Genomic DNA, 97,934 nt, shown 5'->3' on the forward strand with positions numbered 1-97,934 from the left:
CCCTACCACAGTGTTAGACATAATGTCCTTAGTAATCGATAAGAGGGTCGTAGGCTTTGACGTTGTAGAAGTATCGCCTCCTTTTGACCCCTCCGGGATTACCTCAGTATTAGCAGCGAAGTTGATTTTGGAAACGGCAGCAATGGTGTGGAAAGCCAGACAGCAATCTTAATCTCAAGAAACTTTTTACGTAAACATTGTTTATGATCAGCTGAACTGGTATATTCATGCCTAGAATGTTGAGTAAGAGTCTTTCCGAGATATTACTTCGCGTTCATTCTCTAGTTATTACGCTAGCTTGTCACAATAACGTCGTTACGAAATCTTAGACTTATGCGAAATTCTAGGTTAGTACCACCATGAGTACATATTTTCCGTCTTTTGACACGACTTCACTTCATTGAGCAATCGTCGATACTTAATTATTATTACATCCACACGATACAAGCCACGAGCTTCAAATCTCTACGACTATATGTTTTGTCTCCTAATTCTCCTTATTTCTTCCACTAAACGCCTTGTCAACAGTTTCAGATAAACCGTGAATTTTATGTCATTTGATATCATTCAATATTCCTAGTCCCTTTAATGCTATTAAGTAAGCTGAGGCTGTATGCCTATCGAAACCCTTCTCCCTCATCATCCTATCATGACCCTCAGAATTTGTAGTACCCTTTGGATTAACTAGATATCAATTGCTTCCTTAGAGCCAATTAATTTACTAATCATCTGGTAGGATAACAATTACAATAACCTCCTTTTCCATCAAGCCCTTAATCTTCTCATGAACGTTCTTAGGAACGTATATTGCGTATTTCGGGTCACCGTACTTATCATGACCCATTGAGGAGATCTTTGAGTGAAATGTAACTTGAACCATATGTTATTATTTACGGAAATATTTATAAATATTTCCGTTAACATTAAATTGAAGGGTGCCATTATGAACTCGATGAGCAATGTGAGGGGGAGGAAGGTGCCCAATGAAACTCCCCATGTCCTTGAAGGGAGTGGTTTAACTACCGCTCCCGTAGACGGCATGGGGAGCCGGACAAGGGGAATGAGGACGAGAGGTTGAATACAAATTCATGAAACCTCAATGAAAGTCCGACCCCTAGCTCAACATCTGGAAAGCATTAGCAAATAACTGAATTGCTCCTCCTTACGTAAATCTTTTAAGGTCGTTAATATAAGATATTAATGCCGCGGTAGTATAGCCCGGTCAAGCTCTACGCGCCGACAGTATGCAGGCCTCTCAAGCCTGTGGCCCGGGTTCAAATCCCGGCCGCGGCACTGATTTTCCCTTAAATTGAAAGAGGACTACGTTCTCTTTATAAAGGCGTAAATGGAACAGCAATCCTTATTTTTGGAACAGCGTCACTTTCTTATAAGTAGGGTAGAAATGTATGCTAATTGACGTTTCTAAACTGGACGAGCAACAAAGGAAGAGAATTATTAAGAAGTTAGTAGAGAAGTTGGGGTTATCTCAAGCTGCAAAAATGCTGGATGTCGGTAGGAGTACTTTATATAGATACGTTAACAATGACCAGAACATTCCTTTGGAGGTAGTTAAAAAAGCTGCAGAAATGTTAGCCCAAGATGAACTTTCAGACGCTATTTACGGGTTGAAAGTTGTAGAAGTTGACGCTACTACTGCATTATCCGTAGTTGTTAAAGCTATGAAAGATGAGAAGTTCCGGAACTTTTTCGTTTCGATACTTTATCAATATTTAGGAGATTATTTGAAGAACGTATCATCAACATACGTTGTTACTGAAGAAGACGTGAAGAGGTTCGAAAAATTGCTCCAGGGTAAGAGTAAGAGCACTATTGACATGAGGATGAGGTATCTTAGGATAGCGCTTACAAAGTTGGGATATGAGTTAAGCCCGGACAGTATCAGAGACTTAATAGCGGAGTTATCTGAAGATAGCAGTAATATAGCCAGACATACCGCGAATTCCTTGAAACTATTTATCAAAACGGTAGTAAAGGAGAAGAACTTGCAGTTAGCTCAGCTGTTATATAATTCGTTCAAAGTTCCTAAGTCTAAGTATAAATACAAACCCCAACCGCTTACTTTAGAGACGTTAAGAAGAATCTTTGATAATATAGACCACTTAGGTGCTAAAGCTTTCTTCTTATTGCTATCAGAATCAGGGCTCAGGGTAGGAGAAGTATACTCGCTTAAGATGGACCAACTAGATCTGGAAAACGGAATAATAAAAGTAATGAAAGAATCAGAAACCAAGAGGGCCTATATTTCCTTTATCCATACAGAAACTAGGAAGTGGTTACAAGAAGTTTATTTCCCATATAGGGAAGAATTCGTAAGAACCTACGAATTTGCAGTTAAGCAAATAGGAGCTGATGTAGAAGCGTGGAAGCAGAAACTGTTCCCTTTTCAGTTAGCGGACTTAAGATCTTCAATAAAAGAAGGGATGAGGAAGGTTTTGGGAAAGGAGTTCAGACTTTACGACTTGAGGAGCTTCTTTGCCAGCTATTTAATCAAAAACGGAGTATCGCCGATGATAGTTAACATCTTACAAGGACGTGCTCCCCCAGCCCAATTCCAGATACTACAAAACCATTATTTTGTGATGAGTGAGATAGAGCTCCAAAAGATATTTGATGAAAAAGGGCCTAAGCTGCTTTCTCCAAAATAAGGTCTATTTCTTTACCTAAATACTGCTCCCAAATCTGCTTAAGAGAAACAGGTAAGGTGAGCATAAAGTAGTTACCATGTTTATATAAGCTCCTCAAGCCGATTAGGATTTCTTTTTCGCCTACTATTGCCGTAATGCTCCACTTACCGTGGCTTAAATACCTTTCAAAACGGTGAGGTAAATAGACATAATAGATTTCTTTCTTGCCACTCTTCATCTTCGATACTGTGACTCCAGGTATCAATAACTTACCCACTTCGGCCATTAGATTCACCCAAACTCCCAGTTTCACGCCTTATTCTCTCTATTATCATCTTCAAATGCAGATCTTGCTTCTCTTTACTGCTTATCTGCAGCGCTATCTGCATGCCTCTTAATAATATATCCCTCTGTCTCCTTAATTTTTCATTCTCCCTCTTCAGCTCCTCGTTCTCTCTCTGCAGCCTTGCTACTTTTCTCTCTAAAGCTGCTATTGTATTAAGCGCTTTATGGTATTGCAGCTCTAATTCTCTGTTTTCTTTAATGATGTCATTTATTGTCATGTCTTATCGCCCAATCTTCCAAGGTAGTTTGTCTCATCTTCTTCTCTTTCTTCTTAGACCAATGTGATGAGTAAGGACAACTTAACCTATGAGGAGTCCAGGAATCCTTATCAAATACTCCTACTCCTTTTCTAGTCTTTGCAAATACTATTTCAGCTCCACAATATTCACAGGTAGTCTCTCTGATTATACTCTCTATCCAATCTGGAACTTCTGACATTACAGCTCCCTCCCTACCGTTTTATTTCGTAAATTCTCTTCAAAGGAATTGGAATTCTTTCTGTAAACTCTGCCTTTCCTACATAAAAGATAGAACTTTATTGCGGTCCTAATTACCTCGCTTCTCTCCTTAGCATTATTAATGCAGTATAAGTCTAGTTGCTCTAACAAGTCCTCCTCCATTTTAAATGTGACAACTCTCATTATTCTTCCTCCTCATCCCTCCATAATTCTTCTCTTAAATCGTCGTTCTCAGCGAATTCCCTGCACATTTCTTCATCGAAGTCTATTTCACAATTTTCTTCGTGTATCTTCTTCGCCTTTCTAGTCATTTCTCTTCACCTTCTTCTCAGCCCATCTTAGCAACCTTTGTTTTTTGATTTCCTCGGGGTCTTCTTCCTCTTCGAACCACACATCTATGTAAAGGAAGTGCTTACGTAACTCCTTAATCTCTTCCTCTTGGTCTTCACCTACAAGTACGTGAATTATTGCACCCTCATCATCAGCATGCTTAACTTCGTAGATATAGGGTAGTATTTCCACCATAAGCATGCCGATCTCCTTATATGTCTTTGACTCTAACGGGGAACCCCAATTTACATTTAATACCTTTATCATTGGAATGTTCATTCTTCTCTCACCTCTCTTTTTAGAGAATATAAATTAGCTTGAATCCTTTGTGCCAGGGATATTGATTTCTCTATTCTGTTTACTGCTTCATCATCTATTACGTCAGAAAATCTAAAGTCTATTTTCAACAATCTGACTAGCGACAACAGTTCGCGTATATCCTCATCTAATTCTATAAATATGCTTGGTAATTGTTCTGTCATTCCTCCTCACCTCCTTAATTTCTTTGCGTTCTTTCTGTAGACATTGTATAATTCATTCACATGATGGCATAGGAATCCGTGAGCTCCTGCCTCACAAGAGCAGAAGAAGCGGATCCAGTTATTGTTAATAAGAATCTCCGTGTGGTGGTACGTGCTCGGCCTGGAGCTGCTAGCTACGTCTCCGCTTATCTTAATAATTCCGTGCTCGTCCTCTTCGATAAGTATTACTTTGACTTTCTTATCAGTCGATACGTATACATATTTAGTATTAGCAGCAGTAGTAGTGCTCATTTCTCCTGACCCTCCAATGCTGCTATTATCCTTAATGCTTTCTCTGCCTTCTCCCTGATTCTTTCTATTACCCACTTCTTAGCTTCTTCGTCCATCTCTGCTATCTGCAATATTCTTTCGTCACTGGGCGCATAGCCGTTTAGAAACTTATAGTACGCAGTTTTGCTCAGCTTCTTTTCTTCTATCTGCTGTTCGAAATCTTCTCTGAATTCCTTTACGAATTCTATCTTATCTTCTCTGTCCAGTAAACTAATTAAAAAAAGAAGATCTTGTTCCTTCTCCCCAACTGGGGAGTTTACCTTTCTTGGGACTTGAAGTGTGGACATTTTTCCACTCTCTACATTATCTGTAGAATGTAGAGTTATATAAATTTTACTCTCTACGTTGAGTGTAGATAATATTTAAATAAAAATAGTTAAGGAAAATTATTGTTTATCGAGACTATTCAATAAATCATTAAGTTCTAGAAGTTTATTGAAAACAGCCTCTCCCTTCTTGCTAAGTTTTACTATTTTCTTTATACTGCCTACGGATGTTTTTTCCTCGATTATTTCTATTAGTCCCGTCTGTTGGAGTTCAGGGATTACTTTATTTATTGTACTCCAACTCGATTGTGTGGCTTCCCTTAGTTCAGTTAATGTACACTGCTTCATCATGCCTATGTAAAATAGAATTTTCATTTGAGTTGATAAAACGTCGAAAAGTTTGTCATTTATTTTAATTTCCATAGCCATCTTTCTTCACTCTACATAATGTGTTATGTGTTAATAACTTTAATAGTTTCAGTTGTCTCTGAGTGTTCTATTTAAATCTAGTTTCTACACACAACGTAGAGAGTAAAGTTTTTTAAGCAGTTTAACTACACTTTCTGTAGGGAGTAGTATGACTACTGAAGTAGTTACTGCAAAGTACAGATTTCTAGTGTTACTATATCAGCTAGGAGGAGAAGCCAGCTGGAGCGAAATATTCTCTCACTGGAGAAATAGCGAAATAAGCAGATATGCGGATGAGCTGAAATTACAGGACCTTGTAGTTGATAGATGGGAAAAGAATAAAAGAATATTTAAAATAACTGAAAAAGGTATAACATTAGTTAAAAAAATTCTAGAAATAGAAATGATGGTGGCACAATGAAATCCTTCTTTTTCATTATTTTTATTATAGTTATTCTCTTCTTCATTCTTCTTCAATTAGAATTCTCTATGTCAGAAGAGAGTAAACTGGGGAGTTTAAGATGATCCTGGCAATAGGATATAATCCTCTAATCAGTAAGTTGCAAGATATTCCTAATTATATAGTGTATCCTAGATTCTTTGATGATAAGAGAGCATTACTTATAGAGAGAAATTATAAGAAATATTTGAAAGAACTCTGGTTGAACAAAAACAAAATAGAAGTAGCGTTATATCCAGATAATGTCAATTACATACTTCCAGTTCCAAGAAGCATAACTTATGTAGTTCCCATCCATAATTTAAGCCAACTAGAAATTGCTGACAAGTTGAGGGAAAATGATTACAAAGTAATTGTAGGATACGCGTCGGATCCGAAGTACAGGGACTATACAATCCACGATTTCGTTAAAGCGTCTAAATACGAAAAGTGGTACTTAGGTATTTCCACTAAGCGTGAGCTAAAAGAAGCCCTATTCTATTCTTTTAACTACGGAGACATTACGTTAATGCTTCTTGGTAGATTTCCACAGTTAAAGGATATCAATTACATAAAGAGAATGCTGAAAGAGCTGCTGCAATTGATAAGTAAGCCCCAGGGTAGGCAAAGTAGTATTTTAGAATTTTTTCCGTTAAACTGGGGAGTTTAACATGACTAACGTCTACTTCTTCAAATCTAATAATATAATAAGGATATTTCAAGAGCTAGTTAAAGGACCTAAGCTAGCCCGGGACCTAGCTAAAGTAATTAACACTGCTTCTAAGGAGATCTATCCCAGGATAAGACGTTATATTCAAAAAGGCTGGGTTCAGGTTCAGAAGGTAAACAACATTAACGTTTATTCCTTGTCAGAAACTGCTAAGAAGATATTACAGCTCCAGGGTAGTTTTGAGAAAATAAAAGAAAAAGCAGAGAAGGCCCTGGGGAGAAAATTGGACGAAGATGAAGTAGAGGTTCTAAGATTCTTCTATGAACTTAACGGTTATGTAGAAAGGAGTGAAAATGAAACAATTGCAGAACAGATTTATTATGCATTAAAAATGAGGATAAACCTCTCCAGGATAACTGAAATATTAGATGAGTTCACTAAGGCCAGGGTATTGTTTGCATATAGGTTAAAGAACGGTCTAATTCTGAAGGTAAGGCTGAATAAGAACCTTCTCCTCTAGATCGAGAATAATAAGCAGCTAATTCTATCTTCCTAATTTATCAATTTTGTAATAAATATTCAAATATCGGTAAACTCCCCAGTTTAATTTGTAAAAGTTCTTCTATTTTTTATGAAATTGTTTCAATAAACTTCCCGATTAACTGTAACAAATTCTAACTTCTCTAAAAAGAGATATACTATTAATAACTACTACTCAAACTTTCACAAAAAATAAAACAAACTTTTACACTTTCACCCACACTTTCAATTTTACGTATTTTTTATGAAGACTAACTTACACTTTTTTGAGACTAATTGAATTTTCATTTTCATTTTTAGAAAATTTTATGAAAAGAAAGAAGGCCTTACGCACTTCTTTTTACCCTGGGCCTTAAGCTTTCACTCTTCTGTTTTTCATTTCACATGCTTAGTAGTAGTTATACATACTAGTTGAATTTTTCTTATTAAACTGGGGAGTTTATTCAATCTCTTTATCTCAACAGTAAAGCTCTTAAACATCTAAACAGATATTTACTTAGTGAGTGAAATGGTGTCTCACCCAACGAGTAAGGAACAACTGTGGGTAAGCCCTCAATACGCCAGGATAATAAAGAAGATAGCTGTAGACATAGGAAAAAGATACTCAGACGTTGCCGACGAGGTATTAGACTTAGGCCTAAAAGAATACGCTAAGAAGTACAACATCGACTTGGAAAAATATAAATGAGGAAGAAGGATAAAATATAATGGGGGCTAAGGGGAATCAGCTTCCAAGCCATTCGTCACCTATCGGCATGCCCCCGTCATCACCTCTGGGGGTTTGCCCCCCTATTTAGATGTGTAGTTAAACAGATATTTAAATCTTTTGGTTTCTTTTTCTGCACATTTATTATTACAACTGAGGAGTTTATTGAATTTTTCTAACGGGAGCAGAAAGCCGGGATCCCATGAGTAGCGCTTATACTGCTTACTTAACAATTTTTCAAAATTCAATGAGAAGATAAGCTTAATAGTTGAAAAGATAAGTAATGAATTAGGGATGAGGGGGTCAGGTCAGCTGTCGGGTATCCTTTCATAGGTCAATTCTGACCCTACTCATCATCCCCTCATCCCCATTTCTACTTCTGCAAAAACATATTTAAAAATCTTTTTGTTTTTATCTTTGCCCTTTTATTATCACAATATGAATATTATAACAGTTCTTTTATTTCATTCTAAATTTTTTATGTACTCTGTGTACTTTAATATTAGGGTTACTGGTTATGTTAATCGAGGACAGAATTTATCGCTCAATTAAATTACTGCTTTACACTGCTAAAGAGGAGAATACAGAGGTCACTGCGACTAAACTGCAGAAGATTTTCTTTTTACTTGAGAAGGAGAAAGGGGTTCAGTTAGGACTGGATTTTAAGCCTTGGTTCTTCGGTCCTTATTCGTCGAAATTACAAGATTATATTGATAAACTAATCGAATCAGGAGAGGTTGATGTTGAGGAGGAGGAAGTAAGAGATCCATTGAGCGGAGAAATAATAGGGTACAAGAGGAATTACGTTTTAAAGAGTGAGTTAAAGCCTGAGGAAGAGGAAAAGGAGATTGAGATGTTTTTCAGAGAATGGGTTAGGAAGAGTAGGACTGAGATCCTAAACTACGTCTACAAGAAATACCCGGAATACGCTAAATATTCCATAATTAGAGACAAGGTTTTAAGTAGGTAAACTGGGGAGTTTATTCAGTTTCATTGTTTTATTCCATTATTTTCTTTTTTCTTTACATTAACTAACTATCTTTTCTTTCACACTAAAAGAGAAAAACTATTTTGTATTTTTCTACTTTTTTGCACACTAAAAGAGACAAATAATTTTCATTTTTTGCACACTAAACGCAAAAAAGCAATATATTATTTCTTTATGGAGAGACTATTATATTAAATACTCTTTTTAGAGAACAATTATTCATTATTATATTATGTATATTATGTTAGTACTTCATCATGACTTCTCCTTCACCACTCCTTCACCCTCACCACCACCTCTCTCTCCACTTCTTCATTTTCATCGCCAGCCCCTGGGTCCGAGAGTTCGAAATTCGAGAGTTCGAGTCCGAGGTCCGAGACGAGACTAGGAAATCTTAGCTAGGGAAAGCCGGGAAATCCAAGCAGGGATCCGGGAAATCTAGGCATAGGACCCAGGCTAGGAAGTCTGGGAAATCCTGGGAATTCCGGCTAGGCTAGGCAATGCTTCTAGGCAAGGCAAAGCCGGAAAAGCCGGGAGACCAGGCAAATGCCGGGCAAAGCCAGGCACGCTAGGCGAGGCAAAGCTGCTATGCTAGGCAAAAGCTATGCTAGCAGGCAATGCCAGGCAAGGCAAGCAATTAAAATCGGGGTTAAGGGGCGTTAGCCCCTTATAGATTAGAAACGAATTAGGGAGGAGTGAGGTAGGTTGGGTTAGGGAGGTAAGGAGGGCAAACAATGTAGGTAAAATAGGTTAGGTGTTTAGTTAGCAAGGGGTTAAGGGGCGAAGCCCCTTATACTAAAAGTAAGAATAGAACTTTAGTGTAAAACGTTCTATAGAGTAAGTTAGGGAGGAGGTAAGTTAGGGAAGTAAGGAGGGTAGGCTAGCTGGATAAACTAGATGGGGTTAAGGGGCGATAGCCCCTTATAGATTTTAGGGATTAGGAAGGAGATTAGTGAGGTAAGGAAGTAGGTCCCGGGTTAGCAAGGCAGGTTAGGTGTTTAGTTAGCAAGGCAAACGGGGTTAAGGGGCGAAGCCCCTTATAGAAAATAGAATTCTAGATGAGGAGAATTATGTTAGGATAAAGAGAGTTAAGGATTAGTAAAATAGGACCCTGGAACTGAGATAATAGTTATAGGACCGTGGCTAAAAGGGTTAGAAAGGACCCTGGAAAAGTAAGTTAAAGTAATAGTTTGTTAAAAAGCTGCTTAGAAGCAGAACAAGAGTAAGCAAAAGCAGAAAATTAGTTAGTATAAGCAGAAAAGGAGAGTAAGATTTGCAGAGCAAAAAGCAGTTAGCAGAGTTAGTAGAAGCAGAGAGAATAGTTAGTAAAGTAAGCAAAGTTGCAGATTAAGAGTAAAGCAGTAAAATAGAGTAAGCAATTAGCAGAGTTGGAAGAATAAGCAAAAGCAGAAAGCAAAGCAGCAAAAGCAAAAAAGAAAGCAAAAAGGACCGGGCGAAGCCCGAAAAACCGGGTATAGAAATTTTGATATAAAGTTTGAAAAAAATAAAAGAGAGAAGGGTATAGAAATGAAAGCCCTACGGAAGTTTACGTTTGCTCTACGTCTATCTACTATTAATCTACGTCTAGCCTACTAAAGAATATTAGTAAGTATTAATATACATTAGTATTAAGTGACAATAATGAGTATAAATGAGAATAGACAGATAGACATTACTCAGAACGTGAATGCAGAAGTAAAAAAGAATAAAGATAAGAAAAAATTAAGTAGTAGTAATATTAAGAGGTTAATTTTAGTACCTAAAGATGATGAGCCAGACCCGAACGAACCATTGTATAAATATGTAGAAAAATTAATACCGAGGATAATAGATCAGTATGTAAGGGAAACTAAACGTCCTATAAGGAGGAAAGACTTAGTAGAGTATGTTTTTGTATATGATAATAGAATGCAGGAGTACGATAAAGTTAGCAAACATGATGACTCGATGATATCTTACGCTATCACTAGACTGCTCAGAAAAGGTAGATTAATTAAATTAGAGTATTGTAAGGAGTGGGAAAACAATAAGTGTAAAGAGTTTTATAGGAAAAAGGAATATTTGCTGCCTGAACATTTACAGTTACCAGAAATTCAGGAATATTTAAAAAAGAACGGGCTTATTGAAGGGTAATTTCTTTTTGTTGAATTTTACCGCGTGAGTCCTCATAAGCTATAACTATTTTTTCGTCCTGAGGCTTGACAGACACTATCTTATCCTTAATATTCTTTAGGTAGTTATAGTCCAGGGTGGTTATGTTATACTCCTTACCGTCAATTACTACAGTAGCCCTATCGTTGTATCTCACTACTTTAATGCCACGAACCTCAAAAGCTTCCGTTAAACTCCCCAGTTTACCGTCAGTTGCAGCAATAGTTTGTGCTTCGTTTTGCTGCTGTTTATTGTTGGTATTAGCAGCAGCTCCCTGGGCCAGCGCCGGAACCGTTTCCTGCTTGCTTTCCTTACTTTCGGGCTTCCGCTCGGTAAACTCCTTAGTTTTCTTCTCTTTCGGAGCTTCTTGTTTTACTTTTTGTTTAATTTTCACTGAGAATATTTTGACTTTCTTCTTATATGCGTCGTCTATTGTATTATCTTCTAAAAACTTCTTGTAAGCCTCCTCCAACTTATGATAAGCCTCCTCAGAAGTCCATATATGAATTTCGGTAATTCTATCTTTTACAACATTAGGCAATTCGTTATACTTCTTCATATTCCTGACTACTTGTTCCACATGGACCGATAATTCGTTGGGGCTCTCTATTTCTACCGCTATAACGCCGTCATACTTCACTCTATAGCTAGTATCATACTTTAAGGCAAGAAAATCTGGCCTCACATCTCCTTGCTGTTTCCCTGGGACTACGATATACCCCTTATCATAGTACTTCTTAATTACCCTGAGCGCTATTTTTCTTCCCTCCTCATTTTCTACTATATGCTTTAAGGGAAACAGTCCCTTAACGTAAATTATAGTCTTCTTATTGCCTTCTTTAGTAACATCTATCATCCCAGCTGCCGCAAGTTTGTTTATTGTCTCCTCTACTCTGTCTCTATCAATACCTAATTCCCTTAATAGATCCGGCATGTAGATCTTCTTCCCGTTCTTAAACACTTTGTAGAGAATTACATGTTCTAACGCATCTGACTTCTTCTCAATTAATTGTAATACTGGATTAAGCATTTTAGACAAGTCTTGCGAAGGTCTCGTTTTAGGCTCAAATCCGGTAGTAAGTTTAACCTCCTTATCTTCTAATCCGCTGTAATGCACTTGAATGAACTTTACTGCACTCAACTCCCCTGGCTTTCCTCCGATAGTTAAAAATCCCATACCCCTACTAAGCTTAGGGAATACGTCCACGAACTCTCTTAACCCTGCTGACTTAGCAATCTCATTTGCGTCGTTACCTTCTACTATCCTCATTACCAACTTAACGTTAGTGTTTGCCATCAAGCCCCTAGCATTCCCTTCTCCAGCCATCTCCATTAGTCTGACATAACTTTGAGTTGCCAAGATCAAATGCAAAGCGTACTTAGCAGCCTCAGCCAATATATCTCCTAAAAAGCTGAAGTGTGCGATATTCTGTGCCTCATCTACAACGAAGTAAATCGGGATCTTCTCTTCTCCTCTCTGGTCCCTTCTGAACGCATAGTAAAACAGAGATAACGCAATCATCATTTGGACCGTTTGGCTGACTATTTCTCCCGAAGACTTTCCTACGTCAAATACTATTAATCCCTTCCTTATTTTAGGTATCAGTTTATCCCAATCCAGCGTTGTTTCTGAAGTTATATACTTGAAAGTATCGTTCTCTACTAACATCTTTATCCTTGTTAATATGGAGAAGAAGGACTGTGGCTGCATCTTTTGCAACATTTCTACTTCCTTTTGGAACTGCTCATCATCTACGTCTAAGTCTAACGTTCCGTTATAGAGGTCAATGACCGCGTTATAGACGTCCTGGAATGTTACGTTATCAGTAAGCTTGTACATCTGATAAAGCAGAACTTGTAGAATGTATCTAACGTTTACCGCAGTTTCGGTTAAGTTGAGTAGCTTGTCAAAGAGTTCTAACACATTAGCTATTTGATAGTCTATGTTCTTCTTTCTGTCCTCGAAGATATGGGGTAATTGTAATATGTTAAGCCCGAAGTTCGGTTTCTCTTTAGTAATTGAGAAATACATGTCGGCTATTTGTGATAATTTTCTTGCAGATTGCGAATTGGGGTCAATAAATATCACTACTCCATAATTCTTTAACTGTTTAGCTACTACTTCTAAGGTATTACTCTTTCCGGACCTTGAGGCACCGAAGAAGAATGCGTGACCTATAAAGTCTATAGGCTCTAAGCAGACCTCCTCATTATAAATTAAATCTTTACCTATACATATCTCAGGCTTTCTGTCTAATTTAAAATAAGGTAATACAACTCCGATACTCATCTGAATTTGTACCTGAGTTGGAGAGGGCAAAGGTAAGTTCTCGTTAAGTTTATCTTCGTCTATCCATAGCCTCACTTTATACTTGGCTATAGCCTCCCATGCTCCTATTTTCGGCTGCTTGTCCTTGAACTTCTTAGCCTTCTTTATCTCCATTCTTAGTTTCTTACTTTGCGTGTGGATCAATTGCCTCGTATATTCGAAGAGTAACTTTAGCCTGCTCTTTTGACTGCTGAAGACCTTTATGTCAAGAAGGTATAAGTTATCTTTTGCGTAAGATTCTAAAATACTAGCTAGAAGTTCTTTCTTCCTCTTTCCTAACATTGCTTTTTGAGCTTGAAGTTTTAATTTATCCGCTTTCTTTATGAAGAGGTCGTTTAACCTAGGCTCCAAAACTACCCATATCCTAATTTGCTCTCCCTCCTCTAACGAGGTCACCAAGTTCAATAAATTAGAGTACTCTAAGTTTGCGTAGAAATCTTTCTCGTTCTTCAGCTTCAACACCCCAACAAGGCGGGTCGAAGGAGGCTCATCTGCTTTCGAAAGGACGAAGTACTGTCTTAGTATTTCCTCCTTCGATGCAGTCCTCACGTAAAATTCCATCTCGTTCTTACTCTTCTTAATGAAAATCAACTCGAAGACGTTACCAAACAATTCTGTAGTTTTGAGCTTTTGATAGTCTACCCCGCTTTTTAACCTAACTCTGTAGAGCTCCATCCTAGCATATATTATTTTAAAAACACGGGCTCAGCTTTGGCAGTCGTTCCTCATCTCCTCAGCATATCACCTCTCATCATTGCCCTAAATTTCTATATGTAGAGAAAGTTTTATAAACTTTCACTTTGTCTCTTAGAATTTTGAAAAATTGTTAAGTAAGCAGTATAAGCGCTTATACTGGGATCCCTTGCTTTCTACTCTCGTTAGAAAAATTCAATAAACTCCCCAGTTTACTAAGGAAAAAATTGAAAACAACTTTAGTGAGCTAGAAGGAGTACTACTATTAAGAATATCCAGCCCGCAGCGATGATGTAGCCTAAATATTTTCTAGCGACCTCGACAAGTGTCAAAATAATGTAAATTGCAGTCAACGGGACTAGCCAGGCTATGATGTTAGCGTATGTGGTCGCTAATGAAGGGTCTTGCTTTAGCAATGTCGCTTGTAAAATGTTTTGGATGAGCCCTACTAGCCAGTTGTAAGCTTGTGCTATAAAATTCAATATCTCTTGGAAGAAATTAGAAGGTGGAGCTGGGATTTTTTGAGCATAGCTTTGTAGTTGCGTTGAATTGATTATACTATTGTTTGTAGTTGTTGACGCAGCTGCAGTTATACCTAATACTATAATGAATAATAGTGGAAGTAGAGTTTTTGCCCTCATTTTTGCCTCAACTAAAGCGTTTTTAAAAAGCATTTGAGATGATGGATTGGGAGCTCTCTTTATTCAATATAGCGATAGTAATAGTATTCTACGAATCATTCCACGCTTATCTTTATTACAAAAGTAAGGGAGTTAGGAGGGAAGGGAAAGTAAACGTGAGGGTTTTGGATATTAATGAAGAGAACGCGATAACGCTTAACAGTATATTCTTTAGAAACACTATAGTTTTTCTCTCTAACAAGATAAGTGAGGAGGTCTTAAGGCATGAAGAAGGACATACTAAGCAATTCAACTATATTTACGTTTTCCTGGTAGCAATAGCTGCTTTGTTACCAGTTAGTACTTTGTTGGCAATCCCAGCCGTTTTGTTAGGAAAGTTCTTACTCTGGAAGATGGAAAGAGACGCAGACCTTTATGCATATATTAAATATAATGTAAAATACGAAAGCGGCGCAGAAAGACCAAAGAGAAAGCTAGATAGAATAAAAGCGTGGATATTTGATTCACACCCGCCTGACTGGGTAAGAGAAAAAGAAGAATATTACCAAAAAAAGAATAGCTTAATTAAATTGTTTCTTGAAGACTTGCTTTCTTAGTCTCCTATACTCGACTATGCCTCCTACCAGCGAGACAAAACCAATTAGCGCCAGAAAGTCCGTTATGTAGCTAGCATCGTTCCCCAGTAAGCTGCTAAAGCTGCTGTCAAATGTGGAAGCTATAGCTCCTCCCAAAAGCGCTAACCCAGCTATGAAACCACCCACTGCAGCCTCATGATTGCCCTTTCTGTATTTCAAAATCGGCATCTTCACTACATTTATTACCTTCTCTCCTACTACCTTAACTCCTTGCTTTATCTTTTGCAGGACTTTCATGCTGCTCACTTCATACTCTTTTTAAAAACCCCTATCTTATGGCAAGGTTAAGAGAAGAAACGGTAGGTTGGTTATATACGACAAGCGGAATAGATGAGAAATCGTTTCCCCTGGGTTTCAAGAACGTGAATATGAAAGAACTAATAGTGATATTTCCGTTACTAATGCTAGCAATTTCTTTCACTTTCAAGAACATTATGCTGGCAATGGCCTTTATAGCCCCAATACTATTCTTTATTTTCTACGAAGAGAAAAGCATGGACGAATTTCAGTATGTGTACCACTTCATGAAGTTCTATCTCAATGACTTCTTAGCACCTAAAGAGAAGAAAGAGAAGAGTAAAGAAGAGAAAAAGAAGAAAGAGAGTAAGAAGAAAGTAAAAACTCTCGCAACATTTGACATAAAGAAGTTCAAGGAGGAAATAGTAATTACTGCATCGGCGTTATTAGCTCTAATTAACGCTCCAGCATTCGTAGAGACGCTTGATCTAAAGTTCAGTTATCCGGCGACGCTGATTCAAGATTTGATATTTGCAGTCGCAGTTGGTGTTTCGGTCGGCTTAATGATAGCTAAAATAAGGAAGTAAACTGGGGAGTTTACCAGTAAAATTTTTTTCCTTTTTTAGTCTATTTTGATAATATCTACCCTCCTTCGACTTTTCAGCCCTCCAACGGCTTGCGGGTCGTTAAGGTATATCGTTAACTCCATCTGGAATTTCCTATACTTCTTGGCTAATTGGCTAATCTGCTCTGGGTCTTTGACTCTAATTATATATGGCATTATGAATAAATTAATTTCACAGGCTATAAATTTTAACTCTACGGGAGTTTAACGTAAAATTACCGTGAACTCTAGAGGAGTTTAAAGGAAGAGTTAAAGGAGAAACCGAGGGAAACTAAAGGAGAGATAAAAGTTTTAATTAACTCTTTTGTTAAGTGATTAAGTCATTGATACCTTTGATTACTAATTTTCTTAAGATATCGTTAGCTTCAATAGCATATTCTTTAAAGTCTCCTCGAGGATTTGCATTTCCATTTATAATATCCTCCAAATGATTTAACACTGTGTTATACATTCTTTCAAAATCATTATCATCTGTAATGAAAACGATCTTATCATAAATCCTGCCACGTAATAACAAAAAGAGGTATACAAATACTAGTTGGTCATTTCTACCTGGCGTCTTGTTATATCCTTTAGACTTTAAGTTGCGTATATATGCACTAATACCTTCATAAATTAGCTGAATTTCTCTTATGATATTATCACTAAGAAGTATTTTAGTATCGTCAGTTACAGTGCATTTTTGCTTGATTAAATATTCCACACTATCTAAATAGTCAATTAGATCCTGTGTTCTCTCATTTAAAGTTATATGGTTCCTAAGAGCTTCAAGATTAGAGTTGAGCAACTTATCTTTTAACATTATGAAGAACTTCTTTGCAAGTATTTGCCTTATTCCTCCCGGTGAGATCTGTCCGTTATAGTACTTAGTTCGTATCTGTTCATAGATTTGTTCAAAATTCTTTCTAATATCTTCAAGAACTCGTAGTTTATCTTCTACCCCTAGTTTATCCCAATCCTGTTTAGATAGTATTTTCTCATAAATCACATGGGAGGTTATATTATAAGCGTCGTAAATTATTGTCTCAAATTCAATTAAATTGATATGAAGTATAACGCATTGTCCTTTACTTAACGAGTTAATAAAATATTCAACAGCTGGATTTTCATTAAGAATTTCTCTATATAACCATTTTATAATAATATTGGTATCTAAGAAAAAAGTTTCCTTTTCACTCATGAGTTATCAGCGTGGATCTTGAAAAATAGGTAATATCCTAAGGAGTCCTTTGAGGGTATAGGTGTCCTATCGGCAACTAGTGCGTGTAATAATGCTCCGCTTAGCTCAGATATATAAGGGAATACTTCTTTTTTCTTTATATATATCAGTATAGGCATCCCGAAAAATCCTATTAGGAAATTAGCGATGTTGAATATATCTTTAATCTTAGAATCTTTTGTTTTTATGTTAGGATTGGTTATGTTAATCTTATGTAGTTTTAAGTATACTTTTGTTACGAAGCGTAAATACAACGAATAATAAGTGGTTATTAGGAAATTAGGGTTATCAGAATTTAATACCTCTTTGTAGAACTCCTCTTCATTTTTCTTCAACCCGTCAATAAGTTTTTGAAACTCTCTCATTACCATATTAACGTATTCTCCTATGGTTGTATTATTTTCAAGTATAGAGTTATATAATTCAAAATCCTCCTTTATTTTTTCAACTTCTTTTAACAGTATTTTTAACTTGTCTTTATCTTCAGGATTTAGGATTAACATTAGCGTACCCTCATATATCTCGAACAAATTCTCCTCATATTGCTTGACTAAATAATTCCGCATCTTCTCTAAGAGATGTACAGGAAAATTCCTATTCTTCATTTCGTTTGGACCCTTGTAATATTCCTCTAAAGGGAGAGAAAGATCAGCTGACATAGTTATCACTCTGTTATGCTATAGTACAACAGAGTAGTACAAAAAACTTTCTTCCTAACTAGTATAGCAGATTTCTTCCTAACTAGTACAACAGAGTAGTACAAAAAACTTTCTTCTAGCTATCCTAGAGCTAGATCTCATTTTGCCTTAAACTCTTCCTTTGAACTCACCTAGAGTTCACGGTAATTTTAGGACTAACTCCCGTGGAGTTTAAAGTTAAAACAGAAAAGTATTTAGCTATAGAAGGAGAAAAGAAATACATGGGAATATTTGACAAAATGAAAAAGAACGTTAGTGATGTTATAAACACTACTGAACATAGATTAACTGGAAGACCTCCAGTAAAAGGCAAATTTATGGTAAACATCCCAAAGGCACTCGTTGTAGAGGATTGGTACTGGGACGATGAAGGAATATTCACTTTAGAAAAAAGACCTGGGCTTCTGTCTCCAGGTATGAGAAAAGGAAAAATAATAAGATGGGAAGAAATAGATGACATCATTCCGCTAAACGTTAGTCAAACATCTAATTATAGTGCTTTTGGATTGTCAGGAGAAACAAATTTCATAGGCGATTGGATAATCAAGAAGAAAGACGGAGCTACAGTTACTATAAAATATGTGATAGACCCAATAAATAGGGCAGAAGCTTTTAAGAAAATTTACCTAAATAAAAAATAGTTTTTCCTTATTCTCTTAATTTTTGTTTTAATGCGGAATGGACTTTGCTTACTAAAACGTCTCCAGGCTGTAGTGTAAATACGAATAACGCTAGCGTTGAAATGAATTCTATATCTAATGCTAATGGCAGTAGAAATAACAAAAGAAATCCGAATACTGTATGAACTAATAGTGCTATGGTAAAAGCTGCAACTAAACCAGCTACCATCATTCCTATCAATAAGTTAGCCATAATTAGAGCTATTTTTCTTGTCCACTCAAATAACCAGAGCGTGGCCTGAAATGGTATCAGAGCTACTATTGCCAGCATGACACTGTTTCTAACAGTTGCTATAGCTGTAGTAAACAGCATAAGATACAAAATTGCGGATATTAAATAATCAAAATCGTTAGCAAAGAAGGGTATAGCAGCTAACCCCCCACCAATTGCTAAATAGAGCCCTGTTCCTGCAGCTAAACCAGCAGAAGCTATACCTAGTTCTGGACCTACAGTAGCATAAATTAGACTATTGATAAATGAAGCAGCATAAGTGTATATTGTGATCCCACCTACCGCAAATAAAGCCCAGACTGATAACTTATACATTACGTCGCCAGCAAGGTCAATAATATCTGAATAGAACCCCTGGAACGCATTATAAGCAATAGAGAAAGCAATAAACAACATCGCAAGACCTACAGAGTAATCATATACTTCATTGAATAATTGTTTGTCAAAAGATCCAGGTATAGGCGATTCTACCATCTGTTCTAATGGATAACCTATAAATTGTAAGAAAGTTGTGACCAGACCTTCTATCCCGTTTGCTATAGCCCCAAAGAAGCTATTCAGAGTTCCTTCTATAGCACCTTGTATCCAACCTAAAGGACTTGGTGGATTGGTTACAGAGACTAGGAGACCATTACTTCCATATGCGTAGTTCTGTGGATCCTCTACTATTGCTACAACGAGATATTTACCTGGGCTCTTAAATACGTAACTCATTTCCGTTGATCCAGTGAAGTTGGATACTAGAGTTCCATTTGCATAAATTTGCCAGACTACTGTGGGGTTAGGGACGGAAGGACTATAAGATACTGAATAATATTCTGGCTGACCAGTATATGCGGAGGTAGGTCCGCTAACAGTCACTTGCAGTTGCACTAATGTAATTTGTACGTTTCCTCCTATCTTCCCTCCAGTTGCGGCTGCTAGAAATATCGCTGATGCCATAGAAGCAGCAAATAATACTAGAGCATAACGTTGATCATAACGATTTGCTAATATCGCAAGCAAAATTAACGCTGCCGGTATCAGTGTCTGCAGCGTTGTTATGAATTGTCCTAAGCTATTTGAACCTCCTCCACCGCTCTGAGCCATTGCTATAATATTTCCTGCTCCTCCTATCAGACTAGGTAGCAATAATATAATAATGAATATAGTTAATGCTTTCCTCATTCTCCCTCCTAATCAAGCTCTTTTTAAAAAGCACAGTTGAATAAACTCCCCAGTTTACTGAAGAAAAATTCAAGATATCCTTTTTAAAATCGCGTCTTCTGAGAGCATGAGTTTCCTCAACATCTTCAAAAAACCGAATCAACAGACAGTAAAAAAGGACAAAACTAAGTACTATCGCTTAGAAGGGATCCCCTTCTTCTTATTATCTCCAGAGGACCGCGACATGAAAATGAAGGAATTAAGTGCTCTTTTAAGTCAAGCTGAAAAGGGCTATATTTACATCAGTCGTAAGCCAGATACCTACGAGTTTGAGGGGACTAAGTTCCCTATTATTACGTCTTCTTTCATTTTTGTAACGGAAAAGGAACTAGACTTAGAGACAGCTGAACCTCCGCAGAGGCCTAAAGTTACTAAGGAGTTTGCTAAGTACTTACAGACAGATCAAGGTTATGCCAGGGTATTAGTTTCATATGCATATAGTACCAAAATTCTAGAGGGATCATTAGGACGAATAGACTTCAAATCCATTAGGCCAGAGTTGTTTGAGCTTATAGTACAGTTCCAGAAAATTTCACCACTTTCTGTAAGAAATTATCTCAATAGTCTTGAGGTCAAAAAGCAAAAGATGGCCAGGTATGCCTCTTCCTCAGTTCAAGTAGAAGAGATGTTGGTAAGAGGGGCTCAGTTAAAGAAAGATTTAGACGAGGAAGCTGCAGATCCCCTCAAGTTCAGATTCATCTTCATAATTCATGCAAAGACTACAGCTGAGCTAGAGAGTCTCTCTAGAGAATTAATTCAAGTTTCTCAAGAAAATGGGATATTATTGGATGTGCCATGTTGTGCTCAAAAAGAACTCTATGAGTTCCAAGGATCTATAGGATATAGAGTAAGTAGCAATGTCTCATTATCAAAGTTCTATCCATTAGTAGGTTTTAGTCTAGTAGAAGATAATGGGATTTTCTTAGGGATTGACGATAAGGGAGCGCCAATAGTAATTAACCCGTATTTAGCAGTCAATGGTCGTCAGAACCCTCATTGGACAGTGGTAGGGACTACGGGGTCAGGAAAGACTACTAGCGTTGCTGCAATGATAGACAGACTAAGGAAAGTCTATGAGGATATTTACGTCCTAATAGTTGATCCAGTGAGCAATTACAACAGATTTTTCAAAGGGGAGGCCGACCTGAACGTGGCCTTCCATGATCAAGACTACCTGGGCCTGGATCCAGTGAAGCTTGTCAGAGATGGGACTATTAGCTCCGGGCATATAGCCGACTTCCTAGTAGAACAATATGGTATACCGTCAGAATTAAGGGGTATATTAGTAAGTCAACTTGAGATGTCAAGCTCCCTAAAGGAACTAATGGATAATTTGGAGGACATGGCGTCTAAGAAGTTCGCTACGGAGTATCGCAAACTCGAAAACTTCCTGCTTAATTTAACCACTGGTGCTGACAAACACGTTTTCACTGGAAAGTCGATAGAACTTAATGAGAAGAGGTTTATGATCTTGGGTTTGGATACCGAAGATCCTAGGAAGAAGAGACTAGCAGCAACGATGTTGATGATGTATGGTTGGGCCCTAATAAATAAACTACCCAGAGATGTTCCAAAGGTTCTAGTAGTCGACGAAGCTCACTTTCTGTTTGAATACTCTTCGGTAGCTCAAATTATAGCTATGATTTACAGGACTGCCAGGGCATTGAGAACCAGTATGATCACGATGACCCAGCTTATTCAACATTATAATATGAATAATTATTCTAAGGAGGCTTGGCAATTGGCTGATAACAAGCTTATATTAAAACAAGAGAAGGAGGCAAAAGACGACCTAGTTAATTTAGCGCATTTGTCAGAAGAAGAGATTGATTATATCCTAAAATCTTCACGTGGAAGGGGGATTCTAAGGACTGGCGCAATTACTACACACATTCAGATTCAGCTCACTGATGAGGAAAAAGCGAAGTGGAGGACTGAGTGAATGAGCTTAGTTCAACTCGTTGAAAAAGTTGCGAAGAAGTATAATATCAAAGTAAATTCTTTACCTAATGGCGTGATAATTCTAGTAAAAAATGGGGTAGGTTTTGTGCAAATAGCTGCAGTTAGAGATGTATATTATATCAGGTACTTAACGAAAAACGAGGCATATATTGTACATAAACTTAACGAAAAGATCATAGAGTCGATACTAGAAGAAAAGTTAGATGAAACTAAAGCTCTCAAAATCCCTGATGTTTAATAAAAGTAAAGTTCTTTCGATCTCTTTCATTCTCTCTTCTTCAAATAATCTTTCTCTCAATTTTTGATCCGATAAGTATTTTAGTAATATCTTCTTTCTCGTCTCAACTTTTCCGTATAAAATGCTGTGTTTCTTCAGTAACTCATAAACCCTCAAAGCCTCATCCTTATCTCCATTATATTCATTGTATATGTAATCTATAACTGGGTCTTCTTTCAGAATCTTTCTGAGCAGCTTCTTTTTCTGTCTAATTGCGTATCTACCTAGTCCTTTCATTTTTAAGAATTTCAAATAATTTCGGTCTACAGTCTTATTCTCTTTTGAGAGAATATATTCATAAATAGCAAGGTAGTAAGCAGCATCTAACTTCTTCTCATCAATCTTTTGTAAAATTTTATAGAACATCTCTTTCTCCTCATCAGACATGACTGAAAGCAGATAATTTAGCACAATCTTCTTCATGTCTCTTATCTCTTTCTTAGTCTCTTTCTTCTTTGAAGAGCTTACTCTTTCGTAATATTCCAAATTTGAATAATCTTGATATGCATAATTCTCAAACTCTACTACTTCTCCTGTACACGAGTCCACTAGATATCCTTCTGAATTTTTAATAATAGTACACTCTTCGGGCATCAGTGTTTCTTCTTTTTAAAATCTTGTAAGGATTTCTAGCGAAAAAGAAGTATTACCGGTAAACTGGGGAGTTTAACGAAAAATAAAAAGGTTTAACTTGACGGGGGCTGATACACGGAAATTATCTTAGTGTTATACGTCTGATAGGGTGCTAATGTTGCCCAAACAATTTCTGGTATAAAATAGCCCTGGTAAAGCGATATTTCTTCTTGGAGTTTTGGAAATGCTTGCCCATTGTAGATGTATATGTTAACATTGTTGAATGTGAAACAATTACCAAAAGATACTGAATATGCTGGGTCTATCACATATACTACGTAGTCCCCAGAGACGTTGAAATATGACGTCGAATTCAGGAAGGGCAACGGTGCTGAAGATATGTTGACGATACCTAGTTCATAATATGGAATATACTTTTGCAATGTGAAATTATAACGTTGTACGTCAAGAATATTCCACGTTAAGTTATAACTCGACAATTCTACAAATTCAATCAGGTTTTGTCCTGAAAACTCGCTTACTAATGCGAAGTACTCAAACTTATAATAGTCAAGGACTGTCTGCGGGAACTTGTAAAATGTGCTATTGTCCGTGAATTTCAGTGATATGTAACCGTTACTCCAAACAGTATACTTACCAGACGTGTAATCATTGAATTGACTGTTAAAAACATGGGTCAAATTAGATAAGTTGTACATCTGAACTTCTACTGTTTCACCATCTACACTTATGTTATAGCTAGTGAAGTTAAGTAAGAATATTTTGAATGTTGTATAGTTGAAGGCAAGTGTTAAATTGTTGAAGAAATACACATTGAAGAACATATAATACCCCTCTTTAGACACGTTAAATACCTGCATTAACTTGATGTTATTCACATGTGTTATATTCAACTTGAACAAATAAAGCGGTTTAACAGACATTGTTTGTCCAGTCGTTACTACTTTCATCAGGAAGTGGGCTATCGTTAAGTTTTCTAGAAGATAATACCAACTCTGGATTGCTTGGACGGGTTCTGGTGTTAAAGGCTGGAATATCCACGAAGGCGGAGGGAACGTCTTGTAATGTAGTTTGAATGAAACGTTCAAGCAGAACGCTGTACTATTAAGCTGTGTCAAGTTCCTCGCTGCAGTCAAATTTACGATCGCACCCGTGTAGTGTCTATAGAAAATACCTAAGTAATCGTATGTATACGCAGTGAAATTAAACGTTATGTTTTCTTTAGGGATAAGCCATGAACCGTTTATAAAGTAATACTCTCCATCATACATTTTACTTTTATTAAAAGCACCATAGTTAAACGGCATTGAAAACTGAGGACAAACCTGGGGACTTGTCCCGTTAAAAACATATGCATAGTAAATAACGAAATCGTAGTAGTTATGATAAAACACTGTCACGTTTTTGTAAACATAATAGAAAGTCACATTACTGTATGGCGTGGTTAGTTCCGTATAGTTTTTTTCAAAAAGTAGTTTGTACGGTTCGACATAGTTATTATATTTTGAGAAGTAATAATAAGTATAGTTCTTCTTAGTATTTACATCTTTGATAACATCAACGTAATATTTAGCAGTATAATTAGAGCTGCTGGAAGAATAACTGTTCGTGCCGTATAAATCACGTGCGTTTAATGTTACATTATACTGTTTTAATATTTTGTGGAATGTAATATTGTTGAAGTATGTTACCTTATATTCTAGAGTTATCACTTGATATATTATAGTCTGTTTTCCTTGTTTTATTGTCTGATTAGTTATGTGCATATCAATTGTTACATTTACTGGAATATAAACCATAAGAACTCTAGTATAATTAGTAGAATTTACAACGTCAAACTGGAAAATATTATACACAAGCATCGATGGTGGATAAGAAAACCATGATGGATACGTCGTTACTGGGAATATCGTACCATATACCGCTATAGATGTGGTGTTACGTAGTGTCCATGCCTTATAGACAAGTTCATGGTCCGATATATTTGTCTTGTAAATAGTTGTGTAGAACTTTATCAGCTCTGTTTTGTTAGTAACATTCAATAACGGACTATATTGAATAGTTATAGTTGCAAATGTCCTTATCTGATTTTTGTAATAGAATGTAAGGCTGGTGCTTTCCAGAGTTGTGTTAAAAGGCACGGAGTAATTTAGTACAATATTCTGACGAGTGAAATTATCGTATAGAAATACATGGTATACATAGCTATTATTAGTGCTGTTATAAAATATAGAAACTCCTTTCGGGAAAATAGCTTCTTTTTCTGCCTTGTAACTAACTGGCCAATTGAAAATGTATGGGTAATTTACTTTAATTTGGTAGTTTGTCATATTGTACGTGTCATTCAAACTTGGCGGTATTAAATCTAGATCAGAGTATGTATATGAATAGTAATACTGCGGGCACAACGTAGCTAATATTGCAAGCAATTTAGAGTACGCTGAAGGTGTTATGTTTGTAACATTGAGCTGAATTAAGTGTTTGAAAGCATTAAACAAGGTAGTTGAGTGGTTATTTAACTCGAATAAGGTATTTCCATCAGGCTCCTTAAAGACATCCGAAGCATTGATATAATTCATTGATTGAAGGGATGGGGTAAGTGTTACCGTGTACGTGTTCGTTTCGCTGTTAAAATTATAATTATAATTCTGTCCTCCCCCACTCCCTAATTGTACTGTACTATTTTGCGGGACTTTCAGGTTTACGAAACTCGTTAGCAAGCTTAGTATTATTACTATTGCTACAACTAGGACTGAGAATCTTCTAATATCCATACCGAAAACGTTACTCATTTTTTCTCCCCTCCATTTTGTATTAATGTTTCGTGTTTTCTGGGACGGTACATTTTCCTCTCCTACCTAAAGGGTTTTTAAAAAACCCCATAGGTGGGGTGAACGAAGTGGAGCCTTTCTACTTCAGGTCATATGATAGAGTAGTCGGAGTAGCCCACAACGAAAAAGAACTCGAGAAAGAAATAATGAGGATAGGTGCTACAGACCCGGCATGTGTAAACTGGCACTTAGAACAAGGGCACATAGTAGCTTGGTTAAGATATATAGGGAATAATACGCTTGCGGAGATGTTAAAGGGCGTAAAAGATTATAGGGAAGCGTTAGCGAGAATAAGAGACTACTATACTATACAACAAAGAAGAGGAGGGAGAAGGAGGAAATGATTTCGCCAGTATTAGCAATAAAAATTCTTCTATTAGTCCCTTCAATTATATTCTTCTTCTACAGTGCTGTGTATCTTATATTATTGGAGCTAAATGCACAACCTAATCTGAGCAAATTCTTCAGAAATATTAGTCTGATTTTAGCAGCAGGTGGCGCAATATTACTGACTTTATATATGATCATCTAAGAGGAATCGACAATATAATTCTAGTAATTTTAGCAAATACAAGCGGTAACACCATAGAAGAAATAGCAGAAAAAACGGGGATAAAAGAAGAAGCTGTATATCACGTTCTAGAGCTTTTAAGAATAGCTAATATCGTAAAGAAGCAAAATAATAGATATTTTACTGAAGAAATTGTGAGAGTTATAGCACAGCTCCTTTTAGATTTAGAAGAACTAGATATAACGAATTAATTAAGGTGTTTAAATGAAACTCCAGACACATTACGTTTTCTCTACGGGTTTACTTACTTTTTTTGGCACTCTCTTGACTCATCACTTTTATACTTCACTCTTTTTTTCAGGAGTAGTCGCTATATTAGGTAATACGTTAATAGATAGGTTTGGTCATGAAATAAGGAGTGTTTACGGGAGGGAAATAGTCAGGAGGACTCCCCTCACTCACACTCTGCCGAGGAGTGCGGTTTGGGGTTTTATTCCGGCATTAGTACTAACACTACTTTACTATTATGCGTATCCGAGCAAAGAACTGGTGTTTTTAACTCTAGTTAGTTTGTTGAACGGACCATCACACATGTTATTGGACGTGTTTACTGAAAGAGGAATATACGTAAAGAGGAACGGGAAGTGGAAAAGATTCGCACTAGCCCACTTCTCTTACGACAACCCTGCAGTAAACGGTGTAGCTGTTCTCATGGGGATTCTAATGCTGTTTGCAGCAATACAACTACATAACTACCATTATTACTACTATTATTTCCATTGAATTTTGAAAAATTGTTAAGTAAGCAGTATAAGCGCTACTCATGGGATCCCAGGTTTCTATTCCCGTTAGAAAAATTCAATTAACTCCCTAGTTTACTGAGAAAAAATTCAAAGTAGTTAATCCTGCACGGATCTCAAATTTTTTGCTTGCAGCAGCAAGCTCTTACATTAATGGCCCTAAATACTACACTTTGTTAACCCTACTATTCCCAGTCAAACAACTCATTTTCAGCCCCCTTCTAAGGAGGTAACACTTTGTTAACCCTAGTTAAGGTTTATTAAGGGAAATTTCTCGATACAATTTTATGGAAAGTAAGATAGAGAAACATAAGTCAAGGTTTACCATTACACAGCTCATACTTATGGTAATGGCTAAGGCCCCAGGGAGCTGCTGCAGTTTGGAATATTTACATGAGAAAACTGGTGTTGATAAGAAGGAGCTGCTAGTATATCTAACAAGGTTAGCCAAAAGAGGAATAATAGAAAGGAAATGGCATAAAAGTAGGGCAGGGAAAGAGAGAATGTATTGTCTTAAGTATAAGGAGGAGATAGTATGAGCCAGCCAAATAATAAATTTTTAGAATACGCTAAAGCGCTTTTAGAAACTGCAGAATCTGATTTAGATGCAAGTAAACTTCTTTGGGATTGTAATTATCAAGCTCAGTCAGTGTTTTATCTTCAGCAATCAACTGAGAAGATATTTAAAGCGTTTAGGAGCATGTATCAGTACCTCTTTATAGAATTTCCTGAATTTATTACAGAGGGCCTGATAGCTTCAAGTAATAGTAGAGTTACTAACTTGATACCCTATCTTACACTGTTAAATTTAAGGTTAAAAGAGAGAAAACTGGATATTAAAGGCCTGGAAGATTTACTGAAAAAGGAATACTCTCATGGCTTAAAGAAAGGATTAAAGGGCGAAATAGATGAGTTAAAAAAGGAACTTGAATATGATAAAGTTATTTTAAAGGGTATATTTTCTCAACTACAGTATACTAATATAACAAATAATATTGATTCTGTAATATACTTGCTTATAAATAATTTATTATCACCTCAAGGTAACCAACAGAATATCGAGAAAGAATTAAAAGATATAAAGGGAATCATTGAGAGTATTAATAATGTTATTTCGTTCTTTCAAAAATTCGTGGGAGAAATTAAAAAACAACTATCAAGTATACCCTTACAGAGTTCATCCAGAAATAGTATTAATTTAGTAGATATTATTTTAGACGAAGTTTTACCTTCTATACTTACCGTTTTAATATTACCATTTAAACTATATAATGTAGCGTCTTATCTTGCTCAGTTTGAAGAGAATTCAAGATATCCGCATATAAATAACGGAAACATTGAAATTCCACAAGATATAATTCGCAATTGGTCTAATAATTATTCTAGTATTTACGGTAATTTATATGAGGTAATAAAAGAGATTCTAAATAACTTTAAGAAAGCTGACCAATTTCTGCTTGATATTCATTATAGAGTTATTCAGAGAAACTATTCTATGGATAGTATACTTAATGATATTCTTGGTTTCATAGACTTTATAAACAATATTTTTCCAATATTACTACAACTAAATATATTACAGAAAATAATAAATATTAAAAATAAAGATAAAATAGATGAAAATGATATTGAACAATTAGCAAATGAATTAATCAAAACACTGGAAAAAGTGATCTAAGAGGAAATTAAGCTTAACATATACTGTGGGATTCGATAGTTTGGAACGTTTTACATATTCTACTACTGTTTTATTCTACTTTTCTTTCATAACATAATTCTACTTCTACTTCAACGTGCAACAGAAAACGTTTCTTTTCAACGTTCCTCTGAAACGTTATCTAGCCTCTCAAGCCTGTGGCCCGGGTTCAAATCCCGGCCGCGGCACTTCATATCGTAATATTCCTTTACGATTTGTTCTAAAGAACCTATGTAATGGTCTCTTCTCTGACCGCCATCACCGTTCTCTATTAAGTAAACATAATACTTCCCCTTAACCTCACGAATCCTAATATCACCAAATGTGAAAACTTTATTACCCGTACCTTCAGCCTATTTATATTTATCACGTAGGGCTATTTAAGGAATGATAATTATCATATCATGCGTGAGATTGAAAGAATCACGATAACAATCCCTTAGTTATGCAAAAAACTGAATTTTGTGAAAATACAACAGTTAGAAAATTCAATGAGTCTCATCTAAGGTTTTCTTACTAGCTCAAAGTCTCAGGAAGTATAGGTAAAAATCGTTATTTGTAATATGCTGAACCATAACTAGGAATATTAACAGTACTTAATATAAGATGTGTAGAGTTCATTGGAGTTTTAAAACAATTCCTTAAATTTGCTTAGCATACTTTAGACTAATCTTATCAGCATACTCACGTGCTAATTTCTTAATCTCATTAACCTGTTTAGTAACGCGTTTTGTGGAAGCTGTTAGAGAACTAATGAAGTCATATATGGAGGATAGGGTAAGGTATTTAATTTTCATAGCAGTAACGGCATCACTTCTGATAAGATTAGGATTAAAAATGGAGTACTAACGGAAATGCAACAGAGGGTGTTATTAGCCCTATATGGAAATGATAAAGTAACACCAAGGAAGTTGATAGAACTTACAAAAAGTTCAACAGCTCCGGTAAATAATCCTATTAAAATCTTAAAGGAGTGGAGATTAGTAGAAGAGATCGAGGAAACTAGAGGCTTTCCTAAAAGGTGGTATATTAAATTAACAGAAAAGGGTAAAAGGGTAGTTGAAAAGCTTAAAGAATTAAATAGTTTAATAGAAGACAGTAGTTAAGGTCTATTTTTCATGGAAAGAAAGTTAATGCAGATCTTAGCAGGACTACTGAACGAGTTTGAAGAGTGGAGAAGTAGAAAAGGTGATATAGAGCCTACTATAATAAAAATCCACTACAGTATAATCAGAAGTGATCCTAATACCGAGCAGGGAATAATTAACTTAGACGTTATAGGTATCGCGATTTATTCCGCAATAGAAGACTTAAATAATTATAACGATATTAGTAGGAGTTTAGCAGTATTAACATATCATTTAATAACTTCTCACCCTTTCGTTGACGGCAATAAGAGAACTGCTTTCGTATTGTTATTAAATATCTTATACGAATTGTTTAACAAGGAAATCCCACAAGATTTAGAAGAAGAGTTAATTAAGACCTTAGTCGAAGTTGCCGATAACCCACCAGAAGAAGATGAGTATGCGATAAATAAAATAAGGAAAATTATACGGAAAATTACTGAAGATTAAACCGTTTATCCTCATTTTCTTGATTATTATATTTTCTCACATAAAGGACTTTTCCATGAATTTTCAATACTCCAGTTCTATCAAATTCTGCTAATGCATCTAAATATTCCTTGTGAGCTTTGATGATATAGTCAGTTCTACTTTGCATTCTCTCTAGGATCTTTTTCTGCTCGTCAGTTAACTTATGTGCTATCACCATTTTGAATCCCCTATTAACTATACTGTTGAACTACTTATAATATATTCGTGCCATATATACCACGTACATATGCTATATTATAGGTCTTGTGATATGAAATATCATATAGAGCAAACATAATTTCCACATAAATCCCAAAAATCCGATTAAAGGTTAGATGTTTTTACGTATTATCTGAGGGCATAATCGTTTCAGCGTATATACGATGAAAGTCCAAGGCTAACCTAGTACATTATACAATGCTAGCGCTAGACCCAGTCAGCCTAAAAATCACTAAGGCTTCCTGTGATTGTGAAAGGGTTTACTTTCAGAGGAAAGCTGTCATATCGAAACACTAAAGCAGTTAGCTAGTACTGAACTAAGGAATGAGATAGAGAAAGTAAGTCGGGAAATGATGCAAATAGAAGAAGATATTGCTTCGTGGGGATGAGCCACGCAAGTCCAGGGTGATAAGTTATTGGAGCTTTTGGAGGCTTTATACCACATCAACGAGGATATGAAGATTATGGAGGGCTATAATTCGGAAATTTTAAATAAGCTGGAGGAGCTAGGAATTCTCTAGTCCAGTACTTACATTATTTAGAGGTGAAGGACTATGAGTGAGGTACTACAAACTCAAAGGAATTTAGAAGAGTTAGTATAACTGCTGAGGGTATACTTTCAGCTAGATGAAGTGCTTAGCTTCGCTACTTTTGAACTCCAAGATGACGGGATAGTTGCTGAAATTTCTCAAGTTAAGGACAGAGTTAGAAAAATGATTGAGAAGTTGATAAGCTGAATTTTTCTCAGTAAACTGGGGAGTTTTCCTATTTAACCTTCTTTTCCAACTCCTCGACCCTCCTCTTCAATTCTTGCAGTTCCTTAACTATTTCTTCCAAGCTCGTTCTATTTCCTTCCTTTTCCTTCATATAACACTCAAAAGCGTCCTTCAGCACTTCATAAACGCTTACTTTCCTTTTCTCAGCCTCATCAACTATCTTCTTCCACAACTCTTCATCTGGGAAATATACTGATTTATAGCCGGGTCTGGGCATTTTACCTCAATATACTTTATTGTACTTCAATATAAAAACCTTATTGTACCGCAATGTGTTGAGCGTATTGTATTATGCTATAATGAAGTCTTTGTCAGATTAAATTGGGCTTCGGTTGCTAATAGTGAGAGTCCTAGACTTTGTATATGACGAACATTAATTTACATCTTGTTTTGGTCACTCATTAAACATACTGTTTGCAAGGTAAACACTCTACCGCTTATAACTGCTCTATCACAATATCCAATCTAGATAAAAACACAGCTATTTCTCTGAAACTAGTCATTGAACTACTGTTTTCCTATAAAACAGTTGTCTCGCTTATCAAGAATATTACGCATTCAGTTGTTTAAAATTTTTTAATAACCTAGTCGTACTACAAATATATTTTTAGTTATTCTTACAATTCTATGGCGAAATTTTAGTGCTACTATGTGATCATATTCCAGTTGTTATGGATATACACACCTTCGATACTGCATATCAAATTAATTAGAAGATTTGGCAGTAAATTACGTATGGACGTAGATTATGTTGGTCACTTTTCGAATGACTTTTAAGATGAATGCTTATAAGGAGTTACGTAAATCTTATAAATATCTAGGGAGTAGTATATAAATGCCGCGGTAGTATAGCCCGGTCAAGCTCTACGCGCCGACAGTATGCAGGCCTTTCGAGCCTGTGACCCGGGTTCAAATCCCGGCCGCGGCACTGTGGGGGTTCCTCCCCACTCCCGATGTTAACGTATGTCTCAATTATCCTTTCTAAAGGTGCGACGTAATAATGCCTTTGCTTACCGCCTTCATCCTTCTCCATGGAGTAAACATAATACTTTCCTTTGATCTCTTTTATATAGAATTTAGAAGTGACGTAGAAACTAGGCATTCTAAGAATGTTAAGTAACGCGGGTTTAAATACTCATTCTAATAGAACGATCAGCGTGGGGTAGAAAGAAGACGGCAAAGATTCTGATTTGTGCGAAAAATTCATGGAGTTCGTGGAGTGGAAAGAAGGTGATAAAAATTCCCGACTTCTGCGAAAATTTATAAAAACGTGCTCGTCTCCGTTAAGTATCCTAATCGTCCTTGTTCAGTTACTACTTAGAAATTTGAAAATAATTAATAGCCTGTAAAAGGGTTTACATTCCCCTCTTTGAATTCACTGAAAATGAGGTGATCAAGGCATGAAAAGGTAAGAGTTACCGCTCTCCACCAACTCAATTATCCATCTGAGGTTGACGGGATAGAACTTAGTCAAGTCCACTCCAACGTTTATTTTCTTAGTTTGTCTATTCAAGAAAGGATACTCCTTAAGCTTGTTGTTATGGACGTGACCGTGAACGTTCCATTCAGCAACGTTCAACGGATAATGGGAAAGAACGAACTTACCTCTCTCGTAACTTATTTCTAAAGATTCCGGTCCTATACCCGGAGGGTCGTGATTACCTTGGATCAGTATCTTCTTCCCCTTAAGTCTCCTCAGGTAATTCTCAGGATTCGAGAAAGAGAAGTCGCCTAATACGAAAACCTTATCGTTGGGCGAAACCAATTCGTTCCATCTCTCTATTAGGAACTCGTTCATCTCCATAACGTTTGTGAATGGGCGGGCCGAGTACTTGATGATGTTCGCGTGTCCGAAGTGGTGATCGGCTGTGAGCCAAACATTGTCCAGTTCTACCCTGCTCAAGCCGAGTTTGAGCATCCTCTTCTTATATTCGAAATACGTTGTCCTGAGTTCCTCTTTGGAAAGGGCTTCAGATCTACTCAAGATCTTTTTGGTTAAGGTGTCATATTCGTACCTTATTTTACCTTTGTGCAGTAAAGTTATCCTCATTGCGGTGCCCTTGAAGAAAAAATTGTTGAGCTTAGTTAACAGTTCCCTAGGCAGGACGTCTTCTGGGTTCTTATGGGAGCGGAAGGACAAGGCTGCGTGAAACCAGAGGTTATCATTATACTTCTCTACATCTGGCCTCTGAACTATCACTGCCTTCAAGACCTTGTATACCTCATCCCTGAAAGATTTGAGTTCCTCAGATGGGATTATCCTCAGGGCGATAATGTATCCCCTTCCTCCTTTCTTGACCTCTACCCCGTCGTAAAAGAAGTGAAATTGATCACCATCGTAATTCTTGCTAACGTCAGCCACAGCCCGAATTATCTTATAATCTTCAACCCTCGGCTTGAAGTTATACACTAATGTGATGTGCGGTACTCTGTGTAGCTGGAACTCAGGGTAAGACCTTAATTCTCTCATTAAGGATTTTAGTTTGTACTTCTCCAAGATCGGTCTTATTTCCAAGATATAGTTATACTCTCTCCTTGATGGTTTTCTAAGGACTTCACGGGATTTTGTCTCCCTTCCTAACCCCAAGAACGTTTTAAGAAAATCCAGCAATTCCCTCAACCTCAATGAGCCGTTAAAGATTAAATCCATTTCGTTCCATTTAGATTGGTCAGAAGCCTTAGTTATTTTATGACGTTCAAAGAACTAGTTACAGATGATAGACTCATGAAGTCAGGAATGTCCCAACACAATTCAGTAACTGGAAGACTTCACCATCTTGACCATGTTTAAGAAGCTTACCCGGTAACTGCCTTATCCATTCCTCCCTAAAGGCTCGCCTACCGTATAATGCCCCAAACACAGATGCAACAATTGATGCTATCGTATCGTTATCTTTAGTAAAATTAACCGCCTCTATAATTCCTCTCTGTGGATCGTTAAGATACCTCACAAATAAGAATAGGACATTAGGAACAGTTTCCAGCAGGTAACCCCCAGAGCCTATAGTTTTTGAGAGTTCCTGAACACTTAGACCTCTATCCAACGCAAAGTACACTTGATCTCTTATGAACTCGGAGGCTGGTCCCTCGTATCTAACCCTGGCTCTCTCCCTCGTCTTGTATTTCTTATCGCCTGTTAATTTGCTTATCACAAGGACGAACCTTTCGATTATCCATTTCGCATCTATACGTCCATTACTATTTATCACGTTCCAGAGCATATCAGCAAAGGCCACAGAGGAGGCTATAGCCAACGGTTCGTTATGTGTTATTAATGTGTCCAGTACAGCGTCAACCAGATAATTTTCTTCGGACTTCAAGTTCGGGATGATCACGGGCGATATTCTCATGAAGGCTCCGTTACTAGGCCTTTTCACACCAGTCTTATACCAAGGTAGTCCTCTCTCCCTGTAATTTTTTTAGGAACTCCCTAACAGTTCTGCCCATTCCAGAGATACGATGCGACGCAAAAATCCTCGCTAACTCCCATGGAACTATCCTACCATGCTCTAATATTACCTTGACAGTATCGAAAGTTAGTTGTGTGTCATCTGATGGTAGGGGTCTTCTGTTTATATAGGAGGTAATCAGACCATACTTTTTTAATCTTTCCTCTGGACTAAGGTGTTCTACCGGATATCCTAGGCTGTCGCCGATTGCGATTCCCAAGAGCATATGTATTACCTTACCAACTTCGACCACCTTAGGCTCTGGTCTTGAGTAAAGCTCTTTCCATTCTACTGCATTTACGAGACCTTCGTCAAAAAGTGCTCTGAGGATTTCAGTGTTTGAGCAAGAAAGGTACTTTAACTCGGGGCATATGGCTCTCGTTTTACTGCAGTTTGATACATAAGGGTCATTAGGTTCACGTTCTCCTAACCCTTTGTTATTGAATGACACCAAATCACCCTCCTAGAACAATATACTCTTTTCTTCCATGGACTGCCACAGTTTGTTAACCACTTCACAGTATTTAATGATAAAGAAAGGTAATAATCCCTTTACTGCTTAGTCTTCTTATTAAGTATTAGTGGAACTAAATAGAATAGCAAAGCTATTACCGTAAACCCTAAGGCGAAGGCTAATAGTGTAGGCATCATTGACGGGTTTCCTCCTCCGATCACTATCGGAAAAGGTCCGAGGAATATTACACCCGCAAAACTTGTACTAGATGAAGAAACGTTAGCCGGTATTATCGCACTAGCCGTTATTAATAGAACTCCAATAATTATTAAAGTCGTTCCGATAATAAAAGCTTTCATATGACATATTATATCAGTTGATTTTTTAACGGATTCTGTGATCTTTTTAAGATCGAAAAGTTTATAAATGTTTCTATCCTTTAACATTAAAGGGTTTTTAAATTTTTGTGTAATTGGTGGTGGTTTAATGGTAGAAGAAAAGCAAGCTAATCCTCAACCTTCTTCCTCGATTTGTCCTCCTGACAAGATTATATTTGACGAGGAAAGGGGAGAGTACATCTGTACCGAAACTGGAGAGGTAATTGAAGAGAGGATAATTGATCAGGGTCCTGAATGGAGGGCTTTTACCCCAGAAGAAAAGGAGAAAAGAAGTAGGGTAGGAGGTCCTCTTAACCAAACGATACATGATATGGGTATATCTACTGTAATAGACTGGAAGGATAAAGACGCAATGGGTAGAAGCCTAGATCCTAAGAGAAGGTTAGAAGTCCTTAGATGGAGGAAGTGGCAGATAAGGGCTAGAATACAGTCATCTATAGACAGAAACCTAGCACAAGCTATGAATGAGCTTGAAAGGATCGGGAATTTACTTAATTTGTCTAAAGCCGTAAAGGATGAGGCTGCGTTAATCTATAGGAAAGCCGTAGAGAAGGGGCTTGTCAGAGGGAGGTCTATAGAGAGCGTTGTAGCCGCTTCGATTTACGCTGCGTGTAGAAGGATGAAAATGGCGAGGACCTTAGACGAGATAGCACAGTTCACTAAGGCGAATAGGAAAGAAGTTGCGAGGTGTTACAGACTGATTCTTAGGGAGTTAGATATAGACGTCCCGGTAAGTGACCCCAAGGATTATGTAACTAGGATAGGTAACTTATTAGGACTTAGCGGTGCTACAATGAGGACTGCTGCAGAGATCATAGAAAAGGCGAAAAATATGGGGTTGACTGCAGGTAAAGACCCAGCTGGTCTTGCTGCCGCTGCTATATATATTGCTGCTTTATTAAACGACGAGAGGAGGACGCAAAAGGAGATAGCACAAGTAGCCGGGGTTACGGAGGTAACGGTTAGGAATAGGTATAAGGAGCTCACCCAAGAATTAAAGATACAGATCCCGAGTCAGTAAAGGTTAATCTAATCTCTTTTCTTCTTCCCTTTTTCCTCCATCTGAGTTTTAATACTATTTTTCTTTTACTTATCTCTTGTGGAATGTATAAAAGTTAAGGATCTTCTTAAGCGTTATGGAGATATCGTAGTATTGAACGGAATTTCTTTTGAAGTAAAGTGCAGTGAGAAATGGGCTCTCCTCGGGCCTAACGGAGCTGGGAAGAGCACTACTCTCAAGATTCTTGCGGGGCTTATAAAACCTGATAAGGGAGAGGTCAATATTAAGGGTCACGATCCTACTTCTTTGGACGCAAAAAGGTTAATCGGTTATTTGCCTGAGGACGCCGACCCTTTCCCAGCGTTGACTGTGGAAGATAATCTCAAGTTTATGATGGTTCTCAGGGGGATAAAAAACGAGGATAGGGCTGAGAAGTTACTTGAACTTCTGGAGCTCGATAAGTATAGAAAATATAAAGCGGTTGAACTTTCTAGGGGGAATAGACAAAAGTTGGCTATAGCTATGGCTGTCCTCCACTCTCCTGAGATACTTTTACTGGACGAGCCTTTGAATTATCTTGATATTCCAACTCAGGACTTAGTTATCGAGCTTTTCCGGTCTTTCAGGGATTCGACCTTCGTAGTGTCGACTCACATAATGTCCGTAGCTGATAAATTAACGGATAAGGTCATGGTAATATCAAACGGTAGTATAAAGTGGATGGGGACTTTTGAGGAACTAAAGAGTATGGGAGAGTCTGTTGAAAAAGTTATAGCTAAATTGATAAAGGGGATTAGATAGCTTTCACTACTTTAACTGTAGGCTTTCTTACCATGAATATTACTTTATACCCACAATAGGGGCACCTGACCCCAGGTAGTGCTTTAAGCTGTGCATCGTCAAATTCCTTCCAACACTTGCCACATCTATATCTTGCCATCTCCACTCTCATCTACTCCAGTAAATATAAACCTAACTGTTAACAGAAAAGTTGAAAAAGCCGTATTAGTAATAAAGTGTTTGAGAATGTCTGATCTCTGTGGCGGATTACCCCCCGAAATATGCGAACAACTAAATAGAGAAGAACAATTTATTAAAATAAAGGTCGAGAAAAGGAGATACGGAAAAGAGGTTACGATAATAGAGGGGTTGAATGGTACAGACGCGGATTTAAAGAAGATTGCTTCAGAGCTTAAGTCTAAGCTAGCAGCAGGAGGTACTGTAAAAAACGGGAAAATAGAGTTACAAGGAGACCATAGGGATAAGGTTAAGGAAATATTAACAAAAATGGGGTATTCAGAATCGAACATATTAATAATAGAGTAAATTCCTTATTTCTTATATCACTGTTGAAAGAGGTGGTATTCATTTTAGTGTAGCTTACTTACTGTAAAAGTTGTAAAAATTATTTGTGATAAGTGAAAGTATAATTTATTACTGTTTATTAATATCGAACTTGTCTTCTGATATGAAAATAAAAGAAAAGTTTGTTATGGTGGTTTTACGTCAATTGCAGCTACTGGGCATACATTTACGCAAGCCATACAGAAGATACATGCTTGTTCGTTAACTGGGTCTGCCTTTTTTTCTGAAGCCGGATGCCCGGGTGTGTCAAACCATTGGAATACATTAACTGGGCATGCATTTATGCACGCACCATCAGCTATGCATAAATCGAAGTCTACTCCGACTATTGTACCGTGGATCCCCAGTGTTTTCGGCGGTTCGACAGGTCCGTAAACCTTGTGCCCGTTGTGTTCTTCTACTACTTGCCTTGATGTTCTGTAATTAGGATCTATGCCCATTCTAATCCCCAATTACTAAATGCCATTAGTTTAAAATATTTTAAACCCCAAAATATTTCGGGATGCTACTTCACGTTCAGTTACAAACTCCTATAGAAGAATGGTTAAGTACTTTTAACGTTCAAAAGAACTCTATTAGTATTCTTGATATTAAACAGGATAAAATGGACGTTAGGCTACTGATTGAGTTTAAAGGGGAACTCCCTAAAGAATTTCAAAATTCATTTACAAAAGTAGATAAAAATGTTTATTTAGGTACAGTGAGAGTAAATTCCAGAATAAGTACTATTCTTGCAAAATATACAATTATTCAGGGGTATGTTATTAATAACTCATTGGTTTGGGTTTTGGTTTTAGAAGGTTATCCTGAATTTCGGAGAGTACTGAGGGAGTTTGTTGAAAACAAAATCGACGTGAAGGTTATAAAAGTTGTGAAAGTAAGATCCAAGAGTATAGTTACCGCAAGGCAAGAACAGATATTAAGGATAGCCCTTGAGGCAGGTTATTATGATTATCCGAGGAAGGTAACGTTGAAGAAATTGGCTGAAAAACTCAATATAAGTTTGTCCACACTTGACGAGATACTAAGAAGGGCGGAGAAGAATATAATAGAATCTTACCTGAGGGATAAGGGATTATGAAGCATGGAGGCGTAAAATGGATAAAGGGGGAGCCGGAGAGTATTAATGATTTCAGTGTGAATCTTAATCCCTTGGGTACTCCTGATTTTGTGAAGGAGTTAATAAGCGAGGCAGTTAAAAGGGAGATTTACACTTATTATCCACCTTCTGAAGATTATAGGGAAATTAAGGAACTCATTGCAGAAGTCTATGATCTAAGTCCTGAATTAGTAGGCGTATTTAACGGTGCGTCAGAAGCTATTTCGCTTTTACCTCCATGTTCCGTCCTAGAGCCGAACTTCTCTGAATACAAGAGGAGTAAGAGTTACTTTGCGAGGGAACTTAATGACGCATTTGAGTACACTTTACCTTCGTCAGAGTCATGTGTAATAACCAGTAACCCAGTTAATCCTACTGGGTCGTTCATAAAAGATAGTGATATAATGGAGTTCTTAGAGCGAGGGGGTAAATTATACCTCGACGAATCATTTATAGACTTGAGTATTCTCCCTAATAATTTTAAACTGGCTGAGGAGTTTGAAAACTTAACAATTATTTCGTCTTTCACGAAATCTTTCGCAATTCCAGGTTTAAGGCTGGGGTTTACAATAGGTCACAGCTCTAAAAACTTAGAAAGATTGGCACCCCCGTGGAGGATAAATAGTATAGTTTACTATGTTTTCTCCCACGTTACGGCTAAGGAGATAAGGTCTTTCCTTTCTAAGACGCGTTGTCATATAGCTGAACTGCTAAACTCGTTCTCTTCTCCTTTCAAGTGGTATAAGAGTGTTACCAATTTCGTATTACTGGAATTTCCGGTTGAAACTTCTATCCTGAATTCCGTATTGAGGTCTTATGGATATCAAATAAGAGAGCCAGAAGGGTTTATGGGTTTAAGAAAGACTCACGGAAGAGTTACTTTAAGTAAGAACACTTCAGAATTACTAAGGGTAATCTCTCATGTTCTAAATAGTGAAAAGTTTTATAAATAGTAATGTTAGATTTAAACACGTGCTTGAAAAAATTATAAAATATGCCATAGTAGGTGGGCTAGGGACGGTCGTAAATGAGGGTGTATTGTTATTACTTAAACCAGTCTTACCGATAGCTGTTTCTCTTGCTCTTGCAATTGAATTTTCGATCTTGTTTAACTTTCTGCTTAATGATGTCTGGACGTTTAAGAAAGAAAGGGTAGGTTCCTTTCTGAATAGGATGGTGAAGTTTCACGTATCGTCTTTAGTAGGAGGAGTCGTACAATACGTAGTAGTTATTATGTTAATACTGTTGATTTTACCTTACGGTAATTTAACGTCAATATTGTTTTTGCTGTTCTTCTCCTCTGTTCATTTATCCTCAATTTATTTAGCTATAATGAACTTTATAGGGGTAGTTGCAGGATTTGGAGTAAGGTTTGTGTTAAGTATTAAATATGTTTGGGCTTAAGGTTTGACTGTGTAATAAATTCTCTTTCTGTTCTTTCCCTTATTCTCTACTTTTAGAAGTACTATTTCACCTATTTCTGAAGTGTTTTTAACATGGGGACCCCCATCAGCTTGTGTATCAACCCCCTCTATTTCTACAATTCTCCACACCTCTAATTCTGGGGGCATCCTTTCTGCCAATTTAACTATTCCAGGGATTTTTAGTGCTTCTTCTCTCCTTAGGAAGTAAACTTTTACCTGGAGGGATTTTTTGACAATTCCGTTTGCCTCCTCAATGAGTTTCTGTAGTGCTTCTTTGTTCTCTATAGAAAAGTCGTCTTTAGCATACTCTGGAGTTATGTTACCTCCGGTTATTCTAGCGCCGTATTTTGAATAGGCTATTGCAGCTATTATGTGAGATGCTGTATGCAGCCTCATCATCCTATACCTTCTATTCCAGTCTATCTCTCCCTTTATTTTCATTCCTTTTTGAAGTAATTCATAATTACTCGTCTTGTGGTAGATTTCTCCATTTATCTCTTTCACATTCACAATTTCCAATTTATTCTGACCTATCTGAATAAATCCTCTGTCAGCTTCCAAACCTCCGCCTCCGGGATAGAACGCAGTCTTGTCTAGGATAATCCCCTCGGGAGTTATGTCTGTAACTGTAGCTTCAAACTCTCTTACATATGAGTCAAAAAGGTAAATTCTCTTTTTCAGGGAATCGTTTAGGGGTAACTCACGATCGCTCATTTCACTCACTCTTTCTCAAAGAAACTATACAAGTACCGTAGTGGTATTCGTATTTTATGCTATCTGGTTCTACGTAGGTGGGGAGGGATATTATCTTTATCACGCTGCTGGTCTCGTTATCATAGATGTACAGCTGTTTTTTATTTGCCTTTACCAAGAGTTTACTGGAATCCTTCCCTCTCAGGTCTATTATTACGGTAAGCTGGTCTTTTCCGGGTAATATTTCCACTTCCGGGTCATCATCAATTGTTGTTGGCAATATCTATCCCAAAAGATCTCTTTTGTTTAAATCCTATTAAAGGTATATTATCTAGTCAACCCCTTTATAAATCTTTCGTATACAATATATTAATTGCCCATGTTGGGTAAAGAGTTCCAAAAGATGTGGAGTGGTAATGAAAAGCAAAAGATTCCAAAGAGCAAGGACCCCCTCAAGATGAGGTTAATACAAGCACAGTACAGAGTTAGGTCAATGATCAGCAGGCTGGACGCTTATATAGCAAGGATGCAGGAGAGGGATAGGTCACTATTCGAGAGGGTAGTAGAGGCTCAGATGTCCAAAGACTACACTAGAGCAGCCATGTATGCTAACGAAGTCGCTGAGATCAGAAAAATAACTAAGCAGTTACTCACTACTCAGATAGCCCTAGAACAAGTATCGTTAAGGCTAGAGACAATAACTGAACTAGGCGACGTTTATGTTAACTTGATACCAGTGATGGGTGTAATCAGCGAACTGAAGACAACACTGAAGGGTGTAATGCCCGAACTTTCCATAGAGCTTGCGGAGCTAGGTGACGGTCTACAAGAGGTAGTTATCGAGGCTGGAGAGTTTGGCGGAGTAAGCGCTGCAGGAGTAGCCTCTTCACCAGAGGCAAGAAAGATACTGGACGAAGCATCAATGGTGGCAGAGCAGAGAATGAAGGAGCAGTTCCCAGAGCTACCCGCTTCCGGAATAGTTCAGAATCAGAAGACCTAAAGGTCTAGTTTCTCTTATGTCTTTTAATTTAATCCTTTTTATATTAAACCCTTTTCCTATTTATTTGTGGCACAAGATTTTAACGTTACTCCATGGGAAGTTAAGGGAAAGGTAGACTATGATAAGTTGATCATTCAGTTTGGAACTCAGAAGCTGACTGAGGAACTAAAAGAAAAAACTAAGAGACTCATAAACGATGAACTTCACGTTATGCTTAGGCGTAATGTGTTCTTTTCTCACAGGGACTATGACCTGATATTGAAGGATTATGAAGACGGTAGAGGCTTTTTCCTTTACACCGGTAGAGCTCCTTCTTTAGGAATGCACATTGGACATTTAATTCCTTTCATATTCACGAAATGGCTGCAAGACAAATTTAAGGTAAACGTATATATCGAAGTCACAGATGATGAGAAGTTCATGAGAAATGTCGATTACACGCTTGATCAAACTAGGCAATGGGCATATGACAATATTTTAGATATAATTGCTGTTGGATTTGACCCCGATAGGACTTTCATTTTCCAAGATACGGAGTATATTAGAAATATGTACCCTATAGCAATCAAGATAGCCAAGAAGCTAACGTTTAATGAAGTAAGGGCTACTTTCGGCTTAGACACTTCTTCTAACATAGGCATTATCTTTTATCCTGCTCTGCAGATCGCCCCTACTATGTTTGAACGTAAAAGATGTCTTATTCCGGCTGGTATTGACCAAGATCCTTACTGGAGACTGCAAAGGGATATAGCAGAGAGTTTAGGATATTATAAGGCTGCTCAGATCCACAGCAAATTTCTGCCACCTTTAACAGGTCCTGAGGGTAAAATGAGTTCGTCTCAACCAGAATCTGCAATATATCTTACCGATGATCCTAAAACTGTAGAGAGAAAGATCATGAAATATGCATTCTCTGGAGGACAACCTACAATAGAACTTCATAGAAAATACGGAGGTAATCCGGATATAGATGTTTCCTTTCAGTGGTTATATATGTTTTTTGAACCAGACGACAATAAGATAAAGAAAATCGAGGAGGAATACAGAAGTGGTAAGATGCTGACGGGCGAGCTAAAGAGTATTCTGGTTGAGAAATTAAATGCGTTTTTAGAGGAGCATAGAAACAAAAGGGAAGAAGCTAAAAAGTTAGTTAATACGTTCAAATATGATGGAACGTTAGCTAGAGAGATGTGGAAGAAGATTCATGAATAGATTTATAAAGTCCCATTTTCTTTAAATGATATACTATTAAGTTGGTGGATTTTCCTAGTTTCTTTGCGATCTTATATATTGACTCTCCGCGCTTATACATATCTTCGATCATCTTTATTTCACTGTCCTTTAGTTTTCTCACTCTCCTACCTAAATTGTGTTTTTGTAATATCCTCAGAACCGTTGACTCGCTAATTTTCAGTTCCTTACTAATAGCTCTCGCACTCTTTCCTTGTTTTGCAAGTTCAATAACCTTATTTTCGTCCACTTTGTTACTTCTAAGTTTTACCCCAGATTTAATAAGTAAATTCCTTACCTTACCGTAACTGAGACCAGTAAGTGATGCAATATTCCTTATTGAATAGCCTTGCTCGTAAAGGGACCTAACTTTTTCCTCCATTTCATTTTGCATGATGATTACAAAATCATCACTTAAAATAAACTTTTTCCAGATTTACCGTATATTATCTAAGAGGAGAAAAGATTATGTTAAGGTGAAAAACTGAATTAATTATCTCTTTTGGCATAGTTCAACTTTAAAGCGTGTTTCAATTTAATTAAATTGATGGGCATTTTTTACATTATATTGATAGGTGCTGTTATGGGCCTTTCAATCGCCGCACCGCCCGGTCCTATAAATGCTATGATGGCACATGAATCTTTAAGATCCTCGTTACACGGAACCAGTGTAGGGGCCGGGGCGATGACTGCTGACTTCATATTTTTCTTATTAACGTTCTTTTTTAAATCTCTAATACCTCAGAACGTCTTATTTATCTTTTACATAATCGGAGGAATTTATATGTTATATCTCGCCTACGGTGTTTGGAAAACAAAGACTTTTAACACGAGCATTAAGGGCAGTTACGTTAAAGGTCTTACCACAGCCCTCGTTAATCCTTACCAGATAGGGTGGTGGCTAACCTTTGGGATATCTATGCTCGACCAGTTTTCCATTTATATAGCACCAGGCTTTTTCTTAGGTATACTTATCTGGATCCTTTCATTCCCTGTGGTTATCAGTAAATACGGAAAGGATTACATCTTATATGTCAAGATATTTTCTTTAATCGTCCTAACGGTATTTGGAGTGTATTTCCTTTATCAGGGGGTAAGTTATGTTATCAAAATGTGAAATTAGAAAAAAAGTTTGGAGTCTATTGGAGGAAACTAATATAGCCGCATTTCCTAGGCCAGTATTGGGTAGAATCCCTAATTTCAAGGGGGCAGAGAAAGCGGCGGAAAAGCTTTCGGGTACTCCTGAATTCCAAAGAGCTAAATTCATCAAGGTAAATCCAGACTCACCGCAAAGATATGTAAGAGAGCTAGCTTTACGCCAAGGTAAAATTGTTCTAGTACCGACTCCTAGGCTTAAAGGGGACTTCTATCTATTAGACCCATCCAAAATTAGAGACTTCAGGGAAGCATCTAAAATCTCAGGGTTTGCCAAGTACGGTGAGGTCGCAGATATATATTCTATTCCAAATATAGATTTGGTTGTAGTTGGCAGTGTAGCGGTTACGCTATCAGGAGACAGAGTAGGCAAAGGAGAAGGGTATAGTGAGTTAGAGTTTGCAATACTGAGAGAATTAAATAAGATTAATGAAAAAACTCCAGTTGTTACGACAGTCCATGATATTCAGATAGTGGAAAGTATACCCGTAGAGCCTTACGATGTACCTTTAGATATAATTGCAACTCCGACTAGGGTTATAAGAGTGAATAGGACTAGAGAAAAGCCACCTGGTCTTTTACTGGAATATTTAACCAAAGAAAAGATCGAAGACACTCCCTTTCTGAAAAAATATTTAGGCCAGAGAAAGCGAAATAACACCCTTTAATTCTCTGCAAAGTTCTTCAGCTTTTCTGGCTAATTTCTCCTTAAGCTCCTCTCTATTTACATTGTAAATATACTTAGGTCTTCCTCCTTTGCTATTTCCTCCCTTCTCTTTTTCTATCAATCCCGCGTCAGCTAATTTCTTTAACACGAGGCTGGTTCTACTTTTGCTTATTCCCAGTTCGGTAGATATTGTGTCAACGTCCTTTCCTCCTTTACTTTCAAGGATTTTCAGGAATGCATCTATTTCGGCTTCAGATAGACCATAAGCTACTGCGAGAAATCTTTTGAAAATTGTAATTTTTTCATTAATTTCAATACTCATTTTTTCACACCTTACATCTTTTATATTTAATATTCATTTTTTTAAACTTAACTACTATTTCACCTTTACACTTATTATTTTTAAATTATTGTATAATCCGATAGTATGAACAAGGATGAGTTAAGGGAAGTAATACTTCAAATACTTGAAGAAAAGAAAGGTGAAGGTTTAACTTCAACTGAAATTAGAAATATTCTAATTGAGAAAGGCGTGGAGTTTAACATGATAGAATTTAGAGAAGTACTAGCTGATCTAGTAAGGGAAGGTAAAGTTAAAAAAACTCCTGATTACAACGTTAGAAAGTTTAAGTTTTCTTTACCCTGATTGGGGCGTTTCTTGTTGACTGTTCTCTATAATATGGATAACTTTTTCTGCTATTTTCATGAACTCCTTCGATGCAGGATCATCTGGATACTTTAAGAAGAATGGTTCTCCTAAATCATTGGCCTGAGCAACTACTGGGTCTAGAGGTACTTGTCCTAATAGAGGTACTCCCATTTCCTCTGCCATTTTCTTTCCTTTACCCTCTCCGAATATATAGTAAGGTTTGTTGTCAGTCGGGCATAGGAAGTAGCTCATGTTTTCAATTACACCTAGGATCCTAGCGTTTATAGTTTTAGCAAAGGTTATAGATCTTTTGACTGCTAGTGTAGAGACTTCTGAAGGTATTGTAACTATGATCATACCAGTTAAGTTAGGGACTAGCTGTGCTACTGACAGAGCCTCATCACCGGTCCCAGGCGGCATATCTATTATTAAGTAGTCTAACTCTCCCCATTTGACGTCTCCTAAGAATTGTTTAATTGCAGTGTGTTTTATTGCTCCTCTCCAGACTACTGGTGTATCGTCCCTTGGTAATAAGAAGTCTATTGAGACCACCTTTATACCAAAAGGACCTACTACCGGGTTTATATCGCCCTTATCGTCAGCCGTCAAGTATTGTCCCCTTACTCCTAACATCTTAGGGACCGAAGGACCGTGGAAATCTACATCAACTATTCCTACACTTCTTCCTGCTGCCGCTAATGCCATGGCTAAGTTAGATGATACAAAAGATTTTCCTACCCCTCCCTTTCCGCTAAGCACGGCAATTTTATATTTGACGGTCTTCATTTTCATTTGGATTTTTAAGTCTGCAGCTTGAGGGGCTTGAGGGGCTACCTTTCTCAAGTCTCTTGGTTGTTTGCTCGGCTGAGGAGATGAAATTCTGAATGGATTATTCCCAGTACTCAAAATTTATTCCCTATTCTCATAATCCTCGTATTCACTAATAATCTTATCTAATTCAAATAATAATGATTGAACTCTCTCATCCCCTAACCAGTCCACTCTCTCGCATTCATAATTCTCTACCATCTCCAGTATGCGATCTATAGTCTTATCAGTGACGTCAATTTCACACACATTACTGAAATTCTCATATGCTTCTGAACTTACCACACCTAATATTTCAGCTTCAACGTTCTCAGCTACCTTTAACTCGTTCCATCCCCTCTTTTTCAATTCTTCATAAAGGGATAAGGGGTGACGTCGTAAGACTATAACCTTATCGGCTTTGCTTACGAGTGCTGGATATACTGTCTCTATTACTAAGTTATTCTCGGTGCTCAGGAGCTCCCTTATTACACTCTCTGCTTTCTCTTCATCTAAAATGTAAGTTTTTCTATTCTTGTCATATTCAGAATAAGCCTTCTTTTCTATGAGGAAAGAAGATAGATGAAGTAGCTTAAAGTTAAGCTTTTCCGATAATGCCTTCGCAACCGTAGACTTGCCTACTCCCGGAGTACCAGAGATTACTATAATCAACGTGATAAGAGTGATCACCGGAAGGCTAAAACTGTTTCTATCACGTATAAGGCTATTGATAAGCCTATAAGCAAGAGTTTGATATCTCTATCACCGCTACCTTTCCATATTTCATATACTCCATAAGGAAACATGGCAAGCCCTATAAAGAATAGAACAAGTTCTATTATGTTCATATAATAGATCTTTGTTCGTGTCTTACCTTAAAAAGCAAAAGGGAGAATAGTAACCCACCTATGGTACCACCTATGTGGGCTAGAACGTTCACTTGGAGGAATGGAATAAAATCGCTTAGAATCAGCGCTACTATAAGGAGTATTAAACCACCTTTTTCGTTCTTCTTTAGATATTCATAAACTGCATAGAACGATAGAAGCCCAAAGATACCGCCAGAAGCTCCAGCAGAAGGTAAACCGTTAGGGTAAACGAGTAGATACAACAAGTTACCGAAAACGCCAGTGATGAAGAAAATAGCGATCTCTACAACTCCTTCTTTCGACCTGAATAAATAGTACATTATATACAAGGCAATTTCATTGAATCCAAAGTCAATGAAACTCGGTGTAATCAGTATAGACGTTATTAATTCCCAATAGAAATGATAGTAAATTATTAACGGGTTATATTGTACGAGAAAGAGGAGGTAATAAGGGTTCAATAACTCTAGAACTTGTCCTACAATATAACCCGACCCAACGAGTATCATAATCAAAACGGTAATTGGTATTCTCTTCATTATTGATTTTTCCTCCTAAAGAGAATTAAGTTCACCTCACTAGGAATGTTAGGATGAAGGAGATAAGTATTGCAACACCCCATGCCAGTTTGTTCCACCTTAACACTTTGATTCCATCTAACGGTGGTATCGGGATCAAGTTAAAGAAAGCTACATAACTATTAAATGCAAATATTTGTAGAAGAATTGTGTTTACAAGAGAGTTCCCGAATAAGAAGGCACTTGCAAACAACGAGATTATTGCAATTATTATATTTGTAACCGGACCAGCAAAAGCTGTTTTACCCGATAATTCTTCTCCCATTAGCCCGAATCTACAAAGTATAGCTGTATATCCTGCGACAAAGATTAGAATGCCATGTTTGTAATATCCACTAAGGAAGTTTATTAGGAATGTTACAAGAAAGCCTTTAAAACTCAACACAAACCTGGAATTACATCCGTAATTTCTTGCCGTCTGTCTGTGAGCCAGCTCATGGGGGACAATTGCTGTAGTTGCTGTTAAAACTGCTATTCCTAAATAGAGCGGATTAAAAGACATGAAAGCTACTGCAAGAGAAAGTATTGCTAGAACGAAAGAAAGAGCTTCATTTAAATCTCTGAATTTCACTTCAAGTTCATTAATAAAGCTCAAGGTTATCTTCCAAGTTATCTCGGCTATTGGCTAAAAACTTTATTGAATGCTTATATCAGTGGAGTAATCAAAATTAGGAGACTCAATACGCCAAACTAATCCTCTCTTTTTGTCATCTATCGATATCATCTTCTCTCTAATTATTCCTTCAAAGCTTACGTTTGATAATTTCTTGAAAGCATTAAACGCTTCGAATACCGCAAACTTGTATGGATAAGGCATTTTTATTTTCACACAATCTAGAGAAAGTATATTTCTCATTGTGGTAAGCATAGCGTCGTTGAAAAATTCAGGTTTACTAAAAGTAACTTGTGCAGTACCATTGTAGTTCACGATGGTTACAAACGTGTGGAGCTCTTCACCCCCCTTCATAATCCAAAGCTCAAATATAGTCCCTAGATTACAAGGTTCCTCAACCTTACTCTCTCCTCCGGTATAGGAGGTAAACAAAGGGGTCTTATCAGCTATGAACTCTGATAAAGAGTTTGCAAAAGTCTTAGGTTTTATACCTACCTTTCCAAGCTCTTCTACAACTGATTTTGTCAAACCGATTACGTTATTATCTTCGGTTAAAAATTTGAAATCTCCTTGTATTCTATTTATGTATGCTTCATACTTCACAATATTTATTTATTTAGAGTTTCCGTTTAAATACTTTGCATATAATTCCGCTTCTATGTTCATATTCTTTATAAGTATAAGCTGAATTAGTTCTCTATCCTTCTCGCTTATCTCTGAATCCTTTATCATGTGTTCTACTTCTTCTAATTTTTTCACTATTTCACTTAGGCTGTGCATGATAATTATTCAATTATGACTACTACTTAAATGATAACTAATAATAGAACTAGTATTACTAAGGCTTAATTAATTTTCAGATATCTCTTTATAAGCCCTCCCAATCTCTATAATTTTTTTCACAACCTCGATGGGGTCTCTACCGAAAACGTAAGTGTTAGCCTCAATCCCTTTACCGCCAAGGTGCACAACACAATCGAGATCAGGACTGTATACCTTGAGAATGTCATTTATTATCTCGTCGTCACTTATGTAGCAATCTCTGGGTCCTATATATGCTACTTTAAATCCGAGTTTTCTTAACGCTTTTCCTACACCTTCGTCATATTTTATATTCATCACAGACCTTATTTCACTGTTCTTACTCATAACGTTTAGAAGGATCTTAGACAAATGTTTACTTGCTCCCCAAATGGGCTTTGAGGCGGGAGTTGGTAAACCCATGACTTTGGTTATCCTCCCAGCTACAGCGATTACATCGTTTTCGTTTTTTGCATTCTGCCTTGCGTAGGCTAAATTACTTAGTACCTCTGGAATGAGGGGGGTGATCAAGGGATTTTGGATCATTGAAAGGGCTACCTCCATCTCGTTTTCTTCTTTAGTTCTATATAAGTTCCTACAGATTTCACAATCGGGCGGAACATATTTGTCCTTTTCTTTATGATATTTACAGAACTTAAGTTCGCTCAACTCCTTCAAACCGAAGTCTGTGAGGTAGTAGATAGCCCCCTTTACGTCATTATTACTTAATAAGTCGACTAATGTTGAGAGTAATGAGTCTATGTCATCTTTAGAGAGACCCATTTCGGTTAATTTTTCATACCCCTTTTGTTCGTCCTCATCCAAGTATTGTTTCACGGCAGGTTGAGTAACACCTAAAAGGGCAGATATTTTACTTTGACTCATTCCGTATTCTCTAAGTTTTTTAGCTAGTAACATTCTAATAGTAGGAGTGAGCTCATCCGTAATCAAGGATAAAGGTGTTTTAACCACGATTATCACATTATCAGAAGTAATAAAAAATAAACAGTTCACATTTAAAGCTATAGATGGAAGTTTTCACGAGGTAAAAACGAGAGAGGGAAGTTTTGCCTACATAACTCTAGGCATAGTAAAAGGGAAGATACTCAACTCTTCTTTCACGATAGACGAATTAAGTTACAAGGAGAAATTGTGTGAGAACTGTAACACGGAAGAGATAATGAGGGAAATGGAATACGAAGAAGCGTTAAACAGCGAAAAGGATGTAGACTTAGTCTTTATGGACAGAAAGCTGAGTTACGATAAATTTAATCTTCCCGTAAATATAATTGCAATAGTTAAAGACCCTCAAGTAGTTGACCTCGATATCGAGAAAAGCGAACCGTGGTTAGTCGAGGTATATAACGAAGGAAAGATTAGAGGGGCTTATTTTAAGCTCTTTAATTTCTCATGGATATTCCTCGTAGAGACTTCGAGTAACTTACCGTGGGAAGAAATTCTCGCCATCCTCTATATTCTAGGAAGAGAACCGATACCAGAGGCTTTAGGATATAATTATCCCCTCTTCCTTGCTGACAAGGTTGCTAAGTATTACCGCGACAAAGAGAGTAGGATATTAAACTTTGTTACCAGAAACTCAACTTATAGGTCTTTCAGGAGTTTGATAGAAAAAAATAGGAGGGGGGTGTAGGTTAACATTATCTTTTCGAATATTGAGGGAAGGCTAAGAGAAATAAGAATGTTTACCAGACCTACTGCTGACGGTAGGGGGACTATAACTTTCAGAGTCTTCGTAATAGAGATGCCATTTTCTAGAGATACTCCGATAGATGCAGGTAAACTTTTAGCTGTTGAGACGATAAGGAAGGAGTATTACTTGCTTCTGGAGGTAACGGACTATTTCCCTCAACATTACGGTATGGTCAACCTCGACGGGAGCGTTCCTCCTGAACTTAGAGAGGAGATAATGAAGAGGGTTGAGGAGAAATGGGAGAGTAAGGAGTCGTGGATAGAAGTATATGCTTCACCCGTAGGCTACGTTATGAGAGTCAACGGTGGAGTGGAGTTTAAACGCGGATATATACCACCGTTACCTGGTTCTAAAGTCAAGCTCTTTACGGACGAGACTTTCGAGAAATTCGTTTTCTACGAAAACGGGGTTAAAATCGGTAAAGTAGTTAACGAGAACATCGACCTAAGGCTAAACATCGAGAAGGCTATAAAGTATCATATAGGTATTTTCGCATATACGGGCTCTGGTAAATCAAACCTTACCTCATTGTTAATAAGAAAATCCTTAGAAAAGATGAAAGATCTGAAAGTCATAGTAATAGACGTTTCAATGGAGTACGGGATTCTTCTTCTCGATCAGCTCCTAACTTACGAGTCCAGGCTGGTGACACTGGATAGGCTACCCGACAACCAAATAGATGCGGGTAGGAGGCTCCTTAGGACCCACGTTATTCCCGAAGAACTTAACGAAGAGCGAGATCTTATCAGAAAAGCCTTTGAGACTCTCTATAACCAAGGTAAACTAAGAAGGCTTTACATGTCTCCTCAAGGAATTAGTTTCCTTACATACGGCATGCTAATTGATATGGTTAGAAGCCAGACCGAAGACAAGTATGTAGCAACTGCACAGAAGCCGTTTTTCATGATGTTACTTCACGAACTTGATAGATTAATGAGGGAAAACAAGTTAAGTAAGGACGATGTAGTTGATGAGGCTGTACTACCCTCACTTAACGAAGTTGAGATGAAGGCTAGAGAGGCTGGAGTTAGGGAGAACGCTACAATATTTTCGTTTATTTCTGCAATAAAGCAATATATCGAGCTTAAGCCGATAGAAAGCGAGGAGTATGATGTCGAAAACTTAGCCATTGAGTTATTAGATCAAGATCCAGCATCTCCAAGGCTATTTATAGTTGAAACTCCTAACATGGATGACGCAAGGCTGGTAGTTTCCTTGCTTATAGACCAAGTCTTTATGAGGAGGAAAAGGTCGTATTCGTCTATGCCTGTCGTTCTTTTCGTTTTGGATGAGGCACAAGAGTTCATACCTTTTGAGTCAAGGCAAAAGGATTATTCAGAATATTCCTCTATAGCTGTGGAGAAACTTTTGAGACATGGAAGAAAATATCACCTCCACGCACTGATAAGCACTCAGAGATTAGCTTACTTGAACACTAACGTCCTTCAGCAAATTCACACCTACTTTGTGAGTACGTTACCCAGACCATACGATAGGCAGTTGATATCTGAGACTTTCGGTATTTCGGACTCGCTTGTAGACAGAACCCTTAATTTCGACATAGGTCAATGGCTCCTCATAAGTTTCAAAGCAGCCCTCAAGGAGGATATTCCAATTATGTTCCACGCTGATAATAATATAAATGAGCTTAAAGAAAATCTACTTAAGATCTTAAAGTGAGTGAAAAAGAGGAAGTTATAAGTTATTTATCAAAGTCGATAAGTTCAAAGGAGCTCTTAGATGCACTGAGGAAAATCGATAGGGAGAAATTTCTCCCAGATCCTTATAGACACCTAGCTTATTCTAAGGACTATGTTGATAAAGCTATTCCGATAACTAGGAGTTACAATACTACAGCATTGTCATTGGGCATACTAATGTTAGACTTAATGGAATTAAGGAAAGGAGAAAAAGTCCTTGAGATAGGTACTGGGAGTGGATATTATACTGCTTTAATCGCGGAAATTGTAGGATGCGAAAACGTATATTCAATAGAATTCGACTCAGAGGCTTATTCTCTAGCAAGGAAGAACCTTACCGAATGCCCCGTCAACCTTATTTTTGGGGACGGAAGTCTAGGACACGAGAAAGCACAGCCATACGATAAGATAGTCGTATGGGCTGCGGCTCCGACTTTTCCCTACGTTTTGTACTCTCAACTGAAAAAGCGTGGTATAATGGTGGTTCCTATTGCTGACAGTGGTGATAAGCAAGGCTTATACAAAATAGTTAAAGGGGAAGAACCCTTTATAGTCAGGGTCACAGACGTAATCTTTTCTAAGTTAAAGGGTTTGTGCGGCTTCTGGTATTAAGCTTCTAACTTTTAATTTTCGGTTTTAATTAACTACACAATGGTTTCAGTAAAAGAAATTAAAGAAATGTTCAAGCCTAAGCTAAAGCCCATAATATGGGATAACAATCAGAATAAGTTAACAGTTCTTGACCAATCCCTCTTACCTTTTGAGAAGATCTTTGTTGAACTCAGAACTCCAGAGGAGGTGGCTGACGCAATAAGGCTAATGAAAGTTAGGGGCGCCCCAGCTATAGGTATAACTGCCTCATACGGAATGGTATTATCAGTGCTGAAAGCCAGTAATATTGACGATGCCTTAAAACTGCTTCACAACGCTAAACAAGTCATGGATAAGGCTAGACCCACAGCAGTAAACCTCTCTTGGGCTACTTCTCACATGCTCAATAGAGCTAAGCAATATGTAGAGTCAGGTGAAGCTAAGGACATTAAAGAACTCATAGAGTTGCTCAAGAAGGACGCTAACAAAGTCTTCGACGACGAACTTGAAGCTGAAATTCAAATGGGTTTATACGGTCTAGAAAAACTTAACTCAGGGGATACTGTTCTAACACAGTGCAACGCTGGTGGATTAGCTACTGGAACCGGTTTGGGTACAGCCCTAGCTCCCATGAAAATAGCACATTTGCTAGGGATGGATGTGTCTGTCATAGCTCCCGAGACGAGACCTTGGTTACAAGGAAGTAGACTCACAGTTTATGAATTAATGGAGGAGGGAATACCCGTTACGTTGATCACAGATACCGCAGTGGGTTTAGTCATGTTTAAAAAGATGGTTAACAGCGTAATGGTTGGAGCGGATAGAATACTTGCAGACGGTCACGTTTACAATAAGATAGGCACATTTAAAGAAGCCGTCATCGCTCACGAGATGGGCATTCCGTTTTATGTTCTCGCGCCAGTATCTACCTTTGACCTTAAAAGTTCTGTGAACGATGTGAAGATCGAAGAAAGAGACCCTAATGAGGTTAGGACGGTAAGGGGCGTACCCATAGCTCCTGAGAACGTTAAGGTCTTTAATCCAGTATTTGACGTTACGCCTCCCAAGTACATTACAGCTATAATTACTGAAAAAGGTGTGATATACCCGCCCTTCGATAAGAATGTGAGAAAAATAGTTGAGAGGTAAGAAAATCCAATATTTGATATTACTGAGCTTTTTACCCTATTTTTTAAAAAGCTTATGCATAGAAGAAGTTCTTTGATGAAGCTTCAGCTTGGCATTGCTGATCCTTATACACAAGACCCGTTTAACGACTTCATTAACGCTTTGACAATATCCGGTGCCACTGAAAATACCATTAGGATCTACTCTATAGCTATAAAGGACTTCCTAGATTATGTAAGGAAGGACCCGAGAGAAGTGACGGTTTCCGACGTTAATAATTGGATAATGAACATATTAAGACGGGACACAAGGGATAAGAGTAACGACGCAATCGACAAAAGAAGGAAGAAAACTGTTACGGCAAGACTCTATACGATCGCTGTTATTAGGTTCTTAAAATGGCTCGGAAAAGATATCAGACCTACGATACCAAGGGCTAGGAGGCGTGAAGTAATGGCTCTTACCGAGGAACAAGTGAATGCTCTTATGAATAGCCTCAGGAAGACTCGTGATAAGCTCATAGTCTCCTTACTACTCGATACTGGGTTACGTGCAAAGGAGTTACTATCAGTGACGGTGTCCGATGTAAACCTCAATAACAGAAGTATAATAGTGAGGAACACTAAGAACGGAGAGGCTAGAGTTGTCTTCTTTACGGAGAAGACTGCCAAGCTCCTATCTGCTTATCTCCAGAGGAATAACTTGAAGCCGGAAGATAAACTATTTAAAATTACATACCACGCGTTGTATCGCAAGTTAAAAAGAATAGGTAAAAAACTAGGTATAGACCTTAGACCGCACGTGTTGAGGCATACTTTTGCCACTAACGCAATAAGGAAAGGAGTTCAACTACCGATAGTACAGAGATTACTTGGGCATAAGGACATTAGAACGACTCAAATATACACTCATTTAGTCAACGAAGACGTTGAGCAAATCTACAAAAAGATTTTAGGTTAACTAGCTCCTCCCTAAGAACCTCCACTTAGCCATCTCAGCGGCATAACTTAACAAGTCTCTAAAGCTGTTAAAAGTTGATGTTTGTAAATGTAAATACTCGAATTTAGCTTGATTTGCAAGCATGTATTGTTGTAAATCTTTGACAATAGGCTTTTTCAATATGTCATTAAGTTTTTCTTTTGCTAAATTTCCTACTACTTTTCCGTTAATATCATCAGGATACGGTAAGTCCCCATTCGGATATACTGTAATAGCATAGCTCGTTACTCTATTAGACACTTGTTCACCTTTTAGCGCTTTTATGAAGCCCCAAGAATTGTTTAATGTAGATCCATATTTCCTCTTAAGGTCTGACAAAATCTTGTATAGCTCTTCCGGGTCTGGAGCGAGTTTAACTTTAGATGTTGGGTAGTCAATAGCTGGTAACACGACAATTTTATACTTACACTCGTGTACTTTTCTTACCTTTTCCTCGAGTTTATTTATATTAAAGCGTGTAACAACTGTCTGGACGTTAACCTTCAATCCGTATTGCCTGAACTTGCACAGAGTATCGAAAGCTTTTACGTTCCAATGATATTCATCAATAGAATAATGTAGAAAGTCTATTCTATTCGCTAACTTAGTCAAAAAATTCTCGTCGTTCAGCTTATAGCCGTTAGTGGTTAACATCACATAAAAGGAACCATCGTGTGCATACTCAAGAAGCTCTAAAATATCTGGTCTCAAAGTAGGTTCTCCTCCCTCGAAAGACAATACCACAATTGATGAATCCTTCATGTTGTCTATTATCTTCTTAACTACTTCAGTCGGGGCCTCCCCGAGCTCTCCTGAATAATAAGCCGGTGAGCAAAAAGTACAGTGAAGGTTACAGCGGGACGTAACCTTGAACGTCGCGTATCCAGGTTTAAAGGGGTCTCTTAATATCTGAGTGTCGAAAAACCACTTTAGAGCTTTTACATCTCTATTCAATTTTTAAAAACCTCCTTGTATGTCTTAAATACTCTTCAGCATTATCACTAATTAACTTTATTTCGTCTTCCCTTACCTTCCTAATCACTTTCGCCGGTACACCAACTGCAATACTATACGGTGGAATTTCCGTACCTTGTGTAACTACCGAACCAGCACCAACTATCGAATACTCTCCTATCTTAGAGCCATTAAGCAGAATCGCGCCCATTCCTATTATAACGTTGGAACCTATCTTAGCTCCGTGTATTACTGCGTTGTGACCTATACTCACTCTGTTACCGATCTCTACCTTAAAACCTGGATCTGTGTGAATAGAGGAGTTCTCCTGAATATTGGTCTCCCTACCTATGCGTATTGAGTCATTATCCCCCCTAATAACGACGTAATGCCACACACTTGTTAAATCGCCTATCTCTACATCTCCTATTATGTAAGCTGTAGGATGGATATAAGAACGGGAAGAGATTCTCGGTTTCACTCCATTATATTCTTCAACAGGCATTTCATTCTCTCTTTCTTAATTTGGCTATAAAAAATCCAGTCATGTCATGGATTATCGGGTGAAATCTTATGATCTCTTCTACCTCAAACTTGGAGTCGTTTATAATTTCTTCATTCTCAATTTCCGTCATGGTACACGTGGAGTATATGAGTATTCCTCCCCTTTTCAGAATCTTATACGCAGAGTTAAGGAATTGTCTCTGATACGCACTTAAATTCAGAAGGTCGGTCTTGGTCTTCTTATCGTAAATTTTAGGTCTCAAACCCAAAGCTGAACATGGAGGGTCTATTAACACCTTGTCCACGTTCTGTATATGGAAGTCCTCGTAAAGATAACGGGAGTCTGCTTTGTATACCTCTATTTCTCTCATATTGAGGATTTCCAGTCTCCTCTTCAGATCCTCTACCTTTTTTACGGTATGATCAAACCCGATTACCCTACTCTTCGGCTGTAGCTGATATACGTGAGTTAACTTACCACCCGGGTGAGCAGTCATGTCTACTATGATCTCGCCAGGCTGAGGATCTAATAGATGAGCCACGTGCATTGATGCCTTTCCTTGTAGTATAAAATAACCTTTCCTCAGTCCTTCATATTCGGAAATTTGAGGAGCCGAATATAACGATACCGTGACTTTTACCATTCCCTCTTGGGTTAGGATCCCCTCAGCTACCGGTATCCCGTTTTCGCTTATAACCGTAACTTCTTTCCCGCTCCCTATAATCCTTTTAATCCCCGGTTTGTATACATTTGCCCCCGTCATGACACTCTCCGCAGTTCTCTTGTCAACGATCACTTTTGTATCGTGTTCTGCTATTTTATTGGGTCCTTTTACTTCAACATACATAGCCTCTTCAAAGTCTTCATCTCTTTTCAAGAAAGGCATTTCTTTCTCTAGTTCTTCTGATGAGATCTTTAGTGTATTCACTCTTATGTAAAGTCTAGAATTAGGGACCAACAAAGAGTTTAACAGCTCGTTCAGTCTAGTCCCGTAAATCTTTCTTAGCTCTTCAATTACAAATTCGTCGTAATCTAATCTTTCGACCAAACTACTTTTGCCCCCTCGTTATTTGGTTCAGTGAGGAAACCTCCGAAATAAGAGACTAATTCTCCTCCTTCTGATCTGGAGTTCACGAATGTATATACGGCAGGTCCAAAGGACGAAATTCCTGAGGGAAATCCTTTTAGCTCCAACTTTTTCATTAATTCCCTTACCTCATCAGTTTGTAAAGACACTTCTATTCTCTTAAAGCCTAAGTTCTGAATAAGCTTGATACTATCTAAAACTTCGCTTAAGTCCCTTTCGATTACAGATGGAACGAGCTTCATAAACACTACCCTAACCAGTTCATCAATTCCCTTGACTTCCCTCTTAAATGCATTAAGTTCTTCCTTTCCGAAGATTTTCCTCCCTTTATTCGGTATATTCACGTAAATGTACCAAGGAAAGTCAAATCTCGTAATAAGCGGAGGAGGAGGAGCGGTAGAAAAGTCGGATGGAGCAACTTGTTCTTTCACCTTCACCGAATGCCCCCCGTCTACGATGAACCCGCCATACTTAAATGCGTAAACTCCTATGCCAGATGTACCACCTCTTCCAACAGCTTTTGCAAGGTCCACAATATCAGTGTTCTTCAGGTTGTATTCAGCGGATAATTTAGCTAAAGCTAGTCTGAACTGTGTGGTATGTCCTAAACCTACATGCTCTTCGTAATCCTCATCTATACAATATCCAGGGATAGGATACGGTAAAGTAAAATCTGTTTTCTGGTAACAATTTCCGTCCCTAACTACTATTTTTGGGTGTTTCAAAGCGACTCCAACTCCTCCGTCTATTCTTCCATACTTTCCCTCTAAATCCAGAAGAGTTATATGTATTCTGGATAACCCAATAATTTTTATCATTCATGATCACTTATTATCTGACAGTTATGAGCATAGCTCAGCTGGTTTATAAATGGTATAAAGAAAAACCAAGTAAAACATTTCTGATCGAGGGGGATAATAAATTAACCTATGAACAAGCCGGAAAAGAGATAGCTAAAAGGGCTTCCTCACTCCACGTGGGAGATACGGTAGTCCATCTAATGTTCAATTCAGTGGAATCAACCTTAACATATTTAGCAGCGTTTTGGGCTGGAGCTAAAGTAGTAGCTATAGATCCATTAACTTCTGCCGAAGACTTAAGGTTTATACTAGAGGATACAAACCCAGACGTAATTGTAGCTGATAAGGAGATTATTGAAAGAGAGAAAAAGACGTTAGAAGGGTACAAGGTCATAGAATCACTTCAGAGAAACGAGGTATTTAACCAGCCCTATGAATATAGGGAGGATGAAGTAGGTTTAGTCTACTATTATGCCGGGATAGTGGGTAGGACGATGCAGGTCTTACACAGTGCTAAAAGGATGGAACTTAACGCATTATCCTTATACAAGGCTTCGAAACTTAAGGAGGTCAGAGGTGTTTTAACAGTACCCCTAGCTCATGTTTTGGGCAATAGTGTCTTAGGCGTAGTTCTGGAAGCTGGGGGTAGTTTGTACATAATGCGTAAGTTTAACGCCAACGAGATTGTGCAAGCAGTTCAGAAATACTCTATAAACTACTTATCAACAGTCCCTATGGTTTATGATGCATTAAACGAGCTAGAAAGAGCAGATTTAAGTAGCCTTGAGCTCTGCGTAAGCACTGCTGCTCCCTTATTCCCTCCTACCGTCAATAAGTTCAAGGAAAAGTACGGAAAGAAGATAGTACAACAGTACGGGTTTACCGAAGGGTTCGTGTTGACATTCCAACCTGAGGAGTACGCTGATGTAATCAGTATAGGAAAGCCTCTACCTGAGGTGGACATTAAAATAGTTAAAGAAGACGGTAAGGACGCTAAACCCGGCGAAGTAGGAGAACTTTGGGTCAAAGCCCCTTGGCTAATGCTAGGGTATAAAGACCCTGAAGAGACTGCAAAAGTGTTCGTGGATGGTTGGTTAAAGACCGGGGATTTAGTGACATCCGATGAAAAAGGTCTACTCTACTTCAGGGGAGTTAAGAAGAGGATGATCAAGTATAAGGGTTATCCTATATTCCCGAGGGATCTAGAGCTCATTTTGAAATCCCACCCCTTGGTGATAGACGCTAGGGTTGTTGGTGAAGATGCCGGAAACGCTGGACAACAGCCGGTAGGAAAAGTCATAGTAAAGGAAAAGAAACCCGGCATTGAGAACGAATTACTTAATTACGTTAATACTAAAGTAGCATTTTATAAGAGACTCAAAAGAATAGATATAGTGGATAGCCTTGAGTGAGATTGAAGATTTAGTAAAAGAACTTTCAAAGAGACTAGAAGAAAGAGCTAAGAACGTTATCAATCCGCAAGAGGTTACAGTCACTATTACGGACTCAAACATCGATGACGTGCTGGCTAAAAATAATGTAGTCTTTGTCGACTGCTGGGCACCTTGGTGTGCTCCTTGTCATATATACGAGCCTATATTCAAGAAGATGGCTGAAAAATACAAGGATAAGGCAGTTTTCGGCAGGCTAAATGTAGACGAGAACCCCAAGACTGCGGATAAGTACGGAGTCATGAATATACCTACTACACTGATTTTCGTGAAAGGTAAATTAGTAGATCAAATAGTCGGTGCTGTAGAGGAGGAGATGTTAGAGGAGTATGTGAGGAAGTATACTAATGCTTGAAGCTAAGGTAAGGAAAAAATTTCAAAATTTTACTCTAGATAGTGAGATAAAAGATGGTAGTAGGGTCATAGCTATATTCGGAAAAAACGGGAGCGGCAAATCTACTTTTTTAAAAATAATTGCAGGGTTTCTAGAACCTGATAACGGTTATGTGAAGGTTGATGGAGAAGATATAACTCAATATCCACCGTGGAAAAGGAAAATTGTTCTAGTTACACCTGAAAGTTTTCTGCCCAACACTAGGGTGAAAAACCATTTACTTTGGGGTATAAAAGATAAGAAAAAGTTAGAACAGGCACTAGAAGACGAGAGAATTAAGTTTTTACTGTCTTTCAATGACCACGTATATAAGCAAAAAACTAAGGAGTTAAGTCTCGGGATGAGACAGAGACTCTCCTTAGTTACTGCGATTTTATCAGACCCAAGATATATATTGGTGGACGAGGTATTTTCTAATATTAATAATAAAAGGGATTTTATACAAGAATATTTTCAGTTGGCGAGGGAGAGAAATATAAATATTGTTTTTGTTTCCCAAGATCTTTCTGATGCGGATTTCGCGGAAAGAAGCTATATAATGGAAAACGGTGTTTTAAAAATGATGAGCTAATTTTTAACATTCATCTAATTTATAATTGACAAATATATATAAACTTTTAAAAAGTTTTAATAAATTGACGCAATATCTTTTTTAATAGATTTATCGAATATGTCCTTAACATGCCAGAACTACCAAAAACACCCTCCGAAGCACTTGAATTCTTAAAGAAGAATAATATAAAATGGGTAGATCTTCAGTTTACAGATCTACCTGGAAGACTACAGCATATAACCATTCCTGCTGAAGAGTTCACTGAGGAGTCCTTTAAGACTGGATTCGGTAAACTAGACGGAAGCAGTATAAAAGGCTTTACTACAATTTACGAAAGTGACATGGTTTTGAGGCCGGTTGCTTCTACAATGGCTCTAATACCGTGGACACCTGGTGTAGCTAGAGTTATTACTGAAGTTCATTGGGGTGGGGGTAAGGGAAGATTTGAAAGAGATCCGAGAAATATTGCTGAAACCGCTGAGAAACACCAAGAGAATGAGGGATATGTAAGCTTCTTTGGTCCTGAGCTAGAATTCTTCATATTTGATAAAGTAGAGCTTGATGCTGCGTTACCTCAGAGTGGAACAGGTTACAAAGTATATGCTAGAGAAGCTCCTTGGTCTAAAAACGGAAGTTTTGTAATAAGGTATAAAGAAGGATATTACCCAGCTCCACCGGTAGATCAAGTAATGGATATAAGACTAGAAGCTATAAACACGTTAGTAGATTACTACGGATTCTATATTGAGGCGACACATCACGAAGTAGCTACAGCGGGACAAGGAGAAATAGATTTCAGATTCTCTATAATGGTAGATACAGCTGACAAAGTACAAACACTAAAGTACGTCGTTAAGAACGTAGCTGCTAAGCACGGCATGGTAGCCACATTCATGCCCAAACCCATTTATGGTGATAACGGAACCGGAATGCACACACACTTTAGCCTATGGACTAAGGATGGAAAGAAGAATTTAATGTATGATCCTAATGACGAATATGCAGAATTAAGCCAGATAGGCAGGTATATTGTAGGTGGATTGTTAGAACATGGAAGAGCGTTATCAGCAATAGTGTCTCCTACAACTAATAGTTATAGAAGACTAATACCGGGCTATGAAGCTCCAGTATACTTAGTGTGGAGCAAGTCTAACAGAAGCGCGGCAATTAGAATTCCAGCTTACTATAAAGGAATGGAGAAGGCAAAGAGACTCGAATACAGACCTCCAGATCCGTCCTCTAATCCTTACTTAGGATTCGCCGCGATGCTGATGGCTGCTTTAGATGGGATCAAGAAGAAGATTGACCCAGGTGATCCAGTGGACGAGAACATATATCATATGAGCGAGGAAAAGAAGAAGCAGTTGAAGATTAGAGAACTACCTAGATCATTAGATGAAGCATTAGATGAGTTAGAGAGTGATAGTGAATTCCTAAAGCCTGTATTTAATTCATCATTACTCAGTGCTTACATAGATTTAAAGAGAGAAGAAGCAAAAGTAATGCAACAATATCCACACCCGATGGAAATATATTATTACTTAGATGTCTAAGGCAGTAATATACCACTTTTTCTCATATTTCTTCTTATCTCATTTAAGTCTAAATAAGAGTCGAATACGTAATTTTCTGCAGATTTCTTTAGTACTTGATAGTCAATGTTAACTATCGAAGAGTAATCTTGTATCCATCTGTCCTTATGAGATAGGAAAGAGGCAAAAGCTTGCTCATATATCTCTTTAAAGTATTCCGAGTCTAATCCGTTTCTAATGGCGAACGTGCAGCAATGAAGTGGTTCAAATGTATGAATTATTCTGAAACCTTCATTGGAAAGGATAGTTACGTAAGGCTCCCAAATAGACAACTTTTTAACTTCCTTCTTCCTCATAGCGTTTATCATATCTTCAGGACTAGAGAACTCTATGAGAGAAGCTTCAGGATCATATAATAGAGACCAGAACTCCATGCTTGATAACGATGTCGTCGCAATGTAATTACAAGAGGGCTCCCCCAATATAGCTCCTCCGCCCTTAGCACCTCCTGCAATGATCTTGAAGTTATTGAAAATTTTCTGAAATAGGAGTTGTGTCACTACGGGTGATAATGCCATATCGAGCTTTCCCGTAGAAAGGTCTTTAGTCACTTCCAATCCATTGTTATAGACTTTGACATCTACGTTATAACCTCTGTCTTTTAAAAGTTTTATAAAGGGAATGATGAAGGGGTATTCAGCAGCCTTTATGATACCTAATGTTAGGAATTTTCTGGAGGAGAGTCTGACTATAAGGTTTCTTCCAGCTAACTTCTTTCTTTCTATTATTCCTTTTTTCTCAAGTTCTGTTAATATTTCCGAGACCCTGCTTTTTGAAATACCCGATAAATTAACAAGATCAGATTGTTTTAACTCTCCATATTTTCTTATAAGCTCTAGAATTAATGAGTAACTATTATTGCTATAAGTAGTAATTTTATTATCGTTACTCATTCAACATAAAAAATTGTCTTTTCCTATAATAAAGTTGATCTCTTTGACGTTTCTAATAGCCTGAATACGTAGTTTCTTAACGAAGCGTTGTTCTTAAACACTCCTCTAGTGGCTACCGATGTTAGAGTTGCTTCTTTATCTTTTACCCCCCTAACGTAAGCACACATGTGTATTGCATCTCCTATAACCATCACTCCCTTAGGCTCTATATCACTGGACATAATCGCATCTGCAACTTGCTCAACTAATCTCTCCTGAATCTGTAGTCTCGCCGCGTAATAATTAACTATCCTTATAATTTTGCTGAATCCGGCAACTTTTCTGCTCTGCCCTACAATATACGCTACATGAATTTTACCTATGAAAGGCAACATATGATGTTCGCATAAAGAAGAAAAAGACACGTTCTTTACCAATACTATTTGATCCTCTTCGCTACTTCTTCCGTTTTCTTTTAACGAAAAGACTTTAATGTTAGGTTGCGGAGACCTAATGCCGGAAGTCATTTCCAGCAACGCCTTAGCTACTCTTATAGGCGTTTCCCTAAGTCCTTCTCTATCCGGGTTTTCGCCTAGTAACTCTATTATTTCTCTAACTCTTTTTGCAATTTCTTCAACTAATTTCTCTTGGTCGAGTGTTTCTTCCATAACAATAGATTGATTGCGTATGTTAAAATAAAAAGTTTGGTTCAAAAAAATTTGTTACACCATAAAAAGTTCGATTTACAAATACTTATAAACAGTTTCTAAGACTATTGCTTTCTTTTTAGTAACTATTACAGTGTCTTCAATTCTCACTCCGAACTTCCCCTTCAAGTAAATACCCGGCTCTACTGTGATCACCATATTCTCCTTCAAAACGTCGTTAGAAGTAGGGGAGACAGCAGGGAATTCATGAACTTCTATCCCGACTCCGTGTCCCGTAGAATGAATGAAATACTTTCCGAACCCCGCTTTCTCAATTACCCTTCTCGCCGCTAGATCTACTTCAGAAGCCTTTACCCCCTCCCTAATTGTGTCTATAGCTTCCAATTGTGCTTGTAGCACAATTTCGTAGATCTTCTTAACCTCCTCAGAATTCCCTTTAATGAATGTTCTGGTGCTATCAAAGCAATAGTTACGGTACCTAGCCCCTATATCAACTACCGCGTTATCGTTTTCCTTTATTGTTTTATCACTTGGTACGTGATGAGGGAATGCTGAATTTTCACCGAAAGCCACTATGGAAGGAAACGCATAATCTTCTGCTCCTTCATTCCTCATTGTCATATCTATTAGTCCTGCAACTTCTCTCTCTGTAATACCTGTGTTCTGGATTTTTTCGCTACCTATTCTCATTGCTGATGTAGTTATATTCCCTGCCTTCTTTATGAGTTCTAACTCCTCGTCCTCCTTTATCGCTCTCTTCATAGCTAGTTTTTTCGATATATCTATATAATCCCCAATCTTTTCCTTGAAAGAGAGGTAAAAAGAACTGGAAGAATTTTGCATATCTATTCCTACTTTCTTAGGTGGATTTATTTTAGCGGCAATAGCGTCAATTAGTCCTCCTTTAAAAACCCTCTCTCCTATCAACGAGTAACTGTAAGGTAGTACCTCTATCTTATCACCTACTTTAGCCTCAGCTCTGTTCTTTTCGAGGACTGGTACTATCAAAGTGGGAACCCCGTCACAATATACTAACGCTACGGCATTTCCTATATCGGTCGTGATGTAATCGTAACCGGTAAGATAGAAGATTGTGGCACCACTTAATACAACACTACACTGTACTCCTTCTTCTTCCATAATCTTATCCAACTTGTTTAATCTCATACTTGTTCACTCCGAATAGGAAATTAGGCTCTCTTATTGATATAGCTAACCTATAAGCATCTCTCAGCGCGGATATTTTCTCCTCCTCTGTATAATTACCTCTCAATATATCTATTATGTCTACACTTCTGTCCTCCTTATACAAACAAGTCTTTAGCTTACCGTCTACTGTTAATCTAATTCTGTTACATCCTGCACAGAAGAAGGGATTAGCATAAGGTCTGACCACTTCAACTTTAATCTTGCCGTATTGATATCTCGGTCTGTTATGTTTATTCCTAGTACCTAGGAATTTTCCTTTTTCCTTAAGAGTTTTCTCGATCTCGTCAAGGGATACATGGTAATTAAAGGACTCTTTACCCAGCCCTACTGGGTGTAGCTCAATCAAGTGTATCTCGTCTACTCCCAGATTCTCAGCGAGTTCAATAACTTTGAAAACCTCACTAATGTTTTTCCTCGTAACGACAAAGTTCAACTTTATTGGCTTTAAACCTACTTTGTTACATTCTTCTATACCCTTCACAACTTTCTCGAAGCCATTAACTCCAGTTATTTCCTTGAAAAGTTGCGAGGAAGTCGAGTGCAAACTTATATTAACTCTATCCAGTCCAGCCTCTTTGAGTTCTCTGGCGATCTTTTCTAAGAGAAATCCGTTAGTAGTCATTGAAACTTCTTCTATTCCTACATCCTTTAATTTCCGTATGATCTCTACAATGTCCCTCCTGAGAGTAGGTTCTCCTCCGGTGAGTTTCACGGCTTTTATACCGAATTCTTTCCCGACTTTGGCAACTAAGGATATCTCCTCAGCTGTTAACTCACCACCGTCATTTCCCTCACCTTCCATATGGCAGAAAAAGCATGAGAAATTACATACATGTGTAAGCGTAACCCTTAAGTCCTCAATCGGCCTCCCGTATCTGTCCTTCATTACTTTTTTATTCTAATTCTGTCCTAATAAGTCAGGATGAAAGAGCTTCTTTGTCCAAAATGCAATATCAGGATGGATTTTATAGGTGAAGCTGAAAGTACTAGCGACGGCAAAAAAGTAGTAAGATATTTTTACAGATGTCCTGCATGTGGAACACGAATAAACGACGAAGAAATAGTGATCTCTAAGAATGAGAGAAACGGAGTGACTATAAGTATTTCTCAACAACTTTTCTGAACGTAGAGAAGTGGAGGAAAGGCATCAAACTTATAAGTCCGATAGCTTTTATTCCTAGAAGTTCTTCAGCTTGTTCCTTAGGCAGTTCGTAATTAGAGAATAAAGTCTCAATCGCTTTTCCGAAAGTAAGAGGATCCTTTATAAAAGTATAAGCTGTGGAAAAAGAAAGGACAAGCAAGTCCCAACTTCTAAGAGAAATATCCGTGGAAATAATCGCTTGCTCAGCGTCGATAACCGCAATTTTTCCTTGAACTGTAATAAAATTTTCCAACTTTGTATCACCCATAACAAAACCCTCATTGTGTATGTGGCGTAAAGCCTTTCCAAGTTTTTCGAAATGATCTAAATTCCTAATTTCTTCTCCTTCTAAGAACTCTCTGTAAACGCATGTCTGTTCCATATCGAAGTCTATTACTTTAGGTGTTATTATCTCCCTCCATCTATATGTAAAGAAATTTAACTCTCTGTTCATTCTCTCTTCTGGGTTTGAGCTATAAGGATAGTTCCTGAATGATGGTGAGATAAAATACCACTTGAAACTCGTGGATGAATTGTAACACTTCATTACTAGTTTCTGATTTTCTACCGTAACTATCTTCGTCTGCACATAAATGTCTTTGAAGAAATCTTCCAGTCGCATTATATCTTAAACTATAGCTTTTATTCTTATTAATTCGCCGTCGTCATATACCTCTTCTTGTTTCAGCTTAGAAATTTCTCTTATATCTATATTTCTGGGAGAAAAATCCAATATATCTCCATTTTTGTTTAAAATTATTATGATCTCTGTCACGGGATTAAACTTTAGGGGTATTTCCTTAAAAAACTAATTACACATATTGTGAGAGCTCATTAATGTATTTAAACGCATCATCAGGAAATATAAGAACAGTAGCCTCGGTATCGTCTATTAACCCTAATTTCTTAAAAGCCGCAACTGTAGCTCCAGCACTTAAACCTATCAGAATACCGCTCTTTCTAGCTACCTCCTTAACTCCCTCTACAGCCTCTTTTAAAGTGACATCAACTAGCTTGTCTATTTTAGTCATTTTCAGGAATTTATTATCAGGTGTAACTCTCTTTATACCCGGAATTCTTTCCCCTTCTGCTGGGTTAACTCCTATTATCTCTATTTCATCTCCTTTCTTTTCCTTAAAATACTTGGCTATACCGACTAAATGTCCTGCTGTTCCAGCCGTGGCTATAATTCTCCTCAAGTTAATCCCGGCATTGGTACACTGTGCTTCAATTTCTTTAGCGGTAGTCTCGTAGTGAGCCACCACATTAACTTCATTATTGAACTGGTCTAGATGTGTATACCCTCCGAAGGAGCTAAGTCTTTTCACTAAAGGCAGCAAATCGTTGGTTGAAGAACCTGCTGAGATTACTTCTGACCCCAGCAACTTCATCAGTACTGGAAAGGCTGAAGGTGCAGTAGAAGGGACGAATACAGTAAACTTCACGTTGTAAATAGCTGATAACGCTGATAACGCTATACCGGTATTGCCAGATGTAGCTTCAACAAGGTGCTCTGTTTTCCTTTTTAGTGCTTCTTTGAAAAGAAAGAGTGCAGTCCTATCCTTTATGCTGTGACTTAATGGGTTATAAAATTCGAGTTTGGCCCAGACGTTATTTCCTATATTTAACTTAAGAAGGGGAGTAGGCCACATCCCTTCCATTAGTTCTATTGCGTTTGTGAATACGTGGAACTCCTTTGACACAATATTGACCGCCAATTATGTTTAATTTTACTATCAAATTTAAGCATTATTATCTCTCTTTACAACTTTCATCCTTATTACGAATTTGCTACCCTCTTTACTCCATCCCAAATACTGATTGTTAGTCTCTCTACACCACTTCTCTAATTCCGTCACAGCAGCTTCCCACTTAGTTTTGACTATTATTTCCTCACCGTCTTTAGCCTCTCTGAAAGCCCTTAAGACGTTTACAAGAACTACTGGGCAAACGTCCTCACTATCGATTATCATAGGGACAACACCACCTCGGATTCTCTTGCTTGGGTTAAAAACGTAATACTTCCTGAAAGTTTTACACCATCTTTAAGGTCTTCCTTACTAGCCCCTATAACCTTAAGACCTGCTTCGTCTACGTAAAACTCCACACCCTCTTTTATAGCATCATCAAGCATTTTCTCAGCATCGGTTATCTTAAGCCTTCGCATCTGAAACTTTACGTAGAGCCTAGCAAAAAAGGGCATATCTAACTTAGGTTTGGAGGACTTTAAAAAGAGAGCTACTGCTTGAGAAACCACAAAGACCTTAACTTCCCAGTTTAAAGCCCTAGCTGATAGTGCTAGAGTCAAAGCATGATATAGCGCGTCTAAATTGTTGTTAGACAGTAAAATTGTAAGCCTAGGCATTCTAATTGATCATTTTCCCAGTAAACTAAAATATTTGTCAAGCATAGATGGACACATGAAGATAAGAGCCCTCACTATTTTCTTCGTTTCAGAAGATATGGACAAGTTAGTTAAATATGTAGATCAGCTTCAAAACATAAAAGACGAAGTAGTATGGACGAAAAGAATAGCGTTTCCCCCTGAGCTAAAGGACTTAGAGCGTAAAGTAAATCAAATACCTTCGGGAAAAGGTATAATTTATTCAATCATACACAGAAGAGCTAAGGATGAACTGAGAAGTATCGCGGACTTTTTATCTACCGATAAATCGTTCTATGCTTCCGTGTTACTTAATGACAGTAAATATATTGACGACGTTGCACAATTAGTATATTCGTTAGACCCCGAAATTGCAACAAGAGTAGCGATACTCGTAAACGAGGAATTCCTAACCACGCCTTACTTTCCAGTTGGTAGCGCTAACACGATAAACGACTCTTTATCTTCCTCGCTAATTTATGTTAGAGAATTCGAGGAGAACAGAGCGGAGAGAGTTCTAGCATTTGCTGACGAATACAGTAAAAAAATAAGCAAGGAAATAGGAATAAGGTATCTAGGTATAGATGCTTCTCTGTCCCCATGGATGGAAGAGAGCACTGGAAGACTAATAGAAAATCTTTCCGGGGAGAAGATGTTCTCTTTCGGACAGCTGTCCACGGTTGCGAATATAAATAGGAGGATATTCGAGTTAGTCTGGAGGCTAAAAATAGCTCCGATAGGTTTTTCTGAACTTATGTTGCCCGTAGCTGAAGATAACGTTTTGATGGAAAGAGTCAGAGAAGGTTCTTTAACCCTATCTCAGTTAATGGCTTTGACTTCTGTTTGTGTTGCTGGATTAGATATGATAGCGGTGAAAAAAGACATAGAATTATACAAAAAGATCTTAAGAGATTCCATGGCAATCCAGTTTACTAAAAGAAGACCTTACGGAATTAGAATTATTCCGTCTACTGGTGAAGGAGAAATTTACCTTAAAGAGTATGGCAAAATACCCGAGATTAAAATAATCTGATACACATTTAAACTACTTTTATAAACTTTACAAATATATATAACATAGACTAGTGAGTAAAAATGGAGGTTCGTAGAGTTCAGAAATTCGGTAAATCGACACTTATGGTATCATTACCTGCTGAATGGGTAAAAGAGGTAGGATTATCACCAGGGGAGAGTGTATACTTAGAGGTAGATGAAGACGGAAGCCTGAAAGTATATCCACCAAATATGAAACTACAAAACGCAACTAAAGAGGTGAAAGTGCTTCTTTCAAACAATATAATGCCCGAAATAGTCACGAGGATAATTTACGGTTTGTACATTCTTGGCTTTGACAAGATCGAGATAGAGAGCAAAGACAAGCTGTTTAGTGAAGACATACTGAGAAAGGTGAAAGAAGCAGTAAGAAGTCTAATAGGATATGAAATTACGGTTCAGAACGTGGATTATATTCAAATACAGTCCTTCTTGGATCCCACGAAATACACCATGACAAGCTTACTTAACAGGCTAATTAACAACCTGAAGCAAATGCTCCATTACTTAAGCCTGGGTATAAAGGAGGGTAGTAGGACATTCCTGCAAGAAACAATAGAGTTAGAAAAGGAGGTTGATAGACTTTATTATCTAGCTCTAAGGCAATTAATCCTTTCACAATCTAATCGTAGCTTGGCTTACATGATAGGTGTTAAAAGGATACAGCTTATAGGAAATAGAATATTAATAAAGGCGATTGAGGAGTCCGCTGATGAAATAAGCGAAGCTGCTACTGACTTGTTGACTCTCACACCTCAGGAACTTGAAGAAGTCAAAAATTACTGGAACAACATGTTCGACTTAATAGAGCAGTCTACAGCAATAATAGACCATACTATGAAAGTCCTTGCCAAAGAAGACGCTAAATTGATAAACGAGACTATGGAAGAACTCAGAACCCTCAGGAGGGTTTTAATAAGCGAAGCTACAAACATAGAGAATTCAACTTCTAATATAAAGAACTACAGGATACTGATAGCTATAAGGACAGTTAATCTGAGATTATATAACGCTATCAGAAGAATGGAACCCATAGTTGAAATAGCATTTAATAGAAGCTTAGAAAATACTAAGGAAATAGTTATAGATTAATTAGGAAGCTTTTTTAGCTGTTCCAGAACGTATTCTCTTATTTCTTTTGCAGACGGTAGATCAGTAATTATCTTACCCCTTTCCATTACCTTTTTCAACAGTGGTTTACACTCTGGTCTTGGAGGTTGTACGTCGAGTAATGTAATTACATCTGTATCTGGAGTATCTCCGCATCTGTACACTTGTTTTGCTCCAGGCCATTTTCCTCTTTTAGTGAAGGGTATCCACTTACCGTTTTCGAACTTTTCTACAATATCGGCGCTGAAATCAACACCTTCAGGTGGATTAGCTATACTTGTTCCGACACCGAAGCCATCAACTATATCCCTTAATTGTATAATATCATCTTCATCTATTCCACCGCTAACGTATATCTTAACGTTAGTAAAACCGTGAATGTTAAGAGTCCACCTAACCTCTTGAACTATCTTCCTAAAATTCCCCCTTCTACTTGAAGGTGTATCTAACCTGATTCCATACAACTTATCCTTGAGTAACTGAGCTGCCTTTAGTGCTTCGGTTCTCTCGTCTTCAAAAGTGTCGGCAAGTATTATTCTCGGTACATCAGGTGGCATTGCTTCGTGGAAGGCTTTCCACGCCTTTACGTTATCACCTACAGACAGCATTAACGCATGAGGCATAGTTCCCGACGGTTTTACGCCTAAAGTTTTTTCATTAAAGGCTCCCGATACGCCATCGCAACCTCCTATATAAGCAGCCCTATCCACCATCGGCGCTATAGCCGGATGAACCGCCCTTAATCCGAAGAATAAAACTGTCTTGTCTAATGCCAGTCTCTTTATCCTAGCTGCCTTTGTAGATATGCTTGAGTAATGTCTTAAAATCCCGAGAAAAGCTGTTTCATAGACACCGAAATCTAAGTAGTTACCTTCTATTATCATAACTGGTTCAATTTCCTTAAAGAGTGTACCTTCAGGCATCGCGTAGACAGTTACATCTTTTCCTTCAAGGAGGTTTAACACTTCTTCTAGCCCGGTAAAAACTGCCCATTGGTAATCCTTAGGGAGGCCATAGGAGTGTATTTCCATTCTAACTTTGACTTCCTTAAATCCTAAATGCTCTAAAGTCCTTACGGCTCTATCGAAATAAACGTCAGTTATTTCGCCCTTTAGTATCGAAGCCTCATCGGCTATGTAAAATCTCATTATCCATCGAAATTAGAAAGTCAGATTAACTTTTAAACCTTAAATGAGTGATTAGTAGGCGTATGATAACTGTAAATATGGTTCCAGCCGACGAGCTGATCAAAAGGCTCAGTGAGTACTTAAAAGAGAACGTTAAGGAGTTACAACCTCCAGATTGGGCTCTATATGCAAAAACAGCTAGCTTCAAAGAAAGGGTTCCGGATAACCCAGAAAACTGGTGGTATATAAGGGCTGCTTCATTGCTCAGGAGAGTTTATATGCAACAGCCTTTAGGAGTAGGTGAGACGAGAAGGATTTATGGAGGATTAAAGAGGAGAGGGACTAGGCCACCTATATCAGTAAGAGGTCCTGGTCACGCTAACCGCCTCATATTCCGTCAGCTTGAGAAAGCCGGGTTAATTGCTAAGACGAAACAAGGTAGAGTTCTCTCTCCTAAAGGAAGGTCGCTTTTGGACAAATTATCATACGAAATATTTAAAGAGCTGGCTGAGAAAAGAACTGATTTGAAAAAGTATTTAGAGTAATTAGGTGATTATTATGAGTGACGAATACGATGAAGAACTACAAGAGTTATTAAGAAGGAAGGCAGTAGAGCAACAAAGAAAAGTTTTAGAAGAACAGCAAAGAAAAGCCGAACTTGAAGCCAAGAAAGAAGCAATCTTACGAGTTATATTAACACCAGAAGCTAGGCAAAGATTAGCAAACGTAAAGCTCGTAAAGCCAGAAATAGCTGAAGCTATTGAGAATCAATTAATAGCCTTAGCACAAGCAGGGAGGATTCAGGCTCCTTTAACTGACGAGGAGTTAAAGGAAATTTTAGCACAACTCACCTCTCAAACTAAAAAAGATTTCAAAATAACAATTAAGGAAAGGGGATGGAAATGAGTAAGCACAAGCCTTTAGGTAAAAAACTGAGGCTCGCAAAAGCGATTAAAAGTAACTCAGCCATTCCGGCTTGGGTAGTTTTAAAAACTAATGCTAAAATCAGATTTAACCCTCTTAAAAGAAATTGGAGAAGGAATAGCCTGAAGGTGTAACGAGATGACTGAACAAAACAATCAGGAAGTACAAGAAGTTCAAAACCAACAAACCACTACTCAACAGCAGGTAGAACAACAACCCCAAAAACAGACCGAGGTTAAGCAAGAGGTACAACAAGAGAAGAAAAGTGAGAAGAAGGAGCAAAAAACTGCCGAGAAAAAGAGGGCTAAGAAAGAAAAGGACAATTTCGAGATGGTAGTGAACTTCAGAAGAGCATTCATGGGTAGAAGAAACGTGAGGGCTAGAAGGACACTCAACATGATCAGGAGCATTGTCAAAAGACATTTTGATGCGGAGAGGGTCATAATCGATCCAATACTAGCTAGAGCAGTATCTACTAACGGTAGGGATAAGATTGTGAGAAAAGTAAGGATAAATGTTAGAAAGGTAGGGGAAAAGATATATTTAGTTACTCTCGCACTTAAGAGTGAATGAATTTAGACAAGCTTTCAATATTCGGGACAGATAATATAGGAATATACGTTTTTACTAATGATAAGTATACTATTTTACCCAAGGTAGATGACAGACTAGTTCTAGATAAGATTCAGGAAGTTTTAAAGACTGAGGTAATCCAGACTACAGTGGCTAAGAGCGTACTTGTAGGCATCTTGGTCTCCGGTAACAACGACGTGATCATTCTGCCCAAGACCATTACAGACGATGAGTACCAAAGCATAAAACAACAAGCCAAAGATGTGAGAGTTGAGATCTTAGATATCAAGCCTACAGCATTAGGTAACATAATACTCATGAACTCACATGCTGCTTTATTGTACAAAGAACTGACAGACGTAGAGGTAGAGAAGATTAGAAAAGTTGTTCAAGTTGAAGCCGTGAAGAGGGGTAGTATAGCTAATATAATCACTGTGGGTTCAGTAGGAGTCGTAACTGACAAAGCTGGGTTAGTCCACGTAGACGTTACAGAAGAGGAATTAACAGAACTGTCCGAATTCTTCAAGGTGAAGCTGGATACGGGAACTGTTAATTTTGGAAGCGTCTTTATAAGAAGTGGACTAATTGCAAACAAGAACGGAGTCCTTGTTGGCTCGTCCACTACCGGACCAGAGATTTTAAGAATCCAAAGAGCATTTAATGATTGATGTCCGAGATCAAAATTTTCATGGTCAGAGGAACGGCATTATTTAACGAGTCTAGATTTCCCACAAGGCAAAAATTCGTTAAGTACATAAGGGCATTAAACGAAAAACAAGCACTAGAAAAAATATACAGTGATTTCGGAAGTAAAAACAAGATTAAGAGGTATAACATTAGAATCGAGGAAATAAGGGAGGTCAAACCTGAAGAGATAAACGATAAAACAACAAGAGATTTAGTAAAGTTAGAAAAGATAATATTGTGAGTGGCATGAGTGAGAGAGAACAAAGTGGACAAATAGCCATAGACGTAGGGGCTCTTTACCAGCAAGCGGTGGAACTTAAAGAGTATATAGATACTCTCCAGAAAACCTTAACCGAGGTCTTAGACTCAATTGAGTCAGTTAAATCCTCAAAAAGTGCAATAGATGAGATAAGTAAAGGTAATCAGGAGTATATAATGATCGGAGATAGGAAAGGTAATGTCATGTTTAAGGTGAGTAATATAAACAACGTGAAAGTAATAGTCCACTTAGGAATGCAGTACTTTATAGAAGTAGATCCGCAGACTGCAAAGAAAATACTAGACGATAAAGAAAAAGAACTAAACGATTATTCTAAAGCTTTACAAGCCGAACTGGCTAAATCAATAGAGGCTTATAACCAGCTTGCACAAGTTCTATCCGCTATCCAAGCCCAAGCTCAAACAGGTGGATAATTTTGTTTCGATAAATTAAAGAAAGCACTTTCTAATTTTTTAGGTAAAGTAACAGGAAAAGAGGAAGAGGAGAAAAAACCCGAGCAGGAGCAAAAAGTTGGAATCCAACAGAATGTCCAAATCCCCCAAGAAACAGCTCAACAGAAATCAAAAGAAGATCAAAAACCTCCACAAGAAGCAAAGCCTCAACCTCTTCCTCCCCAACCCACTGACCAAATCCCTCAACCCAATACTCAGTCTCCTCCGCAATCCGTAACGGAAAAACTTAAAGACGAAAAGAAGGCTGAGGAGAAGTCTAAATCACGTTTCTCTTTCTTCGATTTCCTCAAATATAAGACTATAAAGGAGGATGACATAGCAGAATTAATTGAAGAATTTAGATACCAACTTCTCGAGGCTGACGTCTCCTACGAAGTGTCGGAAAAGATACTAGAAGACCTGAAAAACTCCCTAGTAGGAAAGAAGGTTAGTAGAAGCGAGGAGATAGAGAAAATAATAACAGATTCTCTAAAAAAATCTATAGAAGAGATCCTTACAAAAAACAGAGGCTTCGACTTGGTAAAAGAAATAAAAAGCAAAGGTAAGAAGCCTTACGTGATTGTCTTCTTCGGCGTAAATGGTGTTGGAAAAACCACGACAATAGCTAAAGTAGCGTACATGCTGAAGAAAAACGGTATTAGTTCCATTATAGCTGCGTCTGACACCTTCAGGGCAGCTGCTCAAGAACAACTGGCTTATCACGCACAAAAGCTCGAAATACCCCTAGTTAGGGGGAAATACGGTGGGGATCCTGCTGCAGTCGCATTTGACGCCATAAATTCTGCAAAAAGCAGAAACATAGACGTGGTGCTAATTGACACTGCGGGAAGGATGCACGTTGACGCTGACCTAGTTGAAGAGCTCAAGAGGGTTGTAAGAATAACAAAGCCGGACTTAAGGATATTAGTCCTTGATTCACTTGCTGGTAACGACGCTCTTGAACAAGCTAGATATTTCGAGAATAATATCGGCTATGACGCAGTAATACTCACTAAAGTGGACGCTGACGCAAAAGGAGGAATAGTTTTGTCATTAGCTTACGATCTTAAGAAACCCGTGATCTACTTGGGAATAGGACAAGAATATGACAGTTTAGTTCCCTTCGATCCGGACTGGTTTATAAAGAGAATATTTCAGTAGTTAAAGTTAAAATTATGGTCAAAAACTATCTACATATGGCATTGTTAGAGTCCCTTAAAAAACTCAAGGACGATTGGAAATTGATAACCAGCGTAGCTAAAAAACCTGACAAGGATATGTTAAGCTACAGCATTAAGCTTACACTACTTGTAGTCGGAGTTGTCGGGATCCTCGCGTATATAATACAACTTTCCGTTACCCTAATTATAAAATAGGTGAATATATTGGAAGCACCAAGATTCAGGAACTATTACGCAGTAAGAGTTACGGCTGGTCAGGAAATAAACGTAGCCTTGATGATCGAAGAGAGGATCAAAACAAATAACGTTAAGGAGATTTATTCAATTATTGTCCCGCCCAACGTCAAGGGTTATGTCATTGTAGAAGCCTCTGGTCCACATGTAGTAAAACTGGTAGCTACTGGCATAAGACACGTAAAAGGAGTAGCCCATGGATTAGTCCAAAAAGAAGATGTAGTCAAATTCGTCTCTAAGACCGTTGCAATACCTACTGTGAAAGAGGGCGATATAGTAGAGATTGTGAGCGGCCCTTTTAGAGGTATGCAAGCGGAAGTAAAGAGATTAGATAGTGCAAAGAATGAAGTAGTTTTAAATATTTTAGAATCATCATTTCCTCTTCAGGTTACAGTTCCCCTTGACCAAGTCAAACCCGTTAAAAAGTAAGGTGATAAGCTTATGCCCACAAAGTCAATAAAAATCGTAGTTGAAGGAGGAAACGCAAAGCCGGGCCCACCACTGGGTCCTACGCTCTCACAACTAGGACTAAATGTAGGTGAAGTTGTAAAGAAAATAAATGAGGCAACATCTCAATTCAAAGGCATGACAGTACCTGTAGCTATAGAAGTTGACACTTCCACCAAGAAATATGAGATAAAGGTAGGTGTTCCAACCACCACATCCTTACTTCTCAAAACTGTAGGTGCTGAAGCACCTTCTGGTGACCCCGAGCACAAGAAGATAGGGAACTTAAAGATGGAGCAGATAATCGACGTAGCAATAAAGAAGAAGCCGCAGTTAACAGCTAAGACCCTAAAGGCTGCAGTAAAGAGCATTCTAGGGACTGCGAGATCAATAGGAATTACAGTAGAGGGTAAAGATCCAAAGATGGTCGTAAAAGAAGTAGAACAAGGTAAGTATGATGACTTATTAACCAAATATGAGCAAAAATGGAATGAGGTAGAAGGGTGAAATTATGATCGCTGACAGAAATAGTCTAGAGGAAGCGTTAAAACAAGCACTAGACCCTTCAAACAATCCTAAGAGGAACTTCACTCAGAGCGTTGACGTAATAGTAACTTTTAAAGGAGTAGATATGAAAAAAGGAGAGATAAAACTAAGGGAGATAGTCCCGCTACCTAAGGCTCCGACAAAGGCTAGGAAAGTTCTCGTAGTGCCTTCCTTTGAGCAGTTAGAATCAGTCAAGAAAGCTCAACCGAACGTCATCCTAACCAAAGAAGAGTTACAAAAATTACAAGGGCAGAAGAGACCAGTGAAGAAACTTGCAAGACAGAACGATTGGTTCTTGATATCTCAGGAATCTATGGCATTAGCTGGTAGGATAATTGGACCCGCACTGGGTCCTAGAGGAAAGTTCCCGGTTCCCCTTCCAAACTCTTCTGACGTCTCAGAATACGTTAATAGGTTTAAGAGATCAACACTAGTTAAGACAAAAGACCAGCCCCATGTTCAAGCTTTCATAGGGACTGAAGATATGAAGCCTGAAGATCTAGCCGACAATGCCTTAGCTGTACTTAACGCTATCGAAAATAAGACTAGAGTTGAAGGTATTTTGAGAGCGATATATGTAAAAACCACTATGGGTAAAGTAGTAAAAGTTAATATGAAGTGATTAAGATGGCCGTAGTAACTCAACACAAAATTCCGAAATGGAAGATAGAGGAAGTAGAAGAACTAACCCAAAAGCTTAAGGAGTACCCTACAATAATAATCGCGGATATACAAGGATTCCCAGCTGACAAGTTGCACGATATTAGAAAGAAATTGAGAGGGAAAGCTGAGATAAAAGTAACTAAGAACAGTTTGTTCGAATTAGCCCTTAAGAAAGCTGGTATTGACGCATCTAACTTCAAACCTTATCTCACTGGGTCAAACGCTTATATTTTCACCAGAGCAAACCCGTTCGAACTCCACTTATTCCTCTCCAAGTTTAAACTAAAGAGGTATGCAATGCCTGGAGACAAGGCAGATGAAGAAGTAGTAATACCAGCCGGAGACACTGGAATGCCTGCAGGTCCTATACTGAGCACTTTCGGTAAGCTTAAGGTTAAGACTAAGGTTCAAGACGGTAAAGTACACGTCTTACAAGATACTGTGATAGCTAAACCTGGCGATCCAATTCCTCCCGATGCTATACCTATACTACAAAAGTTAGGGATAATGCCCGTCTATATAAAGCTCAGCATAAAAGTCGCATATGAAGGAGGCATACTGATACCCGGCGAACAACTGGCGATTAACTTAGACGAGTACAAGGATCAAGTAATGAAAGCTCACTTTAACGCCTTCAACTTAGCTGTAGAGATAGCCTATCCAGTGCCAGAAGTTCTGAAGGTCACCGCACAGAAAGCTGCAAGAAATGCTATGTCCTTAGCTGCTGAAATAGGCTACATAACTCCTGAGACTGCACAAGCGGTAATATCAAGAGCTATGGCTAAGGCATATGCACTTGCTGGAGCAATTAGTGGTAAAGTAGACTTAGGTATACAAGTACCAACTGCTGCTCCTGCTCAGGCTGCTGCTCCTGCTGAGAAGAAGGAGGAGAAGAAGGAGGAAGAAGAGAAGAAGGGACCTAGTGAAGAGGAGATTGGTGGCGGTCTAGCCTCACTATTCGGTTAATGAAAATTTTATATATTGCTTTGTCGGTTAAAGAGGATTGATACAGTATGGAATACATCTACGCGAGCCTCTTATTACATTCAGCTAAAAAAGAGATAAATGAAGATAACCTCAAAAACGTACTCTCTGCTGCAGGTATAACCGTAGACGAAGTTAGGTTAAAGGCTGTAGTAGCTGCCCTAAAAGAAGTAAACATCGACGAAGTCCTCAAGAACGCTACTGCAATGCCAGTAGCTGTGGCTGCTGCTCCTGCTCAGGCTGCTGCTCCTGCTGAGAAGAAGGAGGAGAAGAAGGAGGAAGAAGAGAAGAAGGGACCTAGTGAAGAGGAGATTGGTGGCGGTCTAGCCTCACTATTCGGATAAGAAAACTCTTTTTAACACCTCTCCACGCATTTTAATCTATGAAAGTAAGTGAAAGCGAGTACAGACTCAATTTCTTTTTATCAAATAATTACGAAAGAAAAACATGTAAGTCTTGTTCAACCCCTTTCTGGGCTAAAGACAAATCCCGTGAAGTTTGTAGTGACGTACCTTGTACGGACTACTACTTCTTTGATCTGGACATAAAGTCCCCTCCCCTCACCGTAAGAGAAGCGAGAAATAAGTTCCTAAAGTTCTTTGAGAGGAAAGGACATACCATAATTCCGCCCAAACCAGTGTTAGCTAGGTGGAGGGAGGACCTATACCTGACTATAGCGAGTATTGTAGATTTCCAGCCTTTCGTCACGAGTGGTGTGGTTCCACCTCCCGCAAATCCCTTAGTTATCTCCCAACCTTGTATAAGGCTTGAAGATGTAGACAACGTAGGTATCACCTTCGGCAGGCACTTGACGACTTTCGAAATGGCAGCCCACCACGCCTTTAACTACCCTGACAAACAAGTATATTGGAAAGAAGAGACTGTATCTCTCGCAAAGGAGTTCTTCACAGAAGAACTGGGGATACCGGAAGAACAGCTCAACTTCAAGGAGTCGTGGTGGGAAGGTGGAGGTAATGCGGGCCCATCTTTTGAGGTGACTGTAGGGGGGCTTGAGCTGGCTACACTAGTATTCATGCAATATGAAATCAAGGGAGACCAATACGTACCTTTGAAGCTAAAAATCGTGGATACAGGCTACGGAGTAGAGAGAATGGCGTGGTTTACTCAGAAGACTCCCACAGCGTTTCACGCGATTTACGGCAACCTCGTTTACAAGTTCTTCGATAAGATCGGGGCCAACAAAGTAGACGACGAATTGTTAAAGACTGCCGCAATTTTAGCCGGTAGGATCGACCCGGATAAGCCCGAAACAATAGTAAGACATAGAGAAGAAGTAGCTAAAAAAATGGGGCTCAAATTCGACTTTGTTAACGAGGAGCTGACTAGAGCTGCTAGGGTGTTCCAAGTACTAGACCACACCAAGACCATAGCTATGATGTTAGCCGACGGTCTAGTCCCATCTAATTCAGGTGAGGGTTATTTAGGTAGGCTTTTAATAAGGCGTGCACTAAGAGTCCTCAAAATTCTGGGGAGTGATGTAAAACTCTACGAGTTGATCAAAGAGCAAATAGATTACTGGAGGGAAGACTTCCCGCAGATGTTGAAAAACAAGGACTATATACTCGACGTGGTTCAGCTCGAGCAGGAGAGGTTTGAAGAGACAATGAGCAAAGCGACTTCAGCAATCTCCTCTTTGGTAAAGAAAAGCAAGGAGATAACGGCTGAGGATTTAGTAAAACTATACGACTCTAACGGTATCCCCCCAGACATTGTGGCAGAAGAAGCCCGTAAGATTAATCCCAACGTAAAGGTAGAAGTTCCCCATAATTTTTACGCGTTAGTCGCTAAAAGACACCAGTCAGCGCCCATAAAAGGAGGAAAGAAAGAGAAACTACCACAAGACCTCATAAAGATCATAGAGGAGAGAGCACCACCATCTACTAACAAACTCTATTACAAAGATCAGTACCAGAGGTCTTTTCAAGGTAAAGTACTTCTCTCTTACAAAAACTACCTAGTCCTAGACCAGACCACCTTTTATCCAGAAGGGGGAGGGCAAGTAGGCGACACTGGGATAATTAGGGTAGGCGACACTGAATACAAAGTAGTTGACACACAGAAAGTCAAGGATTACGTAATCCACATACTGGATAAAGAGGCGAATATACCGGAAGGCACTACTGTTTACGGTGAGATAGACTGGCAGAGGAGATATAGGATAATGAAACATCACACCGGCACACACGTGATCTTATCCGCAGCCAGAAAAGTCCTGGGCGAACATGTGTGGCAGGCAGGTGCGGAAAAAACCCCACAGAAAGCGAGGCTCGACATTACTCATTATAAAATGCCTACAGAAGAGGAGATAAAGAAAATCGAAGACCTCGCTAATTACGTGATCAACGACCGCAGACCGGTAAGGCCATTCAATATCAATAGAATAGAGGCTGAGATGAAGTACGGAGTATCAATATACGCCGGAGGTGTCCCTGAGGGGGCTGAGGTGAGGCTAATCGAGATAAAAGACTGGGACATTGAAGGGTGTGGGGGTACCCACTTAAGCAACACCAGCGAGATCGGTGCTTTAAAGATCATTAACGTAGAGAAACTACAAGACGGTGTAATAAGGCTTGAGTATGTAGCTGGGGACGTAGTATCTCAATACGCAAGGGCGCAGGAGGAGAAGATCAAAGAAATGTCAAAGAGCCTTAACACGTCCCCCTCCCAATTAGAGGCTAGGGTCAAGAGATTGTTAGAGGAAGAGGAGAAGAAAGAACAGTTACTTTCCAGCTACAGAAGGATGGTACTTAACGAGATAGAGAGAATAGCCAGAAAAGATGTCGTAAGTGACGTCACTCTCTACGTAATTAAGGATATCTATGACGACGAGCTTGTCAAAGAGGCTATGAGAAAGTTGACCTCATCACCTAAAACGGTAGTACTGTCAATGACCGTAAGGGAAGCAAATAGAGTTGTGGAAATAGGAGTCAGTAAAGACCTCAAGGTGGACAAAATAATAGAAAAGTTGAGGAGTTTAGGAGGTAGGGGAGGAGGTAAAGGAACTTATGGCAACGTGACTATTAACGTCTCAGAGGAGAATGTAATAAATGCTGTTAAGTCGGCAATTGCTGAGGGCTTATGAGGACTACAAATACCTTATAAATAGGGGGTATAACAGAAAACCCGCATTGGACTTAGTATCATCAAGGTACAACCTCACATCGAAAGAAAGGCTACTCCTTTACCGCTGTACCCATAGTGACGAGGAAATAAAGGCTGTTAAAGAGAAGAGAGTACAATACGCGGAAGAAGTAATCGTGGACGGGTATAACGTAGGACTCACGTTACTTTCCGTGATCCACAACGACGAAGTCTTCATATGTGACGACGGCTTTATTAGGGATCTCGGTCTGGGGAAGAGGAAAGAGAAGGAAGAAGTTTTTGATTCCCTACTCTTTGTTTCGGAATTCTTATCGTCCAAAGGGGTGAAATTCCAGTTAGTCTTGGACGCTCAGATAAGTAAGAGTGGCGAACTAGCTGGGAAATTGAGAGCCCGAGGAGTCGCTGCAGTTACAGTGAAGAAAGCTGACATAGAAGTGATTGCGAGCGGTAAGGTGATAGTATCGAACGACTTCGTAGTGATCATGAGGGCGGGGAAGGTTTACGACTTGTTGAATGAGTTGGTGAGTTATAGCGGGATCAATGTGGTTCCTTTTCCTCCTAATCCGAAAAACCTTTAAGTGGAATAAGTGATTATAAGATTGGACCCGTAGCTCAGCCAGGATAGAGCGCCGGCCTCCTAGCGGGGCCGGAAGACAGCCGGTGGTCGTGGGTTCGAATCCCACCGGGTCCGCTATAACTCCTCGTTAAATTTTTCCGGTAAAGTTATGATCGCTTCCGTAATTCTTGTATTAAGATGATATGTGAACTATTACGCTCAGAAATTAATACATAATCAAATAAATGTGTGAGGCTTTACCTCAACTCTTCTCTGAGTCAATAACTCCTTAACAAGATAGTTGTTTCCTCCTAGTCTGTTTATTAACTCCATTGAAAGCAACTTGATCTTCCTCTTTCTCACGTTCTCCATTTCCTCGAGTAAGTGCTTAAACTCAGTCGCGTAAGTCAGACTTACAACCTCTAATATACTCTTCTCTTCTCTTAGCTCTTTTATCTCCTTTTCTAATTCGGCAGCTATTTTCATTAGCTCTTCGTCGTCTTTATCTTTAACAATTTCGAGTAACTTAGAAGCAGCATCAATTATTCTATCTTGGTCGATATAATGAATAATTTGTAAGAGTTGGTCAAACATAAAATATATTTCAGAGTTGTAAATTAAAAGCATTTCCAGCATTGTTCGAACATGTAAAGTGGGTGGGGGTTGTTACCCCTAACAAAGGTAGCCGGGCCCGGAAACTCTCTTCATCAGAATCCCCACACACTGTAACTATCAACGTCTTCAATACAAGAAATCGAGGTTTTCAAAGAGATCGTATAATCACGTCGCGTATGGTATCAGTTTGCTACAACTCAGAGAAATTTATCGCCCTTCCTGATCAGCTGTGGTTAAGCCATACTTGAGAACTCCCTCAGCTACTTGCAACGTTAGAGAGCCAGATAGGATTAGAAAGGCAAAATCGCGGAAATTTTGTGTGTGAATGATCTAAAATGAACTGCCTACCATAATGAAGAGAAGGTCAAGTATGAAGAGAATTAATCCTATAAATGAATTCAACAGAGGGAATATTAAGGAAAAATAATGTTTCCTCTTGAGGAAATAAAGAGAGTAAAAAGGCATAAAGTGATGGACTGAAATCCGTATAAAGTAATGTCGGTACTCCGGGGTAAAAAATTACACGTAGAAGCGTTACAGTTCTTCCTCGGAAAGTTTCATAACGACTTCAGAAAGTTAATTACAGCATTTTCCCCACCAGCACTATAAGCGTTTATAATCCCGTTTACCACGTAATCAACACCTTTCTCGACAGTCTCAAACGAGGGGTCAAAATGCTCTTGGACAAGATCTGGTAGGTCCTCAAACCCTCTAGCTATCAACTGTCCTATAATATCGGATTCGAACAAAGTTAACTCCACCCATTTATCAAAGATATTCCTAGACAACCCCATACCGTTAGCTATAGCCCAATTAACTAAATCATCATAATTCCAACTTTGAGGTGGCTGTATAACTCCACCAATCGCCAAACCAGGGCTTACTATAACCTCCTTATTCACCATCGGGACAGTTATTTTAAAAGCATTAGCTACTGGCTCTAAATAGCTAACAAAACCCCTTAACTGCAAACCCATGCATTCACCACGGTCACCGAAAGTTATATAAATTGGTGCACCCTCAATAGCCTTATTAAAGGGTTCAGTAGCAAGATTGGAGTAATATGATAGACGAGGGTTGAAATTAGTTGAGTCTGGCATAGAAGGTGCAATTAAGTTGTTTAGAATTTGAAGGTGAATCGCTGGGGTATCAGCAAACTTCTGTGCTGAAGTAGAACTCTTTAATTGAGTTAAAAGGTCGTAATTGATCTCGTACGTAAAATCTTTTGTCTGTATAAAGGCTGGTGTAAAAGGTGTAGAATCAAAAATTCCATACAGAGTTGATGCCATAAAGTTGAATATCCCTACTATATCTGCTCCAAAACCAGCACCACCTTGACTAATAGATGGATTGGTATAATATTGACCATCCACCACTAACGGTAATATGCCGAATCGCGGGTTAATATTGATATCTTTAAAGATTGATTTATATGCCTTTACTGAAAAGCTAGCCCCTCCTTGTGCTACTTCTAATTTGTTAGTATAAATAAACCCTTCTGGTATCCCACCAATGTAAACATATACAGTCCTACCATCTCTTTGCGTGGAGACAACTAAACCGTGCCTGACCAGAATTGATTGCATTCTCTTTACCTTAGATAAATCGAAATTAGTGGGACTAGTAAGTTCTGGGTAGTTTTGAACATAAGTTTTTGTAACCCTCCTAGGGAATACGATAGCGGGTAAATACTTATACAAATCTTTGTTTTTATATGAGTTGAACAGAATTTCTCGACCTTTAAAGTATTGGCACGTACCAGAGTCTATAGTAGAGATTCCAATAGAACCAAGTATACCAGCTAGTGCCCCAGCTATACCTTCACCTAGTCCAAACTTAGAAAATTGGTCTACTCCTCCTTCTCCCTGACTCATGAATTAATTTCTTGTGATAATGTTATATAAAGCTTTTGGTTTGTCTATAATTTACTCCAACTTGTTAAATGTGAACAACTTTAATGTTAGTGATTGATATGTGAATAAATAGTCATGATAAGTACTTTATCTTCTATTATCTCTCTCCAGATAGTGACGAGTAAATTCAATCATAATTGGACTATTAACACCTCACACGCTATTCATGATGACAATTCTAGTTTATAGAGAGGGGATGATGAGCAAAGGCATCATTACATTGCTCCTCTAGATAAGATAATTGAGACATATGTTAGCAGTGGGGGTGTGGGGGTTTCCCCCTAAGTAAGGTAGCCGGGCCCGGATTCGAACCGGGGTCCCAGGGGCCAAAGCCCTGGATCCTTGGCCGCTAGACTACCCGGCTAAGATCAAAATTACACACTTACTTTAAAAACCTTATTCCCAAAATCTACCACATTAGTATTATAATGAGACGATAAAATAATCTCACTTTTGTAGTCAATTATGAACTTTTTTTATTTTCTGATTTACACCCATTGATTGTAGAATAATTCTAAATTATCTTCTACGACTAGATATGGTGAATGTAAATAATAATAGAAGTTTTAACGCTGACGAGACCTTAAAAACTAGGTAAAAATTTATGAATTCGAAAATGATCTATATGTAAAACGAAAGTTTTTTACTTTTTGAATTTTTCATATAACTTTCATTCTAATATTAAATTATGAGTTCTTGGGGGGGGGTATCGGCTTTCTAAAGTCATTATGAAATAAAAGTTCCTGAATTTTTGAGATTGTTTGGAGTACTAAGTGAATTCGAATAGAGACGAGTTAGTATCTATTTGTACATTTAGTTGAGAAACAGCTTTAGAAACTTTAATGACAAATTGAACGACGAGCCTCTACCTTCTAGGGGTACAGAAAAGTTTCTAAGTTAAATTCTGAATGTTTTAAAGTTACGTCTCCCCTTTCCTACTACTTCTTACATTCCATGCAATTAACATTAATAATTCTAGTTTAATTCACGATTCTCATTAAGTTAATTTTATATAGACATTAAGTTCATTATTTTTCAATGAAAACGATAATTATAAGTGAGCGATTTAAAAATTCTAACACCAAGAGAAGTAAGAGGGGTTTAAGTGGTGCTGTAACTGCGTTAATCTTAGTAATTGCTAGTGTTATAATAGCTTTAGTAGTTGTAGGATTTGCTTTCGGTTTATTCGGTGCACTAGGCGGTACACCCACAGTAACACAAGTAGGAACAGGGACATTGAGTTCTACTAGTAGTAAAGGTCAAACCTATTACGTAGCTACTATTACTTTACACTCTACCGGTAAGGTACAAATAGTGTCTGCGTCAATAGTAGGAACCAATGTAACGGCAAGTAACATTTCCCCTATTTCGTTATCTGCTGGACTTACCACAGTTACACTGACTTTTCCGACAGAATCCGATTTTACTCCTCAACCTGGCACCGTTTATCAGGTAAGCGTTAGCCTAAGTGACAGTACTACTGTACAAGTAGCCGTTGAATACACTGGTTACACAATTTTCTAAATTTAATAATGTAACTCACTTAGGAAGGGTTTTTATGTTAATTACACTGAGCACTAGATGGAAAGGTTTTTTAGATTATTTTTTAAAATTAAATCTTAGCCGGGTAGTCTAGCGGCCAAGGATCCAGGGCTCTGGCCCCTGGGACCCCGGTTCGAATCCGGGCCCGGCTACCTTTATTGGGGGAACACCCCACACCCCCCATGTTAATATAAAATTTCGATTACTTTCTCTAACAGTGCTATGTAATGATGTATTTGCTTATGTCCATCATCTTTCTCTATGAAGTAAACAAAATACATGAAGGGTTACAAAGGCTTATGTGGAAAATTACCCTAAACTCGTCAGCCTCACCTTTTTCCGGTTTATCTTAGGCCAGAAGAATGTAACCAATTCTGGTTAGGCACGGTCTGCTAGTTTGCACATGAAAAAGGAGGTGGGACTGCGTATTTATATTGGTGGAATACCGGAAGGGCTTAGTCGTACTAGTAAATTAGAAGTAACACGAAGTGGAGCTAGCTTTCCAGCAAGTGTTGTTTTTCATGGCTCTAACATGCCAAGGAGTGCGAAAAGTTTATGCGAAGTCGTCGCCAACATTTTCCGTCTTGGAAGGTGCAAACACACTCTGGAGGAGTGGACGACGAGATTTACTGGTTTCCCCATTCCTTTACGGTCGGAGTTTTCCCGATAAAGGCGTGTTGACATACTTCTATTCATTTTTGTGTAGCGTCCCACATTCAAACCAATACTTTTAATTCAATAGCTTGAGGAACATCGAGCATTCCTAAGAATATTGAAACGGGTATTACATTATCTTCTACTTTGTCCTTACTCAAAATATACACCTTTTTAATCCTCCCCAAAATCTTCTTTTCGGACTTAACGTTACCAAACTTCACTTCAAATCCCAACATTTCTCCTTCTTTTTTTATTACAGCGTCTATCTCTCCTTTCGCCTTGGTGTAAAAAGTGTCATAAATCCTAGAAAGATGGGAAATTACTACACTTTCAACTAATTTACTCTCTTCGGGCAAATTAGTTAACGTCCAAAGAGCGAAAGCTCTGTATATGAAGGGGTCTACGAAATAGAATTTCTTTTCTTTCCTAGTTAACACATTACCTTGTAGGTCTACTTGATTCAAAACTTTAAGCAAGTATAGTTTCTGTAGAAGTTCTACGTAACTAATCGCAGTCTTCACTGTACCGACTCCGAATGACTTGGAGAGAGTGTGATAACTGAAATCACTAGAAGTCCTTTCTATTATGCCTTTAATCGTGAGTTTGAAGAAAGTTTCACTTCTCATCAACTTATTTACAAAGAAAGGGGTTAAGGGGGCGGAAAGCCTCTCCAGCGGGGATGGATAGCCCCTTATATTTAAATACCTCTTTGTCAAATTTTCTTTTAGTGATGCTAACGACGCTCCTCCACGGCTCGATTGAGGGCTTAATGGGACTGCGGGAGGAGCAACCGTTATCTTCCTTTTCCTTTAAGGGACTAGAGCTTAGCGATGAAAGTCCCCCTTCTTCATGTGGGAGTGGTTCTCTGAGCCACTCGACTGCCCACCAGATGAGAGATGTAAACCCGAATCGATGGTGGGAACGATGAGCCCTCTGGAAGGGAACCCTCGACCCTTCCAGGGCGGGGAGGAAGTCAGCTCACTAACTACAGTGGATATGAAATCACTTGTTGTTCCCTCGCTTACTTTTCCGTATTTTACGTAGTCCCTTATAGCGTTAGGAAACCCACCTGTGATCAAGTATTTTTCAAGTAGGTCATTAAGTTCATGCAGAAACTGAATATTTCGCATATAGTTTGAAAGGACGAAGTTTAAATCACCCTTTTGTATATCAACGTTAAATAACCGCGTGTATTTAGAAAAAGGTAGAGGAAGCATTAGTAAATTCTTGCCTTTCCCTCTCCTCCCGGGGAAAGTTTCAATTTCCCTCTTCGCTGACATCGATAAAGAGCCAGTAACAACTAGGACGTCGTTTCTAAAATCTCCTCTATCTATCCTACTCTTTAAAGCCCTATGCCATTCCTTAGGATAAGTTATCTCGTCTAGAAAAATGAACGATGATGAAATGTTGTTAGCCCTTTTAAACTTTATATATTCCTCTAAAACCTCATCCAACTCCTTATAATCAGCTAATTTATCACAAGTGAAATAGAAAATTGACTTAGGATTTATTTTCTCCTCCTCTAATAGCCTCTTTATAAGTAATATTAACACAGTGGACTTCCCTACTTGTCTGGGGCCGAAAATGAAGTTTAGGGAGTAAGGGGACAAGCTCACCTTTTCAATAACGTCCGGAACCCATTTGACTTCTGACTCTTCATATTTTCTATAAATCTCAACCTCGTTTATTCTCTCTTTAGAAATCCACCAAGGGTTGTACTCATCTATCATTTCTGTGGATTTAGACTCCACAAGAGTTTAAAAAGACTGTTTACTTAGACTCCACAAGAGTTTAAAAATGGTTGACGTGCTTAAGTTAGGGAGTTCCTATCGATACTGCAATACAAGTGAGGAGATTCGAAAGGGGTCGGACTTTCATTGAGGTTTCATGAATTTGTATTCAACCTCTCGTCCTCATCCCCCTTATTTCCCTCCCCATGCCTAGGTTAGGGAGTATGGACTCCCAGCCACGACATGGGAAGTTTCATTGAGCACCTTCCTCCCCCTCACATTGCTCATCGAGTTCATAGTGGCACCCTCCAATTTAATGTTATCACAAAAATTTATAAATTTTTCCGCTACTTACGACATATGGAGCAGATAGTTTTCAGAGGTGTCATATCCTCAGCTGGTAGTGATAAGTACGGTGAGAAGAGGTATGCAATATACATCCCTAAGAGTGTGAAAGAGAAGGCTGGGAAAATCGCTGGAAAGGAGGTGATTGTAATTGTCATCCTACCAGATGATGAGGAATAGGATTATCTGTTCTAGGGAAGCCCTCGAAAACTTCCAAATCGTTACAATAAACGGTAAGGTAATTTTTGAAGATAAGGATAGGGTTGTTAGGATTGCTAGGGCTTACTCACAAGTAGTCAAGAGTGCTATTAAACCATTGTTTGATGGGAAGAGTATTGACGAGTTAACCAAGGAGTTTTACGACGTTTTGCCAAATTACGTTTACCTCGAAACTGCTCTGAAGCAAGCTAGGACAATCACTGACGGTTTATTGGATAGGGAGGATGAAAAGGGTAAGATAATACACGCAAGGATAAGGAGGTTCTGGTTCGGTAGTAGGGGGAATAAAAGTGATAAAGGGAACAGAAATATTAAGTTCCACGTTTTGGAAGACCACGTTTTAATTAAGGTTAAAGACCCATGGGGTAAGTGGGTTTTTGGCAAAGCTTATTTTGGCAAGGAGTATTTACCATTGCTTAAAGAGTTAGAGGATTTAGCGAGTAAAAAGGAGGAGGGTTACGGTGCTGTAGTAAGTTTCAAGGATTACCCTATGATCCACCTCCAAATCCCGCTCTGGCTTTATTTAAAGCACTTCTCTTCGCCGAAACCCAATGGTTACGGTTTGATTGCCGGTTTTGATTTAAACAGTGATAGGTTGAATGTGGTTGTAATTAATAAGGAGAGTAGAGTTGTTACTACTAAAACTTGGTGGTATAGTGAGGTTGTTTCCCACGGTTTTCTTAAGGATAAGGCTAAAGCTTTGCGTTTGAATGCTCTATCAGAGTCCCTCAATTTCCTTTCAAGGATTGGTGTTGATTATGTTGTATTTGAGGACTTGTTCCTAGTTAAGAAGAGGAAGTTCACTAGGAGTAAGAGTGGTAATAGGAAGGTTTCACGTTTTGCTAAGAAGCAGTTGTTAGTTCACGGTGTTATTAAAGGACTTAGGTTGGGTTTCAACGTTATTCTAGTTAATCCAAAGGGTACTACAAATTCTGAGGATCACGACAAGGTGATGAGGGAGAAGGGTTTTGATAGGCATACAGCCTCAGCTTACTTAATAGCCTTAAAAGGATTAGGAATGTTAAATGATATCAAATGATATAAACTTTACGGTTTATCTGAAACTGTTGGCGACGGCGGGCTACCATTTTAAGTATTCACAGACTATCGTTATTCAATAACCAATTACTCAACTCGTCAAACCCCGGTAACTGGTGCGTGGAGTCTTAAGCTATTAAACGCGCTTACGTTATCGGAGGTAGTACTCTCAGTTATGAAATGTTGTGACCTCAAGTCTGGGTTCTATTTCTTTAATTACCTCGATGTCTTTATCATTAGAAACTACTATCATATTTCTCTGGACGGCGATAGATGCTATCATTAGATCTATAATTCCCACTGGTTTTCCTAACTCCCTAAGTTTTACCATCATTTTTAATGCTAAAGTATAATCATCCTTTGTAGGGTATATAATTATGAGTTTACTCGCGTATTTCAGTATTGGAGGAAATTCAATTACGTTAAATATTGACGTTATTATGTAATCGAACTCCTTTATCTTTGAGGTCTTAAATAGGTCTATTAGTACGTTCGTGTCATAGATTTTCTCCTTAATTCCTCCTGAAATTTACGTTCACCTTGCGGTGGTTCTATCGATACTTCTTCAATCCTTATCCCAAGCCTTTCCAACTCCCGAATTAAATCCTCCCCACTTTTCACGTTCTCGAGCTCGTTAATTTTCTTTTCGATAGCTTGTCTAATGACCTCGCTCCAATTTATCTCCTTATGTGCCTTCATCTTCTCATATAACTCATCTGGCACCTTTACAGTTATCACTTGCATAAGATATACTCATATATACGAGTATATAAAATGTCATTCAAAAGAGTCAACAGGGTCGACTGGATGGGAGTTACTAAAAGTTTAATCAGCCTTAAAAAGTATTATGAAAGGAACAATAATTAAGTTTAGGTCTTGTTCGACATAAGAAATGAGAAGCAGTAAATTAGTTTAGGCATTTACAATTTTAGACTAAGAAGCCAAAACTTTAGGACGTATTATAAATATTATAAATTTCACCTATTTTCCACATTATAAAAAGACTTTTTCATCATAAAGCCTAGAAGATCTAATGCTGAGACAAGCGTGGAGTATAAAGCCTTAAATAAAACTTACCTATTATATATTATTCTGTGCTTTCCTCTTAATTATATTTTCTCTTTATTAATATCTGTAACTATCTCATGAGCTCAGGAACTTGATTTATGTTAATAAACGAATGAGGTAACAATAGAAAATTTTATGTTTCTAGCTTGATTATTCTAACATGGGTTATTTTCCTTAATCTTCTTAGCGTTGCCTTTTCTGATTAACTCTTTATTACTTTCTTGGTTAGTCTAGTTGAAGACTACTGGAAATTTATAAGATAGCTTTACTGTTCTATTAAAATACTCGCTATTTTCAACCTTCTTTTCATTCGCTAACTTTATCTTTTCTAAGGTAAGAGCCCAACGATCTCAAACTCACAATCACTTTATATGAGTGTGCTAATTACATACTATTTAAATCACTATTTATACCCTAGGTGCAAAGTCTCGGACATAATATTGTAACTAAAGCCTCAGCACTCAAGACCCTAATCACCGATCATTTATATTTCCCGAGCTCATCACTTTATATTCCTTCCACTTGAGTTTGCCCTCCTCCCTCTTTATTACACCTATGTTAATTAAAGTCCTTATGGCAGCAGTGACGTCCTCTACCTCCTTTCCATAATTTTCTTTCACGAAGTCCGCTAACCTCACTAAGTAAGGGTTACAGAACTCTAATTCCCCTACACCCATTGAGACCAATACTTTCTCAATTTCACGTAACTTTGACACCACGCATAACTCCTCGGGCTTTTGCACTCCCATGAAAAGGAGTTTCATGACCACACCCCTATGCAACTTCCTTGCAGCCAGTTCAACACCACTAAGTGGAACACCGTATTTCAAACTGACGTAGAAGTTCCACGCCTCTTGACTCTTCTTGTGCTTTAACGCTTTTAACACCCTGTAAAGTGCAAATGCTATCCATCTGGAATTAGACAATACTTCCTCAATGTCCTTAGCTGTCAGCTTCTTACACACGTCTAAGATGTCCTCACCGTTGGTCCATCTCCTGAGAAGTTCTTTACCTTCAGTGCACCCCCTCAAAGCTTGTAAGACTTCGGGAGAAGACGAAACTACGGATAACGCGTCAAAGTCGTCTACGTTCACTGGAAAGCCCTTAAGACTAGACACATCTATGTAACTCAGAGCAACAGCTCTACCTAGCTCCGTCAGGTAAATACTACCTGCTTCTTCCCTGACTAAATTCTCCTTTTCTAGTGTAGATAACGCCGGGTCTACATTGCTGTAGCGGAACCTCAAACTACCTTTGATCACTTTATCTATCTCCTCTCTAACAAACCCTTCAGCCCACGCTACTACACCTAATGTGAGGTTTTCAAGAGTGTAAGGGGTAGAGAGTGTATTCCCGTTTTCAGTACTTCCGTCACCTCGTGTAAAGTACTTTTGCCTTATCCTTTCCATCTCCCTAGCGGTTTCCGCTATCACTATCGCATAACCTTCGTTGTCGAACCCTCTCCTACCAGCCCTTCCCGCGATCTGTTTGAACTCTGAGGGATCTAAGTCCCTCCAGCCCTTGAACTCACCTCTCTCATCACTTTCAGGCAGGGACAAGTCGTAGAATATGGTAGTGTATACTGGTAAGTTAACACCCTGACCTAAGGCTGTAGTGGAGACCAATACCTTGACCTTGTTTCCCGTGAAATCGTTAATTACCTTCTCCCTCGTCTCGTAAGGCAGACCGGAGTGGTAGGGCTGTGCAGGTATGTTAAACTTAACTAGCGTGTCAGCTAAGTGTTCTGCCGAAGCTCTACTCTTTACAAAGACCAACGCGTTCTTGCCTATGGAGAGTACCCAGTCCAACACGCCAAGGAGGAGGTCTAACTTGACGTTCTTTAGCCCCCTCCTAGCTATAGAGAAGACCCTGTTGTCATCATAGCACCTCATGACGTAAGGGTATACTATACACTCGTGCAAGGGTACACTCCGCTTTTCGTATTTTACTAGCACTGCAGATAACCACTCTCTGTACTTTTCTACATCTGGGACTGTTGCACTCAACGCAACAATTGGTACATTGTTCGTTTTTGCCCATAGGACTACATTTTCTATAGCTAATCCCCTATCACTTTCTACGTTATGTACCTCGTCTATTATCACTGTACTAACTCTCCTTAACCAGCGGTAGTTATGCCTAACCGTAGAGTCGAACTTTTCGTAAGTGGTGAGGAGTACTTCCGCGTCCACTTTAGATAAGTCGTCTTCGTATACGTCTGAGTCTACGTACTTAGACTTCCTTTTCTCTTTCACCGCTCTGTAGACTTCGCGTGAGAGAGCTTTTAACGGTGATATATAGACTACTATCTCTTGAGTGTTGGTCAACAAGTGCTTGGCTATATGTGTTTTTCCCGTGCCGGTAGGGGCTGTAATCAGGTAATTTTTACCGTAAGTGTAATTCTCTATAAAGATGTCAAAGAGTGACTTCTCCACGACATTATAATGATAGTAGAAATTAATAAGGTATATGTCGTCTTACGGGGGGTCGGGAGAAACGTAGCATTCCGGCAATAATGTTCAATGATTAGATCCTTAACGTGTCAGTGTTCTATTATAAATTTTATTATAAATTTAAATTTATGAAATCCCTTAAGTTAAGTATGTTAATTTGGTTGAATTCTGAACTTTCATGTTAAAGTTATTAAATTATCATCTAAGATGAATAGATGATATGACTTAAAAAAATTAACAAAAACTTTATATAGATATATACCCATTTGTTGTTGAACTAAAATGATGCCTCTAAAGCTAAAGGCTAAGAGAAGTAAGAAGGGTTTAAGTGGTGCTGTAACTGCGTTAATCTTAGTAATTGCCAGTGTTATAATTGCTTTAGTAGTTGTAGGATTTGCTTTCGGTCTATTCGGTGCACTAGGCGGTACACCCACAGTAACACAAGTAGGAACAGGAACACTATATAAGTCCGGCAGTGGTTACTACACAGCTACTGTTACTTTACACTCTACCGGTAATGTACAAATAGTGTCTGCATCAATAGTAGGAACCAGTGTAACGGCAAATGCCTTCTCTGTGGTTGGTGGAAGTAACACATTGACCGCTGGTGCTAACACAGTTGTAATAAGCTTCCCATCGACAAATACTTTCAATCCACAGCCAGGTAGTACTTACCAGATAAGTATTGGTCTCAGCGACGGTACTACAGTACAAGTAGCAGTAACCTATACTGGATAAAATACCGAGGTGTGAGTTTATTTTAAAACAATTTTTCTTTTTTCTCCTCTTAATTCTCTTATTCTTTCCCTTAAGCTTACATTCCAACTCATCTACATTATATCATTTCTCCTCAAGTAGTTTCCTACTGTATAATGAAACTGTAATAGGTTATTTTCCTAACGGTTCGCATTATATCCTTTACGAGTTCTATTTCCAAAACATAACGTTAGTATATGAGAACGGTACAATGGAGGTCGAAACCATAGTTTATAACAAAAATTCAACCAGTTATTTACCACCTGCTTATAGTCTAGACTACGTGTCACACCCAACCGTATTTATGTTTGTTAATCCTAGTGACTTAGGAAAACCGGAAGTAAGGGATGGTTTAGTTTATAATGGGACTGTAAACGGTTTATATGAATACTACCAGCTTAATGAGATAGATGACGTTAAGATACTCTACACTATATGGGTGGAACCGAACGGTATAATAAAAGAGTTTCAGACGATTCAAATTGCTGCTAACGGAGCTATAGTAGGTAATGCTACAGCAGTGCTCTGGTTAACGAATATTGGTAACTCGTCAGCGGGGTTGCCATCTTTTCTCTCCACGTATACGGAGGCCAATGTTGTGACTGTGAGTAACTTAAACTTCTTAGCCTTGGCTGAGACCGAAGCTTTGAAAATAATGAAGTATATAATTTTCACAGCAGCATTCCTTATAGTAATCATACTTTTATTTAGAAAGTAAAACTACAGAGCCTGATTCGTGAACTTCTATTCAGAAAACCTTATTTTCTTGTTCAACTTTATAAACCAATATGTTATTTCTGATCCACCTAGTTGCTACAGCGTTTTTGTTGTCTAACTCTTCCCACCCGTTCCTAGAGTACATGATGATTTCCCATTTTTACACTATAAACCAAACACTCGTTGGCTTAGTCATAGAAAACGTGACTGAGGTCTTTCCGAATGGTTCTGTAGAGTTTGAATATTATTCGATAGACCTAAACAACTCGGAATATATAGGTCCTATAATGGAGGTCAACAATTTATCCAATCTTACATCACTTTACGTGTTTACTGACGTAGGAAATAAGGTAGTCTATAGGGCTGCACCGTTTTACCTAGTGGGCGAGGAGGATGGTGTATATATTTACAAGAATGAGCAGAACTTAGAGGGAGTTGAGGTCATCACTTATTATTACGTGAACTCCTCCGGCGTCCCCTCCAAGATCGTTTTTCTACAGTACGGGGTTAACGGTGAGTTGGTGGGTAACACCACTTATGTACTCTATTCTTCAAGTCTGCTAAATCCTAATGCGAAACTGTATTTCCCGAGCGGTTTGACTAGGGTTCAAGGTGGGGTAGATGTTCAACTCAGTAACACTGCTAGGTATCCTCTGATAGAAAACGCCTTTACGTCAGCATTAATTCTCTCTGCTGTTATACTAGTCTCTCTTAAAGTACTCAAAAAGTACGGTAATAAAAACGGCTAGGTTTACTAAGATGAATGGGAGTAGATTCGGATTTGCTGGAGTCTCCACCTCACCTATTACTATGTTGTAATTCACGCTCGGGATCACATTTCCTGTGACCGGGTAGTAAACGACTGTGACGTTTTTAGGGTCTAAGTGTATACCTGAGCTCAGGAGTTGTGTAGGTATCGCTTCCATTCCTACGACATAGATCGGTAAGTTGTCTACGTGGCTTAAAACGATTTCCCCGTGTACTAGTATCTTCATATCGACTTCAACTACCCGCAATTCCCCGCTGGTATTGAACGCCACAGAATAGGAGCCGTTACTGACTTTAATTATTCCGCCTCCAGGGTACTGGACGTATGATAAAATTATGTAATAATACCCATCACCCCAAGGGACTTTTATACTTTCCGACGCCGGATTAAAAACTTGAATTAGCCGTGCCCCGGGGAAGGTAGAAAGTATCTGGATTGATGTTAGGGTAGTATAGATGGTACATGAGAAGTTGACTGGGTAGGGGAGCCTCTGTGCTGGTATGTTTAAGCTGTAGTTTTGGTATATGTCGTAAAGGAGGTAGGTACTATTCCCACCAATGACACCAGCAAGGTACTGTTCAGGGATGTGTACATAAGGCGGGACTACCGCTACCCCTTTAGGTAATAAGGTAAGATTCTGAGGGTAAGTAGCTAGGATATAAACCCCTTTCGAGGTGAAAGAGGTCTTGAATTCTAAATTCTCAAAGACATAGATCCCGTCCACACAATACGTCTGATTAAACCCTCCTACAGACTTTAAAAAGGACACAACAGTTAGGTTATTAGTCACTACGTATTGTACACCGTAAAAGGCTAGGATTGTGCTTATATTCGTTGAGTTATAGAACGGGAGAAAGGTAACGTTAGGCAGACCGGCAAAACCCTCATCTGGATATTCTTTGCCGTCGTATTGTATGGGTTGTACGTAAACAGCTACTTTTCCTACGTCGTGGTGATCCAGATAGTTAGCTACGTAGTAGAGTGGTCTAGGTATGGGTGTAGGCATGT

The 97,934-nt window shown here is 38.3% G+C and carries 130 protein-coding genes, 5 tRNA genes and 3 pseudogenes (1 of these 138 running past the window's edge); 73 read left to right on the top strand and 65 right to left on the bottom strand.

The window, feature by feature from the left end; all coding sequences use genetic code 11:
• A protein-coding gene (gene speB / locus WIW89_RS06655; protein WP_337720186.1) for an agmatinase crosses the window boundary here: on the top strand, nt 1-172 show its end. Its footprint begins 719 nt before the window's first position; 172 of the gene's 891 nt are visible here — the last part of the coding sequence; its start codon lies off the left edge, out of view; the stop codon is at nt 170-172.
• 549 nt (nt 173-721) lie between these two features.
• Here the strand turns inward: speB and WIW89_RS06660 are convergent.
• Nucleotides 722-880: a hypothetical protein gene (locus tag WIW89_RS06660; RefSeq protein ID WP_337700563.1), complete on the bottom strand. Its 159-nt coding sequence runs from the start codon at nt 878-880 to the stop codon at nt 722-724.
• Nucleotides 881-943: 63 nt separating this feature from the next.
• Between WIW89_RS06660 and WIW89_RS06665 the strand changes: the two genes are divergently transcribed.
• The 3 genes from WIW89_RS06665 to WIW89_RS06675 all read left to right on the top strand — a co-directional run bounded on the left by WIW89_RS06665 (nt 944) and on the right by WIW89_RS06675 (nt 2,666).
• Nucleotides 944-1,078, top strand: a complete 135-nt coding sequence (locus WIW89_RS06665; RefSeq protein ID WP_337720187.1) for a hypothetical protein — start codon at nt 944-946, stop codon at nt 1,076-1,078.
• 124 nt (nt 1,079-1,202) lie between these two features.
• Nucleotides 1,203-1,293: transfer RNA gene (locus WIW89_RS06670), tRNA-Glu, on the top strand.
• Nucleotides 1,294-1,406: 113 nt separating this feature from the next.
• A complete protein-coding gene (locus WIW89_RS06675; RefSeq protein WP_337720188.1) occupies nt 1,407-2,666 on the top strand; it encodes a tyrosine-type recombinase/integrase in 1,260 nt (419 codons plus the stop codon).
• Here the strand turns inward: WIW89_RS06675 and WIW89_RS06680 are convergent.
• The 10 genes from WIW89_RS06680 to WIW89_RS06725 form a co-directional block, all read right to left on the bottom strand.
• A complete protein-coding gene (locus WIW89_RS06680) occupies nt 2,644-2,931 on the bottom strand; it encodes a hypothetical protein (protein ID WP_337720189.1) in 288 nt (95 codons plus the stop codon). The two genes, WIW89_RS06675 and WIW89_RS06680, sit on opposite strands and share 23 nt — an antisense overlap.
• The gene (locus tag WIW89_RS06685) at nt 2,915-3,208 is read right to left on the bottom strand and encodes a hypothetical protein (protein WP_337720190.1); all 294 of its coding nucleotides are present in this window, start codon (nt 3,206-3,208) and stop codon (nt 2,915-2,917) included. The genes WIW89_RS06680 and WIW89_RS06685 overlap by 17 nt, the downstream gene beginning before the upstream one ends.
• Nucleotides 3,195-3,428 carry a hypothetical protein gene (locus WIW89_RS06690; protein WP_337720191.1) on the bottom strand — a complete coding sequence of 78 codons (234 nt, stop codon included), beginning with the start codon at nt 3,426-3,428 and terminating at the stop codon, nt 3,195-3,197. The genes WIW89_RS06685 and WIW89_RS06690 overlap by 14 nt, the downstream gene beginning before the upstream one ends.
• Nucleotides 3,428-3,631 (bottom strand): ribbon-helix-helix protein, CopG family, encoded by a 204-nt coding sequence (locus tag WIW89_RS06695; protein WP_337720192.1) that lies wholly within the window; start codon nt 3,629-3,631, stop codon nt 3,428-3,430. Before WIW89_RS06695 ends, WIW89_RS06690 begins: the two co-directional genes overlap by 1 nt.
• Nucleotides 3,631-3,759, bottom strand: coding sequence for a hypothetical protein (locus WIW89_RS06700; protein WP_337720193.1), 129 nt, complete (start codon nt 3,757-3,759; stop codon nt 3,631-3,633). The genes WIW89_RS06695 and WIW89_RS06700 overlap by 1 nt, the downstream gene beginning before the upstream one ends.
• Nucleotides 3,752-4,057, bottom strand: a complete 306-nt coding sequence (locus WIW89_RS06705; RefSeq protein WP_337720194.1) for a hypothetical protein — start codon at nt 4,055-4,057, stop codon at nt 3,752-3,754. Before WIW89_RS06705 ends, WIW89_RS06700 begins: the two co-directional genes overlap by 8 nt.
• Entirely contained in the window at nt 4,054-4,260 is a 207-nt protein-coding gene (locus tag WIW89_RS06710) for a protein D-63 (RefSeq protein ID WP_337720195.1), read from the bottom strand. The genes WIW89_RS06705 and WIW89_RS06710 overlap by 4 nt, the downstream gene beginning before the upstream one ends.
• 6 nt (nt 4,261-4,266) lie before the next feature.
• Complete coding sequence (locus tag WIW89_RS06715; protein ID WP_337720196.1) at nt 4,267-4,551, bottom strand: hypothetical protein; 285 nt, start codon at nt 4,549-4,551, stop codon at nt 4,267-4,269.
• Nucleotides 4,548-4,877 (bottom strand): hypothetical protein, encoded by a 330-nt coding sequence (locus WIW89_RS06720; protein ID WP_337720197.1) that lies wholly within the window; start codon nt 4,875-4,877, stop codon nt 4,548-4,550. Before WIW89_RS06720 ends, WIW89_RS06715 begins: the two co-directional genes overlap by 4 nt.
• A gap of 99 nt (nt 4,878-4,976) precedes the next feature.
• Nucleotides 4,977-5,285, bottom strand: coding sequence for a MarR family winged helix-turn-helix transcriptional regulator (locus WIW89_RS06725; protein WP_337720198.1), 309 nt, complete (start codon nt 5,283-5,285; stop codon nt 4,977-4,979).
• Nucleotides 5,286-5,433: 148 nt separating this feature from the next.
• Here WIW89_RS06725 and WIW89_RS06730 point away from each other — a divergent pair, with 148 nt between their 5' ends.
• The 6 genes from WIW89_RS06730 (at nt 5,434) to WIW89_RS06755 (ending at nt 10,740) form a co-directional block, all read left to right on the top strand.
• Nucleotides 5,434-5,685, top strand: a complete 252-nt coding sequence (locus WIW89_RS06730) for a hypothetical protein (protein WP_337720199.1) — start codon at nt 5,434-5,436, stop codon at nt 5,683-5,685.
• Nucleotides 5,686-5,785: 100 nt separating this feature from the next.
• Nucleotides 5,786-6,373: a hypothetical protein gene (locus tag WIW89_RS06735; protein ID WP_337720200.1), complete on the top strand. Its 588-nt coding sequence runs from the start codon at nt 5,786-5,788 to the stop codon at nt 6,371-6,373.
• 1 nt (nt 6,374) lies between these two features.
• Nucleotides 6,375-6,893: a conjugal transfer protein gene (locus WIW89_RS06740; protein ID WP_337720201.1), complete on the top strand. Its 519-nt coding sequence runs from the start codon at nt 6,375-6,377 to the stop codon at nt 6,891-6,893.
• A gap of 528 nt (nt 6,894-7,421) precedes the next feature.
• A complete protein-coding gene (locus WIW89_RS06745) occupies nt 7,422-7,601 on the top strand; it encodes a hypothetical protein (protein WP_337720276.1) in 180 nt (59 codons plus the stop codon).
• Between the two features lie 535 nt (nt 7,602-8,136).
• Nucleotides 8,137-8,589, top strand: a complete 453-nt coding sequence (locus WIW89_RS06750; protein ID WP_337720202.1) for a conjugal transfer protein — start codon at nt 8,137-8,139, stop codon at nt 8,587-8,589.
• 1,659 nt (nt 8,590-10,248) lie between these two features.
• On the top strand, nt 10,249-10,740 hold the full coding sequence (locus WIW89_RS06755; protein WP_337720203.1) for a hypothetical protein: 492 nt from the start codon (nt 10,249-10,251) through the stop codon (nt 10,738-10,740).
• On the opposite strand, the gene WIW89_RS06760 is transcribed toward WIW89_RS06755, so the two are convergent.
• Both WIW89_RS06760 and WIW89_RS06765 read right to left on the bottom strand, forming a co-directional pair.
• The gene (locus tag WIW89_RS06760) at nt 10,727-13,762 is read right to left on the bottom strand and encodes an ATP-binding protein (protein ID WP_337720204.1); all 3,036 of its coding nucleotides are present in this window, start codon (nt 13,760-13,762) and stop codon (nt 10,727-10,729) included. The genes WIW89_RS06755 and WIW89_RS06760 overlap by 14 nt on opposite strands.
• A gap of 257 nt (nt 13,763-14,019) precedes the next feature.
• Nucleotides 14,020-14,421, bottom strand: coding sequence for a hypothetical protein (locus WIW89_RS06765; protein WP_337720205.1), 402 nt, complete (start codon nt 14,419-14,421; stop codon nt 14,020-14,022).
• Between the two features lie 41 nt (nt 14,422-14,462).
• Here WIW89_RS06765 and WIW89_RS06770 point away from each other — a divergent pair, with 41 nt between their 5' ends.
• Nucleotides 14,463-15,017 (top strand): conjugal transfer protein, encoded by a 555-nt coding sequence (locus tag WIW89_RS06770; protein ID WP_337720206.1) that lies wholly within the window; start codon nt 14,463-14,465, stop codon nt 15,015-15,017.
• On the opposite strand, the gene WIW89_RS06775 is transcribed toward WIW89_RS06770, so the two are convergent.
• Complete coding sequence (locus tag WIW89_RS06775; RefSeq protein ID WP_337720207.1) at nt 14,982-15,293, bottom strand: conjugal transfer protein; 312 nt, start codon at nt 15,291-15,293, stop codon at nt 14,982-14,984. The two genes, WIW89_RS06770 and WIW89_RS06775, sit on opposite strands and share 36 nt — an antisense overlap.
• Before the next feature lie 38 nt (nt 15,294-15,331).
• On the opposite strand from WIW89_RS06775, the gene WIW89_RS06780 reads away from it, so the two are divergent.
• Nucleotides 15,332-15,880 (top strand): hypothetical protein, encoded by a 549-nt coding sequence (locus WIW89_RS06780; RefSeq protein WP_337720208.1) that lies wholly within the window; start codon nt 15,332-15,334, stop codon nt 15,878-15,880.
• Between the two features lie 35 nt (nt 15,881-15,915).
• Here the strand turns inward: WIW89_RS06780 and WIW89_RS06785 are convergent, their stop codons facing one another.
• The 3 genes from WIW89_RS06785 to WIW89_RS06795 all read right to left on the bottom strand — a co-directional run bounded on the left by WIW89_RS06785 (nt 15,916) and on the right by WIW89_RS06795 (nt 17,796).
• Nucleotides 15,916-16,074 (bottom strand): hypothetical protein, encoded by a 159-nt coding sequence (locus WIW89_RS06785; RefSeq protein ID WP_337720209.1) that lies wholly within the window; start codon nt 16,072-16,074, stop codon nt 15,916-15,918.
• A gap of 151 nt (nt 16,075-16,225) precedes the next feature.
• The gene (locus WIW89_RS06790) at nt 16,226-17,098 is read right to left on the bottom strand and encodes a hypothetical protein (protein ID WP_337720210.1); all 873 of its coding nucleotides are present in this window, start codon (nt 17,096-17,098) and stop codon (nt 16,226-16,228) included.
• Nucleotides 17,095-17,796, bottom strand: a complete 702-nt coding sequence (locus WIW89_RS06795; protein WP_337720211.1) for a hypothetical protein — start codon at nt 17,794-17,796, stop codon at nt 17,095-17,097. Before WIW89_RS06795 ends, WIW89_RS06790 begins: the two co-directional genes overlap by 4 nt.
• A gap of 203 nt (nt 17,797-17,999) precedes the next feature.
• Here WIW89_RS06795 and WIW89_RS06800 point away from each other — a divergent pair, with 203 nt between their 5' ends.
• On the top strand, nt 18,000-18,476 hold the full coding sequence (locus tag WIW89_RS06800; protein WP_337720212.1) for a hypothetical protein: 477 nt from the start codon (nt 18,000-18,002) through the stop codon (nt 18,474-18,476).
• Between the two features lie 7 nt (nt 18,477-18,483).
• Here WIW89_RS06800 and WIW89_RS06805 read toward each other — a convergent pair whose 3' ends face one another.
• Nucleotides 18,484-19,914 (bottom strand): Ig-like domain repeat protein, encoded by a 1,431-nt coding sequence (locus WIW89_RS06805; RefSeq protein ID WP_337720213.1) that lies wholly within the window; start codon nt 19,912-19,914, stop codon nt 18,484-18,486.
• A gap of 106 nt (nt 19,915-20,020) precedes the next feature.
• Here WIW89_RS06805 and WIW89_RS06810 point away from each other — a divergent pair, with 106 nt between their 5' ends.
• Together WIW89_RS06810 and WIW89_RS06815 are read left to right on the top strand one after the other, a co-directional pair.
• Nucleotides 20,021-21,895 carry a VirB4 family type IV secretion system protein gene (locus WIW89_RS06810; RefSeq protein ID WP_337720214.1) on the top strand — a complete coding sequence of 625 codons (1,875 nt, stop codon included), beginning with the start codon at nt 20,021-20,023 and terminating at the stop codon, nt 21,893-21,895.
• The gene (locus WIW89_RS06815; RefSeq protein WP_337720215.1) at nt 21,896-22,153 is read left to right on the top strand and encodes a hypothetical protein; all 258 of its coding nucleotides are present in this window, start codon (nt 21,896-21,898) and stop codon (nt 22,151-22,153) included.
• On the opposite strand, the gene WIW89_RS06820 is transcribed toward WIW89_RS06815, so the two are convergent.
• Both WIW89_RS06820 and WIW89_RS06825 read right to left on the bottom strand, forming a co-directional pair.
• Nucleotides 22,115-22,786, bottom strand: a complete 672-nt coding sequence (locus WIW89_RS06820; RefSeq protein ID WP_337720216.1) for a hypothetical protein — start codon at nt 22,784-22,786, stop codon at nt 22,115-22,117. The two genes, WIW89_RS06815 and WIW89_RS06820, sit on opposite strands and share 39 nt — an antisense overlap.
• A 92-nt stretch (nt 22,787-22,878) precedes the next feature.
• Entirely contained in the window at nt 22,879-25,578 is a 2,700-nt protein-coding gene (locus tag WIW89_RS06825; protein WP_337720217.1) for a hypothetical protein, read from the bottom strand.
• A 107-nt stretch (nt 25,579-25,685) separates the two neighbouring features.
• Here WIW89_RS06825 and WIW89_RS06830 point away from each other — a divergent pair, with 107 nt between their 5' ends.
• From WIW89_RS06830 to WIW89_RS06855, 6 genes are all read left to right on the top strand, one after another.
• On the top strand, nt 25,686-25,961 hold the full coding sequence (locus WIW89_RS06830; protein WP_337720218.1) for a hypothetical protein: 276 nt from the start codon (nt 25,686-25,688) through the stop codon (nt 25,959-25,961).
• Nucleotides 25,958-26,149, top strand: coding sequence for a hypothetical protein (locus tag WIW89_RS06835; protein ID WP_337720219.1), 192 nt, complete (start codon nt 25,958-25,960; stop codon nt 26,147-26,149). The genes WIW89_RS06830 and WIW89_RS06835 overlap by 4 nt, the downstream gene beginning before the upstream one ends.
• A gap of 26 nt (nt 26,150-26,175) precedes the next feature.
• On the top strand, nt 26,176-26,379 hold the full coding sequence (locus WIW89_RS06840; RefSeq protein ID WP_337720277.1) for a hypothetical protein: 204 nt from the start codon (nt 26,176-26,178) through the stop codon (nt 26,377-26,379).
• Between the two features lie 13 nt (nt 26,380-26,392).
• A complete protein-coding gene (locus WIW89_RS06845; RefSeq protein WP_337720220.1) occupies nt 26,393-26,911 on the top strand; it encodes a DUF1286 domain-containing protein in 519 nt (172 codons plus the stop codon).
• Between the two features lie 304 nt (nt 26,912-27,215).
• Entirely contained in the window at nt 27,216-27,467 is a 252-nt protein-coding gene (locus WIW89_RS06850; RefSeq protein WP_337720221.1) for a plasmid regulator, read from the top strand.
• A complete protein-coding gene (locus WIW89_RS06855; RefSeq protein ID WP_337720222.1) occupies nt 27,464-28,606 on the top strand; it encodes a hypothetical protein in 1,143 nt (380 codons plus the stop codon). Before WIW89_RS06850 ends, WIW89_RS06855 begins: the two co-directional genes overlap by 4 nt.
• A gap of 137 nt (nt 28,607-28,743) precedes the next feature.
• Here the strand turns inward: WIW89_RS06855 and WIW89_RS06860 are convergent, their stop codons facing one another.
• The gene (locus WIW89_RS06860) at nt 28,744-28,938 is read right to left on the bottom strand and encodes a putative integrase (RefSeq protein ID WP_443296359.1); all 195 of its coding nucleotides are present in this window, start codon (nt 28,936-28,938) and stop codon (nt 28,744-28,746) included.
• Between the two features lie 540 nt (nt 28,939-29,478).
• Between WIW89_RS06860 and WIW89_RS06865 the strand changes: the two genes are divergently transcribed.
• Nucleotides 29,479-29,730 carry a helix-turn-helix domain-containing protein gene (locus tag WIW89_RS06865; RefSeq protein ID WP_337720223.1) on the top strand — a complete coding sequence of 84 codons (252 nt, stop codon included), beginning with the start codon at nt 29,479-29,481 and terminating at the stop codon, nt 29,728-29,730.
• Between the two features lie 12 nt (nt 29,731-29,742).
• Nucleotides 29,743-30,201, top strand: a complete 459-nt coding sequence (locus WIW89_RS06870) for a type II toxin-antitoxin system death-on-curing family toxin (protein WP_337720224.1) — start codon at nt 29,743-29,745, stop codon at nt 30,199-30,201.
• Here the strand turns inward: WIW89_RS06870 and WIW89_RS06875 are convergent.
• Both WIW89_RS06875 and WIW89_RS06880 read right to left on the bottom strand, forming a co-directional pair.
• Nucleotides 30,188-30,400, bottom strand: coding sequence for a hypothetical protein (locus tag WIW89_RS06875; protein ID WP_337720225.1), 213 nt, complete (start codon nt 30,398-30,400; stop codon nt 30,188-30,190). The genes WIW89_RS06870 and WIW89_RS06875 overlap by 14 nt on opposite strands.
• An 806-nt stretch (nt 30,401-31,206) precedes the next feature.
• On the bottom strand, nt 31,207-31,434 hold the full coding sequence (locus tag WIW89_RS06880) for a hypothetical protein (protein ID WP_012713853.1): 228 nt from the start codon (nt 31,432-31,434) through the stop codon (nt 31,207-31,209).
• A 620-nt stretch (nt 31,435-32,054) separates the two neighbouring features.
• On the opposite strand from WIW89_RS06880, the gene WIW89_RS06885 reads away from it, so the two are divergent.
• Nucleotides 32,055-32,145 (top strand) — tRNA-Glu (locus tag WIW89_RS06885).
• A gap of 33 nt (nt 32,146-32,178) precedes the next feature.
• Here WIW89_RS06885 and WIW89_RS06890 read toward each other — a convergent pair.
• From WIW89_RS06890 to WIW89_RS06910, 5 genes and pseudogenes are all read right to left on the bottom strand, one after another.
• Nucleotides 32,179-32,319: pseudogene (locus WIW89_RS06890) on the bottom strand (putative integrase); the annotation flags it as partial.
• A gap of 291 nt (nt 32,320-32,610) precedes the next feature.
• Nucleotides 32,611-33,867, bottom strand: coding sequence for a 2'-5' RNA ligase family protein (locus WIW89_RS06895; protein ID WP_337720226.1), 1,257 nt, complete (start codon nt 33,865-33,867; stop codon nt 32,611-32,613).
• A gap of 73 nt (nt 33,868-33,940) precedes the next feature.
• On the bottom strand, nt 33,941-34,594 hold the full coding sequence (locus WIW89_RS06900; protein ID WP_337720227.1) for an ADP-ribosylglycohydrolase family protein: 654 nt from the start codon (nt 34,592-34,594) through the stop codon (nt 33,941-33,943).
• A gap of 7 nt (nt 34,595-34,601) precedes the next feature.
• Complete coding sequence (locus tag WIW89_RS06905; RefSeq protein WP_337720228.1) at nt 34,602-35,117, bottom strand: ADP-ribosylglycohydrolase family protein; 516 nt, start codon at nt 35,115-35,117, stop codon at nt 34,602-34,604.
• A gap of 101 nt (nt 35,118-35,218) precedes the next feature.
• The gene (locus WIW89_RS06910; protein ID WP_337720229.1) at nt 35,219-35,479 is read right to left on the bottom strand and encodes a TIGR00304 family membrane protein; all 261 of its coding nucleotides are present in this window, start codon (nt 35,477-35,479) and stop codon (nt 35,219-35,221) included.
• Nucleotides 35,480-35,606: 127 nt separating this feature from the next.
• On the opposite strand from WIW89_RS06910, the gene WIW89_RS06915 reads away from it, so the two are divergent.
• A complete protein-coding gene (locus WIW89_RS06915; protein ID WP_337720230.1) occupies nt 35,607-36,539 on the top strand; it encodes a transcription initiation factor IIB in 933 nt (310 codons plus the stop codon).
• Nucleotides 36,540-36,617: 78 nt separating this feature from the next.
• Nucleotides 36,618-37,319 (top strand): ABC transporter ATP-binding protein, encoded by a 702-nt coding sequence (locus WIW89_RS06920; RefSeq protein ID WP_337720231.1) that lies wholly within the window; start codon nt 36,618-36,620, stop codon nt 37,317-37,319.
• On the opposite strand, the gene WIW89_RS06925 is transcribed toward WIW89_RS06920, so the two are convergent.
• Nucleotides 37,312-37,458, bottom strand: a complete 147-nt coding sequence (locus WIW89_RS06925) for a DNA-directed RNA polymerase subunit P (RefSeq protein WP_156005298.1) — start codon at nt 37,456-37,458, stop codon at nt 37,312-37,314. The two genes, WIW89_RS06920 and WIW89_RS06925, sit on opposite strands and share 8 nt — an antisense overlap.
• Before the next feature lie 86 nt (nt 37,459-37,544).
• On the opposite strand from WIW89_RS06925, the gene yciH reads away from it, so the two are divergent.
• On the top strand, nt 37,545-37,844 hold the full coding sequence (yciH, locus tag WIW89_RS06930; RefSeq protein WP_337699416.1) for a stress response translation initiation inhibitor YciH: 300 nt from the start codon (nt 37,545-37,547) through the stop codon (nt 37,842-37,844).
• Between the two features lie 164 nt (nt 37,845-38,008).
• Here the strand turns inward: yciH and zfx1 are convergent, their stop codons facing one another.
• Entirely contained in the window at nt 38,009-38,323 is a 315-nt protein-coding gene (gene zfx1, locus WIW89_RS06935; protein ID WP_337699414.1) for a zinc-containing ferredoxin Zfx1, read from the bottom strand.
• 62 nt (nt 38,324-38,385) lie between these two features.
• Here zfx1 and WIW89_RS06940 point away from each other — a divergent pair, with 62 nt between their 5' ends.
• From WIW89_RS06940 to WIW89_RS06950, 3 genes are read left to right on the top strand one after another with little or no spacing between them, the layout of a single operon-like run.
• Nucleotides 38,386-38,964: a helix-turn-helix domain-containing protein gene (locus WIW89_RS06940; RefSeq protein WP_337720232.1), complete on the top strand. Its 579-nt coding sequence runs from the start codon at nt 38,386-38,388 to the stop codon at nt 38,962-38,964.
• Entirely contained in the window at nt 38,961-39,935 is a 975-nt protein-coding gene (locus WIW89_RS06945) for an aminotransferase class I/II-fold pyridoxal phosphate-dependent enzyme (protein ID WP_337720233.1), read from the top strand. The genes WIW89_RS06940 and WIW89_RS06945 overlap by 4 nt, the downstream gene beginning before the upstream one ends.
• A gap of 19 nt (nt 39,936-39,954) precedes the next feature.
• Nucleotides 39,955-40,386, top strand: a complete 432-nt coding sequence (locus tag WIW89_RS06950; protein ID WP_337720234.1) for a GtrA family protein — start codon at nt 39,955-39,957, stop codon at nt 40,384-40,386.
• On the opposite strand, the gene alaXM is transcribed toward WIW89_RS06950, so the two are convergent.
• Both alaXM and WIW89_RS06960 read right to left on the bottom strand, forming a co-directional pair.
• Nucleotides 40,383-41,087 carry an alanyl-tRNA editing protein AlaXM gene (gene alaXM, locus WIW89_RS06955; RefSeq protein WP_337720278.1) on the bottom strand — a complete coding sequence of 235 codons (705 nt, stop codon included), beginning with the start codon at nt 41,085-41,087 and terminating at the stop codon, nt 40,383-40,385. The genes WIW89_RS06950 and alaXM overlap by 4 nt on opposite strands.
• Nucleotides 41,088-41,121: 34 nt before the next feature.
• The gene (locus tag WIW89_RS06960) at nt 41,122-41,379 is read right to left on the bottom strand and encodes a hypothetical protein (RefSeq protein WP_337720235.1); all 258 of its coding nucleotides are present in this window, start codon (nt 41,377-41,379) and stop codon (nt 41,122-41,124) included.
• A gap of 99 nt (nt 41,380-41,478) precedes the next feature.
• On the opposite strand from WIW89_RS06960, the gene cdvB1/B2 reads away from it, so the two are divergent.
• Nucleotides 41,479-42,099 carry a cell division protein CdvB1/B2 gene (gene cdvB1/B2 / locus WIW89_RS06965; protein WP_337699443.1) on the top strand — a complete coding sequence of 207 codons (621 nt, stop codon included), beginning with the start codon at nt 41,479-41,481 and terminating at the stop codon, nt 42,097-42,099.
• A 66-nt stretch (nt 42,100-42,165) separates the two neighbouring features.
• Nucleotides 42,166-43,311, top strand: a complete 1,146-nt coding sequence (locus WIW89_RS06970) for a tryptophan--tRNA ligase (protein WP_337708809.1) — start codon at nt 42,166-42,168, stop codon at nt 43,309-43,311.
• Here WIW89_RS06970 and cbp1 read toward each other — a convergent pair.
• Complete coding sequence (gene cbp1, locus WIW89_RS06975) at nt 43,280-43,726, bottom strand: CRISPR DNA repeat-binding protein Cbp1 (protein ID WP_337720279.1); 447 nt, start codon at nt 43,724-43,726, stop codon at nt 43,280-43,282. The two genes, WIW89_RS06970 and cbp1, sit on opposite strands and share 32 nt — an antisense overlap.
• A 186-nt stretch (nt 43,727-43,912) precedes the next feature.
• Here cbp1 and WIW89_RS06980 point away from each other — a divergent pair, with 186 nt between their 5' ends.
• Together WIW89_RS06980 and WIW89_RS06985 are read left to right on the top strand one after the other, a co-directional pair.
• Complete coding sequence (locus tag WIW89_RS06980) at nt 43,913-44,446, top strand: LysE family transporter (RefSeq protein ID WP_443296341.1); 534 nt, start codon at nt 43,913-43,915, stop codon at nt 44,444-44,446.
• Complete coding sequence (locus WIW89_RS06985; protein ID WP_337720237.1) at nt 44,430-45,152, top strand: 5-formyltetrahydrofolate cyclo-ligase; 723 nt, start codon at nt 44,430-44,432, stop codon at nt 45,150-45,152. The genes WIW89_RS06980 and WIW89_RS06985 overlap by 17 nt, the downstream gene beginning before the upstream one ends.
• Here the strand turns inward: WIW89_RS06985 and WIW89_RS06990 are convergent.
• Nucleotides 45,120-45,473, bottom strand: a complete 354-nt coding sequence (locus WIW89_RS06990) for a helix-turn-helix domain-containing protein (RefSeq protein ID WP_156005328.1) — start codon at nt 45,471-45,473, stop codon at nt 45,120-45,122. The two genes, WIW89_RS06985 and WIW89_RS06990, sit on opposite strands and share 33 nt — an antisense overlap.
• A gap of 105 nt (nt 45,474-45,578) precedes the next feature.
• On the opposite strand from WIW89_RS06990, the gene WIW89_RS06995 reads away from it, so the two are divergent.
• Nucleotides 45,579-45,797 carry a hypothetical protein gene (locus tag WIW89_RS06995; RefSeq protein ID WP_337720238.1) on the top strand — a complete coding sequence of 73 codons (219 nt, stop codon included), beginning with the start codon at nt 45,579-45,581 and terminating at the stop codon, nt 45,795-45,797.
• On the opposite strand, the gene WIW89_RS07000 is transcribed toward WIW89_RS06995, so the two are convergent.
• The 8 genes from WIW89_RS07000 to WIW89_RS07035 all read right to left on the bottom strand — a co-directional run bounded on the left by WIW89_RS07000 (nt 45,789) and on the right by WIW89_RS07035 (nt 50,440).
• A complete protein-coding gene (locus WIW89_RS07000) occupies nt 45,789-46,706 on the bottom strand; it encodes an Mrp/NBP35 family ATP-binding protein (protein WP_337720239.1) in 918 nt (305 codons plus the stop codon). The two genes, WIW89_RS06995 and WIW89_RS07000, sit on opposite strands and share 9 nt — an antisense overlap.
• 3 nt (nt 46,707-46,709) lie before the next feature.
• The gene (locus WIW89_RS07005) at nt 46,710-47,279 is read right to left on the bottom strand and encodes an adenylate kinase family protein (protein ID WP_337699391.1); all 570 of its coding nucleotides are present in this window, start codon (nt 47,277-47,279) and stop codon (nt 46,710-46,712) included.
• A gap of 14 nt (nt 47,280-47,293) precedes the next feature.
• On the bottom strand, nt 47,294-47,455 hold the full coding sequence (locus tag WIW89_RS07010; protein ID WP_337699389.1) for a hypothetical protein: 162 nt from the start codon (nt 47,453-47,455) through the stop codon (nt 47,294-47,296).
• Nucleotides 47,452-48,015: a rhomboid family intramembrane serine protease gene (locus tag WIW89_RS07015; RefSeq protein WP_337720240.1), complete on the bottom strand. Its 564-nt coding sequence runs from the start codon at nt 48,013-48,015 to the stop codon at nt 47,452-47,454. The genes WIW89_RS07010 and WIW89_RS07015 overlap by 4 nt, the downstream gene beginning before the upstream one ends.
• A gap of 31 nt (nt 48,016-48,046) precedes the next feature.
• Nucleotides 48,047-48,649 carry a peptidase M50 gene (locus WIW89_RS07020; protein WP_337720241.1) on the bottom strand — a complete coding sequence of 201 codons (603 nt, stop codon included), beginning with the start codon at nt 48,647-48,649 and terminating at the stop codon, nt 48,047-48,049.
• Nucleotides 48,650-48,688: 39 nt separating this feature from the next.
• Nucleotides 48,689-49,270, bottom strand: coding sequence for a hypothetical protein (locus tag WIW89_RS07025; RefSeq protein WP_337720242.1), 582 nt, complete (start codon nt 49,268-49,270; stop codon nt 48,689-48,691).
• A 9-nt stretch (nt 49,271-49,279) separates the two neighbouring features.
• Nucleotides 49,280-49,426, bottom strand: a complete 147-nt coding sequence (locus WIW89_RS07030; RefSeq protein WP_337720243.1) for a hypothetical protein — start codon at nt 49,424-49,426, stop codon at nt 49,280-49,282.
• 90 nt (nt 49,427-49,516) lie between these two features.
• Nucleotides 49,517-50,440, bottom strand: coding sequence for a thiamine-phosphate synthase family protein (locus tag WIW89_RS07035; protein ID WP_337720244.1), 924 nt, complete (start codon nt 50,438-50,440; stop codon nt 49,517-49,519).
• On the opposite strand from WIW89_RS07035, the gene WIW89_RS07040 reads away from it, so the two are divergent.
• The 5 genes from WIW89_RS07040 (at nt 50,400) to xerA (ending at nt 55,558) form a co-directional block, all read left to right on the top strand.
• Nucleotides 50,400-51,119, top strand: coding sequence for a DNA double-strand break repair nuclease NurA (locus WIW89_RS07040; RefSeq protein WP_337699376.1), 720 nt, complete (start codon nt 50,400-50,402; stop codon nt 51,117-51,119). The two genes, WIW89_RS07035 and WIW89_RS07040, sit on opposite strands and share 41 nt — an antisense overlap.
• Before the next feature lie 48 nt (nt 51,120-51,167).
• Nucleotides 51,168-52,859 (top strand): ATP-binding protein, encoded by a 1,692-nt coding sequence (locus WIW89_RS07045; RefSeq protein WP_337720245.1) that lies wholly within the window; start codon nt 51,168-51,170, stop codon nt 52,857-52,859.
• Complete coding sequence (locus tag WIW89_RS07050; protein WP_337720246.1) at nt 52,856-53,491, top strand: protein-L-isoaspartate O-methyltransferase family protein; 636 nt, start codon at nt 52,856-52,858, stop codon at nt 53,489-53,491. Before WIW89_RS07045 ends, WIW89_RS07050 begins: the two co-directional genes overlap by 4 nt.
• Before the next feature lie 39 nt (nt 53,492-53,530).
• The gene (locus WIW89_RS07055; RefSeq protein WP_337720247.1) at nt 53,531-54,619 is read left to right on the top strand and encodes an S-methyl-5-thioribose-1-phosphate isomerase; all 1,089 of its coding nucleotides are present in this window, start codon (nt 53,531-53,533) and stop codon (nt 54,617-54,619) included.
• A 75-nt stretch (nt 54,620-54,694) separates the two neighbouring features.
• Nucleotides 54,695-55,558 carry a site-specific tyrosine recombinase/integron integrase gene (gene xerA, locus WIW89_RS07060; RefSeq protein ID WP_337699368.1) on the top strand — a complete coding sequence of 288 codons (864 nt, stop codon included), beginning with the start codon at nt 54,695-54,697 and terminating at the stop codon, nt 55,556-55,558.
• On the opposite strand, the gene WIW89_RS07065 is transcribed toward xerA, so the two are convergent.
• Genes WIW89_RS07065 through WIW89_RS07080 form a run of 4 tightly spaced genes read right to left on the bottom strand, consistent with a single transcriptional unit; the run spans nt 55,559 to nt 58,940 of the window.
• Nucleotides 55,559-56,530 carry a radical SAM/SPASM domain-containing protein gene (locus WIW89_RS07065; RefSeq protein WP_337720248.1) on the bottom strand — a complete coding sequence of 324 codons (972 nt, stop codon included), beginning with the start codon at nt 56,528-56,530 and terminating at the stop codon, nt 55,559-55,561. It abuts the gene before it with no gap.
• Nucleotides 56,523-57,035 (bottom strand): gamma carbonic anhydrase family protein, encoded by a 513-nt coding sequence (locus WIW89_RS07070; protein WP_337720249.1) that lies wholly within the window; start codon nt 57,033-57,035, stop codon nt 56,523-56,525. Before WIW89_RS07070 ends, WIW89_RS07065 begins: the two co-directional genes overlap by 8 nt.
• Before the next feature lies 1 nt (nt 57,036).
• Nucleotides 57,037-58,083 carry a methyltransferase domain-containing protein gene (locus WIW89_RS07075; RefSeq protein ID WP_337720250.1) on the bottom strand — a complete coding sequence of 349 codons (1,047 nt, stop codon included), beginning with the start codon at nt 58,081-58,083 and terminating at the stop codon, nt 57,037-57,039.
• Complete coding sequence (locus WIW89_RS07080; protein WP_337708781.1) at nt 58,068-58,940, bottom strand: beta-ribofuranosylaminobenzene 5'-phosphate synthase family protein; 873 nt, start codon at nt 58,938-58,940, stop codon at nt 58,068-58,070. The genes WIW89_RS07075 and WIW89_RS07080 overlap by 16 nt, the downstream gene beginning before the upstream one ends.
• Nucleotides 58,941-58,966: 26 nt before the next feature.
• On the opposite strand from WIW89_RS07080, the gene WIW89_RS07085 reads away from it, so the two are divergent.
• The 4 genes from WIW89_RS07085 to glnA all read left to right on the top strand — a co-directional run bounded on the left by WIW89_RS07085 (nt 58,967) and on the right by glnA (nt 62,873).
• Nucleotides 58,967-60,334 (top strand): class I adenylate-forming enzyme family protein, encoded by a 1,368-nt coding sequence (locus WIW89_RS07085; protein ID WP_337720251.1) that lies wholly within the window; start codon nt 58,967-58,969, stop codon nt 60,332-60,334.
• Complete coding sequence (trxA, locus tag WIW89_RS07090) at nt 60,327-60,728, top strand: thioredoxin (RefSeq protein ID WP_337708777.1); 402 nt, start codon at nt 60,327-60,329, stop codon at nt 60,726-60,728. The genes WIW89_RS07085 and trxA overlap by 8 nt, the downstream gene beginning before the upstream one ends.
• Nucleotides 60,721-61,338: an ATP-binding cassette domain-containing protein gene (locus WIW89_RS07095; RefSeq protein ID WP_337720252.1), complete on the top strand. Its 618-nt coding sequence runs from the start codon at nt 60,721-60,723 to the stop codon at nt 61,336-61,338. Before trxA ends, WIW89_RS07095 begins: the two co-directional genes overlap by 8 nt.
• Nucleotides 61,339-61,448: 110 nt before the next feature.
• Nucleotides 61,449-62,873 (top strand): type I glutamate--ammonia ligase, encoded by a 1,425-nt coding sequence (glnA, locus tag WIW89_RS07100; protein WP_337720253.1) that lies wholly within the window; start codon nt 61,449-61,451, stop codon nt 62,871-62,873.
• On the opposite strand, the gene WIW89_RS07105 is transcribed toward glnA, so the two are convergent.
• From WIW89_RS07105 to moaA, 4 genes are all read right to left on the bottom strand, one after another.
• Complete coding sequence (locus WIW89_RS07105; protein WP_337720254.1) at nt 62,870-63,805, bottom strand: DUF7343 domain-containing protein; 936 nt, start codon at nt 63,803-63,805, stop codon at nt 62,870-62,872. The genes glnA and WIW89_RS07105 overlap by 4 nt on opposite strands.
• 23 nt (nt 63,806-63,828) lie before the next feature.
• Nucleotides 63,829-64,452, bottom strand: a complete 624-nt coding sequence (gene folE, locus WIW89_RS07110; protein ID WP_337720255.1) for a GTP cyclohydrolase I — start codon at nt 64,450-64,452, stop codon at nt 63,829-63,831.
• A 75-nt stretch (nt 64,453-64,527) separates the two neighbouring features.
• Nucleotides 64,528-65,619 (bottom strand): M24 family metallopeptidase, encoded by a 1,092-nt coding sequence (locus tag WIW89_RS07115; protein ID WP_337720256.1) that lies wholly within the window; start codon nt 65,617-65,619, stop codon nt 64,528-64,530.
• Nucleotides 65,597-66,547 carry a GTP 3',8-cyclase MoaA gene (gene moaA, locus WIW89_RS07120; protein WP_337720257.1) on the bottom strand — a complete coding sequence of 317 codons (951 nt, stop codon included), beginning with the start codon at nt 66,545-66,547 and terminating at the stop codon, nt 65,597-65,599. Before moaA ends, WIW89_RS07115 begins: the two co-directional genes overlap by 23 nt.
• 36 nt (nt 66,548-66,583) lie before the next feature.
• Here moaA and WIW89_RS07125 point away from each other — a divergent pair, with 36 nt between their 5' ends.
• Entirely contained in the window at nt 66,584-66,784 is a 201-nt protein-coding gene (locus tag WIW89_RS07125; protein ID WP_337699346.1) for a hypothetical protein, read from the top strand.
• Here WIW89_RS07125 and WIW89_RS07130 read toward each other — a convergent pair.
• Genes WIW89_RS07130 through WIW89_RS07150 form a run of 5 tightly spaced genes read right to left on the bottom strand, consistent with a single transcriptional unit; the run spans nt 66,756 to nt 69,167 of the window.
• Complete coding sequence (locus WIW89_RS07130; RefSeq protein ID WP_337708768.1) at nt 66,756-67,424, bottom strand: hypothetical protein; 669 nt, start codon at nt 67,422-67,424, stop codon at nt 66,756-66,758. The genes WIW89_RS07125 and WIW89_RS07130 overlap by 29 nt on opposite strands.
• 6 nt (nt 67,425-67,430) lie before the next feature.
• The gene (locus WIW89_RS07135) at nt 67,431-67,577 is read right to left on the bottom strand and encodes a hypothetical protein (protein ID WP_337699341.1); all 147 of its coding nucleotides are present in this window, start codon (nt 67,575-67,577) and stop codon (nt 67,431-67,433) included.
• A gap of 37 nt (nt 67,578-67,614) precedes the next feature.
• A complete protein-coding gene (locus WIW89_RS07140; protein ID WP_337720280.1) occupies nt 67,615-68,505 on the bottom strand; it encodes a cysteine synthase family protein in 891 nt (296 codons plus the stop codon).
• A 39-nt stretch (nt 68,506-68,544) separates the two neighbouring features.
• Nucleotides 68,545-68,775, bottom strand: coding sequence for a sulfurtransferase TusA family protein (locus tag WIW89_RS07145; RefSeq protein WP_156005391.1), 231 nt, complete (start codon nt 68,773-68,775; stop codon nt 68,545-68,547).
• Nucleotides 68,772-69,167, bottom strand: coding sequence for a DsrE/DsrF/DrsH-like family protein (locus WIW89_RS07150; RefSeq protein WP_337699338.1), 396 nt, complete (start codon nt 69,165-69,167; stop codon nt 68,772-68,774). The genes WIW89_RS07145 and WIW89_RS07150 overlap by 4 nt, the downstream gene beginning before the upstream one ends.
• Nucleotides 69,168-69,222: 55 nt before the next feature.
• Here WIW89_RS07150 and WIW89_RS07155 point away from each other — a divergent pair, with 55 nt between their 5' ends.
• Nucleotides 69,223-70,218 (top strand): DUF711 family protein, encoded by a 996-nt coding sequence (locus WIW89_RS07155; protein ID WP_337720258.1) that lies wholly within the window; start codon nt 69,223-69,225, stop codon nt 70,216-70,218.
• A gap of 62 nt (nt 70,219-70,280) precedes the next feature.
• Complete coding sequence (locus WIW89_RS07160; RefSeq protein WP_337720259.1) at nt 70,281-71,330, top strand: phosphate signaling complex PhoU family protein; 1,050 nt, start codon at nt 70,281-70,283, stop codon at nt 71,328-71,330.
• Here the strand turns inward: WIW89_RS07160 and WIW89_RS07165 are convergent.
• Nucleotides 71,327-72,496, bottom strand: a complete 1,170-nt coding sequence (locus WIW89_RS07165) for a nicotinate phosphoribosyltransferase (RefSeq protein ID WP_337720260.1) — start codon at nt 72,494-72,496, stop codon at nt 71,327-71,329. The two genes, WIW89_RS07160 and WIW89_RS07165, sit on opposite strands and share 4 nt — an antisense overlap.
• 62 nt (nt 72,497-72,558) lie before the next feature.
• Here WIW89_RS07165 and WIW89_RS07170 point away from each other — a divergent pair, with 62 nt between their 5' ends.
• The 17 genes from WIW89_RS07170 to WIW89_RS07250 all read left to right on the top strand — a co-directional run bounded on the left by WIW89_RS07170 (nt 72,559) and on the right by WIW89_RS07250 (nt 83,239).
• The gene (locus tag WIW89_RS07170) at nt 72,559-73,020 is read left to right on the top strand and encodes a 30S ribosomal protein S19e (RefSeq protein ID WP_337708761.1); all 462 of its coding nucleotides are present in this window, start codon (nt 72,559-72,561) and stop codon (nt 73,018-73,020) included.
• Between the two features lie 13 nt (nt 73,021-73,033).
• A complete protein-coding gene (locus tag WIW89_RS07175; protein ID WP_337699328.1) occupies nt 73,034-73,381 on the top strand; it encodes a DNA-binding protein in 348 nt (115 codons plus the stop codon).
• Complete coding sequence (locus tag WIW89_RS07180; protein WP_337699325.1) at nt 73,378-73,533, top strand: 50S ribosomal protein L39e; 156 nt, start codon at nt 73,378-73,380, stop codon at nt 73,531-73,533. Before WIW89_RS07175 ends, WIW89_RS07180 begins: the two co-directional genes overlap by 4 nt.
• A gap of 196 nt (nt 73,534-73,729) precedes the next feature.
• Nucleotides 73,730-73,972 (top strand): 50S ribosomal protein L31e, encoded by a 243-nt coding sequence (locus tag WIW89_RS07185; RefSeq protein ID WP_337720281.1) that lies wholly within the window; start codon nt 73,730-73,732, stop codon nt 73,970-73,972.
• Complete coding sequence (locus WIW89_RS07190; RefSeq protein ID WP_337708758.1) at nt 73,969-74,640, top strand: translation initiation factor IF-6; 672 nt, start codon at nt 73,969-73,971, stop codon at nt 74,638-74,640. Before WIW89_RS07185 ends, WIW89_RS07190 begins: the two co-directional genes overlap by 4 nt.
• Nucleotides 74,640-74,900 carry a 50S ribosomal protein L18Ae gene (rpl18a, locus tag WIW89_RS07195; protein WP_337699321.1) on the top strand — a complete coding sequence of 87 codons (261 nt, stop codon included), beginning with the start codon at nt 74,640-74,642 and terminating at the stop codon, nt 74,898-74,900. Before WIW89_RS07190 ends, rpl18a begins: the two co-directional genes overlap by 1 nt.
• A 5-nt stretch (nt 74,901-74,905) precedes the next feature.
• A complete protein-coding gene (pfdA, locus tag WIW89_RS07200; RefSeq protein ID WP_337720261.1) occupies nt 74,906-75,352 on the top strand; it encodes a prefoldin subunit alpha in 447 nt (148 codons plus the stop codon).
• Between the two features lie 216 nt (nt 75,353-75,568).
• A complete protein-coding gene (gene ftsY / locus WIW89_RS07205; protein WP_337720282.1) occupies nt 75,569-76,531 on the top strand; it encodes a signal recognition particle-docking protein FtsY in 963 nt (320 codons plus the stop codon).
• A 35-nt stretch (nt 76,532-76,566) separates the two neighbouring features.
• The gene (locus WIW89_RS07210) at nt 76,567-76,746 is read left to right on the top strand and encodes a SecE/sec61-gamma family protein translocase subunit (protein ID WP_337708756.1); all 180 of its coding nucleotides are present in this window, start codon (nt 76,567-76,569) and stop codon (nt 76,744-76,746) included.
• A gap of 9 nt (nt 76,747-76,755) precedes the next feature.
• Complete coding sequence (locus WIW89_RS07215; protein ID WP_337699315.1) at nt 76,756-77,214, top strand: transcription elongation factor Spt5; 459 nt, start codon at nt 76,756-76,758, stop codon at nt 77,212-77,214.
• Between the two features lie 12 nt (nt 77,215-77,226).
• The gene (locus tag WIW89_RS07220) at nt 77,227-77,739 is read left to right on the top strand and encodes a 50S ribosomal protein L11 (RefSeq protein WP_337699314.1); all 513 of its coding nucleotides are present in this window, start codon (nt 77,227-77,229) and stop codon (nt 77,737-77,739) included.
• Nucleotides 77,740-77,743: 4 nt separating this feature from the next.
• Nucleotides 77,744-78,400 (top strand): 50S ribosomal protein L1, encoded by a 657-nt coding sequence (locus WIW89_RS07225; protein WP_443296352.1) that lies wholly within the window; start codon nt 77,744-77,746, stop codon nt 78,398-78,400.
• The gene (locus WIW89_RS07230; protein ID WP_337720262.1) at nt 78,397-79,407 is read left to right on the top strand and encodes a 50S ribosomal protein L10; all 1,011 of its coding nucleotides are present in this window, start codon (nt 78,397-78,399) and stop codon (nt 79,405-79,407) included. Before WIW89_RS07225 ends, WIW89_RS07230 begins: the two co-directional genes overlap by 4 nt.
• Nucleotides 79,408-79,454: 47 nt before the next feature.
• Complete coding sequence (gene rpl12p, locus WIW89_RS07235) at nt 79,455-79,769, top strand: 50S ribosomal protein P1 (protein ID WP_156005426.1); 315 nt, start codon at nt 79,455-79,457, stop codon at nt 79,767-79,769.
• A gap of 38 nt (nt 79,770-79,807) precedes the next feature.
• Complete coding sequence (gene alaS, locus WIW89_RS07240; protein WP_337720263.1) at nt 79,808-82,528, top strand: alanine--tRNA ligase; 2,721 nt, start codon at nt 79,808-79,810, stop codon at nt 82,526-82,528.
• Complete coding sequence (locus WIW89_RS07245; protein WP_337720264.1) at nt 82,494-83,126, top strand: DUF434 domain-containing protein; 633 nt, start codon at nt 82,494-82,496, stop codon at nt 83,124-83,126. Before alaS ends, WIW89_RS07245 begins: the two co-directional genes overlap by 35 nt.
• A 23-nt stretch (nt 83,127-83,149) precedes the next feature.
• Nucleotides 83,150-83,239 (top strand) — tRNA-Arg (locus tag WIW89_RS07250).
• A 102-nt stretch (nt 83,240-83,341) separates the two neighbouring features.
• Here WIW89_RS07250 and WIW89_RS07255 read toward each other — a convergent pair.
• Together WIW89_RS07255 and WIW89_RS07260 are read right to left on the bottom strand one after the other, a co-directional pair.
• Nucleotides 83,342-83,698, bottom strand: a complete 357-nt coding sequence (locus WIW89_RS07255; protein WP_337699307.1) for a hypothetical protein — start codon at nt 83,696-83,698, stop codon at nt 83,342-83,344.
• Between the two features lie 578 nt (nt 83,699-84,276).
• The gene (locus tag WIW89_RS07260; RefSeq protein ID WP_337720265.1) at nt 84,277-85,593 is read right to left on the bottom strand and encodes a hypothetical protein; all 1,317 of its coding nucleotides are present in this window, start codon (nt 85,591-85,593) and stop codon (nt 84,277-84,279) included.
• A gap of 279 nt (nt 85,594-85,872) precedes the next feature.
• Between WIW89_RS07260 and WIW89_RS13610 the strand changes: the two genes are divergently transcribed.
• The gene (locus WIW89_RS13610; protein ID WP_443296363.1) at nt 85,873-85,917 is read left to right on the top strand and encodes a hypothetical protein; all 45 of its coding nucleotides are present in this window, start codon (nt 85,873-85,875) and stop codon (nt 85,915-85,917) included.
• Between the two features lie 6 nt (nt 85,918-85,923).
• Here the strand turns inward: WIW89_RS13610 and WIW89_RS07270 are convergent.
• A tRNA-Gln gene (locus WIW89_RS07270) sits at nt 85,924-85,996 on the bottom strand.
• 674 nt (nt 85,997-86,670) lie between these two features.
• Here WIW89_RS07270 and WIW89_RS07275 point away from each other — a divergent pair.
• Complete coding sequence (locus WIW89_RS07275; RefSeq protein ID WP_337720266.1) at nt 86,671-87,156, top strand: DUF973 family protein; 486 nt, start codon at nt 86,671-86,673, stop codon at nt 87,154-87,156.
• A gap of 97 nt (nt 87,157-87,253) precedes the next feature.
• Nucleotides 87,254-87,326, top strand: a tRNA-Gln gene (locus tag WIW89_RS07280).
• A 564-nt stretch (nt 87,327-87,890) separates the two neighbouring features.
• Here the strand turns inward: WIW89_RS07280 and WIW89_RS07285 are convergent.
• Nucleotides 87,891-88,457, bottom strand: coding sequence for a DUF4143 domain-containing protein (locus tag WIW89_RS07285; RefSeq protein WP_337720267.1), 567 nt, complete (start codon nt 88,455-88,457; stop codon nt 87,891-87,893).
• A gap of 143 nt (nt 88,458-88,600) precedes the next feature.
• Here WIW89_RS07285 and WIW89_RS07290 point away from each other — a divergent pair.
• A pseudogene (locus WIW89_RS07290) lies at nt 88,601-88,875 on the top strand (hypothetical protein).
• Nucleotides 88,876-89,033: 158 nt separating this feature from the next.
• Here WIW89_RS07290 and WIW89_RS07295 read toward each other — a convergent pair.
• Nucleotides 89,034-89,561: pseudogene (locus WIW89_RS07295) on the bottom strand (ATP-binding protein); the annotation flags it as partial.
• A 360-nt stretch (nt 89,562-89,921) separates the two neighbouring features.
• Here WIW89_RS07295 and WIW89_RS07300 point away from each other — a divergent pair.
• On the top strand, nt 89,922-90,086 hold the full coding sequence (locus WIW89_RS07300; protein WP_012717777.1) for a hypothetical protein: 165 nt from the start codon (nt 89,922-89,924) through the stop codon (nt 90,084-90,086).
• The gene (locus WIW89_RS07305; RefSeq protein ID WP_337720284.1) at nt 90,073-91,164 is read left to right on the top strand and encodes a hypothetical protein; all 1,092 of its coding nucleotides are present in this window, start codon (nt 90,073-90,075) and stop codon (nt 91,162-91,164) included. Before WIW89_RS07300 ends, WIW89_RS07305 begins: the two co-directional genes overlap by 14 nt.
• A 168-nt stretch (nt 91,165-91,332) precedes the next feature.
• Here WIW89_RS07305 and WIW89_RS07310 read toward each other — a convergent pair whose 3' ends face one another.
• From WIW89_RS07310 to WIW89_RS07320, 3 genes are all read right to left on the bottom strand, one after another.
• On the bottom strand, nt 91,333-91,692 hold the full coding sequence (locus WIW89_RS07310) for a type II toxin-antitoxin system VapC family toxin (RefSeq protein ID WP_337720285.1): 360 nt from the start codon (nt 91,690-91,692) through the stop codon (nt 91,333-91,335).
• Nucleotides 91,647-91,907, bottom strand: coding sequence for a hypothetical protein (locus tag WIW89_RS07315; RefSeq protein WP_337699280.1), 261 nt, complete (start codon nt 91,905-91,907; stop codon nt 91,647-91,649). The genes WIW89_RS07310 and WIW89_RS07315 overlap by 46 nt, the downstream gene beginning before the upstream one ends.
• Nucleotides 91,908-92,704: 797 nt before the next feature.
• Nucleotides 92,705-94,666, bottom strand: coding sequence for a DEAD/DEAH box helicase (locus WIW89_RS07320; protein ID WP_337720268.1), 1,962 nt, complete (start codon nt 94,664-94,666; stop codon nt 92,705-92,707).
• A 303-nt stretch (nt 94,667-94,969) separates the two neighbouring features.
• Between WIW89_RS07320 and WIW89_RS07325 the strand changes: the two genes are divergently transcribed.
• The 3 genes from WIW89_RS07325 (at nt 94,970) to WIW89_RS07335 (ending at nt 96,906) form a co-directional block, all read left to right on the top strand.
• Entirely contained in the window at nt 94,970-95,422 is a 453-nt protein-coding gene (locus WIW89_RS07325; protein WP_337720269.1) for a DUF973 family protein, read from the top strand.
• Nucleotides 95,423-95,651: 229 nt separating this feature from the next.
• The gene (locus WIW89_RS07330) at nt 95,652-96,158 is read left to right on the top strand and encodes a hypothetical protein (protein ID WP_337720270.1); all 507 of its coding nucleotides are present in this window, start codon (nt 95,652-95,654) and stop codon (nt 96,156-96,158) included.
• Between the two features lie 70 nt (nt 96,159-96,228).
• Nucleotides 96,229-96,906 (top strand): hypothetical protein, encoded by a 678-nt coding sequence (locus tag WIW89_RS07335; RefSeq protein ID WP_337720271.1) that lies wholly within the window; start codon nt 96,229-96,231, stop codon nt 96,904-96,906.
• Here WIW89_RS07335 and WIW89_RS07340 read toward each other — a convergent pair.
• Nucleotides 96,859-97,934, bottom strand: a 1,076-nt coding sequence (locus WIW89_RS07340; protein ID WP_337720272.1) for a hypothetical protein, incomplete at its 5' end; no start/stop codon positions are given. The two genes, WIW89_RS07335 and WIW89_RS07340, sit on opposite strands and share 48 nt — an antisense overlap.

The sequence above is a fragment of the Stygiolobus sp. CP850M genome (genome assembly GCF_037389425.1).
Lineage (GTDB): Archaea > Thermoproteota > Thermoprotei_A > Sulfolobales > Sulfolobaceae > Stygiolobus.

Excerpts from the sequence above, each read along its gene's own strand:
- folE (WP_337720255.1), bottom strand. The coding sequence starts at position 64,452 with ATGGAAGAAACACTCGACCAAGAGAAATTAGTTGAAGAAATTGCAAAA.
- zfx1 (WP_337699414.1), bottom strand. The coding sequence starts at position 38,323 with ATGGGCATAGATCCTAATTACAGAACATCAAGGCAAGTAGTAGAAGAA.
- WIW89_RS06985 (WP_337720237.1), top strand. The coding sequence starts at position 44,430 with ATGTTATCAAAATGTGAAATTAGAAAAAAAGTTTGGAGTCTATTGGAG.
- WIW89_RS07165 (WP_337720260.1), bottom strand. The coding sequence starts at position 72,496 with ATGAGATTTTACATAGCCGATGAGGCTTCGATACTAAAGGGCGAAATA.
- WIW89_RS06790 (WP_337720210.1), bottom strand. The coding sequence starts at position 17,098 with ATGAGTGAAAAGGAAACTTTTTTCTTAGATACCAATATTATTATAAAA.
- WIW89_RS07010 (WP_337699389.1), bottom strand. The coding sequence starts at position 47,455 with ATGAACATAATAGAACTTGTTCTATTCTTTATAGGGCTTGCCATGTTT.
- WIW89_RS07155 (WP_337720258.1), top strand. The coding sequence starts at position 69,223 with ATGAAGATAAGAGCCCTCACTATTTTCTTCGTTTCAGAAGATATGGAC.
- WIW89_RS06820 (WP_337720216.1), bottom strand. The coding sequence starts at position 22,786 with ATGCCCGAAGAGTGTACTATTATTAAAAATTCAGAAGGATATCTAGTG.
- WIW89_RS07145 (WP_156005391.1), bottom strand. The coding sequence starts at position 68,775 with ATGATAATCGATAGTGAGGACGTTTGCCCAGTAGTTCTTGTAAACGTC.
- WIW89_RS06705 (WP_337720194.1), bottom strand. The coding sequence starts at position 4,057 with ATGAACATTCCAATGATAAAGGTATTAAATGTAAATTGGGGTTCCCCG.
- xerA (WP_337699368.1), top strand. The coding sequence starts at position 54,695 with ATGAAGCTTCAGCTTGGCATTGCTGATCCTTATACACAAGACCCGTTT.
- WIW89_RS07245 (WP_337720264.1), top strand. The coding sequence starts at position 82,494 with ATGCTGTTAAGTCGGCAATTGCTGAGGGCTTATGAGGACTACAAATAC.
- WIW89_RS06720 (WP_337720197.1), bottom strand. The coding sequence starts at position 4,877 with ATGTCCACACTTCAAGTCCCAAGAAAGGTAAACTCCCCAGTTGGGGAG.
- WIW89_RS06760 (WP_337720204.1), bottom strand. The coding sequence starts at position 13,762 with ATGGAGCTCTACAGAGTTAGGTTAAAAAGCGGGGTAGACTATCAAAAG.
- WIW89_RS06770 (WP_337720206.1), top strand. The coding sequence starts at position 14,463 with ATGGATTGGGAGCTCTCTTTATTCAATATAGCGATAGTAATAGTATTC.
- WIW89_RS07105 (WP_337720254.1), bottom strand. The coding sequence starts at position 63,805 with ATGAGTAACGATAATAAAATTACTACTTATAGCAATAATAGTTACTCA.
- yciH (WP_337699416.1), top strand. The coding sequence starts at position 37,545 with ATGTCTGATCTCTGTGGCGGATTACCCCCCGAAATATGCGAACAACTA.
- WIW89_RS07070 (WP_337720249.1), bottom strand. The coding sequence starts at position 57,035 with ATGCCTGTTGAAGAATATAATGGAGTGAAACCGAGAATCTCTTCCCGT.
- WIW89_RS07285 (WP_337720267.1), bottom strand. The coding sequence starts at position 88,457 with ATGAGAAGTGAAACTTTCTTCAAACTCACGATTAAAGGCATAATAGAA.
- WIW89_RS06735 (WP_337720200.1), top strand. The coding sequence starts at position 5,786 with ATGATCCTGGCAATAGGATATAATCCTCTAATCAGTAAGTTGCAAGAT.
- WIW89_RS06945 (WP_337720233.1), top strand. The coding sequence starts at position 38,961 with ATGAAGCATGGAGGCGTAAAATGGATAAAGGGGGAGCCGGAGAGTATT.
- WIW89_RS07325 (WP_337720269.1), top strand. The coding sequence starts at position 94,970 with ATGCCTCTAAAGCTAAAGGCTAAGAGAAGTAAGAAGGGTTTAAGTGGT.
- WIW89_RS06795 (WP_337720211.1), bottom strand. The coding sequence starts at position 17,796 with ATGTCAGCTGATCTTTCTCTCCCTTTAGAGGAATATTACAAGGGTCCA.
- WIW89_RS07085 (WP_337720251.1), top strand. The coding sequence starts at position 58,967 with ATGAGCATAGCTCAGCTGGTTTATAAATGGTATAAAGAAAAACCAAGT.
- WIW89_RS06750 (WP_337720202.1), top strand. The coding sequence starts at position 8,137 with ATGTTAATCGAGGACAGAATTTATCGCTCAATTAAATTACTGCTTTAC.
- WIW89_RS07080 (WP_337708781.1), bottom strand. The coding sequence starts at position 58,940 with ATGATAAAAATTATTGGGTTATCCAGAATACATATAACTCTTCTGGAT.
- WIW89_RS06810 (WP_337720214.1), top strand. The coding sequence starts at position 20,021 with ATGAGTTTCCTCAACATCTTCAAAAAACCGAATCAACAGACAGTAAAA.
- WIW89_RS06765 (WP_337720205.1), bottom strand. The coding sequence starts at position 14,421 with ATGAGGGCAAAAACTCTACTTCCACTATTATTCATTATAGTATTAGGT.
- WIW89_RS06925 (WP_156005298.1), bottom strand. The coding sequence starts at position 37,458 with ATGGCAAGATATAGATGTGGCAAGTGTTGGAAGGAATTTGACGATGCA.
- alaS (WP_337720263.1), top strand. The coding sequence starts at position 79,808 with ATGAAAGTAAGTGAAAGCGAGTACAGACTCAATTTCTTTTTATCAAAT.
- WIW89_RS07125 (WP_337699346.1), top strand. The coding sequence starts at position 66,584 with ATGAAAGAGCTTCTTTGTCCAAAATGCAATATCAGGATGGATTTTATA.
- rpl12p (WP_156005426.1), top strand. The coding sequence starts at position 79,455 with ATGGAATACATCTACGCGAGCCTCTTATTACATTCAGCTAAAAAAGAG.
- moaA (WP_337720257.1), bottom strand. The coding sequence starts at position 66,547 with ATGAAGGACAGATACGGGAGGCCGATTGAGGACTTAAGGGTTACGCTT.
- WIW89_RS06895 (WP_337720226.1), bottom strand. The coding sequence starts at position 33,867 with ATGGATTTAATCTTTAACGGCTCATTGAGGTTGAGGGAATTGCTGGAT.
- WIW89_RS07255 (WP_337699307.1), bottom strand. The coding sequence starts at position 83,698 with ATGTTTGACCAACTCTTACAAATTATTCATTATATCGACCAAGATAGA.
- WIW89_RS06745 (WP_337720276.1), top strand. The coding sequence starts at position 7,422 with ATGGTGTCTCACCCAACGAGTAAGGAACAACTGTGGGTAAGCCCTCAA.
- WIW89_RS06910 (WP_337720229.1), bottom strand. The coding sequence starts at position 35,479 with ATGAAAGCTTTTATTATCGGAACGACTTTAATAATTATTGGAGTTCTA.
- WIW89_RS06870 (WP_337720224.1), top strand. The coding sequence starts at position 29,743 with ATGGAAAGAAAGTTAATGCAGATCTTAGCAGGACTACTGAACGAGTTT.
- WIW89_RS07190 (WP_337708758.1), top strand. The coding sequence starts at position 73,969 with ATGAATTTAGACAAGCTTTCAATATTCGGGACAGATAATATAGGAATA.
- WIW89_RS06940 (WP_337720232.1), top strand. The coding sequence starts at position 38,386 with ATGCTACTTCACGTTCAGTTACAAACTCCTATAGAAGAATGGTTAAGT.
- WIW89_RS07175 (WP_337699328.1), top strand. The coding sequence starts at position 73,034 with ATGAGTGACGAATACGATGAAGAACTACAAGAGTTATTAAGAAGGAAG.
- WIW89_RS07220 (WP_337699314.1), top strand. The coding sequence starts at position 77,227 with ATGCCCACAAAGTCAATAAAAATCGTAGTTGAAGGAGGAAACGCAAAG.
- WIW89_RS07015 (WP_337720240.1), bottom strand. The coding sequence starts at position 48,015 with ATGAAGAGAATACCAATTACCGTTTTGATTATGATACTCGTTGGGTCG.
- WIW89_RS07150 (WP_337699338.1), bottom strand. The coding sequence starts at position 69,167 with ATGCCTAGGCTTACAATTTTACTGTCTAACAACAATTTAGACGCGCTA.
- WIW89_RS07210 (WP_337708756.1), top strand. The coding sequence starts at position 76,567 with ATGGCATTGTTAGAGTCCCTTAAAAAACTCAAGGACGATTGGAAATTG.
- WIW89_RS06700 (WP_337720193.1), bottom strand. The coding sequence starts at position 3,759 with ATGACTAGAAAGGCGAAGAAGATACACGAAGAAAATTGTGAAATAGAC.
- WIW89_RS06695 (WP_337720192.1), bottom strand. The coding sequence starts at position 3,631 with ATGAGAGTTGTCACATTTAAAATGGAGGAGGACTTGTTAGAGCAACTA.
- WIW89_RS06685 (WP_337720190.1), bottom strand. The coding sequence starts at position 3,208 with ATGACAATAAATGACATCATTAAAGAAAACAGAGAATTAGAGCTGCAA.
- WIW89_RS07335 (WP_337720271.1), top strand. The coding sequence starts at position 96,229 with ATGTTATTTCTGATCCACCTAGTTGCTACAGCGTTTTTGTTGTCTAAC.
- WIW89_RS06740 (WP_337720201.1), top strand. The coding sequence starts at position 6,375 with ATGACTAACGTCTACTTCTTCAAATCTAATAATATAATAAGGATATTT.
- WIW89_RS06755 (WP_337720203.1), top strand. The coding sequence starts at position 10,249 with ATGAGTATAAATGAGAATAGACAGATAGACATTACTCAGAACGTGAAT.
- rpl18a (WP_337699321.1), top strand. The coding sequence starts at position 74,640 with ATGTCCGAGATCAAAATTTTCATGGTCAGAGGAACGGCATTATTTAAC.
- WIW89_RS06725 (WP_337720198.1), bottom strand. The coding sequence starts at position 5,285 with ATGGCTATGGAAATTAAAATAAATGACAAACTTTTCGACGTTTTATCA.
- WIW89_RS07180 (WP_337699325.1), top strand. The coding sequence starts at position 73,378 with ATGAGTAAGCACAAGCCTTTAGGTAAAAAACTGAGGCTCGCAAAAGCG.
- WIW89_RS07130 (WP_337708768.1), bottom strand. The coding sequence starts at position 67,424 with ATGCGACTGGAAGATTTCTTCAAAGACATTTATGTGCAGACGAAGATA.
- WIW89_RS06690 (WP_337720191.1), bottom strand. The coding sequence starts at position 3,428 with ATGTCAGAAGTTCCAGATTGGATAGAGAGTATAATCAGAGAGACTACC.
- WIW89_RS06845 (WP_337720220.1), top strand. The coding sequence starts at position 26,393 with ATGAAACTCCAGACACATTACGTTTTCTCTACGGGTTTACTTACTTTT.
- WIW89_RS07330 (WP_337720270.1), top strand. The coding sequence starts at position 95,652 with ATGGAGGTCGAAACCATAGTTTATAACAAAAATTCAACCAGTTATTTA.
- WIW89_RS07225 (WP_443296352.1), top strand. The coding sequence starts at position 77,744 with ATGATCGCTGACAGAAATAGTCTAGAGGAAGCGTTAAAACAAGCACTA.
- WIW89_RS07315 (WP_337699280.1), bottom strand. The coding sequence starts at position 91,907 with ATGCAAGTGATAACTGTAAAGGTGCCAGATGAGTTATATGAGAAGATG.
- WIW89_RS07305 (WP_337720284.1), top strand. The coding sequence starts at position 90,073 with ATGATGAGGAATAGGATTATCTGTTCTAGGGAAGCCCTCGAAAACTTC.
- WIW89_RS06660 (WP_337700563.1), bottom strand. The coding sequence starts at position 880 with ATGGTTCAAGTTACATTTCACTCAAAGATCTCCTCAATGGGTCATGAT.
- pfdA (WP_337720261.1), top strand. The coding sequence starts at position 74,906 with ATGAGTGAGAGAGAACAAAGTGGACAAATAGCCATAGACGTAGGGGCT.
- WIW89_RS06780 (WP_337720208.1), top strand. The coding sequence starts at position 15,332 with ATGGCAAGGTTAAGAGAAGAAACGGTAGGTTGGTTATATACGACAAGC.
- WIW89_RS06980 (WP_443296341.1), top strand. The coding sequence starts at position 43,913 with ATGGGCCTTTCAATCGCCGCACCGCCCGGTCCTATAAATGCTATGATG.
- WIW89_RS07260 (WP_337720265.1), bottom strand. The coding sequence starts at position 85,593 with ATGAGTCAGGGAGAAGGAGGAGTAGACCAATTTTCTAAGTTTGGACTA.
- WIW89_RS06835 (WP_337720219.1), top strand. The coding sequence starts at position 25,958 with ATGATTTCGCCAGTATTAGCAATAAAAATTCTTCTATTAGTCCCTTCA.
- cdvB1/B2 (WP_337699443.1), top strand. The coding sequence starts at position 41,479 with ATGTTGGGTAAAGAGTTCCAAAAGATGTGGAGTGGTAATGAAAAGCAA.
- WIW89_RS06865 (WP_337720223.1), top strand. The coding sequence starts at position 29,479 with ATGCAACAGAGGGTGTTATTAGCCCTATATGGAAATGATAAAGTAACA.
- WIW89_RS07300 (WP_012717777.1), top strand. The coding sequence starts at position 89,922 with ATGGAGCAGATAGTTTTCAGAGGTGTCATATCCTCAGCTGGTAGTGAT.
- WIW89_RS06825 (WP_337720217.1), bottom strand. The coding sequence starts at position 25,578 with ATGAGTAACGTTTTCGGTATGGATATTAGAAGATTCTCAGTCCTAGTT.
- WIW89_RS07045 (WP_337720245.1), top strand. The coding sequence starts at position 51,168 with ATGTTTACCAGACCTACTGCTGACGGTAGGGGGACTATAACTTTCAGA.
- WIW89_RS06995 (WP_337720238.1), top strand. The coding sequence starts at position 45,579 with ATGAACAAGGATGAGTTAAGGGAAGTAATACTTCAAATACTTGAAGAA.
- WIW89_RS07095 (WP_337720252.1), top strand. The coding sequence starts at position 60,721 with ATGCTTGAAGCTAAGGTAAGGAAAAAATTTCAAAATTTTACTCTAGAT.
- WIW89_RS07170 (WP_337708761.1), top strand. The coding sequence starts at position 72,559 with ATGATAACTGTAAATATGGTTCCAGCCGACGAGCTGATCAAAAGGCTC.
- WIW89_RS06805 (WP_337720213.1), bottom strand. The coding sequence starts at position 19,914 with ATGAGGAAAGCATTAACTATATTCATTATTATATTATTGCTACCTAGT.
- WIW89_RS06675 (WP_337720188.1), top strand. The coding sequence starts at position 1,407 with ATGCTAATTGACGTTTCTAAACTGGACGAGCAACAAAGGAAGAGAATT.
- WIW89_RS07160 (WP_337720259.1), top strand. The coding sequence starts at position 70,281 with ATGGAGGTTCGTAGAGTTCAGAAATTCGGTAAATCGACACTTATGGTA.
- WIW89_RS06815 (WP_337720215.1), top strand. The coding sequence starts at position 21,896 with ATGAGCTTAGTTCAACTCGTTGAAAAAGTTGCGAAGAAGTATAATATC.
- WIW89_RS06990 (WP_156005328.1), bottom strand. The coding sequence starts at position 45,473 with ATGAGTATTGAAATTAATGAAAAAATTACAATTTTCAAAAGATTTCTC.
- WIW89_RS06680 (WP_337720189.1), bottom strand. The coding sequence starts at position 2,931 with ATGGCCGAAGTGGGTAAGTTATTGATACCTGGAGTCACAGTATCGAAG.
- WIW89_RS07115 (WP_337720256.1), bottom strand. The coding sequence starts at position 65,619 with ATGAGATTAAACAAGTTGGATAAGATTATGGAAGAAGAAGGAGTACAG.
- WIW89_RS06665 (WP_337720187.1), top strand. The coding sequence starts at position 944 with ATGAACTCGATGAGCAATGTGAGGGGGAGGAAGGTGCCCAATGAAACT.
- WIW89_RS06875 (WP_337720225.1), bottom strand. The coding sequence starts at position 30,400 with ATGGTGATAGCACATAAGTTAACTGACGAGCAGAAAAAGATCCTAGAG.
- glnA (WP_337720253.1), top strand. The coding sequence starts at position 61,449 with ATGCCAGAACTACCAAAAACACCCTCCGAAGCACTTGAATTCTTAAAG.
- WIW89_RS06775 (WP_337720207.1), bottom strand. The coding sequence starts at position 15,293 with ATGAAAGTCCTGCAAAAGATAAAGCAAGGAGTTAAGGTAGTAGGAGAG.
- WIW89_RS07185 (WP_337720281.1), top strand. The coding sequence starts at position 73,730 with ATGGTAGTGAACTTCAGAAGAGCATTCATGGGTAGAAGAAACGTGAGG.
- WIW89_RS06855 (WP_337720222.1), top strand. The coding sequence starts at position 27,464 with ATGAGCCAGCCAAATAATAAATTTTTAGAATACGCTAAAGCGCTTTTA.
- WIW89_RS06730 (WP_337720199.1), top strand. The coding sequence starts at position 5,434 with ATGACTACTGAAGTAGTTACTGCAAAGTACAGATTTCTAGTGTTACTA.
- WIW89_RS07055 (WP_337720247.1), top strand. The coding sequence starts at position 53,531 with ATGGTTTCAGTAAAAGAAATTAAAGAAATGTTCAAGCCTAAGCTAAAG.
- WIW89_RS06850 (WP_337720221.1), top strand. The coding sequence starts at position 27,216 with ATGGAAAGTAAGATAGAGAAACATAAGTCAAGGTTTACCATTACACAG.
- WIW89_RS06715 (WP_337720196.1), bottom strand. The coding sequence starts at position 4,551 with ATGAGCACTACTACTGCTGCTAATACTAAATATGTATACGTATCGACT.
- WIW89_RS07275 (WP_337720266.1), top strand. The coding sequence starts at position 86,671 with ATGAAAACGATAATTATAAGTGAGCGATTTAAAAATTCTAACACCAAG.
- WIW89_RS06915 (WP_337720230.1), top strand. The coding sequence starts at position 35,607 with ATGGTAGAAGAAAAGCAAGCTAATCCTCAACCTTCTTCCTCGATTTGT.
- WIW89_RS06710 (WP_337720195.1), bottom strand. The coding sequence starts at position 4,260 with ATGACAGAACAATTACCAAGCATATTTATAGAATTAGATGAGGATATA.
- WIW89_RS06880 (WP_012713853.1), bottom strand. The coding sequence starts at position 31,434 with ATGCCCAGACCCGGCTATAAATCAGTATATTTCCCAGATGAAGAGTTG.
- WIW89_RS06785 (WP_337720209.1), bottom strand. The coding sequence starts at position 16,074 with ATGCCATATATAATTAGAGTCAAAGACCCAGAGCAGATTAGCCAATTA.